The sequence below is a fragment of the Ruegeria sp. CDSA236 genome (assembly GCF_059611285.1).
Genome location: NZ_JBXWPG010000004.1, coordinates 57672 through 173014, shown reverse-complemented (window position 1 = coordinate 173014; position 115343 = coordinate 57672). Strand labels below are relative to the sequence as shown.

Sequence of the window (115343 nt, the reverse complement as noted above, 5' to 3'; positions counted from 1 at the left end):
GTTTGATCAGGCTGCCATCTGGGTTGCGTCTCTGCACTCTGCATCGGTTGAGGCAGTCAATTTGCCGGACAGTGGGCTTACAACAGATCAGTGGGAGGCGCTTCGCGCATTGACGTTTCGAATGATCGAACAGTTGGATGCGATCCGGTTGCTTTTCCAACATGATTTGCCGACGCCGTCTATGCAGATTGCACGATCTATTTCTGAAGATGTGGATATGGCGCTGGCATTTGTATCCAGACCGAAGCTGGCCAAACGATTTGTCGAGTGCACGACCATCGAAGAAGCTCAAGACTTTTGGCGGCGTCATATTGCAGGCGGTCGCGCGTTCAAAGCAGTAAGCGAACGACTTTACCGCGCAGGCCTGGAATTTGATCAGGATGGGACGTATGCCGCTTGGCGCCAACAGGTTAAGGCCATCCTGGGCACTGCTGTTCATACCTCTTTCTCTGGTTCCGGAAAACGTGGATCCAAACCATACGCAGGCCAGTTCGACGAAACCGGGGATTGCCTCTATTTCGTCACTCTGCGCTTGCAAGAGATGTGTGCGTATTCTCATGTTCTAAACGGTGATTTCGGGCAGGATCTGGCTGCGGTTCGCAATGCTGAAGGGCCAGATGCACATGATGGCATCGGGCGCATGACGCCGCTGATTTCCGAAGTAACCGTTGATCAGATGAGGCGGATGCTTGCGGTTGACGCGGCTGGCGTGTTGGCAGTTCTGCACAGTTAGTTCTAGTGCACGATATCTTCTTGCGGGCCCAACTGGTTCTTAGCGATCCATTGCGCCGCCATTACCAAAGCGCCCATGGCAAAGTCTTTGCCATGTTCTTCGATCATCGCTTCTGAAATTTTCGATAGTTGAGCGAAGTATTTATCTTTACTTTGCTCTTCCGGGGACAAGGTCTTGGACATTTTCTATCTCCTGATGGCTTGGGTGGAGTGGTTTATTTGAACATCTGAGAAGGGAAGGTCGCCAGTGCAGCCTTTCCAGATGCAAAACCGATTGCCAGATGCTCTCCGGTCTTTGACCAGGCCAGGCTGGTCACTTCGGTTCCGCGTTCTTGATGCAACATCATGTCTTGTGGAGTTCCGACGCTGGCTAAAGTCACCAAACCACTGGCATATCCTGTTGCGACAACGTCCCGCTTGGGATGTGCGGCAATCGCGTTCAGTACGACAAAGCCGGGTTTGCCAGTAGCGATTGGTGTGCCTGCCTCGTCATTCTGCGGCAGGTCATTTGCGTCCCAGCCAACAAGACGGAACGCACCTGATGTCACGAGCGCATTGGCCGATTTGCTGAACGCGACATTGCGAACCGGTGCAGGGTATCCTTCGACCTGCTGGACCGATCCCGCACTGCGGTCGATAAGATAAAAGCTGTTGTCAGCTGAGGCACAACACAGATGGTTTGCTGTATGACGCCATTTGATTTCCGTAATCTCGCTTGCGATGTCATATGTGACAGGGGCCGTATCGGGGGTGCCCAGATCAAACAGGGTCAGTTTGCCATCACCCCAGCTAGCAAGAGCGCGGCCATCGTCGGAATATGACAGGCAAACAACAGGATGACTTGTTGTGAGTGTGACTACGGACGTCAATTCTGATGTTGAGATGACCTCAATCAGCGTGTCTGCAGCAATGGCGATTTGATCGCCATTCTTAGTGCCTGCGGCACCTGTTACGTTCCGATCTTGCAGCTTGAGCCTGTCAACAACCTGTCCCCCCGCCGTGATCTGCCGTAGAACCCCGTCGTCACAGGTTGCCGCGAAGCCCTGCGCTCCAAAACGAACGATGGATAGGTCAGTACGGACAGAGATGTCCGGGGTCTTAACCGGCGCTATCGGGTTTTCGCGCGGACGGATGGTTGTCCGACCGGTTTCCAAATCCATTCGGGTTCGAATTTTTGGACTTTCCAGATCTTCGACAGCAGCCAACGCCAATTTTCCAGATGTCAGTTTGAAGGCTGCACAACTGTCTTCTTTATTGAAGAGAACCTGATCTATTGCATCATCCAATGCCCAGTCTCGGCCCAGAAGGTCAAACAAAGAAAGCCCTGCGGCACTATTTTCGACCATTATCCGTCCTCCAGATTGCGGGCGTTTTCAATTTGTTCATCGATCTTCGCAACATCGCGTTCCAAAGCGTCGATATGTTCCTGTGAAGCGGTCAATTCGTTCGAAGATTTGTCAATTGCATCGAGCGTCTGCGCACAGTCCGGGTCTTTCATCAGTAAGATGTCGTAGCCGGCGATTTGTTGTAAAATGCGCAGGTGCTCTACATTGGCTTGCGACAGACCGTTGATTAGTTCCATGCGCTTGAGAAACAAATCCGAGACTGCTGAGGATTGACCGGCCATTCAAACCTCCTTTAGAAATTCGAGCTGTTGCTTGGAACAGATGAGAGATTTCTCGTGAAACAGAAAGACGCAACCGATCGGTTCTTTCAGGGCCTGCACAAAATCAGTCTGGATTTGTGCGGTAAGGACAGCTTGCTGACACATGCGGCTGAAAAGGCGGCTTTCGAGCCAAGCCCGATAAACCTCGTATCCGCGCAAGAGGCGCTGGCACAAACTTCGGATGATCTTCGTGAACAAATACTTCGGGAACTCCACGCGCTCTTGAGCAGCGATATCGAAGCGATTTGCGACCAGATGCCCTACGCTGTGAAAACCGAACGACCGAACTGACATTTGAGACACTGCCACGCGGCGACCTGGGGCGATTTTGATTGTGCCTCGGTCGCTCATTTGATCCCCCGAAAAGATACGATTAAACACTGTCCTTACTCGACTGTGCTGCCTCTAAACGCTTCGCCCGATTGCGGCTGACCTGACTGAAGACGTGCGATGTTTGCAGTGCTCAAATTATCATCAGTTGTCTGGTCTACAAAGAATGTTCAGCGCAAAATATGCCTCGAAAAAGCATCTTTTTTCACAACCTTGGCGCGATTAGTTAAACATGTTTACAGAGTGTAACGCGGATTAGTTTCATTGTTTTACAAAGGGAAAAATCAACGTCCTGCTGTCGTTGGGTATGCTTGTTTGACCAAGGTGGTGATTCGCGATCGGTTTTGCGCATTGGGTTACCAAGCGCTCGGGTAGTGGGCTTACGTATTTGCGCTCCTGTAGATGCACTCTGAAAGTGGCGCGTGGTCCGGAACAGGTTCAACGCAGCACAGAGTGTGTCGTCAATTCGAGCAAAGAAGCCTCTGAAGTCGGAATATAAGCGCAGAAAAAATACATGTTACCGTGCGTGCGGCCTAATCGTAACGCTAAGTGTAAACAGCGGTGTGAACGTAAAGTTTGTAAAGCAACGTGACAGTTTTAACAGGATTCTGGAACTGTCAAAACACGATCTCTTCACAGCATGTGTGAACGAAGTAGAATTTTTAGAAATAAAATAAACATATAAAACAATGATTTAGATAAACCACGCTACTTTTCCAAGCCAAATTATCACCCAAATCCAAAATCTGGCATGCCCCTTGCATGTAATTAGGCATAACGCCGCGTTCCCGTTCAAACGGGGACCATCAAGAACGAAGGACCAGGGAGGGTTCGGCCAAAGAAGTGAGTGCCCGCCGATGATTTCGGCAGGAACTGACGCGTAGCGCCGAACATACATTCCGAAACCTTTGCCGTGATCCGAACGACTGGATCAACTGACCGTGCCTTTTGGCTCTGTTCAGTGATCGGGTCGAAGAAACGGCAGCATGCGCTGTCTCCAACCGACCGAGAAATTGGTCAGCAACAAAGGAGTCTCATGGCATGGCGATTACGCTAAATAAAATTACCTCTCAGAGAGGAATCTCGGTAGGGGAGGCCACCAAGAAGATTTCGGACCTGGGTTGGAATCCAACCTATGTTCAGGAAGCGAATACTTTCCCCACAGACTATAAGATCACCAAAGCGCCGCGCGACCCGATGAAGCAGGTTCTGCGCTCTTACTTCCCGATGGAAGAAGAGAAAGACAACCGGGTATACGGTGCGCTCGACGCTGCGCTGCGTGGTGACATGTTCCGCAACGTTGAACCGCGCTGGATCGAATGGATGAAGCTGTTCCTGGCGATCATTCCGTTCCCGGAAATTTCGGCTGCGCGTTCGATGGCCATGGTGGCTCGTCTGGCGCCGGGTGAAGACCTGCGCACGGGTTTCACCATGCAGATGGTTGATGAATTCCGTCACTCCACAATTCAGATGAACCTGAAAAAGTGGTACATGGAAAACTACATCGATCCGGCTGGTTTCGACATCACCGAAGAAGCCTTTGGTAAGTGTTATGCCACCACCATTGGCCGTCAATTCGGCGAAGGGTTCATCACCGGCGACACAATGACCGCCGCATGCATGTATCTGACCGTTGTTGCTGAAACCGCGTTTACGAACACTCTCTTTGTGGCAATGCCTTCAGAGGCCGCCCGCAATGGCGATTATGCTTTGCCAACTGTGTTCCTGTCGGTTCAGTCTGACGAAAGCCGTCACATCGGTAACGGTCACTCGCTTCTGATGGCGGCCCTGAAAGAGCCAGAGAACCATCTGCTTTTGGAACGCGACCTGCGGTACTCCTTCTGGCAGAACCACGCCATCGTTGATGCGGCGATCGGTACGTTCATCGAATATGGCACCACCAACCGCGACAAGGAAAAGGAATCCTATGCGGAGATGTGGCATCGCTGGATCTTTGAAGACTACTACCGGACCTACATGCTGCCGCTCGAGAAATACGGCGTAAAAGTACATCATGACGATGTGCAGGAAGCCTGGAAGCGGATTACCGAGAAGAACTATGTGCACAAAGTTGCTCAGTTCTTCGCAGTCGGTTGGCCGGTGAACTTCTGGCGGATTGAAGCTCAGACCGAGAAAGATTTTGAGTGGTTTGAGCACAAGTATCCGGGTTGGTACGCCGAGTTTGGCGACTTCTGGAAATGGTATGCTAAGTTGAGCGTTCCGGGCCAGAAAGTCATCACCTTCAACGAAGAAGTTGGCTATGTTTATCCGCATCGCTGCTGGTCGTGCCTGGTGCCGTGCCTGATCCGCGAAGACATGGTTGTCGACGAAATCGACGGTCAGCTGCACACCTTTGCACATGAGCTTGATCGCTGGACCGCTGTTGAAGCGTTCGCAGACGAATACCAGGGTCGGCCAACGCCGGCGATGGGCAAGTTCTCGGGCAAACGTGAGTGGGAAACCGTTTACGACGGTTGGGATCTGGCGGATGCCATCAAAGACCTCAACTTCGTTCGTGAAGACGGTAAGACACTGGTGCCGCAGCCGCATCTGCGCTTTGACAACAAGGATATGTGGACGCTGGACGATGTTCGCGGTCATACCCTTGGCTCGCCGCTTAATGCACTGCGTGGCATGTCGGACGGTGAGCGTGAAGCACATCTGGCCGAGTACCGTGCTGGTTTCACCATCACACCCTTCAACTAAAGCAATCTTTTGCAAGGGCCTTGATTGGCCCTTGCATACAGGAAGGTCCGAATTCCGCGCGTGATTTCGGGACACAGGAGACTCGACTAATGGGTGAAATATACAGGGTTCGTTTTGAGCCGGTTGGCTTGGAAATAGAGGTTGAAGAGGATGAAACCATTCTCGATGCCGCTTTCCGCCAAGGCATAGCTCTGCCGCATGGATGCAAAGAAGGCCAGTGTTCGGCTTGCAAATGTGTCCAGTTGGATGGCGAAACCGAAATGCTCAAGTATTCAACCTTCGCACTCAATGACTTTGAGAAGGAAAGTGGACACGTTCTGATGTGCAGAACTGTGGCGTATAGCGACGTCGAAATTGAACTCCTGAACTATGACGAGGAGGTTTTATCGAAATCCATTCCGGTCAAAGAATTCAATGGCCGAATTGTCGATTTCCAAAAGCTGACCCATGACATTCGCGGTGTTGATATTGAAATTGATACACCGCTCAAATTTTGGGCGGGGCAATATGTCGACATCACGGTTACCACCGAAAAAGGGGAGAAGATTACACGCTCGTTCTCCATGGCAAATTCGCCGAGCGAAGCCCAGAAACTCTCCTTCATCATCAAAAAATACCCAGACGGGAGGTTCTCAAACGAGCTCGACGCAGGGGGGATCAAAAAAGGCGCCACCGTCGAAATCAGCGGACCGTACGGAATGTGTTTCCGACGGGAAGGCCGACAAGGACCGGTGATCCTGGTCGGGGCGGGTTCCGGCATGTCGCCGGTCTGGTCAATACTGCATGATCAACTCAGCAGTGGCGAAGATCGCGATATTTATTTCTTTTACGGGGCTCGCACGCAAGAGGATCTGTTCAAGCTGGACGAGATCGCAGAGATCACTGGCGCCAATGCGAATGTGAAATTCATCCCAGTGTTAAGCCACGCAGATGATGACGATAACTGGACGGGTGCTAGGGGCTTCGTTCACGAGATCGTGGACGAATATCTAAAGGAATTGGACGTCGATGGAGAAGGCGATGTTTACGCCTGCGGCCCCCCTCCGATGATCGATGCACTGACGCCGGCGCTGTTCATGAACGACTTCGATGGCGAGCGCGTTTTTTACGACAAATTCACACCGACTTCCGGTTCATCGACCCACTGATGCTGGGTTGATCGCTAGTCATGTGAATGAAACACAACAAGGGAGGCTACCATGGTAGCTACATCAAGTTCCGTTGGATCCGGTGCCGCAGGCGCTGCAACGTTCGTCGGATCGACCAGCCGCAAATACAACTATTTTGAGCCACGCGGCAAACGCGCCACGCACTACGAAGACGTAACTGTCGACGTGCAACCAGATCCCGAACGCTATCTGATCCAAAACTGGATCATCGAGTTCGAAGGCGGCAAAGGTGGCGGTGCCTATCAAAAGGACAATACAGCTGCGCTGAGTTCAAACTGGCACGCCTTCCGAGCCCCTGATCAGGAATGGGAGCGCACGCATTATCAGCGCCAGTCCAAAATCTGTTCAATGGTAAAATCGGTCGTCGACAATGCGCGCAAGGCTGGGGCCCACAAGTCGTTTGACAAGGCTTGGGAGCGTATCCTGCAAACTCATTTGGGTGCCTGGAAACATGCAGAGTTTGGTCTTGGCACATCTCTGATGCAAGCCCAGCGGTATGGCTATACTCAGATGATCAACAACGCCACGTTGACCAACTCGTCCTACAAAATGCGGTTGTGCCAGGACATCACGTTGTATCTGGCCGAGATCGGAATGGATATCGAAGGTTGGAACGATGAACTGGGCAAGAAAGCCTGGCTGGAAGATCCAATGTGGCAACCGTGCCGCGAGGCGATCGAAACCATCATGGGGTCGGAAGACTACCTTGAGCAGTATTTCGCGATCAATCTGATCTTTGAACCGCTGGTTGGCGAGCTTTTCCGGTCGGGTTTCCTGATGCAGGCCGCCGCTGCGAACAATGACTTCATCACGCCGCCAGTTATCTCGGCCGCCGAGGCCGATTATGAGCGCAACCTCGCGAACACAATCGACCTTATGTACCTGCTGGCAAACGATGAAGAGCATGGTGCGCATAACAAGGCATTGTTCCAAACTTGGATCAAGAAACATGCTGATCTGGCTGACAAAGCCGTACTGGCGTTGCAACCAGTCTGGTCACAGCCGCATTCCAAGCCCGTTGCTTTCGAAGATGTCAAAGCCGTCTCGCAAGAGCGTCTTGGCCAAATCCTGTCTGAACTTGGCCTGAGCCGCTAACCCAAAGGAGAATTTACGATGTCGAGTACAGCACGCGACGCTTCAAAACAAAACATCTTCAAGCCGATGAACGAAATCAAGTTTGAACAGACCATTTCGCACCAGTGCGGTGTGACCATGAATGACTCTGTTGAAGCCCGGGCGATTGCCGAGTTCATGGGCGAAGATCCCAAAGTCACAGTAACCCACAACCCTGCGACCATCCGTGTCGACGGCGAGGGCAAACTGGTTTTCAAAATGGATGAGATCAGTGAATTTCTGGGTCGCGAAATGACTGCGGAAACTTTCGAAGTCAACACGTCCACTCATTATGGCCGGATGGTCCGGGTCGATGACAACACCGTCGTCCTGTTTGGAAACATGGACGACGTCTTCGAATATATCGAGTGACAAAATCGATGTGCGAACCCGGCTTTGCTCGGGTTCGCATTCCCAAACTTCACGGCGTGAAAATTCAGACTACCTGAGGAGGAATCGATGTTTAAAACCAAAGATGGCAAAGAAATATTCGTGGTCGACGGTCACACTCATTTTTGGGACGGCAGCCCGGAAAACCAGAGCAATATTCACGGTAAGCAGTTCATTGACTGCTTTTATGCTTACCACACCAACCTAAGCCCGCCGGAACAGCTGTGGGAAAAAGGACGGTTCGAAAAGTACTCGGAAGACGATGTCTATCGGGATCTGTTCATCGATGGGCCTGATGATGTGGCGATCATCCAGTCGACATATCTGCGCGACTTCTACAAGAATGGTTTTTCTAGCATTGAGCGCAGCAGCTCAATGGCCTCGCGCCATCCTGAGCGCTTTATCGTGAACGGGTCATTCGATCCGAGAGACGGTGAGAAAGCGCTGGAATACATCCATTACATGAAGGAAAACTTCGATATCCAAGGTGTCAAAATGTACACCGCTGAATGGAACGGAGAAAGCAAAGGTTGGGCCCTCAATGACCCTGCCGCTTACAAGTGCTTTGAACTGTGCGACAAGCTGGGTATCAAGAATATCCATGTTCACAAAGGTCCGACCATCATTCCGCTCAGCATGGATGCGTTTGACGTTCGTGATGTGGATTATGCCGCTACCGATTTCCAGAATCTGAACTGGATAATTGAGCATTGCGGATTGCCGCGCTTGGATGATTTCTGCTGGATTGCGACGCAGGAAACCAATGTCTACGGCGGTCTTGCCGTTGCCATGCCGTTCATTTTCACCCGTCCCAGGTATTTCGGTGAAGTGATGGCGGAACTGCTGTTCTGGATCGGCGAGGATAAGATCCTGTTCGGCTCGGACTATGCAATCTGGACCCCTCAATGGCTTGTTGAGCAATTCTGGGAGTATCAGATCCCTGAAGACATCGCCAAAGAACGCGGCGTTCAACTGACCGATGAGATCAAAGAAAAGATCCTGGGTCTGAATGCAGCAGCGCTTTACGATATCGATGTCGAAGCTAAGAAGGCTGAGCTTAGCGCATCACCAGTGCAGATCGCGGCGGAGTAAGCCGATGTTTTTGGAGATGCACAAAGATGAGCTGGAGTTGGAGATTTGGCAACGTCTCGATCTGGTCACGGATCCTGAGTTGGACGAACCGATCACCGATATGGGGTTTGTCGAACTTGTTGATGTGAACATCGATTCAAAACTTGTAGAGGTGGAATTTCGGCTCCCGACCTATTGGTGCTCTCCAAATTTTGCTTTTCTCATGGCGTTTGATATTCGCCATGAGCTTTGCAAGCTGAGTTGGGTTCATAAGGTGAGAGTCACCCTTAATGATCACTGTTTTGCAGATCGAGTGAATGACGGCGTTAACGGTGAGAAAGACTTCACCGAAGTGTTCGCTGAATATTGTAATGGTGATGATCTCAATTCAATCCGTGCGAAGTTTCTGGAGAAGGCATTTATACGCCGTCAGGAAACCGTATTGCTTGGGTTGGAAGCCAAAGGTTTTTCCAGGCCCAAGATCGTCAACATGACACTTTCAGAATTTGACGCCATCGAGTTTTCCGGCGGTGAGGAGTCTAAGCAGAAACCGCGTTACCGCGAATTGCTGCTGTCCCAAAACTTGGCAAAATCAGCAGAAGATCCGGCTTTTGTCACTTGGGAAGGTGACCGTCTAACAGCGGCTGGATTGCGCGATTACCTGGGTAAGCTCAGGGGTGTTCGCATCAACATGGAGTTCAACGGCGCGCTTTGTCGGGGGCTTCAATCCACACGGTACAAGGAGGTTGAAATTGGTGAAGATGGACCGACATTGATCGATTTCATTCAGAACCGGGTGCCACCAAGAGTTTCTGAAGCCCGCAGCTAAAAACGTTTCACGCGTAACCGTCAACATAAGAAGCCATCGGTTCTAAGCCGATGGAAGGGAGAAGTCATGGCAAAACTACTGATACACAACGGAACAGCACGGCGGGCGCTCGCCAAGGGTGTTTCCAAACTGGCCGCGGCAGTGGAGCCGACCCTTGGTCCCAAGGGGCTGAACGCGATGATTGACCGGCCCGTCGGCACCCCTTTGGTGACCCGGGACGGTGTATCCATCGCATCCGAAATTGAGTTGTCCGACCGGTTTGAAAACATGGGTGCCCAAGTGGTCCGTGAAGTGTCGATGCAGACCAATGAAGTCGCGGGCGACGGTACGACCACTGCAATAGTTCTGGCCAATGCGTTGATCCAGAAAGGCGTCGAATTGACCGCCGAGGGTGTCAAACCCGTGGATTTGTGCAAAGGCATAGAGCTGGCTGTACACAAAATCATCAACGCGCTGGATGAGGCATCGCGATCCTGCGACGACAACCCCAGCTATCTGGAATCCGTCGCGCGGGTGTCCGCAACAGAACCTGAACTGGGATCGTTGGTTGCCGAAGCTTTCAAACGTGTAGGGAAAGAGGGTGTAATCACTGCCGATTTCGGGGTGACGATCGACACAACGCTTGAGGTGGTCGAGGGTATGTCCTTCGAGCGGGGCTATATCTCACATCATATGGTGACGGACCGTGAAAACATGGAAGCGGTCCTGGAGAATCCGCTGATTTTGATGACGGATCAAAAAATCCTGCGTCCTGAGATTCTGGATAATGCAAGACGCATTGCCGACGAACAGAAACGACCTTTGTTGGTGATCGCTGAAGAAATTGCGCCAGAAGTCGTGATCTCGTTGATGGACAATAACGGTGCGGGCAAATACCTGATTGTGCACCCACCCGAGTATGGTCACTGGCGCGCCGCGATGATGGATGATCTTGCGATCATGACCGGCGGTGAAGTGCTTGCGCGTGACCTTGGCAAAAAGATCGAAAACGTCACATTGGCACAACTAGGTGGTGCTCAAAAGGCGCGGGTTACATCCTCTCTGACCAGCATACTGAAGGGTGACGGTGACCCGGCTGCTGTGCGCGCTCGACGCGCGCAGGTGCAGCGCCAGCATGACGCCGCTCCGCCGAATATTGAGCAGGACAAGTTGCGTGAGCGTGTGTCCAAACTATCCGGCGGAACTGCTGTTATCTATGCCGGTGGTTTCACACCTGTTGAACAAAAGCGCAAAATTCAGTTGATCGAGGACTCCCTCTGTGCGGTTCGCGCGGCCTCTGAAGATGGGGTCGTCGCAGGTGGTGGAACGGCGCTTGCTCAGATTGGCTCGGTCCTGGAAGGCATCGTTTCGGCGAATGACGGCGATGTCAGCAAAGGTGTTGAATTGGTTCGCTCGGTTCTGACCCGTCCAGTCGAACGGATCGCCAGCAACGCCGGCGCGGATCCGAATGCAGTGATTGCATCCATTACGGCCGGTCCAAGAGGGCACGGTTTTGATGCGTCAAAGGGCGAGTTCCGAGACATGTTTGAAGCAGGAATAATCGATCCCGTTCGTGTCACTGCCAGTGCCTTGGTCAATGCGACATCAGTCGCAACGCTGATCCTGACCACTGAAACACTGGTCGGTGACCTGTCAGAAGGTGAAGCCGATCCGACCGAAGGCCCGGCCCTGGGTGGCGGTGCCGAATTGTTGGGCCGCCCGTAACCTATCGCATTTGAAGACCCGAAAATAAGTTAAGAAAAGGAATGAAACATGAAAGCCGCACGCTTGTATGATTACGATCCGGCCATGAATGTTCAGCTAAAGATCGAAGAGGTCGCTGCCCCAACGGTAAATTCTCCGGATGAGGTGATTGTGAAAGTCGGTGCCGCAGGTTTGTGCCGTACTGATTTGCACATCATTGAAGGCGTCTGGAAAGATATCATGGATGTCGAAGGCAGCCTTTTGCCTTACATTATGGGCCATGAGAATGCCGGTTGGGTGGAAGATGTTGGCAGCAACGTGACCTCTGTCAAACCCGGTGATGCGGTGATTTGCCATCCACATCGCAGTTGCGGGATCTGTTTAAACTGTCGGTATGGCCACGATATGTATTGTGATCATGGCTTGTTTCCCGGCCTCGGTCTGGACGGCGGATTTGCAGAGTATTTCGTTACAAACGAGAGCTCATTGATCAAGTTGAACACCAATGTGACTCCTTTGGAAGTTGCCCCTATGGCTGATGCGGGCATTACTGCATATCGCGCCGCAAAGCGTGCGGCCGAACTGGTTTACCCAGGCGCATATGTCACTGTTCTGGGCGTTGGTGGCCTAGGGCATATTGCGATTCAGTGTTTGAAGAACCTGTGCGGCGCCCGAGTTATCGCAGTAGACCGTGAGCCAGGCGCGCAGGTTCTGGCCAAGGAACTTGGTGCCGACATTGTTCTTGATGGTGGTCCGGATTTGATCGAACAGGTCATGGATGTCACTGGCGGTGGTAGCCATGTTGTCATCGACTTTGTCGGCGAGCTTGGCGTCGAGAACATTTGCTGGAAGCTTTTGCGGCAAGGCGGCGAACTGATCGTTGTGGGTTATGGTGGTAAGATCGAGATCCCGACTGTCGACCTGGTAGTCAATGAAATCAAAATCGGCGGTAGCCTGGTTGGAGACTATACCGAACTTGTAGAGTTGATGGAGCTGAATGCCGATGGGTTGGTGAAGATGCACCAGACTGAGTATTCGCTTGATAACATCAATCAAGCGATTGACGATTTCAAAAACCGCAAGTTCACGGGACGCGCTGTCATCGTTCCTTAGAGTCGCAAATAACAGCCTAATTAGGGAACCTGTTCTGTCCGTCTCCCCATGGAAAATCGGTCCCTAAATGCGGCGGCAGATCTGATCTGTCGCCGCATCTATTATTTCCCGCGGCCAAGACCGTACAGGTTTATCTTCCGGTACAAAGTTGGGCGCGAAATTCCGAGTGATTGAGCCACCTTCGTCAGGTTCCCATTTTCCTGCTCAATGGCACGTTGGATGGCTTCGGATTCGATTCCATGCAGATTGAAATTGGTGGATACATTCCGGGGTGTATTCCCAAACATGCTGTCGCTTGGTTCGGGGCTGGAAATCTCTTCGGGTAGATCGGCGAAAGATACCCTTGCGGTACCGTGCAACAGGCAAAGCCGTTCGACTATGTTGCGCAATTCACGGACATTTCCAGGCCAATGATAGCTTTGAAGAGCGGCCATGGCATCTTGATCAAATTGCAGCGGTTCACGATCAAAATTCGCCGACAGTTTTTGATTGAAATGTTCAGTCAGCAAGACGATGTCCCGCCCACGTTCACGCAGTGGAGGTACATCGATGACTATGGTGCCAATTCGATAGAAAAGATCCCTGCGGAACCGGCCGGCTTCGATATCTTGCCGAAGGTTTCTGTTTGTCACCGCCACCAGTTGAACGTCAATCGGACGGCGTTTGTCACAGCCAATTCGATAAAGCGCCCTCTGCTCTAGCGTGCGCAGCAGATATGTTTGCAGCTCGGGTGGCATGTCGCCAACTTCGTCCAGGCAAAGGACACCGCCATTTGCCAGCTCAAACTTTCCGGGCCGACCTTCACGTAAGGCACCGGTAAAGGCCCCGGCAACATGGCCGAACAGTTCACCCCCGATAAGTTCACCCGAAATCGCTGCACAGTTGACGGCAATGAAGGGGGCTTTTTTATCGGCGTGATGGCTGTGGATGAGACGGGCGAACAGTTCTTTTCCAACGCCTGTTTCGCCCTGAACAAGAACCGTGACGTTTGCCTTTGCGGCCCGGTGGGCGAATTCGATAGCTTCCAACATCTTAGGACATTCGCCGAGAATTTGGATCTCGTCTTCTTCAACGCCATGCCGTGGCCGAATAGTGATCCCAGTGGATCGTGTAGGTGTCGGGGAAGTTCTTTTCTCTGGAAGTATTAGTGCCGCGCCTTGAATCTGCGTTCCGGACTTAAGAATATCTATCTCAATACCGCTCAGTGAAGATGGTAATGCTGCGACCAGATCCCCGTCCGTCATATCTGGCGTCCAGGACAAAAGCTGTTTTCCGATCGGTAGGCCGCCAGTTTTCAGAATAGGTTCAACCTCGGTATTTCGACTGAAAACAATCCGGCCGGTTGAATCCAGCAAGACGACAGTGTCGTCTGTGCTGCGCGGCTTTTGCAAATCGATAAATGCCTCAAGCAAATTGGTTCGTTCTTCCCTTTGTTGTTCTGCCAGAGCGATTTCAATTTCTTTTGCGGCGGCCACAACCAGCGCTAAATTATGGGGGCGAAAAATATCCAGTGGTCCCGACAGATCGACGACCCCTAAGACTTGCCGGTCAAGCGGATCAAAGATCGGAACACCGGCACAGGTCCAGGATTTGATGCCCTGACAGAAGTGTTCTGACGCGTGCACATAGGTTGGTTTTCCTGTGCGCAAAGCTGTGCCGATACCGTTTGTGCCAATGACATTTTCGTCCCAGACACCGCCTACTTCCAGTTGGATATCACGCCCTTCGTCCAGGGTTTTATCATCACCAATGGCATCGATTATTGTTCCGTTTCGGTCGGTCAAAAGAAGGACAGCACCGGACTCTGACAAATGGGGGCCAAGCCGCAAAAAAGCCGAGCGCGCAGCACGGCATAAAGAAGCGTTTTTCCGCTTCAATTCGTCTACGCGTTCGTCGCCAATTTTTTGCGGTGTGCCCGCCGGCGTCAGTGCGTTGATGCCTAAATCTGTGCACCTCGTCCACGAGTCCAGAATTTCCCGTCTTACGGTTTTCTCGACTTCTTCGGACTTTCGCCCAGTGTCGACGAAAGCTTCCCAAGCGTTCATTGTCGCTCTTTGGTCGCTGTCGTTGCTGACTTGCGTGAGGGGGGTTTTGGGGAAGGTGGAGGATCTGTTTCGCATGTTTTTCTTTCACTGACACCACCTCTAATAGATAGGCGGTTCAAAAAACGGCTACTTCTGGGATGGCCTCAAAGTTCGAGACGACGTGTTATGACATCTGCGAGCTTTTCCTTTATTTCATCAGACTCGATTACGATGTTGTTCAGGTCGCTCAAAACCTCTGTGACATCATCGGGGAGTGGAGATACAAACCCATTTTCTTTGGTCGCCAGAGCAAAGAACTTTACGCCATCATTTACGCGTATTTGTCCTAGGAACTCCATTTGTTTACCAGAGTTCGCATCCATAACAAAAACACGTTCATTTGTACTGATGCGAACGACGGGATTTAGTTCCGAGGGCGCAGATGGACCGCCAAAGACATGGATGTTCAGGCCCTCCGGCTCTGGTTCTTTTTTGGCGTTTGCCATGGCAGCGCGGGAGCGAGAGTATCCGCCGCCGCTGATTTGATCTGCTAATCGACGAATGGTTGCGCCGTTCCCTTGCAGAAGGCGCCTTGCGTCTTGGTCTTCACGGCGCGGGCCGTCTTTTTTCGAGAAAATATCAACCATGCCTAATCTCGCAGTTCCCTGTTTGTTCGGTTCGCCAAAAAAACAACGGGGCAACAACCGTGACAAAAAGCGATATGTTTGTCCGCGTGCTATTTTGGCTTTTTATTATGTATCTTAAACTAGCGATTTCAGCCTTCTGAGTCTAGGCTGAGCACCGAATACAACGATGAAATGCCCTTAAAAACATGGGCTCTGGCATAGTTTTTCTTGTATCTTCAAAATCCAGCGGATTCACGCTGAAATAATGCGATCCAAATATAATGTTTTGGTGCCCGGATTGCCCGGGCACGCAAATAAAGTTTCAGAGGTTACCCGCTGACATTTGTTCGGCAAGGTGGTCGGCTTGACGGATGGCAAGAGCCACAATGGTGAGTGTCGGGTTCTCGGCAGCGCCGGTTGTGAACTGCGAACCATCCGAGATGAAGAGGTTGGAAATGTCATGGGTCTGGCCCCATTTATTCACCACGCCGTCCCGCGGATTCTCGGACATTCGATTTGTCCCGAGGTTATGGGTGGAGGGGTAAGGTGGCGTCGGGAAGACCCGTGTCGCACCAACCGCTTCATAGACAGCAGCGCCTTGCGCATAGGCGTGATTGCGCATTGCAATGTCATTTGGGTGATCATCGAAATGTACATTCACGACTGGCAGTCCATGCTGGTCTTTCACTTCGTGGTTGAGCGTAACGCGGTTTGTTTCTTGTGGCATGTCTTCGCCAACGATCCACATACCGGCCATATTCTCGTATGAATCCAAAGCTGATGTGAATTCACGGCCCCAAGCGCCCGGATCCAAGAAGGCCGCCATGAATGGCAACCCAAGAGCCAGAGTTTCAAGTTCATAACCGCCGACAAAACCGCGACTTGGATCATGACGTGATTCATCTTGGATGATCCCTGCCATCGTGGTGCCGCGCCACATTTTCACGGGTTGATCGAAGACAGCATAGACCGAACCGGTCATGTGACGCATATAGTTCCGCCCCACCTGGCCAGAGCTGTTTGCCAAACCGTCAGGGAACATCGAAGAGGCAGAGTTCAAAAGCATTCTCGGGCTTTCGAACGAGTTGCCCGCAACACAAACTACACGGGCCTGTTGCATCTGAAGATTGCCATCTTTGTCGAAGTATTCGACGCCGGTGACTTTGCCTTCATCATTGTGCAGGATGCGTGCGACATGGGAGTTTTCGCGCACCTCTAGGTTGCCGGTGGCCTCGCCTGCTGGGATATCAGTGTACGCTGCGGACCATTTCGCACCCCACTTACATCCTTGAAAACAAAACCCGGTTTGTTGGCAGGCCAAGCGATCTTCGGTTTCGGCAGAGTTGATTGCCATACGACCGGTATTAACCTGCTCGTACCCAAGCGCCTTTGCGCCTTTTTCGAAGACGAGATAGTTGTTGTTTCCCGGCAAGCCGGCACGATCTCCGGTTCGGGTCACACCCAGTTTGTTTTCGGCTTTGGTATAGTAATCATCCAACTCGCGCGGGTCGATGGGCCAGTCCAATAGGTTTGCACCCTGAACGTCACCATAGGTCGTCGCGGCCTTCCACTCGTGGTCCTGAAAGCGCAGCGACGCTCCGGCCCAATGCGTTGTGGTGCCGCCAACGGCCTTGACGATCCAGGCAGGCAGGCCAGAAAAATCCTTTGCAACACGCCAGTCACCCGATGTCGTTCGAGGGTCGACCCAGGCAAGCTGGCCGAAACTTTCCCATTCGTCATTTACATAATCTTCTGGCAGGTATCGCCCGCCAGCTTCGAGCGCGACAACACTAATACCTTTCTGCGCCAATTCGTTTGACAGAACGCCGCCGCCAGCGCCGGTTCCAATTACGACAACAACGCTGTCGTCGGTGAGATCAAAAGGTGCCGTCATGGTGCCATCTCTCCCTTTAAAGCCAGTTGATGTCGTTGAAGCCTCGGTCGATGTACCCCCCGAACTCGAAAGAGGAGCCCTCATACCCAAAAATTGGCCAAACGGCTTTTTGGTTGTAAAGACCGGTCACAAGACCACCGCGAACTGTCTGGAAAAACGGGCTATCTTCCATGCTGCGCAGAATATCGACGCGATCGCGTTCCCAGCCGGTGTCCAGGTAGCTGTCATATCCCTTGCCCTGTGCAGCCGCGTTCAGGGCGTCTATACCGGCCTCGACAGATGCTGCGGCTTCGTCGGTGTCATATCCTTTGACCGCGACCACGTAGAATTCGTCACCCACTTTGTCGTGCGGGTAGATATCGCGTGCCATCTGAACCAGCGTTGCAAATGTCTCGGGCTTTAGAACTGACGTTTCGACGGCCCAGGCTGCGTTTGGTGCGGCGATGAATGTTGCACCGACGACGAAGGACGCGCCTATTGCTGTCGCATTGGACAAAAGCTGTCGACGTGTCAGCCCCTTTCGGCGTTTTAAACTCTCCATCTTTTCCTCCCTTTGATTTTACTGAAAGCGACCGGACCGTTCGAGAACTTCAATCTCATAGCCATCCGGGTCGGTGACAAAGAAGAAGCGGCCGACAAGTCTGCCGTCCGGGGCAAACTCGACGAGCTTACGTGGAGATAACCCTTCGCGTTCGAACCGCGCATGTTCTTCATCAAGGTTGTCGACAGACACCGCAAAATGGCCGTAGCCATTTCCAAGCTCATAGGCTTCGGTCTGGCCTTTGTTAATGGTCAGTTCCAGCTCGAAACTGCTTTCAGGGTTGCTGAGATAAACGAGCGTAAAATTCTCGAAATCAAGACGATCGGCGACTTTGAGGCCGAATGCTGTGTCGTAGAAGCTGACGGATCGTGCCTCGTTCAGAACACGTATCATCGAGTGTATTGCTTTTGCCAAAGCCCGCTTCCCCCTTCTGTTGTGACAGAAGCAGTCTACAGACCATCATTGGCTAGGCAGGTAGTATAGGCTTACTACCCTGCAGAATTTATATTCTAAGACTCCGAGGTTATTCCGCGGCTACCGCTGGCTGTTCATCATGGGTAGAAATCTCCATGAATTTCAAACAGGCACAGCGTAAAAGCGACGTAAAATTAACGGGTTCTCCGCGAAGCTCCAGAACTTCGCTATGCAGCTTCGAGATGAAAACCGGTGTCGTCATCCCGTCATTATCCGCAATCGTATCAATGACTTGCCAAAATGCGTTTTCGAGTCTGATGCTCGTGCTTTGGCCATTAATACGAATGCGTCGCGTTGCGCTCGCATAACGTTCCGGGTCTTGACCGGCAAATACCTGGCACATGCGCATTCTCCCTTCGGTTTCTTTTCTAGTCTGCACAAAAACCGAAGTTTTGCATCTTTTTTGACAAGCGCGATGCGTCAGACTGGCCAGGATGACCGACCTAAGGCGGATTCCTCAGGTTAGATTGAGTGCCTTGTCCTCGCTCACTAGGTTTGGGAGCTGTCTCGGGATTTCCATTTCGGCAACCTCTTAGTAGTTATTTGATACATATCCAATAGGGTATCAAAGGGGCAAAAATTATGTATTTCACACAATGTTTTCTACGACATTAGGCTACAATCGTTAGCCGAATTGGGGGCCGTTTTGGCTAATAGGTTCGAAATGCAGAACAACGCTATCGATGTGCCGTCAGCTTGCAAGGCTTGCCACATCTCTGATGCGCCCAATGTGAATTCTGAGATCGGCCCAGGAAACAACCGCGCCAATGGCTGTCCAGTTTAGAGAGATGCCGATTGGATTAATTCAGGGTTGTTTGAAACCGAATACGGAGGGGAAAACTCATGGGAATGCTTGCGAGATTGATGAACGGTACTATTGCATCACTGACGTTAAGCGCAGGCGCTGCATATGCAGCAGATGTCACACTTTTGTTAGGTCATACCGCACCAACGAATTCGGTGTTTCAGGAAAGCGCCGAGATTTTTGCCGAGACACTGGACACCCTATCCGGCGGAACGGTTGCCGTGGATATTGTCGGCGGCGGCGCAATGGGGGGTATTCCGGATCACTGGGCTCAACTGCGAGCCGGTGATCTGGATCTGCATCTGTTTGAACTTGTCGGCGTCAGCTTCATGAAGGAAGCGTCGGACTTTTCAGTACTCTTCGCGCCTTATCTGTTTGAAGATCAAGCGCATCTACACCGGTTTACAGAAAGCGAGCTGTTCAAGGCCATGATGGACCGCGCTGACACTGCGACCGGAATTCATTATGTCGGGTATGTTGGCGATCGCTATCCACGTGCGGTTTCCACTCGTGATATTGAAGTTGTCAAACCCGAAGACCTTTCGGGCCAAAGGGTGCGTGTGGCCATGCACCCGGCTATCGTAGCCACCTATGAAGCGTTTGGTGCGGTGCCGACACCGATCCCGTCGCCCGAACTTATGATCGCTTTAAAAACCGGAACGGTAGATGGTCAAGATCAAGGTCTCGTAGACTACCTTGACGCGGGCTATGATGAGGCCAGTCCCTACTACGCGCCAATCAATACCGTCCATGCCGGCATGGGGCTTTGGATGTCAGGCGGAAAGTGGGACACACTTACAGAGGAGCAAAAGGGTTGGGTGACCGAAGCCGCAACTGTCACTTCTGCGACTATAAACGCGGCCGGAGAAGCCCGGATGGAGGCCGCTCAGGCGCTTGCGGCGGAGCGTGGTGTCACGATTTCGACGCCGGATATTGAGGCCTTTCAGGAGGCCATAGCCCCAGTCATCGAAAAACTTGACGGAGAGATGTGGCCCGCTGGGTTGTACGACCAGATCAGAGGTCTCTGAGGTTCATGTTGCACGTCGTTGATTGGTCTAAACAGATCGACACCTCCCTTACATGGTTTTTGCGGGCTGTGCTGGGGGGGCTTTTGGTCGGGTTGGTGTTGCTGGAGTCTACGCAGGTCATTCTGCGCTACTTTTTTGCGCTGGGGTTGCCTTGGGCAAGAGATGTTTCAACAATCGGGTTGATGTGGTTGGCTTGGCTGGGCGCCCCGCTGTTGTGGATGAAACGTTCGCATATATCCGTCGATTTCATACCTGTGCCAAACATCCGGTCCCTGCGCAGGGTAGGGCAAATTGTTTTACAGCTTTCCATGGCGGTGAGCGGTGGGTTCCTGTTGTATCACGCGTCTGAGGCTGCGGCCCGCTATGCGCAGATTGATCTGACATCAATACCTGGCGCGCATGCAAACCAGAAGTTCTTTCCAGTGATGGTGGGGTCGTTTTTACTGATCTTGGTCAGTATCACGGCACTCGTTCAAAAGGACTGAAGCCGTGTTAGAGACTGCGTTTACCGTAGCCGTAATGATTGTCCTGATGCTGCTACGGTTTCCGGTGTTTTATGCGATGGCACTTTCGGTCGTAGCTTTTGCGTTTGTCTATGCACCGATCATGCGCCCCTCGGTCGTGGTGCAGGGATTGGTTCAGGGCCTCGACAATTCCGCCTTTACGGCGCTGGTCTACTTCATGGCTGTTGGCACAATCATGAACGCCGGAGGCATGAGTGCGCGATTGCTGGATCTCGCCCGGACTCTGTTGGCGCATATCCGGGGTGGATTGAGCCATGCCAATATCGGGTCGAGCATGATTTTCGCCGGTATCTCAGGCTCTGCCATAGCTGATGTCGCCGCAGTTGGATCAGTAATGATCCCCGCAATGAAACGCGATGGGTATAGCCCTGCCTACGCGGCGGCGGTGACTGCAGCCTCTGCGACCATCGGAATTGTCATTCCCCCCTCAATTCCGATGGTCGTTTTTGCGCTGTTTACGGGTGCAGATATCACGCGACATTTCGTGGCTGCGATTTTGCCCGGGATTCTCATGGGGATTTTCCTTTTGGGCGTATCGATCGTCGTTTCGATCAAGCGCGGATATCCCGCTCAGCGTTGGCAGGGCTGGCGTGCGGTTTGGGTCGCATTGCGGCGCAGTATCCTTGCGCTGATCCTGCCAGTTGTCGTCATTGGAGGGATGGTATCTGGCTTCGCAACTGTTTCAGAAATTGGTTCGATTGCCGTACTGTATTCGATAATTGTCTCACTTCTCATTTATCGCGAGACGACGCTGCGCAGCTTTTGTGCGGCGCTTGGGGATGCGGCGATTGACAGCGCCAAGGTCCTGATCATCGTCAGTGTGTCCGGTGCATTCATCTGGATCACCGCACGCATGGGGGTTGGGGCGCAATTCGTTTCAATGGTGAATGGGATTCAGCCCACTCCGACAATGTTTTTGGCGCTTGTGGCGGTTTTTATGCTGATTCTGGGGACGGTACTGGACCCGGTGATCATCACAATCGTTGTGGCCCCGATTGTGGCACCTACAGCGATCATGGCGGGGGTGGATATAGTTCAGTTTGGACTTGTGGTGGTCCTGGCCGGTGCGATTGGTCTGGTTACTCCACCGGTTGGCATTTTGCTGTTCGTGACCGCTGCCCAGTCTGGTGCCAGAGTTGGTCAGGTCGTGCGTGAAGCCGGAGTGTTCCTAATCGCATTGGCTGTCTTGCTGGCCCTGGTCGTTTTCTTCCCTGCGTTGACCTTGTGGCTGCCGAACCTCATGCTTGGGCAGTAGGCGTTGAAGCGTAGGTGCTATTGACCACTGATTTCCGGACGTGGACGCGCAGCCAGCTCAACCGCTGCATTCTTGCCAATTCCCGTCATGCACAAAAGTTGGGTGATGATTTGGCTTTTGCTGCTGTGAGGGACATTGTCATTGGTTATCGCAAGGGCGGCACCAATCAGGGCATGTGTGGTCAACCTCCAGACCAGCTCGGCATCAGAGACCTGAAATCGACCGGCCTGTGAGGCCCGCCTCAAGTCGCGAATGGCGAAGGGACCCATCATCCGGAACATCGTGTCTGATATGACCTCAGATCTGTGCAAAAGCTGTTTCCAGTGCGTGTCGCCTGTTGCTGTATCGAGCACGGTTCTAATACCAAAGGCGTAGACCTGGGCGGGGTCGTCGAACGTGTCCGTGACCTCTTCGATCCTCAACGCCAGATCATGCATCAGGGTTTCCAAAACGGCGATTGCCAATTCGTCTTTCGATTTGAAATAGCTATAGACTGTGCCAGCGCCGACATCTGCCTTTTCGGCAATCTCCAACATGGTCGCGGCATCGACGCCGCGCTCGGACATGATTTCACGAGCAGCCCCAATCAGCGCCTGTTTATTTCGACGCTGACGCTTTGCAACTCGGCCCTCCTTAACGGGGATCATTTCGCTCATTTTGAGTTCCGCCTGACAATAATCGAATCATATTCAATTTTGAATTTTGCCACAACTTCTTTCACAACCATTGGGAAAGTTGAAGCCTATGGATTGCTTCTGTCGTATTTTTGGATCTCACCCTAAAACGCCGGAATGCGATCATAACTTACGATAAACAAACAATAATATTTCTCACCTTCACTGGAAAGAGTGGCCTCCAATAGCGAATAGTATCCAAACTTGACGAGCATTCGAAAACGATCTAGCGTCAAGAAGAGGTAACTTTTTGGCCGTCCCAGCCCGTTTAAGGGCTCTGGTTGAACGGCTAAGGGCTTAGGAGGAGACAAAGATGACCCATCCCGCGACCAACAGTGATTTCGATACTGATGTTGCAATTGTAGGTGCTGGTCCGGTTGGCACCATGCTGGCCATTCTGCTGGGCCAGAAGGGGAAGAAGGTCACTCTGGTTGAGCGGTGGTCCACGCATTACGGCCTGCCGCGTGCGGTTACATACGACCACGAGATTGCCCGCATTCTGGCGTCCCTTGGAATCGATTCTGAAACCGATTCAGCGATCAACTGTCATGATGAGTTGTATTACTGGCGCAACCGGGATGGTCAGAACCTGCAGATTGTTGACTGGCAGAGCCAATCAGCCAGCGGCTGGCGCGTGCGTTACTGGTTCAACCAGCCGCTGCTTGAAAAGCGCTTGCTGAAGATTGCCGGTGAAATCCCCGACGTAACAATCTTGCGCGGTTGGGACGGCGTTGCTCTGGATCAGGATAGCACTGGCGTGTCGCTGTCGCTTAAGCAAAACCCCGAAGAATTTGGGCCCGACGGAGAACGCAAAGTCATTCGCGCGAAATTCGCCGTTGGAACCGATGGCGCGAACAGTTTCGTGCGCGAAAGCTTAGGTATCGAGAACGAAGACAAGGGTTACTTCTTCGATTGGCTCATCCTGGATATGGTCCCGCAGTTCGACTATTGCGCTTCACGCCCGGAAGATCCGGCGCAGTGGCAGCTGTGCGATCCAAAACGCCCAACAACGATTGTGCCAGGCGGGCCCGGCCCTGTCGAAGGTGGCCCGGATCGCCGGCGTTGGGAATTCATGGTTCTCCCTGGTGAGTCTGTGGAAGAAGTTCAGAAAGAGGAAAATGCCTGGAGGTTGTTGAAGCCCTGGGGGCTGACCCCGGAAAACTCTGAATTGGAACGCGCTGCAGTTTATCGCTTTCAGGCCCGCTGGGCCAAGAAATGGCATAGCGGCCGGTGCCTCATCGGCGGCGACGCTGCACACCTGATGCCGCCCTTTGCTGGCGAAGGGATGTGCGCTGGTTTGCGCGATGCAGTGGCGATGGGCTGGCGTCTGAATGCCATTCTTGAGGGCAAGACCGGGCTTGAAGTGCTGGAAAGCTACTCCTCAGAACGCATTGAGCACGCCAAACACTACATCAACTTCAGCCAGGAGCTGGGCAGCATCATCTGTATCAGTGATGAGAAGGAAGCGATTGACCGCGACGCGCGTATGATCGCCGATCTGAAACATCGGAACAATCAGCCGGTACCGACAGATATCTGCCATCTGGGCGAGGGTGTCTGGTGTGATGAAAGCGCTCATGCCGGTGAACTTTCTGTGCAAGGCGTTGTCGAATACAATGGAAACAACGGTCGCTTTGACCAGGCCGTTGGTCGGGGTTGGGTTCTGATCGGTTATGAGGCGGACCCGATTGCAGCATTGACTGAAACCCAGCGTGAGCAACTAGGAAAATTGGAAGGCTTCGGCGTTCAGATTGGTGCACCAGGCGGGCAGCATGATGTTGTCGACACCGAAGGGACCTATAAGGCCTGGTTGGAAGACATCGACGCTAAATATGTCTTGGTACGTCCTGATTTTTACGTGGCTATTACCGCCAACACACCGGAAAATCTCCAATCTCGTTTTGACAAGGTCATGTCAGCATTGCACCTGGATACGGCCGTTGCCGTAGCCGCTGAGTGAGGTTGGGCGCCATGTTTTCGGGGTTTACCTACAACGCAAATCCAGCGCGGATCGTATTCGGGCTGGGAGCATCGACCAATGTTGCGGCAGAAGTTTGCAGCTTGGGCTGTAGCCGGGCACTGGTTTTGTCGACGCCATTTCAGGCGAATGACGCTGAAAAACTGGCTGCGGATCTGGGCTCACTTGCCGTTGGGGTGTTCTCAAAGGCGGCCATGCATACGCCTGTGGATGTTACTGAGAAAGCCATGGCTGCCTATGAAGCAGCGAATGCTGACTGTGTTATTGCCTTGGGCGGAGGGTCCACTATCGGCCTCGGCAAGGCAATCGCCTATCGCAATGATACCCCTCAGGTCGTGATTGCAACCACTTACGCGGGATCAGAGGTCACGCCGATCCTCGGGCAGACTGAAAATGGGTTGAAGACAACTGTCCGTCACGCCAAGATCCTGCCCGAAGTTGTGATTTATGATCCCGAATTGACCGTGGGTTTGCCCGTAGGCATGAGCGTAACGTCGGGGCTGAATGCGATGGCGCATGCGGTCGAGGCTGTTTACGCTGAAAACCGCAACCCGGTGACCTCGCTTATGGCAGCGGAAGGTGTTCGCGCGCTACGAGACGCTCTGCCCGGCATTGTGGAGAACCCAAAAAACATCGAAGCACGCAGCGAAGCACTGTATGGTGCCTGGCTTTGTGGCGCGGTCCTGGGGACTGTGGGCATGGCTCTGCACCACAAGATTTGCCACACACTGGGCGGGACATTTGATCTGCCGCATGCGGAAACGCACGCGATCATGTTGCCACACTCAGCCGCATATAACGCGCCTGCTGCGGTTGATGAGATGCAACCGATCGCCGATCTGTTCGGTGGTTCTATTGGCGGAGGATTGTGGGATTTTGCGAAATCTCTGAATGCCCCGCTGGCACTGCGCGATTTGAATGTCAAGGCAGTCGATCTGGACCTCGCGACCGAGATTGCGACCCAGAATCCTTATTGGAATCCACGCCCAATAGAACGTCAGGCTATCAGGGAATTGCTGCAGCAGGCCTTTGAAGGTCGCCGACCAGAGTAACAGCCTGAAATACCATCAAATGCATCAGGGAGGAAACCAACATGCTGACACGACGCACACTTCTGAAAACAGGCGCGGCCGCCGGGGCCACCGCCTTGGCGATGCCAGCCCTGGCCCAGAACGGAACGGTTAAGATTGGCTATGTCAGCCCGCAGTCCGGCCCGCTCAGCGCATTTTCCGAGGCTGACAACTATGTCATCGAACAATTCATCAAGAACAGTGCCGCAAGCGGTCTGAATGTTGAAGTGATCGTCAAGGACAGCCAATCCAATCCCAACCGTGCGGCCGAAGTTGCGCGCGAATTGATTGTCCGCGATGAGGTCAATCTGATCTGTGTCGCATCGACACCTGAAACTACAAACCCTGTCTGCACCATTGCAGAAGCCGAAGAAATCCCGGTGATTTCTTCTGTGGCTCCGTGGCAGCCGTGGTTCATCGGTCAGCAAGGCAATCCGGGTGATCCGTCCAGCTGGCAGGAATTCGACTATGTCTACCACTTCTTCTGGGGGCTGGAAGACAACGTGTCCGTGTTCCTGAACATGTGGAACAGCATTGAAAGCAACAAGGTACTAGGGGCGCTGTGGCCCAATGATGGGGACGGGAACGCCTGGGCAAGTGATGTTGGCATGCCACCGGCTGCAGCGGCTGCAGGATATCAGCTGATCGATCCGGGTAGGTACCAAAACCTGACCGATGATTTCAGCGCGCAGATCAACGCTTATAAAAATGCGAACGCGGAAATTTTCACGGGCATTCCGATCCCTCCGGATTTCACCACGTTTTGGACTCAGGCGAAACAGCAGGGCTATAATCCAAAGATGGCTTCGATCGCCAAGGCATTGTTGTTTCCCGAAAGCGTTCAGCAACTTGGCGATCTCGGGAACAACTTGACCTGCGAAGTCTACTGGACACCTTCGTTCCCCTTCAAATCGTCACTGACTGGTGAAACCAGTGCTGAGCTGGCCGCCGGTTTCGAAACAGCGGCTAAGCGCAAATGGACGCAACCCGTCGGCTTTACACACGCCCTTTTCGAAGTTGCGGCCAGCGCAATTCAGCGCACCGAAGACCCAACAGACGGAGATGCATTGGCTGAAGCGATTGCCAGCACCGATCTGGAAACAGTGGTTGGCCATATCGGTTGGGGCAAAGACAACCTGCCACCATTTGCGCAGAAAAACGTGGCCAAGACACCCCTGGTCGGTGGCCAGTGGCGCCGCCAGGACAGTGGTGATTTCGAACTTCTGATCGTTGAGAACAGCAACGCGCCCGAGATCCCGCTCGACGGTACGCTCGAAACCCTCAACTAGCGCCTTTGAGCATCGGGCCAATCGGGCCCGGTGCCAATTCCTTTTGTTCGGAGATTCGAATGTCTATCCTGACACTCAAATCAGTATCCAAATCGTTTGGGGCTTTGAAGGTTACGGACGATGTGTCTCTGGACGTTCAGGCAGGGGAGGCTCTGGGAATTATCGGGCCCAATGGGGCAGGGAAGTCGACCCTGTTCAATCTGATTGCCGGGAACATCAAACCGGATGAAGGGCAGGTCTTTCTTGAGGGTGTGGACGTTACTCAGCGGACACCCATGGAAAGAGTTCATGCCGGGGTCGGGCGGTCGTTCCAAATTCCACAACCTTTTGCGCATTTGAGTGTCTACGAAAACCTGATGGTTGCCGCCCAGTTCGGAGGAGAATATCGGGGATACGAGGCAGGGACATTTTGCATGTCCATTTTGTCTGAAACCGGCCTTGAATCATGCGCACGCGATTTGGCGGGTGGTCTATCACTGTTGCAGCGCAAGCGCCTGGAATTGGCGCGGGCTATGGCGACCTCGCCAAAGCTGATCTTGTTGGATGAAATTGCCGGAGGTCTAACCGACGGTGAGTGTGTCGATCTGATCAAGACGATCAAGAACATCCACAGTCAGGGTACGTCGATCATCTGGATTGAACATGTGCTGCATGCTCTCAACTCGGTTGTCGATCGTCTTATGGTGTTGAATTTCGGTAAGAATCTCATGGTCGGAGGGGTTGACGAGGTCATGAACGCCCCTGCGGTCCGAGAAATCTATCTGGGGATTGAAGTATGACTGAGCCACTATTATCCACTCACGGACTTACGGCTCACTACGGTGATTTCCAGGCCCTGTTTGGTGTCGATATCGACATCAAGCAGGGCGAAACGATTGCCATCATCGGTGCGAACGGTGCAGGAAAATCCACACTGATGCGTGCCATCACGGGTCTATTGAAGAACAAACCGGACGCAATCAAACTTCGGGGTGAGAGCATTGGTGACCTCTCTGCACCAGAGGTGCTGGAGCGGGGGATTTCCATGGTCCCGGAAGGGCGACGGTTGTTTCCCTCTCTCACGGTGGAAGAAAACCTTCTGATCGGGGCACATACCAGAACCGGAAATGGGGTCTGGAACCTTGAGAGTGTTTACGAAGTCGTTCCTGCACTGAAGGACCGCCGGGATCATCCGGGTACCGCATTATCCGGTGGTCAGCAGCAAATGGTAGCGATTGGTCGGGCGTTGATGTCAAACCCGGATCTTTTGCTCTGTGACGAACTCAGCCTTGGGCTTGCACCTGTTGTCATCAAAGAAATCTATGCTTCGTTCCCGACGATCAAAGAGCGCGGAGCCTCTGTTGTCGTCGTTGAGCAAGATATTGGGCAAGCGATGAAAGTTGCAGACCGGGTGTTTTGCATGATGGAAGGTCGCGTGACGTTACAGGGCACGCCCGACGAGTTGTCGCGAGAAGAGATTCACAACGCGTATTTCGGGGTAAGCGCATGATCTTAGTCGACACACTCATTCAGGGCATTTTGCTTGGTGGCCTATATGCTCTGTTCGCTGCCGGGCTTAGCCTGGTGTTTGGCGTTATGCGCCTTGTCAACTTGGCACATGGTGATCTGATTGTACTGGCAGCATTTGTCATTTTGTCCATCGGCACGGCTCTGAATCTCGGCCCGTTTGTTGCCGTGATCCTCGCGTTTCCTATCATGTTTGCTGTGGGGTGGGGGCTGCAAACCCATTTGCTGAACCGTGTGCTGGGGGACGATATCCTGCCGCCCTTGCTGGTGACTTTCGGCCTGTCTGTGGTGATTCAGAATGGTTTGCTGGAAATATTCACAGCGGATAGTCAGAAACTGACAGCCGGGCCCATCGAGGCACAGTCTTTGGCGCTGGGGCCGGTTACCGTTGGGGTGATGCCTTTGCTGACCTTTGTATCCGCTGTTGTGGTTATCTTTGCGCTGAACCAGATCTTCTACAGAACCAAGCTTGGGCGTGCATTCCGAGCCACTTCGGACGACCGCGAGACCGTGGGTCTGATGGGGATCCGCCCCAATAACGTCTTTGCAGTCGCTACAGGTATTGCGATGGTAGTTGCCACGATTGCAGCCTTGTATCTTGGCATTCGCGCCAATTTCGATCCCAGCATTGGCCCCGCACGCCTTCTTTACGCATTTGAGGCGGTGATCATTGGTGGGCTTGGCTCGCTTTGGGGCACTTTGGCTGGTGGGGTGATTATCGGTGTCGCTCAGGCTTTGGGCGCTTCCATCAACCCCGAATGGCAAATTCTGTCGGGACATATCGCATTTGTCGCTGTCCTTCTCGTTCGCCCCCGCGGACTTTTCCCACGTTCCAAAGACTGAGGTACCCGCAGTGTCTGATCAAAAGAATATGACCCGCTTGCTTCAGCTTTTTGGCCTTGCTGGCATCGTACTTTTGTTTCTCGTGCCTGTCATTGGCTCCCGGGCCTTGGTGCAAGATCTGTTTGGCGTGCTGACGCTTTTGATCCTGGCGCAGAATTGGAATCTGCTTGCAGGATTTGCCGGGTTGGTATCCGTGGGCCAGCAGGCTTTTGTCGGCGTTGGTGCATATGCCATGTTCGCCTGCGTTATCCTGCTGGGTCTGGATCCTCTGATTGGCATCGCCGTTGGAGGTATCACTGCCATGATCCTGGCAATTCCAATGGCCTTCTTTTCATTCCGGTTGGCCGGGGCCTATTTTGCCATCGGAACATGGGTCATCGCAGAGATAACGCGCCTTTGCTTTGCCCAATGGAAAGCACTTGGCGGCGGTACCGGCACCTCATTGCCGAAAGGCACCACAAAAACCATGTTTGGCGTGCCTGAGATCAAAAGTTGGTTGGGTGGTAGTTCATCCGCCGCATCTGACGCTTTGACCTATTGGCTAGCACTGACCCTGGCCCTTGCAACCCTTATTGCGGCGTATCTTTTCCTAAAGTCACGAATGGGCCTGGGCCTGCAATCGCTGCGCGACAACGAAGAGGCTGCCCGGTCAGTCGGTGTTAATCCTACGCGTCTGAAAGCTTGGGTGTTCATGCTGACGGCTTTTGGTACCGGTCTTTGCGGTGCACTTCTGTTCATTCAGATTACACGGGTTACACCCGAGGCGGCATTCTCGGTGGTGGATTGGACCGCTTTCGTGATCTTTATAACCGTGATTGGTGGAATCGGAACACTGCCGGGACCGATCATCGGTGTGATCGTGTTCTATTTCCTGCAACGGGCCCTTGCTGATTATGGCACGGTCTATCTGATCGTTCTGGGCTGTCTCGGGATTGCCGTGATGCTATTCGCCCGGCGCGGATTGTGGGGGGTGTTCACTGAAAAAACCGGAATTGAGCTTTTGTCTCTGCGACAGCTGCCCCCGGAAGAAAACCAAGCGCGCTGACACACACAAATATAGAGGTATACCCATGTCAAATTTGGTTGATCTTTCCAAAATCGACTATTTCACTGAAGAGTCATCTGTTGAGGCCGTGCTTGGGCGCAATGGTTCAAATGCCGATGCCCGTCTGGCACAGATTTGGGGTGCATTGATCAAGCATTTGCATGCTTTTGCCAAGGACGTCGAATTGCGTCAGGACGAGTGGGACATCGCAATCGATTTCCTTACGGCAACCGGTCAAATCTGTGACGAAAACCGGCAGGAATTTATCTTGTTGAGCGATGTCATGGGTTTCTCGATGCTGACAGACGCAATCAATAACCGACGCCCGAAAGGCGCAACCGAGAACACGGTGTTTGGCCCATTCCATGTCGAAAACGCCCCTGAATACGAAATGGGTGCCGACATCTCATTGGACGGCAAGGGACAGTCTTGCCTGTTTGAGGGGCGGGTCTTGGACCTTGAAGGAAACCCGATCGAAGGTGCGCGTATCGATGTCTGGTGCGACAACGAAGATGGTTTCTACGACGTTCAGCAACCCGGTATTCAGCCCAAGTGGAACAATCGGGGTGTCTTCACGACTGGCCCGGATGGGTGCTACCACTTCAAGGGGATTAAGCCGGTGTCATATCCGATCCCCCATGATGGGCCGGTTGGAAAACTTCTGATCAAGCTCGATCGCCACCCCTTCCGCCCTGCGCATATGCATTACATGGTGACGGCGCCTGGCCATGAGAAAATCGTGACGCATACCTTTGTTGGCGAAGATGAATACCTCAAGTCTGATGCGGTTTTCGGCGTAAAGGCGACGCTGGTTGCCCCATTTGTTGAAAATAAGGACGGTGATACAGTTTGGCGTTCTCCTTTTGACTTTGTGATGGTGCCAGAAAAGGTGGAGTCCTAAGCCAATGACGCAAAAGCCTTGTATTATTTGTGTGGCAATTACAGGATCTTTGCCCCAAAAATCAGACAACCCGGCGGTGCCTATCACGGTCTCCGAGCAAATAGAAAGCACACAAGCTGCATTCGAAGCCGGGGCGACGATCGCACATTGCCATGTTCGCAATGACGATGGCTCGCCTACCTCGGATCCCGATAAATTCGGCCGGTTGTTTGAAGGTTTGAACAAACATTGCCCGGGTATGATTGTTCAGTTCTCGACCGGAGGACGATCGGGCGCAGGACATGAACGCGGGGGCAGTTTGCCGTTGCGTCCCGATATGGCCTCTTTGTCCGTTGGATCGACAAACTTTCCAACTCGGACCTACGACAATCCACCCGATCTGGTCGATTGGCTGGCTGCGGAAATGACGAAATACGAAATTACCGCAGAGATCGAGGCGTTCGATCTGAGCCATATTCACCAGGCTGTCGCCATGAGTAACGCAGGTAAGCTTCCGGGCAAGCTTTACGTGCAGTTCGTGATGGGTGTGAAAAACTCAATGCCGGCCGACAAGAATGTCTTCAATTACTATGTGAAAACAATGCAAAGGCTTGCCCCGGACGCGGAATGGTGTGCCGCCGGGATTGGAAGGCATCAGCTTGAACTGAACGAATGGTCGATTGCGGCCGGCGGTCATGCAAGAACCGGGCTTGAGGACAATGTCCGACTTGATCGAAACACACTTGCCCCATCAAATGCCGCTTTGGTGGCCCGAACTGCAGAGATTTGTCATAATCACGGCCGCCCAGTGGCAACCTGGACAGAAGCGCGGTCACTTCTGGGGCTTTCGCAGCCCGCAGTGGAACCTAATGAGATGGCTGGTTGATTGACCAGCCATCAACTTACCGGGGTCAGTGCGCAACCTCCTGTCCCTCAAGTTGAAAGGGGCGCGTGGCAGGCGTGCTCCAGCCTTGGCTGAGCGAATTGAATAGGTAAGTATACTTTATATGATATGTAATATGCCGTGTATTGTATTATTTTTATATAGAAATTCTGCTAAAAATCATCCCCACCATAGAGGTTGGCTTTGCTCGCCCAAAACCATTGGCAAACTTTAAGAGCCTAAAAACACTCGTCTTTTGCCGCATGAGCCAAGAGCCAACCCTGACAGGGAGGGATTTTTATGTTCAGTAAGATCAAACGGATGGCAATTCTTGCCTTGGGTATTGCGACGCTTGGCACAGTTGCCAGCGCACAAAGCTTGGGGATCGGAGCCAGTAAACAGGGATCACAGAATTATGCGGCCAATGCTGGTTTCGCAAAACTTCTGGCCGATGAGCTTGGGTACGATATTCGAGTGCAATCGTTTGGGGGATCAGGCCAAACAATGCCTCTGGTCGATAATGCCCGCTTGGATCTGCTGCTTGCTCCCAGCCCTGACTTTTCTGCCGCCGCGGGTGGTACAGGTGCCTTCGAAGGGCGACAGCTAGGTAATTTGCGCATCGTTGCAGCCATGGGTGGGTCCGCCTATGGTTTCATGGTCAACAAAGACAGCGACATGGCCATGGTCTCAGACGCCAAAGGCAAAACGATCACCTATGGATACACCGCACAACCGACGCTTCGGCCACAGGTCGACGCCATTCTTGCAGGCGGCGGTTTAAGCATCGATGAGATGCAGCTCGACAATGTACCGTCGGTGCCAAACGGCGTCGACGACTTGATTTCCGGCACCGCTGAAGTTGCGTTCTTTGCCCTTGCTGGGGGCAAGACACGCGAAGCGGACGCCGCGATAGGAGTCCGTTGGTTGGGGCTGGAGAACACACCCGAGGCACTCGCCGGTATGCGCGAATTCGTTCCGACCGCATATATTGACACTGTAGCCGCAGGATCGGCCCCTGGTGTGGATGTCGATACGAACATGATGTTCTATGATTATGTGCTTTTGGCAGGCGCGCATGTTTCGGATGAAACGATCGCCCCGATTGTCGAATACATTCACCAGAATCCGGAAAAAGTGCGGAGTATCTTTAAAACTTTCGCGCGGTTCGACCCGGAAAAAATGGCGCCTGATATGGGGGATCTCGTCTACCATCCGGCAGCGGCCACCTATTATCAGAAAGCAGGTTTGTCGCAGTAACTTCTGCTGACATAAATCATGGTTGGAACATCCAAAACCGCTCGTTTGGAGCAAGCCAATCAGGTGCTGAGTGGGCTGATCGTGGCCCTCTCGGTCATCTATGCTGCCAATCTGCATCGCTATGTCGGGGTGTCCGTCTATGATGCGCAATTATTGGTCGCGTCTTTCGCGCTCGCACTCGCCTCTGGAATTTTAAGTTTTGCGAAAACCGCGGACAGGCCGATCACCCGTAGAATTGCTGTCCTGTGGGCCGCGGTCACACTTGTTACCGGTGGCTACGTTGCGGTGAACTATGTCCGGCTTTCGATGGACGCTCCGTTTGTGCCCCCTTTGCTGGTTGCGATCAGCTGCGTTCTGCTGGGTGGGTTGCTTTTGTTGTTGCGGCGTTTTGCGGGCACCGGAATTCTAATCGTAGTGCTAGTCTTCATAGCCTACGGGCTCTGGGGGCATCTTCTCCCCGGTGATCTCCAGAGCCGCCCTACTTATTGGGACGAACTTGTCATCTATCTGAGCCTGGATGCAAACGGCATTCTTGGAGCAGCATTGAAAGTCGCCGTCGTAATTGTCGTTCCCTACCTGTTGTTCGGTCAGTTTCTGACGGCCTGTGGAGCCGCGGATTTTTTCAATGACCTGGCTTTATCAGGGATGGGTCGTTTCAGGGGTGGACCAGCAAAAGTAGCAGTCTCGGCGTCGGCTTTGTTCGGATCTATTTCAGGATCAGCGGTTGGAAATGTCGTCGGCACGGGCGTGGTTACGATCCCGATGATGAAAAAAGCTGGTTTTAATGGAAGATATGCTGGCGCGGTTGAGGCGGTCGCGTCTACGGGTGGGCAACTGGTGCCGCCTGTGATGGGAGCCGCGGCCTTTATCATGGCCGACTTTATTGGCGTGGATTATTCGACCGTGATGTTGGCGGCTTTGCCATCTGCTCTGCTCTACTATAGCGCTATTTTCATCAATGTTGATCTGACAGCGGCCAGGCGAGGGGTGGCACAGGTTGAAGAAGCTGATATCCCGAGCGGCCGCGAGGCACTCAAGCAGGGTTGGCACTTCATTTTACCGTTCGTTGTGCTGATTTATACGCTGTTCGCCCTGAACATGAGACCTGAGCGTTCTGCGGTCATTTCGATTGTGGTGTTATTGGTCGGCAGCTTGATATTTGGCTACAAAGGCCGTCGTATCAGGCCAATTCAGATTTGGCAGGCTATAGCGTCTGCGGGCCAATCGGCTATCGGGCTGGTTGTTGTCTGTGCAGCTGCTGGACTGATCATTGGTATTCTGAATATCACCGGCCTTGCCTTTAATTTGACACTGCACATAATCACCGCAAGCGGTGGCAGTCTGCTGGTGCTCGCCTTGATCACGGCGTTGATTTCCATTGTTTTGGGGATGGGGATGCCAACTGTTGGGGTCTACATTCTGTTGGCGACACTGGTCGCCCCGGCTTTGATCGAATTCGGTGTCCCAGTGATGGCAGCACATCTTTTCGTGTTCTATTTCGGGCTGATGTCGATGATCACTCCGCCTGTTGCACTGGCGTCATTTGCCGCAGCGAATATCGCGGGGTCATCAGCATGGGAGACAAGCAAAGAGGCAATGAAGCTGGCTTGGCCGGCTTATTTGGTCCCGTTTCTTTTTCTGTTTGCACCCGGATTGATTTTGGAAGGCAATCTGCTGAAGGCACTTTGGTCAATAGCAACAGCATTGGTTGGTATTTACATGGTAACTGCTGGCTTCGTTGGGTTTTTCCAACATGTCAGGGGGTTCATCGGTCGCTTAACTTTGACGCTTTGTGGTGTGCTGTGTCTGTTGCCTTCAGATTTGTTTCCCTCCGCGATCTGGACAGATATTGTGGGCTTGTCTGTGCTTGCTTTCTTCATTGTGGGTTCGAGAAATCGCGTGGCTGCCTCAGACACTCAATAATCCGACATCTAAGAATTAGGGCCTGGCAATAATGACTAATGTGGTTGATCTAAATTCGGATCTTGGCGAAGGATTTGGTGCATGGAAAATGGGGGATGATCTTGCACTGATGGACATCGTTTCATCTGCGAACATCGCCTGCGGATTCCACGCCGGAGATCAGAACATTATGGCCCAGACCATGAAAATTGCGGTCCAAAAAGGGACCGGAATTGGTGCACATCCCGGTTTTCCCGATCTGACTGGATTCGGTCGCCGTCGGATGAGTTTTTCCTCGGATGAGCTGACCAATATGATTGGATATCAGCTGGGTGCGGCGCAGTCGATGGCGCTACTGTCGGGTGGAAAAGTTCGACACCTTAAGCTGCATGGTGCCTTGGGAAACATGGCGTCGGAAGACATCAATATTGCCAGAACCTGCTTTGAGGCCGCGTTGAAAGTTCAGCCCGAAATCATACTCATGGCGATTGCATCAACTGCGATGGAGCAGGCAGTGAAGGAACTGGATTGCTCATGGGTAGGCGAGGTCTACGCTGACCGCGCTTACGAAAATGACGGAACCTTGGTAGACCGCAGGCAACCGGGCGCTGTTTTGGAGGATGCCGACTATGCCGCCGAGCGCATCATGATGATGTTGAAAGAGCAGGCGGTTATCACCAAAACCGGGAAACGCCTTCCATGTCGCGTTGATACGGTGTGTTTGCATGGCGATACTGTTGGTGCCGTTGCTATGGGAACCAAAATTCGCAGAAATCTTGTTGACGCAGGTATCGGTATCAAAATGTTTGAGGCGTAGATTCATTGCATTTCCTGGCGAAATGCTTCGGGAACTGCCGTGACAAAACCTGATTTCTGAAGGCCGTCCTCACAAGTTGTATGGGAACCTCGCAAGGTGCAAGGTTCCCGGTTTTTTAGGCCATTTCTTTGGATAGTGCCGCGACCCAACCGTCGATCCAGTCCAGCGCGGCTTCTTCAGGATAGACGCCGGATTTCGCATCATGTTCCATGCGATCTACCAGCCGCTTGGCACCCAATTCAGCGAAGGTTGCATCAAAGGCTTTGCCGCCACCGCAGAATGTCTGTGGATAATCCATGCTTCCCAAAGCAATGACGCCATAGCGCACAGACGACAGATCGGGGCGATCTTTTGTCAGGAACTCGTGAAACTCTTTGCCGTTGTCCGGCACTTCACCAGTGCCATATGTCGAACTGCAGATCACATAGGTATCGCGTGCATCCAGCATTTTTTGTGATGCTTTTTCCATGCGGACAACGCGGGCTTTGTACCCGGTTTCAACAAGCTTATCGGCCACTTCATCCGCGACCATTTCTGCAACGCCGCTCATAGACGCGACCAGAACAACAACTGGATGATCGTTCATTTCTATCCTTTCGCAGCACCCCTCATTTGGGTTTTGCATTCTTTTAACCGGTCGAACCGGACTGTTTTTCGATAAAGGCTGCTGAGAGACCCAAGGTTACTTCCTGAGCTGCAGCCTGAACATAAATTGATAGCCGTTCGACCATCTGCGAATTCACTTCATGCTCGTTCAAGACAAGCGTCATGCTGCCGATCACAGACTTGTTTGCTGCGAATATAGGTGCGGCAATTCCGACCTTCCCTGGATCCAGCTGCCCATACGCAACTACGATGGAGTTGGACCGGATACGCTTCAAGTTGCGACGAAACTCTTCCCAGGTTGCCCCAAGACCGGCAGCTTCGATTTCCCTCTCGTGTTCGGCAAAGATCGCTTTCAGGTTTCTGCTAGGAATGTAGGCAAGGACAACTCGGGATGCTGCGCCAAGAAACAACCCCAAAGGTCGGCCCCTCTCATAGGAAAGGGATTTTTCCGGATCGACAAACCCTTCCGAGTGAACACACATGACCTGATGGCGATACTTTCGGCACAGCAATGCGGAACCATTGTCGCCCGTCAGATCGACCAGCTTACGCATGATCGGCGTTGCCGTTTTCACTAATTGATCCTGACGCCTTATCATTCTGTCGAATTCGATAATCGCCGGACCAAGAGTGTAAACGCCGGGGTTCAAGGCCTCGACCAGACCGAAAGCACTCAGACTGTTGAAGTAGCGGTAAGTCGAGCTGCTGGACAGGGAAAGACGTTTGGTCGCCTCTTCCACTGTCCATTCCGGTTCTTCAATGGTGAAAAGCTTCATGACTGATAAAAGTTTATCTGCAGTTGTCATATAGCTTTTCTCCTATTTGCTGATCGCCGATGGTAATTAATCGCAGCACAACCTACCAGTCGTCATCGTCGTCTGTTTCAGCCGTTAACTCGTCGACTATTGCCTGCCATCTGTTGCCGGTAGTATCCACCGGCGGATGTTCGGTGCCGCAGTCGCCGCATGTGCGCATGTCTTTGTCACTGTTAAAGGCGTTGGTCGCACGCAGATACGCCTCCTGAGGGAGTTCCTCGGCCGTATCCCAAGTTACGCGCGCAACTTCTGATGAGCATTTCTCGCAATACCAAGCAACAGCCTCCAAACCGGCATGCTCTGCTTTGTAACGATAATGGATGGTCTCTTCCGAAGGTACGACGCGATGCGGGGTACGGGCCGGAACATAGATCATTTCACCCGGCGTGCCTTTGACGTAATTCACGCTGCTGTCGCGGAATTCAACCTTGGCTGCGCCCGACATCAGTACGATCATTGTGTCTTTTTCACAAATCAGATGGAACGGCTGAATGCGGTCGCTTCGGCTGATGTTGACCTGCGGGTCTACACCTTCAGATATTGCTGGATACTCGTCATAGCAGCCGATCTGCTGAGCGAGTTGATAGGTTTGATGAAATCGCCTACGTGGCATCTTTCTGTCTCCTCGCTAAATTCAAGCGGACGTCGCTTCGATGAGCAAATCGCGGCAATGCTCACTGGCTTCGTAATTTGTATGGTAGCTCGTCCAACCCCAGACGTGCATCGGGAACAGGTTGTGCTCGTGCCCACATTTGGAACATTTCCGAACTTCTGGGTCGTCATTGTACTCTTTGCCGAATTCATAGCTCTTGAGCAGCGTTTCCAGCGGAGCAAAGTACCCAGGCACAGGGCCGCGGATTTCGTTGTAATTCTCAACGTCGAATTCGTGATCCAGCATAACATTCTGGCACTTGTGGCAATGGAAGGTCAGGCCTTCATGCTGACGTACACCTTCTGCTGATTGACGTTGAACAACGATCATCAGCATCACGTTTTCCGGGTCTCTCTCGTTCTCAAAGAACGACCCAACGTGGTGGCTACGTGGACCAACCATCAGCGTACCAGTTCTGACCGCCGAGCCCTTGGACGCCAGGCAAAGGAAGGTTTCATCAACCGAGTTCGTGTGATGGAAATGGCCCATGCCATCATCCCCCAGGTCGCCTTGGAACAAGGCGATACCAGGAACAAGGCATTCGTCCGTCACATAAGGGAACGGGGTTGTAAGTGTCGTATTTGCTGTCCGAGCTGCATGGAATGCGTTCGACGCCATAGGCGGGCGATCCGGATCAGGTGGCGCAATAGTTAGTTGGGTGCTGTCTGTGCTCATTCGCTAACGTCCCATGTTGGGTTTCAACTAATTTCCACTCAAGCCCGGTCGGGTCCGATGATCGAGCCGAGCTTCCAGCCTGCGTCAACGTTTCCGTCGATCGTCATCCGGCCAGCCATAAAGGCTTCGGTTGGGTCTTTGCTGCCGTCAGAAATCTTGCAGAAATCCCCAAATTTGATGTTTACGATTGTTTCGGCGTCATTGTCTTCATTTGAAACGATATGAGGGACATTTTTGGCATCAATATAGATGACGCCTTCGTCGCCAAAGTTGAATTTTACAGTGTGCCCAAAGCCGCTGTCTTCACCGACGCGCTTGCGCATTTCCTGAGTCATTTCTTCTAGTGTTGGTTTAGCCATTTGGATTTCCTCCCATTGAGCAATGGTTCGCTAATAGGTGTTCAACTTGATCACCAATTTCAGCCAGAAATCGCATATGCTGGGAAAAATGTCAAATAGAACATCTAATTTTATTGTTAAGTGCGAGAAAATGTGCCATATGCGATTGAAATTGAATGCTGTCTGAGCGTGCATTTCCTGACATATTCGCACTCGCCAGGCAGGAGTCCATATCGCAGAAAGGGTTCATCGAAGCCCGACTCACGAAAGAAAGGGTGGAGCATTGTCACAGCGACAAAAAATCGTGATTGTGGGTGGCGGACAAGCGGGTGGCCGTGCGGCTCTGGCGGCGCGCGCATCAGACCCAGCTGCCGACATCTCTCTGATCTCAATGGAGCCTTGCGCACCATACGAAAGGCCGATTCTGTCGAAAGCCATGTTGCTGGATGACGAAACCAAGCTTCCTTTTGTCTTCGATGATGCGACGGCCAAGGAACGGGATATTCGTTTGCACTTGGGAGTGTCGGTGACAAAAATTGATCGGGCGACAAAAACCGTTCTTCTCGAAGATGGCGAAAACATAGCATATGACAAACTGATTCTCGCGACCGGTAGCCGGCTAAGGCGTATCTCGTTGGACGGTGCCGAAAAGGATTGTGTTCACTATCTTCGCAGCATGGATGACTGCAGCAAATTGCGGGATCAACTGACAAAAGGCAAACGATTGACCGTCATTGGTGGCGGGTTCATCGGACTTGAGGTTGCGGCAACGGCCCAAAAGCTTGGGTGCACTGTCACAATCGTTGAAGCTGGTGAAACGCTGTTGCCCCGAGTTGGATCACCCACTGTCAGTACCTTTGTGCAGACCTATCACTCTGACAAAGGCGTGCGCTTTCTGTTTGGTGTTCAGGCCCAGGCAATGGATGGCGAAAACTTGGTATTGTCGAACGGCACGTCTGTTCCCACCGATATGATCCTAGTCGGTATTGGGGTAGACCCCGAAACATCGCTTGCCGAAGATGCTGGATTGACTATCGAAAACGGCATCAAGACGGATAGTTTTGGCAGAACTTCTGATCCTGATATTTTCGCCGTAGGTGATGCAGTTAACCAGATGAACCCTGAATATGATCGTCACATGCGCCTGGAATCTTGGGAAAATGCCAATGTACAGGGTGATGCGGTCGGTAAATCGGTGGTGGGCGAGCTGACCGAAGTTTCCACGATTCCGTGGTTCTGGTCTGATCAGGGCGATCTGAATATTCAAATTCTGGGGCAGTTGGACGCAGAGATGCATTGTATTGAGCGTGCGGGCGAGGATGATGGGCTGACCCTGATTCAGCTTGTCGACAACAAAATCCAAGGTGCGGTTACGATCAATCAGGCCCGCGATATGCCTTTGTTACGGAGAATGATCGCCGACCCGAATTTTCACGGTGACGAAGCCATCTTTAGTGACGATTCCGTGCCGCTCAGGAAGATAATGAAATCAGCACGACGCTAGCGGAGACAAAGTGAGCTCTTTCTTACGAGTGGCTTTTTGTCCTTAGAATTTCACGCTTCTATCAGGAGATATTTCATGAAGCTTTCGGTGTTGTTTGCCGCAATGGCCTTAACCGCCTCGGCTCTGGCATCCACCAGTGTGGCTGACTCGGAAAAATACCTTCTGGCGCCGAAATGGTCACAAATTATATTTAGCTACGATCATCTTGGTTACTCCAGAACAACCGGCATGTTCTCAGGTATTGAAGGTGAGATCGACTTTGACAAAGAGAACCCGGAAGGATCCAGTGTTGCGGTCTGGTTCCCGGTGTCAACGATGTTCACCGGCCTCGAGCAGAGAGATGCGAACTTTACCGTCGGTGGAGATTTTTTTGTTGCGACTGAGAATGATCAGATCGAGTTCAAGTCAACGCATATTGAAGTCACTGGTGAGACAACGGCCAAGATAACTGGCGACCTGACGATGAATGGCTCAACACATCCAGTCACTCTTGATGCAAGAATGAATAAAATGGGTTTCCATGACAAAGAGCAAAAGGATTGGGTGGGGTTCGATGCGACAGCATCCGTGCTACGGTCTGAATTTGGTTTGGGCAAATACGCGCCGGGTGTCAGCGACAAAGTCGACATTTCGATTTCGATCGAAGCTATGAAAGCTGAATAAATTTAGGCGACGCGTTTGACCCCTACCTGTTCTCACTGGATAGGTAGGGGCCGCGGGCCAGTCTTTGTAATCGGATGATTGCTCTAAAAGAGCTTCAGGTTTCAGAATGCGCTCTGGATGAAACTACGAGGCATAGCAATCCCACGACCGAGAGGGTGAAGGGAACCAATTCTCTGGATAGGATTGTGAGCTGGGCATCGTTCGACCCGTCCAGATTGATCCCGGTAAGTCTGGTAATGACAACAAGAGTCAGTGTGGTGGCAACTGCCACCAATCCAGGCTTCAAAAACGACCGAAAGAATACGCCGTAAAGAGCGAACAGTCCCAAACCCAAGTGGAAGCCGCCGAAGTCGACGCGGATGCTGGTGATCCCGTCAGGAGCAAGAGTTGCAGTTCCACTGATGACGGTAGGGTCCATTACGCCAGCAATACCGGCGAGACACATGATGAGCCCACACAACAGCAAAGTTAGTCTTGGAATCCAGGATATTATCTTCCTTGGCATCGTGCTCATTTACATTCCCCATCGAGTTAGAGTTTACGGACGTTGCGCAGCAAGCTCAGCGAGCTGAGTAGGTGCTTGCGCATGCAATAAGAACCGGGCTTACGAAATCCGGTTCTCATAACGTTTGAAGAGCAGGTGACCCGCTTGGTTCGCCTTGGGTTTATGCACCCAGATGCTTTTTGAAGAACTCCAGAGTGGCCGATTCTGCGGCAATAGCAGCTTCTTCTGCACGACCAGAACGGCCCAAACGTGCAAATGCGTGGCCGACACCGTCATGTACAGTTACAGAGCCGTCTTTTGACTGCTCGACATGTTCGGTAATCGCGGTCTGAGCTTCAGGCGGGCAAAGATGATCGTCGGCACCCAAATGGATCAAAAGCGGAGCCTGAGGACCAGTGCTGCTCCCAAGATCCTGACTGATAGCCACTGGATAAAAGCAAACGACGGCATCGGCAGCATTGGACGTCGCCATGCGGAAGGCAACGCGCCCTCCCAGACAATAGCCAACAACACCGATCTTGCCTTGCAGCTTGGCATCCTCGCGAAGAAGTGCAACGGCGGCATCCATGTCGCCAAGGCTTGCCTCGAGGTCAAACCCCTGCATAAACCCCATCGCCTTTTCGCGATCTTCTTCCAGTGCGGCGTTCAGTTCGATATCGCGCTCCTGCCGCCAGAACATATCCGGTGCGATGACATCATAACCTTGCTCGGCAAACCAGTCGGATGCTGCTCGGATATTGTCGTTTACACCGAAAATTTCCTGGATCAGAACGATTCCACCGATAGCGTCGGTCGATGACGGTCTGCTGCGATAGGCTGAAAACGATTGGCCATCAGCTGCAGCAATAGTGATTGTCTTACTATCAATAGCCATAATGTCGTGCTCCGTGTTGAATGTTGAAGGGAACAAGTTCGAGGGGGGTTGTGAGTGGTAGAACGAGGGGGTCTGTGAGTGAGGGGGGGTGTGAGTGGTAGAGCGAGGGGGGTTTGTGAGTGAGTAGGTGTTATGGGGTTGTTCTACTCGATGATGCCCGCTTCTTTGTAATAGCGCGCAGCACCGGGATGTAAGGGTATCGGGGAATCCGCCATGCGTTCCGGCACAAGCGGATAGCTGAGGGGGCTGTGATGTGATGGGATGTGACGGAATTGTTGTTCGATAACCTCGCGAGTTTCGACCAGACACCAGGTCAACAGATGCGCAAGATCTTTGGGCATATCATCACGCACAAGCACGGCGAAATCAGAGAAATTCAACGCGGGCAGATCTTCGGTTTGACCTTCCCAGAAATGAGCAGGCACAACGGCACGGGGCCAGCCGTACTGGGTCTCCAGCTTTGTCAGGGCAGCATCTGCTGCTGGTAAGAACACCAGAGAGCGGTTTGCGACAGCATCCCGCCACCAAGGCGTCATATATGCCTCCTGCAGTAGGGCGTCGACTTCGCCATCACGCATACGGAACACCGATTGTTCGGGTCTGGTATCCGTAATCAATTTACCACCCCAGGACTCCAGAGTGTCGCGGTCGATGCCATGGGCCTCTAGATAACGGGCGGCCGTATAACCGATCAGATTTACACCGTCATCTTCCGAAGTGGCGAGTGTGATTGGTGGTTTTTTCTCACGCAGCTCTTCAAATGTTGAGACGCCATATTTTGGATCGATGGCGAAAACCATGCGGTCTGTTTGTGGAAGAATTGCAAGCGTGCGCAGCCGTGGAAGCGGGCTTCCTTCGAAGATCCCTTCCCCAGCCAGCGCGCCGGGCAACATTTGGACGGGCGTGGCGATGCAGAGATCAACCTCACCGTTAGACACAGCAATCGGAGAGTCAGCACCGGCAATCAGATTCCAAATTGCAACGCGCGATCCTTTTTCGGTGCGGTCGCAGACCTCCTGGCACAGCCATGAGCAGATGCGGTGAAAATTTGCTTGGCCCCAGTCACCGGTAAAGTTCAGGTGAACACTGCGATCAAGTTTTGGCTGTTTGTCCATATTTGGCGCAGTTGTCATCTTAAGGGCATCTCCTGTTGCTTTTGTCTCTTTATAGGATTAATGAATACTTAACAATGATGAAATTCCCGTAAAGTGGGAAAAATGGTAAATAAAGTGAAGTGCGCAGCTAACTCATTCAAAACAAGGTGAAACTGATCTGAAGCCGAACCTTTGCACAATGACAAGATAGCGCCAAAGCTTGCACGATGTTCGTAGGGTCTATTTGATGATGTCAAAAAAGATCATATATAAAATCATAGCTGACTATGTTAATTGGTCAACACAAAGCATGCCTAGTCATAGGCGTTTGGGCGCAAAAAGGCGCACCAGAATCCAGGCGGGTAGGACGCAGATTTGACCCGCAACAGTTAGCAAACCCACCAACTAGGAGAAAATCATGGCTAAACTTGTAGAACTTGATGAGGTCGTCACATTGGCCGAGCAACTGGGCAGCAGTGAAGGCCCAGTTGTTCTGGTGAACGTATTCTCGATCGATCCGAAAGACGAAGAAGCGCTGGTTGCCGCGTGGGCGCATGATGCCGGCTTTATGAAGGCGCAGCCTGGCTACATTTCGACTCAGATGCACAAAGGTCTGGCCGGTAGCGGAACTTATATGAACTATGCAATCTGGGAGGACGTCGCGTCTTTCCGTAACGCGTTTACCAACCCGGAATTCCAGGCCCGGATCGGTCAATACCCTGAGAGCGCAGTCGTGCGTCCTCACTTGTTCACCAAGATGACCGTCCCAGGTTTCTGCGTGGGTTAATACTCAGTATTGTCATCAATCTTTTGGCCCGATGACTTCTGGTTCTTCGGGCCAAAGGGCCACCATTACCTCTGAAATTCGTTGGGCACTACTAGCCAAGCGATGCGCGAGGAACCGGCAATAGCTTAGTGCTGAACGTTCCCAACGCGTTAAAGTCCATCACTCTCTCAAAAACCCGTGGCTTCCTGATGATTAGCTTGGCGACAGAGCCAAGGACCTACGGTTGTCAGAATAAGCGCGAATTCGATTGCGAAGCCGATCCCGATCAAAAGCAGGGCCCAGCTTTCGGGCCGAAAGGTTCCCAGGACCAAGATCAAAATAAGTATCGGTAAATCCAGAGCCCGACAAAATAGGGACAAACCGTTGTTTCGAAGTGCCTCGAGCTTTTTGACCGTTTGTCCCTCGCCAAGCATTCTACGACAGCGACGCAGGTCAAATCTTACTTTGACGTGAACCACAAACAGCCAAACCGAAAACAGGCCAACCATGCCCGCCAACCATGGTGTTTCCAATAATTCAACCGGGCCATAGTAGTTCGCAATCAGCCATCCGCCTGATGAGATGACAAACAGGGCCCCCGGCAGGGCGAGGAAGCTATAGGCAATGCCCATGGCCTCAAGTGCGTTCTTGTAGCCAGCCTGTGTTGCAATTCTGCGGGGCAGAATGTCTTGGACAAAAACCGAAAACAAACCGGCCGCGACCAGTAGGATTCCGAACAAGTGAGTGAACTTCATAAGCGTAAACAGCATCGGTGTGCCTCGTGATTTAACTAAAGAGCTAAAAGCTCAGATTTTGGCGTCTGACTTAATAGTTTGGTGCACTGGTGCGCAAATTTCGCGATGTCGTTCATCAAGTATCAGGATGTCTGTGCACGGCCACGCTTGGGCCTTTTGAACCACATCCGCGCAAAGAGCTTGTCTTTTTGAACGAACTGATGCCAAGCGGCAGCGAAGGCATGAGCGACGACTGCGACCATCAACAGATCCGTTGCAAGGCTATGAACCCTGTACAGGACAGTCTCAGTGAACCCGGCGGGTAGCATCTTGTTGCCTTGAACCACGTGTATCAAATCTGACTCGACTGCGATCCCGGTGCCCGATACGACGACGGCGCCAAGAAGAATATACAAGGCGGTATGCATCCAGCTTGCCAGTCGCACTTGTATATTCAACCCACTTTCCGGCGCGCTTGGTTTCTCTGTTTTGAAACGGACAAGAAGCCGAAGCATAATCAGCCCCAGGATCAAGATTCCGCTGGTCAAATGGAAACTCAGAGGGGCAATGCCTCCCGACAAAAGTGTCAGGATTATGAGAATTGCCATAAGCCAATGCAGCGTAACAAGAAGAGGGTGGTAACGTTCCATTGTTACTTCACCAACTCCAACATGTAGTCGATCGCAGCGTCGATCTGTTCGTCGCTACAGGTGGTGCAGCCGCCTTTCGCTTTATGGTCCTTGGTGCCACGTAACACGATATCGCGCATGCGCTGTTCTGAATCCCGTTGCAGGAACTTTTGCCAGGTGTCCGGTTTCTTGACGTTGGGCGCGCCTGACATGAAGCCTTTAAAGCCGCCCGTGTGGCATTCTGCACATACGGATTGAAAGGTAGTATTATCTGCAACAACCGGGCTGCCAGCGCTGAAAGCGAACACGGTCACCAGCGCGGAAAGCCCCCCGCGAAGTCCAATCTCAAAATCCATTTTTGAACCCTTTCACTGAGCCTGATTTGTGCAGGCTTTTACAAGTTCAGCACATTTCGTGATGCTGTCACCGCCCCAACCGGCGCGGTTTTCGCTATTGATGTTCTGAATAACGCGGTCCGAGATGGTGAAGTTGAAGACGCAAGCCTTAGGGTCTTCGGCGGCTGCAGCTGATGGCAGTGTTAATCCGTCCGGTCCGCGCGCCTGAGCAGAACTATAGGTGGCAATGAATTGACGGCCCTGAATTTCCACAGTCGCGGGTTCGCCAATGCAGGTTTTCAGACGTTCGGCAGGAGCACCTTGTAATGCAGCTTTGGCATCCTGAACGGTTTGCAAATAGGTCGCGCCGCATGCAGCCGTGGTGATCACTATGGCTGTGGCTAGAATGAGAGGTGATTTCATCGTCTTAGGTTCCTTTGGTCAGTGCCGAGATTTTAAGCTCGTCGTATTGCCAGATAAGCGAAGACAGTTGCGGCAATCCCGCAGATGATCCGAAGCCAATGCACCTGCAGCCAAAGCTCCAGCGTGTCAGCAACTTCAGCTGTTGGCATACCCCCAGAGGCAAAAGCCGTGTTCGTCGGAACAAAGAATGCGAATGTCAGGATCGCCACGATCATCCAACTGAGTAGCGCCGCAATCCACATTCCACGAGCGGGGCTTCGCCAAAACAAAGCCACGCAGAGAATCGAGCCGAGAAGAGCCGGCATCGATACCAAGGGTATGGTTCGCTGGATGAAAACGTTGTTCACAGCAAACCAGTCCAGGAACTGCTGCGGGTCAAGGCTTTGCCAATAGCCGCCAAGCGTCATTTCGATAAACAGCATCGACCCGGCAAACATGCCCGAGGCTATGATTGTGATCGCTTCCGCCGTGCGGGTCACGGACATCATGCTTTTACCTTCCGATGACGAAGTCGACCTTTCATGCGAAGACCGTCGCGCATGCTAAGGCTCATTAGCGTGAGGTTCGTCGCACCGGCGACCAGCTCGAGAGTTTGCACCAGATAAAAGGTACTATCGAGTTCTCCGGCTTTCGCTTTAGCGGCCAGAAAAAGGGCTGCAGGAATCAGGATCGCTATGCCGTTGAAGGCGATGATTGGCATCCGGCGGGCCTTGTCCCCAAGCACCCCGCCGCGACGCTTGCCTGCAAGGGTGAAGCCCGAGCCGCCAACAGCGGCCATTGCCGGGACGAGAATTAAGAAGCCCCAAGGTATTGTCGTTTTGACCGCGATGATCTGTGCTTCGGTGCCAAAGAGTTCGACGATCACAGTGGAAAGCCAAAAACTGGCGATCATAAGAAAGGCAAGGGCGCCTGCAATCGGGTGAATTTTCTTAGTCATCTGAAGTCTCCTTTCTCGCATAATAACATAGTAAGCTATGTTTAATGGTGTGAGTCTTATGTGAAACGACTCATTGCCAGAACACATATAGCAAGCTATACAATAAATGTATAGTCTACTATGTAAAAGAATCGAAGGAATATGACCTTTTCACGAGAGAATTCTCCGGGATATCTGATTAATCACCTCGCGCGCCTGTTTGCGAACGCGCTGCAAGAGCAAATAAAGCCTCTTGGCCTTTCAACAGGTGTTTTCCCGATCATGGTGCACCTATGGGAAGACGACGGCCTGACGCAAAAACAACTGGTTGAGCGTGTCGGGATCGAACAGGCAACAATGGCCTATACTTTGGCTCGGATGGAGCGAGACGGCCTGATCATCCGTCTGCGAGATACAGAAGATGGGCGCATCCGACAAACATGGCTGACAGAGCATGGTAAGTCTTTGAAAGAGCCAACGCTGAAGCGGGCAAGCAAGCAAAACGAGTTAATACTGGAGGGGCTAAGCGATACTGAGCAGCAGCAAATTGTTGCTCTTATTACCAAAGCTATCAAGGCAAATGGCACGCGAGCTAGATATTGAGACGCGGCCTAAATCGCACCGCGCCCCAATCAGTTAGTTAACTTTGACCAAACCACATGCGCCCGAAAGTGCCGTCTTTTTTGACATAGTGATGGTAAAGCGCGCCAACGACATGAAGCGCTAGCAAAACAAGCAGAAACCGCGCACCGGCCCCATGTGCAAGTCGTGGCGGATAGTCGAAGAAGTTAGGTAACGGTGCAGTTGATCCGCCGAATAGAATAGTCCCGGCGCCAGACATCACGAGCATGCCTATGCCGCTGGCGACCATACCCAAGGTAACGATATAGAGCAGGAGATGAACCGCTTTGCCGATAAACACCTGCCAAGCCGGATCAGTTTCCAAATGGGCGGGCTTTTGATCAGCAAACATCCACCACCCGATACGGATAAGTGTGAGCAACAGTACCGAAATACCGATTGGGACATGGACTGAAAGAACCCCTGCCTTCGCGGCGCTGACATCAATGGACGCCGCCCGAAACCCGCTTGCAAACAGCGCAATGATCAATGCTGCGCTGAGCCAATGCAGAGTGATTGCAACAGTCCCATAAGACGTTGTTGTACTTTTCATTTCGATTGCCTCAGTTGAATATCGAGATCACTCAGCGCTGTCTTCCCAGCCAATGTCGACATGCGACCCATCGCAGAATGGTTTGTTCTTGGAGGCACCGCACCGGCAAAGGACGTATTTATTGGATGACGCGCCCTCAGCCCACTGAACATCCTGCAAGTCAACTCCGGTTACCCGAAAGGGTCCGTTACGCTCGATTGTAATGCCGGGGTTGTCGACGCTGGGGTGCTGTGGCTCGCCACCTGGTTCGCTCCAGGACAACGCGCCGGAAGGGCAGGCTGCAACAATTTCGCGAATTGCGTTGGCGTCGCCATTGTCAGGCTCAATCCATGGCTTTCTGCTCGAGTCGAAAACAGACTTCAATCTGCGGCCGCATTCCCCCGCATGGGAACACAACAGGCGATTGTAGTGAACTGTGATATCCTTGCCTTGATAGGCGGTCAGCTTGTCCGGGGTTCGATCCTTGGACACCGCTGAACTAAAGCCAATACCAGTATGTGAACTGTCACAGTAAGGCTTGGACTTTGACGCTCCGCAACGACACAAGGCCAAAGATTTTTTCACGGCTACATCGGAACCGTCAGCATCGGTCAATCTGGGGATCTCTCTAGCCAGAAGGGGGCCATCCGGAAGACCGCGGATCGTTGCGGTATTGTCCGCAACGCTAGAACCGCCGCCGATATTGCCGGTCATACGCAGCCCATCCCGTATATTCATCCCCAGCAGGCTGAGGTTGGTTGCACCGGCAAGAAGTTCGACGGCCTGTACGACATAGAACACAGTGTCAAATTCTCCTGCCGAGGCCTTGCTGGAAAGGAAAAATGCACATGGGATAAGGACGAGAATTCCATTTCCGGCAATGAACGGCATGCGCCTTTTCTTGCCCAACACCAGCTGGTCTGTCCTGTTTTTCCCAAGCGCCATACCAGAGCCGCCCGCAACGATCATCGCGGGAATCAGGATAAACATACCCCGCAAAATCATGGTCTTCACCGATGCAATGGCTTCATGATCAAGGAACAGTTCTGAAAAAACACTCGACGTCCAAAATGTCAAAATTGTTAGAAACGCGATGCCACCGGCGGTGGCATGGATGCGGGTTTTCATCTGGATAGTCCTTCTATGCAGTTGCGCGTGTCGTACATTTGGCTGTGCATAGCCTGCTATATATCATTGCATCCACCGCTATGCAAATCTAAAAGGTTCTATGGAATTTGATCACACGTCTTCGCCCGGGTACCTCATAAACCATTTGGCTCGTTTGTTTTTTGAGGAATTGCGCAGACGTATTGAACCTTTGGGCATAGTGCCGGGACAATTCCCCGCATTACTTGCGCTGTGGCAGAAGGATGGGCAGACGCAGAAGGAACTTGTCGACAAGCTGGACATCGAGCAGGCGACTATGGCGAACACGTTGAACAGAATGGAACGTGATGGTTTGATTTCGCGTAAACATCACCCGACAGATGGCCGCGCAAAGTTCATTTTTCTGACAGATAAAGCCAAATCGATCCGCGATGATGCCTACGAAGCTGCGACGAAAGTCAACGATTTGGCATTGAAAGACCTTGCTCCGGACGAACGGGAGCAATTTGTGCGCCTGATGCAACGCGTGCTTCATACGTTACAAGATTCAGAGCACTAGAACTGGGTGACGAGAACATACAGCCTATCAAAAGTAGCCGCCGGATCGTCTATGAGGGCTGGCTTTCTTCTGCAGCTTTTGAATGCTGTTGTACTTGGGTAATGGGCGGCACAGATGTGCCGCCCATTTTTTCGATAGATCAGAACGCCTTGGTGAAGGCAAAAGTGAGCCCGTTTTGCCGGCGCACACCGTTCAGGCCGAGGCGACCGGAATATGTCAGGTCGAAATAGCCGCCGGAATTCGTCAGATGCGTAATCCCCAGCCCGACAACACCGTAGGTCGGTTCGTCAAGGTACTCATCCAAGTCGTTGACCAACTCATGTTCAAGGCCCAATGTTGCCTTGGGTGACCAAGTTCCAGGTCTCAGCTCTTTTGAGATCCTGGCCTTGGCCCAGATTGTGCTATAGGTCTCGTCCGGACCATCGACACCTGACGCCAGATTGCCAAAGCTGTCAGCAGTCTCTTCGATCCATGCCCGTTGGTACAAAACGCCAAAGATTGGGTTCAACACCCATCCTTGGGGCAACCATTTCAAGTCTGACTTATCAAACCGGCCGACAAGTTCAGATTGGATGTACAGGCGATCATCGTCCTGGTTTTGGGTCAATGTGGCTGTTGGGCTTACCGGCAGCGAGATATCAGTCTCGCCGAACATGTATTCCATCCGAGCTGACATGCCCCAATTTGGATTGAATTGCTTCAAGGCATCCGCGCGCAGACCCCATCCGCCATAGGTCAAATCGGCAACGCCAATGTTTTCGATGTCGGTGTTTTCGTAAAAGGCGCCGAATGCAAGCATCGTATTCACATCAAAAAATTTGACGTACTGAGCATCGAGACGAATGGTGTCGGCGTCTACCACGACGATGCTGCCATCACCATCTGTGGCGACGTATTCAGTCGAAAACCGAATGAAGGAATCCGGCCCGATCATCTTCAACGCATGAATATCAATGATCCCCGAGACAGGTGACGTCTCATATCCGGATGTTGGCCCTCCTGCATGCGCGACACCGGTAACAGCGCGCGCGACCCCAATCCTTGTCTGAGCTATGCCAAACGGTTCATTCGACAGATAGCTTTCCAGCAAGCCAGACCCGCCAAGGTTGTAGATCGCAGCAATCCCAACCGGTAGCTGGCCCTGCTGGCCGCCATCCTGAGTGTCCTGTTCTTCTGCCATTGCCATGGTAGCGCACGCCGCCAAGGCCATGCCCATTAGTGGTGTCTTGGTATTCATGAGGTCCTCCCTAGAAATCCCTAAATATGAGTATTGGGAAGCTTATAGAGTACAGAATTCCCAAATACAAAGAAAACACGTACTAAAACACAGTGCTTTTCCTTTAAAATGACAATTCTGTCATAGATTTTCAAACTGGGGTTGAAGTTCGTCAGGATTGACAACCAAAAGAGAAACTTTGACGCCTTTTGGGGGATGCAAAGCGAGAGATTCGAATTGCTATCTAGCACTCATAGCTCTCGCAAAGATTGAATTCGAATGGGCATTCGTCGCTGTTTTGATGTGCATTCACGCCCAGCGATCAGAAGCGATATTCAGGCGGATCCACTCGCCGTCTATTGGTGATGGCGCTCTTCCAAAAGGGCCCGGGCCTGATCTGGAAATAGAGCGGAGTCAGCCCCGACATTCAACTCAAGCGCCGCGCCCCATATGACCTTTGCACGTTCGGAAGGCGTGTCCGATATTGAGGTCCGAGGGTCGGACATTCCCCATTCGAAATCAGTTAAGTCACGCCAAACTACATTTAAGTGAACGGCCGCGTGGCTGAAGAGATGATGAAGCGCGCGGGCTGGAATTGTTGCGTATTCATGTATGTCATTTCGCCCAGGGACCGTTGTCTCAAAGCTGGGGCTATCAGATCGAACACGTTCAATCGTTTCGCACATTTCCCGGGCGTGCAAACCGACTGAAGCAATGACATGGCGCCGCTGCCAACCAGGCACAGTGCTGTCCGCTGATAAAGCGGTATCGGGTAGATCATTTAATAAGCGTGCAAAAAATGCGGTGCCGCGGCGGGCTAGAAGCAAGTCTTGCTTTGGTGCCAGATCTGAATCAAATCTGGCGCCAGAACCCATTCTTGCTCGGTGGTCTTGCCGTGCCTTATCGGTCACTCTTGGCCTTCAACGTAGCTGCGCGCGAAGTTGAGCCGTTCCATAATTGGAGCATCCGAAAAACGGAAAAGATCAAATTGTGTTTCCGCCTCCAAGGCCCATGGAACCCAGGACGGGATCACAAACAGGTCGCCGATGTCCAGCGCGCGACGTTCACCGTTTATGATGACCGCACCACTGCCTTCGAATACCTGGAACACGGTTGATCCGACGTCGCGTCGTGTCTGGGTATTTGTTCCTTCACGCAGACGATGGAATTCGCACCGGATTGTCGACATCACATCGCCTCCGGTCGTTGGATTCACATATCGGATCGCGGCGTGGCCCGGCGCTATGGTTGCCGGGTTTCCTTCGTCTTCCAGCAAAAGCTGTTCTGTCAGCGCCCGGTCCGTGAACTCCCAGCGATATGCGCCGATTGGCGACGAAACGGTGTTCTGCAGTTGCGACAATGGCCGCAGACCTGGGTGGCACCACAGACGCTCTCCTTGTGAGAACCGCGGCGTCGCATAATCGGTTACCCGATCCGATCCGAACTCGAAGAATCCGACATCGTTTTGTTGGCTGAACGGAATGTCCAGACCATCAATCCAGGCCATGGGATTGTCGGTATCGTTGTGATGACCATGGAAGTTCCAACCTGGTGTCAGCAACAGGTCTCCGCGGCTCATTCGAACCGGATCGCCATTGACAACGGTCCAAACCCCTTCGCCTTCGACAACGAAACGAAACGCATTTTGTGAGTGGCGGTGTTCAGGCGCGGTTTCCTTGGGGCCCAAGTATTGGATCGCTGCCCAAAGCGTGGGGGTTATGTATGCGTTGCCGCCAAGGCCGGGATTGGCCAATCCCAACGCGCGACGCTCGCCACCCCGACCGACGGGGACAAGATCACCAGACGCCTCTGCCAGAGGCAGGATCGTTTGCCACTTCCAAACATAAGGAACGGCCTTCGGCTTGGGATGCATGGGCATCAAATCCCCAAGCTGAGTCCAGAGCGGAATGATATGCTCGTCCTCAAAGTTCTTGTACAATTTGCGCAGCTCGGGGCTGTCTTCGGGCTGCATTGAATGCTCAACGTTCTCGTGGCTGGTATCGGAACTCAAAACAGTCTCCTAAAGTCTTTCATTATGCTGCATCGGGCTGGTTCGGTGGCGCCGCATTTCGGAACGCAGAAAGTGCATCCAATGCTTTGTAAATTCGCAATATGTTTGGCCAATCATCCATCGGGATGCCAAATCTCTTATTGTTCCAGATTTGCGCATACAAACAGACATCGGCCAATCCGGGTGTGTCGGACAAGCAATAGATTGATTGTTGTTCCTGAGACGCCAGCGTCTGTTCAAACGCACCAAGCGTGGTTTTCACCCAATGTGTGAACCAGCTTTTCTGCTTTTCCTCATCCGCATCGAATTCACTGCCCAAATATTGCAATACGCGCAGGTTGTTCAGCGGATGGATGTCACATGCAATCATATAGGCAAGCGCACGGTCCTGCGCCTTTCCGTCCGGATCGGAAGGCAAAAGTGCAGGTTCGGGAAAAACCTCATCCAGCCATTCGATGATGGCAAGGGATTGGGTCATGACCGTGCCATCTTCCCGTACAAGGGAAGGAACCAACCCTTGGGGGTTCATAGCCAGATATTGGGGACTTCTGGTTTCGCCCGTGCGAAGAACATAGGCGATATAGTCGTAGTCCAACCCTTTCAGGTTCAACACCGCACGCAAACGCGTCGATGTTGAAGACCTGAAGAAGTTATGCAGCTGAAAGTTCATTCAGCGGCCCCGATTGTTGTGGTGATGTGCCCCAGCCCTTCGATGCTGACGACACAGACATCACCAGGATCCATCGATCCAACACCTGCCGGCGTGCCGGTCATGATCAGGTCGCCTGGTTTTAGCTCGATGAAGCTGGACAGGATCGAAACGATTTCGGGAACGGACCAAATTAATTCCGAAAGATCAGCCTGCTGCTTAACTTCTCCGTTGACGGTCAGCTTGATTTCCCCGGTTGACAGGTGGCCAACGGCCGAAACCGGGTGGATCGGGCCAATCGGGGCCGAGCGGTCAAACGACTTACCCATGTCCCAGGGGCGTCCTTGTTCCCGGGCTGCAAGCTGCAGGTCCCGGCGGGTCAGGTCATTGCCGACAGCGTAGCCCCAGACGTGATCGAGGCTATTGTTCATTGGAATGTTGCGACCTTCTTTGCCGATCGCAACGACCAATTCCGCTTCGTAGTGGAAATTGGCGGTCTCAGCCGGGTATGCGACGGTTTCGCCGTCCATAACCACTGCATCAGCGGGTTTCGAAAAGAAGAACGGCGGATCGCGGTCAGGGTCTTTACCCATTTCGCGTGCGTGTGCCGCATAGTTCCGGCCGACGCACAAAATACGGCGCACTGGCAGACGATCATCGCTGCCAGCTACCGGAAGGGTTACGGTGTTTTGAGGGGGGAAAACGTAGCCCATCTGTTATCCTTTAATTTTCAAGTCCATTCGATCCGTACAACCAATGAAGTTGGTCGCACCATTCGTCGGGTGTCATGTTCGACATTACGTGGTCGCGTACGGCGGCCTGCGCATCGTCCGGGTGATAGATATAGTCGCCGATCAGGCGCGAGTTCATCTGAACACGTGCCGTCCGAACCCGGCGTTGGTTCTGGTAGGTTTCCAACGCGTTCTCGATGTTGTCGCCATAGTTTTCCATGCAATGCGACAAGCAGACAGCATCCTCGAGCGCCATACATGCGCCCTGAGCAAAATACTGCAGCATTGGATGAGCCGCATCGCCCAAGAGAGCCACGCGACCATCGCGCCAGTTGGAAATCGGATCGCGGTCACAAAGCACCCAAAGCTTCCAGTCCTGACCGTGTTCGATGATCTGACGCGCTCGGGGGGCAATGTGTTCAAAGCCCTGCATCACTTCTTTGCGGCTAACGGGTCGACCTGCAATAGGCTCCTGCAGGTCGCGGTGATAGGTGACAACCAGATTGTAAACCTTCCCGCCCTTCAGCGGATAGTGCACGATGTGGCATTTGGGGCCAGCCCACAATGTTGCAGCATTCCAGCGCAGATCTTCAGGCATCTGCTCTGTGGGAATGACGCTTCGATATGTGGTGTGACCTGAAATTCTGGGCTCGCCATCTCCGATCATTTGGGCTCGGATTGGTGAACGAAGCCCTTCCGCACCGATCAGCGCAGCGCCTTTGAATACACCCAGAGATGTCTTGAGGCTGACGGATTTTCCATCCTGTTCGTAACCGCTAACAAGTGTGTTCGTTCGAATGTCGATCAGGTCACTTGCTTCGCAATAATCCAGCAGGACCGAGTGCAGATCGGCGCGGTGAACAACAGCGTATGGGTTGCCCATACGTTTTCTGAAGTCCTCACCCAGTGGGATTGTCGTAATATCATTCCCGTTCTTAGCATCCATTAGACGCAGTGAATCGACATACACGGCCTTGGATCGCGCTTCGTCCCCAACGCCCAGATAGTCAAAAGCGTGAAAGGCATTTGGTCCGATCTGGATACCAGCACCGATCTCTCCCAAAATGGGGGCCTGTTCGACAACGATCGAACGAAAACCCTTGCGGGCAAGACCAGCTGCGGCGGCCAAGCCGCCGATTCCGGCACCTGCAATCAAAATAGGCTCTATTGGCACTGTTGCCTCCTTAGTCACTTTGGCAAGAGGTCACACAGGCAACGCTCTTAGCTATATCCATTTGCCGGAAATGCGCGGCTCGGCTTTGTTACAAGCCGGCGAAGCCCGCACGCGACACCCAGTAATCCCAGGCCCGGGCTAGGGGCATGTCGCCCAAAAGCATCGCGCTGGTTTTGTCGATTTCACCATCTGTCAGATGTTTGAGGGAACCCAGCGCCAGCGACTGCTGAACCAGCGCGGCATTGTCTTTAAGGCCGGTCGCAACCATGCAAACTGCCCGGATGTTTGCAGCCACACAGATACAGCCGTGGCCACGCAGCAGGGCAACACTGTTTTGCCCAAGCGCGCGCGAAAGAGAGTGGCCCATATCCATCCGGTCAACCAACATGTTGGTGTCACCAAACTCGTCCTGGCTGTCCCAGGTCGGAACTTCTTTGCCAATGACTGACGACATGTGAAAGATCGGACGCAAGGACACATCATTCATTGTGAACGGAATGATCGAGCGCGCATGATGATGCGCCACCGAGTTCACATCGGGTCGGTCTTTGTAGATCGCCCCATGAATGTGTCGTTCGTTATATGGCCGACGATGATCTTCGCCGATAAGTTCACCTTCCAAAGTGAACTCCATGATGTCTTCGCGAGTCACATTGATAGGGCTGCGCGAACGGGACAGAAAATAGCGATCTTTCCGCAGCGGGTGGCGCACGCTGACGTGCCCAAAACTGTCTATAACGTCTTCACGCGCAAGAATTCTATTGGCCAAAACCAACTCGTTAATAGCCGCATCAATTAGCCGAGCGTCGTTTTGTGAGTCGTGATCAAGAGCCATCTACATCTCCAAGCCAAGTTGGGGTGCAAAATAGAAACGCTGACGCCTGATGAAAAATATATAGTACAGAGGTAATTCATATCATATAATAGATATGACAGTGGAAGTTCATCAGAACAAAAAAAGTCCAAGGGCGAGGGTCAACAGATGCGGTCACTCATCAGTCAGCTAACACTTCACAAGCTTGAAGTGTTTTGTCACGTCGCCGAGTTAGAAAGCGTTTCGCGGGCTGCTGAGGAATGCAGCATCGCACAACCCGTTGTAACTACGCATATCAAGGCGCTTTCTGAAAAACTGGGGGTGCAGCTTACGCAGCGCAATGGGCGGCGGATAGCGCTGACAGAAGATGGGAAACGCATATACGTCTGGGCCAAGGAAATCGTGTCGCAGACACGAGAGCTTGAGCAGGAACTTCAGGACCGCAAATCCGGCGCGGTTGGGCACGCCTCAATCGCCGCGTCAATGACTTTGGGGTCATACATCCTGCCGTCCATTGTTTCTCAGTTCAAAACGGACCACGAACAGAGTGATATTTCAGTGCAGGTTGCGAGCCCAAAACTGGCCAGCGAGCAGGTATTGAGAGGCGAATGTGACTTTGGACTGACGATTGTCGACCAGATTCACGGAATCCGCGGGCTTGATGTAACGCCGTTGTACAATGAAAGATTGATCTTGGCGGGGTCAGATAAGACGACCTTTGTTGGCAATCAGGTGACACCAGAGAAGTTGAAGGACCTTCCATTTGTCACCGCAAGGGCAAATACTGCCCGGCGCGATCTCGAAGACTATGCGCTGATGACTCATGGAATAATCAGAAGCAATGTCACACTGGAATTTGGACATGGCGAAGCCATCAAACAGGCCGTCCGGGCAGGGGCGGGCATCTCATTCCTGTTTTGGTCTTCTGTTAAAGACGAATTGGAAAACGGGTCTTTACGAGAGATAAAAACACCGGGGATGTCGCTGGCCTTTCCGATCTATCTTGTTCAACGAAAAGACCGGAACCTCACAGCATTTCAACAAAAGTTGGCCGAGTATATCTGCACAGAGATCAAACGCCTAGATGAAGCGCAGTCGTGAAGCGGCTTCATGCCTGAAATCTGACTTCACAACAACGATCCAGAAAATAGAGTGCGCAGGATATGTACGTGTATCTTCGCGACCTAAACTCCTCTCCTTGATCCGGCTGTCTGGATGTAGACTCCGTTCCTAGTGAGGATGTATCAATCAGAGCCTGCGGATTTCCGATCAGATCACGGGCAATTTCAAAGACCGCATGGTACTTTCCTTTTCAACATAAGTTCCATTTCTTTCCCGCGCAGGGTATGTCAGGCCTGACCCAGCGAACCTGGTTCGTGAAAATGATAGAGGTCGTGAAGCAAACTATGGTCGGTGAATTGAGTTCCGAGCAGGCCGTGCGCGGCGCGATCCAGACGCATTCGAGGCGCGTCTGGCGGTTTGGGCTTGCCCTGTCGGGTGCTTCCGATGTGGCCGATGATCTGTTGCAGGCCACTTGCCTGCGTGCGCTTGAACGCCACCACCAGGTCACGTCATTTGAGCGGTTGGACAGTTGGTTGATGACGATCTGCCGTTCAATCTGGTTGAATGAGCTGCGTGCCCGCTCGGTCCGAAAAGCGCAGGCACTGTCGTTGACCCCAGAGTCAGAGCTGATTGCATCCGGACCGGACTCGGAAACGAATATATTCGCCGCCGAAGTGTTTACCCAAGTGATGCAGTTGCCAGAAGCACAGCGAGAAACGGTGATGCTGGTCTATGTCGAAGGCTATAGCTACCGCGAGGCCGCAGCATTGCTGGAGGTGCCAATAGGAACGATCATGAGCAGGCTGTCCAATGCGCGACAAAAACTGAAAGTCGTGATGCAGCATGAGGCGGCAGATGCCGTTCGACGGAGTCGCAAATGAAGTTTTCCGATGAAGTTCTCAAAGCGTATCTGGAAGGCAAAGTGAATGAAGCCGAGGCCCAGGCGATAGAAGCTGCGGTTGCGGCCGAACCCGAGCTTGAGGCGCGCCTGATGGGGCTTGATCCATTCGCACCGGTGGTACAAGCGGTGTTTGAACATGTCCCGGCCGAGATGCCCCGGATGGTTTTGCCTGACCCAAATGCCGAGATACAAACCAGTAGCGGTCCTCTGCGCCTGTTGGCCGTAGCTGCATCTGTCGCGGTGATTTCTGTGTCGGCCACATATTTGGTAACCAGGCCTCAGCCCATGGGGTGGGCTGAGCAGGCGGCGATCTATCAATCACTATATGCGGCGGACACGATCGCGGGGATGGACAGCTCGGAACAGGCGTTGACAACTCAGTTTGATCAGGCCGAGGCACAGCTGGGTCTATCCTTGAGACGTGACACTCTTGAGGCGTTGCCGGGGATGGAATTGAAGCGTGCGCAGGTGTTGTCCTTCAGGGGCAAACCGTTGGTTCAAGTGGTCTTTGCGAATGAACAGGGCCAGCCTTTTGCCTTCTGTGTCATTCGTCAGGGTGAAGGCGCGCCAAGCAAGGATTTGAAAGAGGCAGTGCTCAGCGGGTTGGCGACGGCCACCTGGTCCAAAGACGGTTATGGCTATATGCTGATTGGTGACAGCGACCAGACTGACCTGGAAAGTAAGCTGGATATTCTGACCGCGACCTTTGCAAGCTGAGGTGGCGTCAAAAACGCCTTGTGAACCTGCGGAAATACCAGAAATATAGCGGACATGACCACCACACCCGTCATTCCCGATCCGGATGAGGACGAGGACCCCCTCGGCCCGCGCAGCATCTATGATGATGATGACGACGCTGATGAGGATGATCTGTGGTTCCTGCCACCTGACGAAGAGGCTGTCGAGGATTTCCTGCCGCCCGGTCCAAGGGTCGACCGCAGTCTTTTGTTTGATCCCAGGGATTGGCGTGCGGCGCAGGCAGATCTGTCGTTGGAACTGGCCGATCTGGCAGTTAGTTTTGGCGCCTTGGACGAACGTTTGCGCGCCGGTCCGGATGGGTGGACACACCGGCTGGCGCTGATGGATGTATCCGATTTGGGATGGTGGACCGGCGACCGGATCAGCGTTGATCGGCTGGCGCTTTGGACCGGGCTTCGCATTGGTGCAACCGGGGATGATGTGCAGGCCCTGTACCGCGCGGGTTGGGCCGTACGGCGGCTAACATCCGGCGCCGCGCCATCGGATGGCGGGTGGGAGACCGGCCTGACAGCCTTTTTAGATCGTATTGCGCAGGGGATTGACGAAGTCCCCGAAGCCATCGCCGATCTTGCCGAAGTCATGCGCAATTCCGAGGGGCTGCACCCGGTGACGCAGGCCGCCATCGGTTTTCATGCCTGGCGGGCCCTGTCTCAAGGCATCGGACAGGATACCGAGGCTGCAATCATTGCCGCCCGTCATGCGGCCAAGATGGGGCGGGGCGGGGCTGTGTTCATGCCCTTGGTTCTGTCGGGTCCGGGTGCGTTGAGAGGTGTTGGTGAACCATTAGAAAAGCTTGCTGCCTGGATCAGGGGAACAGGGCAGGCGGTATTGTCCGCCTTGCTGCACCTGGACCGGGTCAGCGCCTGGGAGCAACGCGCCAGAGAGACCACTGCAGAGTTGAGCGGGCGCACACCACCAAGACTGATCGACGTGTTTACGGCCTGGCCAATGGTCTCGGCCCCATTGGCGGAAGAGCTGACTAAAGCCTCACGCGCTGCGGTTCAGCGCAACATTGACCGTTTCAGCCGGAGGGGCTTGATCCGCGAGGTGACAGGGCAGGGACGTTACAGAGTTTGGACAGCGGCGCTGTAGCCCAAACAGGGTCATCAGACCAATATGCCCGGTCTGCCGCATTGAATACCAGCTTCCGCAGGTTTTTGCCTGTGCAGACGTGAATGCCCGTCCCATTTTTGCCCCCGCATTACTGGCTAGTGGAAACAGGTCTAAGGGCGGCAAAGTGTTTGGCCGGATCGTATATATGTCAAAAGTGGTTCTTAAATCAAAAGTTTAACTCGCAATTTGTGAAAACTATTCTTGGTTGACGGTGTGGATGGCAAGCCACCTCAGGCGCAGTACTCCTTCGGAGGGTCCGGGCAGTGCTGTTGTCGAACAAACCATCATTTTAAATTGGGCTGTTGAAACATTGTCCGGCCTATTGCCGTCAGCAGAGGATCGGCTAGAGGTAGGTTAACGTGTTATTGGCGAAGGTATGGATCCGTCATCCGATCTGGAGGATTTGGCGCAGGTCGAATAGTGACCGAGAATGCCCCGCTCCGACCCGCCGCCAATTCCGAGGCATGCCGATGCACCGTCTGAAAAAAGGCCTGACCAAATGAAGATCCAGGAAAACCGAACCTTTTCACAGCTCGAGGTCGGAGACGAAGCCCAGCTGACACGATTGTGCACGGTTGACGATCTTTACGCATTCGCCTCGGCATCGGGGGATCACAATCCTCTGCATCTGGCGGCCTATGACGGTGACGGCGACGGACACCCCGAGGCGGTGGCCCCTGCGCTTTGGCCCGCCGGTCTGGTGGCGGCCGTCTTGGGGAATATTTTGCCGGGCGCGGGAACCCAGACCCGAGCGGCCAATCTGCGGTTTCACGCGGTCGTTCTGGCCGGAGATGAGTTGACCGCAGTTGTTCGGGTTACAGAAAAATCTGACGATGGTGATGTTATCTGCACCGCCGAGGTTCGGCGTGTTGGCGACAGCACCCTGGTCCTGAGCGGAGATGTCCGAGTCACGCCGCCCGCAAAGCATATGGAATTCGATTCGATCGAGGTGCCGGGACTTATCGTACAACGCCACCGACATTTCGAAGCGCTGCTGGCGAAAGCCAGACCCCTTGACCCGATGCCAACTGCTGTTGTTGCACCTGAAGAGCCAAACTCATTGGGGGGTGCTTTGCTGGGGTATAGCAACAGCATTATCACGCCGATCCTTGTGGGTGATCCCGGCAAGATCGCTGCCGCAGCCGAGGCACTGGGTGCCGATCTGTCCGGATTTGAAATTATCGAGGCCTATGGCCACCAAGCCGCCGCCCATCGCGCGGTTGACCTGGTGGTTGAGGGCAGGGCGCAAACACTGATGAAGGGGCATTTGCACACCGATGACTTGTTGCGCGCGGTTCTGCGCCGCGAAAACGGGTTGAGAACCGGGCGAAGGCTGTCACATATATTTGTTATGGATGTTCCGGGGATGTCGCGTCCGATCATGGTCACTGACGCGGCCGTGAATATTGCCCCTGACCTCGAAACCAAGGCTGATATTGTTCAGAATGCGATCCATCTGGCACATTCCATCGGGATTGAGACCCCAAAGGTAGGCGTGCTTTCAGCCATTGAGACGATCAACCCGCGCATGGCGTCGTCAGTTGATGCCGCCTTGCTGTCGAAGATGGCCGAACGGGGTCAGATCACAGGAGGGTTGGTTGACGGCCCCCTGGCTATGGACAACGCGGTCGATCTGAATGCGGCACGCACCAAAGGGATTACGTCCGAGGTGGCTGGTGCTGCGGACATTCTTGTCGCCCCAAACATAGAAGCAGGCAATATGGTGGCGAAACAGCTGACATTCATCTCTCATGCCGAGGCGGCAGGGATCGTGGTCGGGGCTGCTGCTCCGATTATCCTGACCTCGCGTTCGGATGATGACGACTCGCGTCTGGCGTCCTGCGCGGTGGCGGCGCTTCATGCATATGCAAGTAAAGGCAAACTCCATGGCTGACCATGTTCTGGCACTGAACGCCGGGTCCTCATCACTGAAATTCGCGCTGTACGAACTGGTTGATGACAACCGTCCCAGCATGCGGTGGCGCGGACAAATAGAACGTTTAGGTGATGCACCACGCCTATTGGCCCAGTCGGCAGGCGGCAGATCAGTAGATCGTCCCCTGTCGAGCACCAAAAGCCATGATGAAGCGATCCACGCATTTCTTGAAATGGCGCGGGAATATCTTCCTGACATTCATGTGTGCGCAATAGGTCATCGCGTAGTGCATGGGGGAACGGTCTATTCCGAGCCTGTGCGCGTGGATGACACCGTCATCAACACTTTAGAAGGGTTTATTCCCTTTGCTCCTTTGCATCAGCCCTACAGTCTTTCGGGTATTCGTGCAGCCAGCGCTGCCTTCCCCGGAACAACTCAGGTTGCCTGTTTTGACACGGCGTTTCATCGCACCCATCCGTGGGTAAACGACACCTTTGCCTTGCCGAAAAGCTACTATGACAAAGGCGTTCGCCGCTATGGGTTCCATGGGCTGAGCTATGACTACATTTCGAACAAGCTGAAAGAAACGGCACCGGGTCTGTATGATGGCCGTGTGGTTATCGCCCATCTTGGAAACGGGGCATCCATGTGTGCGGTTTCAGGTGGGCGCGCTGTGGCTTCGACCATGGGGTTCTCGGCGCTTGACGGGTTGCCGATGGGCACGCGCTGCGGTCAGCTGGATCCAGGTGTCGTGCTGTATATGCTGCAGCAGGACGGAATGACCGCAGAAGAGATTGCCGAAATGTTGTACAGAAAATCCGGCCTGCTGGGCCTGTCGGGGATATCATCGGATATGCGCACGTTGTTGGCCGCTGATACGCCCGAAGCCCGAAAGGCAATCGACTATTACGTCTTCCGTATCCGGCGAGAGCTTGGCGCCCTGTCCGCCGCACTTGAGGGGATTGATGCGCTTGTCTTCACCGGTGGCGTTGGTGAGAACGCGGCCCAGATCCGGCAGATGGTGTGTGATGGAATGCGATGGATCGGGATCGAAATGGATCACGCCAGGAATGCCGATGGTGGAACAGTTCTGTCCACGGATTTCAGCCGTGTCCGGATTCTGACGATCCCCACAAATGAGGAGATGGTGATCGCGCGGGCTGCGGTAAATTTTCTGGAATAGGTCTTATTCGTTTGGCGTTTCTTTCCGGCGCCGGGCGTATTTCAGCAGCATGCTCAGCAAGGCCGTGATGGCTTCGGGCGCCAGTACGCCAACCGGGTCGCGGCGAATTCCGGCTACGGTGTTTTGGACCTCGGCCAGGGAATCCCTGATTTCGGATTCAATGTCTTGCAGCGCCATATCCCGAAGTTCGACTGCGGCCGAGGCATCGCCGTGTTGGTTTATCGAATTGGCGAGCAGAACCAGAACCAAAGCAAGTACCAGATTGGTCCCCGCAACAAGTATTGCAGCAATGGGTTTCGACAGGGTCGCGGAAAGCCAGAAAAATCCGGCGAGATTCAGCATGATGATCGCCAGGCCCACCGCCACTCCGGCGGCTAGGTAAAACCCGGCCCGTTTCACGGTGATCGCAAGCTGTGCGCGTGCGATCAAGCGTTCAGCGCGCAAAATGACTGAGACATTGCGGGATATGCGGCTCATGGGCGTCTCCTAGCGTGACCGGCCAAGCATGTAGCCTAGGGCAAAAATACCAGCGGCAAACAGAATTGATTTTCTGTGCGGCAGATCTTCGAATTCCTCAAGTATATCGTCAAGCTGTGTGGACCAGGATTCGAGGTTATCTGTAAGCCGGTCGGCGATGGTTTCGTGCAGCGGGGCGTCAGCCCCTTTATCTGGCGAAGCGTTTTTTGCAGTTGGCTGCTCGGCAAGTTGCCGCCGCAACTCTGCGATCTCTGCTTCAAGCTCGGCTTTTGTCACCATTGCTCAGGCTCCTTCCCGGCGGACCACTATCAGCGTGCCAGTATCGCCCATGGTAGACTGATTTTCCGATTTAGTAAAAGGGGCTTATCGGGTTCAAAGCCGGTGCCAGCGCGCCTATGCGCCAATGTCAATAATCCGCAACCAGCAGGAAATCCGGGATGGCGTCTTCCTCGATTGTCGCAAAGCGAGGGATCGGCTGTTCGAAGACGTTGTCGGTTCGGTCGTCATTGACGGTAGACACTTCGCCAATCAAACAATCGCCTTTTTCCGCCCAGAACGCGTGCCAGATACCCGGCATCAAGGTCACGCTTTGACCGGGCTTTAGCCGCAGCAATTCGCCAGGTTGAAGCGTCACAGGGCAGTTGTCGCTAGGCACGGTCACAGGGGTATCGCGGTCAATGCCGCCCTGAGGGTCTGAGGCGTAGATTTCCATCACCAGATCGCCACCGCCCCGGTTGATGATATCCTCGGCTTTGACGATGTGCCGGTGCATCGGCGAAAGCTGCTTGTCCCGCGACACCAGCAGTTTCTCGGCATAGAGCATGCCTTGCCCCTTGTTCAGATCGCTGACATCGCCATTGCGTAGGGTGAACAGGAACAGGCCAAGTTCGTCAAACCGACCCTGGCCATAGTCGGTTATGTCCCACCCAAGCCCGCGTTCACGGATACCGGCGGCCTGTTCGCTGCGCATTTTCTCGGGCGACCAGCCCGCAAACGGCGGCAGCACTGCCCCAAAGGATCGGATAAAAGCTTCGGCCTCGGATTTGATTTCGTTGATGTCTGATCGTTTCATCGGCTTCTTCGTTGGGTCAGAGTTCATGTGCCCAGGGCGGGTTTGCCCCGGCGCGCGCGACGGTTACAGCGGCGACTTCCGCCCCTTTCGAAAGGGCTGCGCGCAAGGCGTTTACTGGCAATGTGCGCAATTCAGGTTTTGTTAAGTGGCCTGATTGATCTAGGGCGGACAAGACGCCTGCGTTGAAAGTGTCACCGGCGCCAACGGTGTCGACGACCTCGACCTTTTTTACGGGAACAGAAACGTCGGACCCGTCCGCAAGATACCCGATCGCGCCTTCGCTGCCCCGGGTGACGATCACCACCGAAGGTCCTGCCTGCAGCAACAGAGGAACTTTCTCAGCAAGGTTTTCTGGGCCCGGAATGATCCAGTCCAGATCTTCGTCCGAGACCTTGACGATATCCGCTTGCGCAATCATGCGGTTCAGCCGGGTGCGATACCGGGTCTGATCCCGTATGAAATCCGGGCGAATGTTTGGGTCCAGCATGACGGCGCGCTCTGATCCAAAGCGGTCAAGCACCGCCGCATAGGCATCTGCGCAAGGCTCGCATGCCAGACTGATCCCGCCCAGATACAGCGCCGAGACCGAGGGCAGATGGGTTGGCATATCCTCTGGCGTCAACATCCGTCCGGCCGAGTTTTCATCGACGAAACTGTAGGCTGCCTGCCCATCCTTGAGCTGTACAAATGCCAATGTTGTCGGGCGGTCCGAGTGGATTACCCGGTCGGAGTCAACATGGCTGGCCTTGAGGGCGGTCATAAGCTGTTGCCCGAACATGTCAGACGAAAGCCCGGTCAGCAGACCCACCGGCGTATCCAATCGACCCAGGGCAATAGCCGTGTTGAAAATCGCACCGCCAGAATGGGGCACAAACCCCAGTTCGCCCGAGATCGTGGGCGTCTCGATCATATCGATCAGGGCTTCACCACAGCATAGGATCATGCCGGGACCTTTCTGTTTCTGAAACGTGCGGTCAGACTACCGCCTTAGCGCATTTTTACAGAAATTGTTAGCGCCAACAATGCCAAATTCATCCTGTTCCGAGACATACAGGTTCATGGATCGGCGCAACTCGCTGAACCGGCCTCCGGCATCAAAGGCGTCTCGGAAGGCGTCCTTGAACAGCCAGCGGTTTTTTTCGGCCACGCCGCCCACAAGGAACACGCCACCGGAAGGCATCATGACGACCGCCAGATCGCCCATGACCGCGCCTAGATGTGTGGTGAACATATGCGCGGCCTTGACGGCATGGGCATCGGTTCCGTCGCGTGCATCCTGAAGGATATCGCGCGCGGTTCGGGGCTCGGCCTTTGCCCGACCCCCTGCCAGTTCGATGGCCTGATAGAGGATTGGCAAACCCGTGCCGCTGAGGAACATTTCCGCCTCAAGTGTCAGAGTGTCGTCAAAGAAACACTCGGGGGCCACTTGCCGAGCGGCGTTGAATATTTCGACCTCGTCCTGATTTCGAGGCGAGAGGCCGATATGGCCGCCTTCGCCGGACACCGTGTGATAGCGGCCATTCGAATATAGCAGCGATCCGACACCTAGCCCGGTTCCAGGCCCGACGACCAGACGTGTGCCTGTCGGCGGGTGCTTAGCCCCCTGCAGAACTTCGACATCGTCACCCGTAATCTCGGCAACAGACCACGCAGCGGCAGTGAAGTCGTTGATCACAAAGGTATGTCGGGCGCCCGTTGCCTGAGCGATATCATCCTCTGACAGATCAAGTTGGGCGTTGGTCAGCCTGATTGTACCGTTGCGGACAGGTCCTGCCCCGGCGGCAACCACGGCCCGTGGGTCGGTTCCGATCTCGTCGCGCAGGCTGTGAAAGGCTTCGAGCAATTCGGGCAGCTTGCCGGTGGGGTATTTGTGCAGATCTGTCAGCTCACCATTGGTGATAACGCCAAGCCGCGTATTGGTGCCGCCGATATCGGCCACGAGGTTCCAATGGTCGTGCATGGCCCCAGCCGGTTGCGCCAGCGGCAAGGACACGGTGCCTCCCGTCAGGGCCTTTTGTACTGCGGTGTAGGATGCCTTGGGTGTCCGTTCCATCGTCTGAAATTCCACGTCCACAAGGCCGAACCGCTTCTCATATCCCAGCGCCCATTCGTAGTTGTCCAGCAGGGACCAGATGAAGTAACCCTTGATCGGCACGCCCTGTGCCAAGGCGTCCTGTACCGCCGATAGATGTTGGTTCAGATAGTCGATCCGGTCGCTATCCTGCTGCCGTTCGGGGCTGGCCATGCCATTTTCCGTCACCAGAATCGGTAGGTCCCCGGTGTAATCCTGCTTGGTGCGGGTCAGAAACCGGGTCAGGGCGGCGGGTTCGATCTCCCACCCCATCTGAGTTTTGGGCAGCGGGCCGGCGATTTCCTGCAGACTGGGCCAGGTGGTCTCCGAAGGCGCAATCAACTTGCGGGTATAGTAGTTCAGACCACACCAATCGACCGGCGTACCGATGATGTCGAAATCATCCTGCCAGCCAGCGGGCAGGTAGGGCTCTAACCCCTCCAGAACGTTGTCTGGATAGGCCTTGTTGAAAACGCCGCCCAGAAAGAACCGGTTGTAGATGCCGTCATACAGATCAGCCGCGCGGCGCGCTTCGGGGCTGTCATCTGCGGGTTCGGCCCATTCCAGGTTGAAAACCGCGCCCAGGTTGGACATGCCAAGGCCCCGCATCGCGTCGATGGCGCTGCCATGGGCCAGAAGGACGTGGTGCATTGCGCGGGCGGTTGCACGGATGTCGCGCAGACCCGGGGCGTGATGGCCTTCGAAATGGCTGAGCCAGCTGACGCACCACGGCTCATTTATGGGGGCGACGCTGTACATCCGATCGCCGATGCGGCCCATGATGACCTCGGTGAAATCGGCGAACCACCCGGCGATATCGCGATTGCGCCAGCCGCCCAGATCGGACAGCGGCGAGGGCAGCTCCCAATGGTAAAGCGTGGCGCAGGGGCGGATACCGCGTTCCAGCAGCGCATCGGCCAGCCGATCATAGTAATCCAGCCCGGCCTCATTCACCTGACCGCGGCCTTCGGGCAGCACCCGCGCCCAGCTGGTCGAAAACCGGTAGCAATCAAAGCCGCCATCGCGCACCAGATCCAGATCCTGCGGGAACCGGTTCAGGTGGTCACAGGCCAGATCCCCGTTTTCATTTCGCACAACATTGCCGGGGGTCCTGGCAAAGGTATCCCAATGGGTTTGCCCGGCCCCTCCCTGTGCGTGGCCTTCGATCTGATAGGCCGAAGTTGCGACGCCAAAGAGGAAATCTTTGGGGAAATCAGTGCGGTTGTATATCATATTCAGAACCTGTTGGGGGCGGGGCCGGTCGAGCCGCCAACTACCAGCTCAGCCTCCAGCAATCTAGTTTTGGCCGGGTCTTCGGGCGCATTTATTCGTTCGATCAGCATTTCGGCAGCTATTTCACCGGCCAACCGAACCGAGGATCGCGTGGCGGTGAAGATCGGTACATCCTGCCCGTTTTTCAGATAGGACAGGTCGTCATCATGGGCGATCACCGAAACATCGCGGCCCATCTGCAGCCCTGCTTCGTTCAATGCCCGCCGAACTCCGATGGCCGAAATCATCGACGAAACCAGGATGGCGGTCGGAGGGTTCTTAAGTTGAGCCATATCGCGCGCTTCGTGGTGGCCATATACCTCTGTCATCTCGGCGCTGCGCATCAATTCAGGGTCCGGTGACAGACCGGCTTGATTCAGGGCCTGCAGGTAACCGGCCCGGCGGCGTTGGGCGAAATCCATATCTTCAAGTCCGTTGATAAGGGCGATCCGTCGATGCCCCAGGTCAATCAGAAACTGGGTGGCGCGCATGAACGAGCTTTTGTTGTTCACATCAACCCAGTCATAGGGCGCGTCAATTCCAGTGGATCGTCCGTGCACAATGAAGGGCGCGCCCATGCGATTGAGGACTTCAATCCGCTGCTCGTTCACCTTGGGGCCCTGCAGAACGACACCGTCCACGGCACCACGCTGAAACAGGTCGCGATAAGCGCGTTCAATAGATGTGTCGTCGGCGCTGGTGAACATCATGTCATAGCCGTGTTCGGCATATCTACGAGCAGCCCCGGCGACAAAATCGCCAAAGATTGGGTTCACCATTTCATGCTGGGATGAGCTGGGAATCACGTGCCCGATCACGTGTGATCGACCTGTCGCCAGACCCTTGGCCCGGCTGTTCGGGCGGTACCCGTGTTTTGTTGCGGCGGTCTGAACCCTTGTGCGCGTGGCTTCGCTGACCTCAGGGTATCCGTTCAGCGCACGGCTGACGGTTGTTTGGGACAAACCAAGGATTTCAGAGAGCTGCTTTAGGTTCATATTTGTTCAAAGCGCCTACAAATTACTGCGTATTACTGTTTTTGCGGGCATTTTCTCTGGTGGTCAACAGATTTTACGAACATCTCGTTTGATATTTATATTTATGGGCCTTCGCAAAGCAATCGTTGACAGGTGGAGGCTGTTAGCGCATAAACTCACTCCAGCCAAAGCGCTTTGGAAATTTGAAACCTAAGGCGCGAGATATCGTTGGGAGGAGAAATTCATGAAACACTCGCTTTATGCTGGCGTTGCCGCATTTACCCTGGTCGGGGGCGTCGCACAGGCCGACAAGGTTACCGTATTCGGCCCGTGGCTGGGGCCGGACCAAGAGAATGTCGAAAAGGTTCTGGATGGGTTTGCGGCGGCGACCGGGCATGAATACGCTTATGTCGGTTCGGACAGTTTTGAATCGCAAATCCGTATTGATGCTGAGGCCGGATCGGCCCCGAATATTGCCGTTTTCCCGCAACCTGGGTTGGCGGCGGATATGGCCAAATCCGGATTTCTGACGCCACTGGGAGAAGGGTCAGGGGACTGGATTCGCGACAACTATGCCGCTGGGCAATCCTGGGTCGATCTCGGCACCTATCCGGGGCCGGACGGTCAGGATCATCTTTATGGGTTCTTCTACAAGGTCGATGTGAAATCCCTTGTGTGGTTTGTGCCCGAGAATTTTGAGGATGCGGGATATGAGGTGCCGACCACGATGGAAGAGCTGAAGGCTCTGTCCGATCAGATTGTGGCAGATGGCGGCACGCCATGGTGTATTGGCCTGGGTTCGGGTGGGGCCACTGGCTGGCCTGCGACCGACTGGGTCGAGGATATGATGCTGCGTACACAATCCCCCGCGGATTACGACGCTTGGGTTGCCAATGAATTGAAGTTCAACGATCCAAAAGTCGTCGCGGCCATTGAGGAATTCGGGGCCTTTGCCCGCAATGAAGACTATGTCGCAGGGGGCGCCGGTGCTGTTGCAACGACGGATTTCCGCGACAGCCCGAAAGGCATGTTCAGCTCTCCTCCGCAATGTTACATGCACCGTCAGGCCTCATTCATTCCGGCATTCTTTCCAGAGGGCACCATCGTCGGGGAAGATGCGGATTTCTTCTACTTCCCTGCCTATGAAAGCAAAGACCTTGGCAGCCCGGTTCTGGGTGCGGGCACTTTATGGGCAATCACCAATGACAGTCCCGGTGCACATGCGCTGATCGAGTATCTGCAAACACCTGAAGCGCATGAGACCTGGATGGCGCTGACCGGATTTCTGACCCCGCATAAGGGGGTAGATACTTCGGTCTTCTCGGATCCGACGCTGAAAAAGATGAACGACATTCTTCTTGGTGCAACGACGTTCCGGTTTGACGGTTCTGACCTGATGCCGGGCGGCGTAGGCGCCGGAACATTCTGGACCGGAATGGTTGATTATGCAGGCGGTGCCTCTGCCCAAGAAGTGGCGGATGAAATTCAGTCATCCTGGGATGCGCTGGACTAAGCGTCCGGGGTTGGGCAACCCGCACCATCGGGTTGCCCAAGCTAACCGTCACAAGGGAGAAGCGTCATGCATCCGGCATTTCAGGGCCTGCTGACCATCGCAATCGGCGTGTCAGCCTGTGTGGGCTATTTCTACCTGTCTAATCAGTTTCTGGACAAAATTCTGTTCCCGGCGCGCGGTCCCAATGCAGGCCGCAACATCAACCGAGCGAGCATGATCCGCCCATGGCTGTTCCTGTTTCCCGCATTGGCTGCATTAAGCCTGTATCTGGCTTACCCGGTGGTGGAAACGCTGCGCCTGTCGTTGACGCAGCGCATTCCTGGCGGCGGGTACGAGTGGGCGGGCTTGGATAACTATGTCCAGATGGCGCAAGAGCCCAAATTCTGGGAAGCCATGCGCAACAACATGTTATGGCTGATCGTGGTGCCTGCAATGTCGACAGCGTTTGGCCTATTGGTGGCTCAGCTGACCGACCGCATCCGCTGGGGCAACATCGCCAAGTCTCTGATTTTCATGCCGATGGCCATCTCGTTCGTGGGGGCCTCGGTGATCTGGAAGCTGGTCTATGACACCCGTCCGGTTGAGCAGGACCAGATCGGGATGCTGAACGCGCTCTACATCTTTTTCGGAGGAGTAGAGCCGCAGACATGGTTGACCATCCCTTTCTGGAACAGCTTTTTTCTAATGGTGGTGCTGGTCTGGATTCAGACCGGTTTTGCCATGGTTATCCTGTCGGCCGCCCTGCGCGGTATTCCCGAGGAAACCATCGAAGCTGCCATTCTGGATGGGGCCAATCCGTTCCAGATTTTCTTCCGTATCAAAGTGCCGCAAATCAAAACCACCATCCTAGTGGTCTGGACCACGATCACCATCACCGTGCTCAAGGTCTTTGACATCGTGTTTGCCATGACCAACGGCCAGTGGGAAACGCAGGTTCTGGCCAATTACATGTATGACAAGCTGTTTCGCGCCAATGACTGGGGCGTGGGCTCGGCCTCGGCCATGGTGATCATGCTGCTGGTGGCACCGATCCTTGTCTGGAATGTGCGCAATGCGCGCAAAGAGATGGAGTAGGCCATGAGCGATATAGCAGGAACCAAACCCGCCCTTCGCTGGGCTGTCCATGCCTCGGTTCTTTTTCTGGTCGTGCTCTGGGTGGTGCCGACGCTGGGGCTGTTGATCTCATCCTTCCGCACGGCTGACCAGATTGCCACAAGCGGCTGGTGGCGGTCGTTGTTCCCATCCGAGCAGAACCTGACCCTGCGCGCTGCAGCACCTGAAACTCAGGTGCTGGAGAATGGCGTTTACATGATCGAAGGCAACCTGTTTGAAACCGGCGCGCAGGCGGCGATCTCGAAATGGGGCATCAGTTCTCGTGCGATCGATGATTTTGTACCGGGCGATACCGCGGAACTGCGTAAGGGCGGTACTATTACGGTGGATGCCGACGGCAAGTACCGGATGGAAAACACCGAAGAGTTCACCGGCAGTCGCGGCGTGCGCGTCTTTGTGACGGCGGAACTGCCTCCCGAGTTCACCCTGGCCAATTACCACAAGGTCCTGCTTGCTGAAGACAGCACTGACAGTATGGGGCGGGCGTTTTTCAACACGCTGACGGTCACGATACCTGCGACGATCATTCCGATCCTAGTGGCCGCCTTTGCCGCCTATGCCTTGGCTTGGATGGATTTCCCCGGTCGGGCGCTGTTGATCGCTGCGGTTGTTGGCCTGTTGGTGGTGCCGCTGCAACTGGCACTGATCCCCTTGCTGAAATTTCACCTGAGTATCGGGATAGGCAAAGGTTATCTGGGAGTCTGGATGGCCCATACCGGGTTCGGGATGCCATTGGCCATCTACCTGTTGCGCAACTACATGGCTGGGCTGCCGCGCGATCTGATCGAAAACGCACGCGTTGATGGCGCGACCGAGTTCCAGATCTTTACCAAACTGATCCTGCCGCTCAGCTTTCCGGCGCTGGCGTCATTTGCGATCTTCCAGTTTCTCTGGACATGGAACGATCTGCTGGTCGCCAAGGTGTTCCTGATCGACGCCTCCGGCCAGACCACGGTGATGACAAACCGGATTGTCGAGCTGTTGGGCACGCGCGGTGGGAACTGGGAAATCCTTGCCACGGCGGCCTTCGTCTCGATCGCTGTGCCGCTGGCTGTCTTTTTCGCAATGCAAAAATACCTGGTCCGAGGCCTGCTGGCCGGGTCCGTCAAATAGAGGCGTCTGATGAACGTGCAGAACACAACAGAACTTTCCAATGCAACCAAGGTGGCCGCTGACTGGTGGCGTGGTGGCGTCATCTATCAGATCTATCCGCGCAGCTTTCAGGACAGCAATGGTGACGGGATCGGAGACCTGAAAGGCATCACCCAGCGATTGGGGTACATTGCCTCTCTGGGCGTTGATGCGATCTGGATTTCGCCCTTCTTCAAATCTCCGATGAAGGATTTCGGATATGACGTCAGCGACTATCGCGATGTTGATCCGATGTTCGGCACGATGGAGGATTTTCGGGACCTGCTGGATCACGCCCATGCCCAGGGGTTGAAGGTGATGATCGATCTGGTTCTGTCGCACACGTCAGATCAGCACCCCTGGTTCAGCGAAAGCCGCGCCAGCCGTGAAAACGCCAAATCCGATTGGTATGTCTGGGCCGATCCAAAACCGGACGGTACGCCGCCGAACAACTGGTTGTCGATTTTCGGGGGCTCGGCTTGGCAGTGGGACGCTCGGCGGTTGCAGTATTACCTGCATAATTTCCTGACCTCACAGCCGGATCTGAATTTTCACTGCGCGGATGTGCAGGACGCCTTGCTGGATGTCGCCAGTTTCTGGCTTGATCTGGGTGTCGATGGGTTTCGTCTGGATACAATCAACTTCTATTTCCACGACAAAAAGTTGCGAGATAATCCTGCCCTGCCCGTGGAGCAGCGCAATGCCTCAATCGCGCCGATGGTAAACCCGTATAACCATCAGGACCACCTGTTCTCCAAAAGCCAGCCCGAGAACATTGCCTTTCTGGAACGCCTGCGGGCCCTGACCGATCAATATGATGGTCGCGCCTGTCTGGGCGAGGTGGGCGACGCACAGCGTGGGCTTGAGATTATGGGCGAATACACCAGCGGTAATAAGCGCATGCACATGTGCTATGCGTTCGAGTTCCTTGAAAAGCGCGCTTTGACTGCCAGCTATGCACAGCAGGTATTTGATCAGCTCGAGGACAAAGCAGGTGATGCCTGGCCTTGCTGGGCATTTTCGAACCATGACGTGGAACGTCACGCGTCGCGCTGGCGTCTGGACGATGCAGCCGCCAGACAGCATGCAGTTTTGATGATGTGCATGCGCGGCTCGGCCTGCTTGTATCAAGGCGAAGAGTTGGGCCTGCCCGAGGCGGACGTGGCCTTTGACGATCTGCAAGACCCGTATGGCGTCGAATTCTGGCCCGAGTTCAAGGGCCGCGACGGATGCCGGACGCCGATGGTTTGGGCTGCGCAGGATGAACAATCGGGCTTTAGCACCGGCAAGCCTTGGTTGCCTGTCAGTGACCCTCAGGCCGAGCGTGCCGTGGACCGATCAGAGGCTGAGCCCAAGTCCATGCTTCACCACTATCGTCGTGCGATTGCATTCCGCCATGCCCATCCGGCTTTGATGTTGGGGGCGCAAAAGAACATGACGCAGATCGGGACCGTTTTGACCTTCACGCGTGAAGATCATGCAGAAGAGGTGTTCTGCGCATTTAACCTCGGTACCGAACGTTCCGAAGTAATTTTGCCAGACGGGAACTGGCGCGTGATCGGGGAAGAGTTGGGCGGCGTCGCAGGAACGGGGACAGTGTCTCTGGGTGCTGCACAATTCTGCCTGCTGTTGAGGGAGAAGGAATAAACCATGTCAGAGCTAAACCTCACAGATGTCGCCAAAACCTATGGCAATGTGGATGTTCTGAAGAACATCAATCTTGAGATTGAGCGGGGCGAGTTGATCGTTTTTGTCGGGCCTTCGGGCTGTGGCAAATCCACCTTGCTGCGCATGGTCGCCGGGTTGGAAAAGATCTCGGGCGGAACGCTCGAGATTGAAGGGCAGGTGATGAACGATGTGCCGCCAGCACAGCGAGGCATCGCGATGGTGTTCCAAAGCTATGCGCTGTACCCACATATGACCGTTCGCGAAAACATGGCCTTTGCGCTGAAGATAGCCAAAATGCCGGTGGCTGAAGTCGGCGCCGCGGTCGATCGGGCGGCCCGCATCCTACAGCTTGAACCTTATCTGGACCGGTTGCCCAAAGCGCTATCCGGCGGTCAGCGTCAGCGTGTCGCAATCGGGCGCGCCATTGTGCGTGACCCCAAGGTTTACCTGTTCGACGAACCGCTTTCGAACCTGGACGCGGCGCTGCGTGTCGCCACCCGGATCGAAATCGCCCGCCTGAAAGAGGCGATGCCGGACAGCACGATGATCTATGTCACCCATGATCAGGTCGAAGCGATGACATTGGCCAGTCGGATCGTCGTGCTGGCCAACAAAGGGATCGCTCAGGTTGGCACGCCGCTGGAGCTGTATGAGACGCCCGACAATGAGTTTGTCGCGCAATTCATCGGTTCACCAGCAATGAACCTGCTGCCCGGAGTGATCACTCAAACTGGTGCGCAGACTGTCGTAAAACTGGACGGTGGCGGAAAGGCCGTTTCGGCGATTGCAACCGAGGCCGATGACGAAGGCAAGCAGGTGAAGGTTGGCGTGCGCCCCGAAGATTTTGTGTCTGTTGACGGCGATCCAATTCTCGAAGGAGTCGTGGACTTTACCGAAGCCCTGGGTGAGGTGACGTTGTTATATTTCGCGGTCGAGGATGGGACGGATGCCCTTATTGCCAAGCTTCCGGGCGTTCAGAAGAATATGCGGGGCAAGACCGTGATGGTCTCTGCGAATCCTGACAAGGTTCATTTGTTCCATCAGGGTGTTTCCATGCGGAAATAACCCTTTCCAACACGGTTCTTGACAAGACCCCTGATGCTGTTTCAACTTGATTGAAACGTTTCATTTTGTGGTAGAACCGTGGAAATGCGAGTTTCAGCGCAGTTATACACAGTCCGGCAGGTTGGGGATTTGGCGGCCCAGCTTGACTTGGTGCGTGCCTGCGGGTTCACCGATATTGAAACGGTCGGGTTCCACGATCTTACCCCCAAGCAGGTTACCAATGTGGTTAGACAGGCTGGTTTCACTGTTCGATCGGCCCATTTTGACTGGGAAGAATTTGAAACACGGTTTGATGACATTCTTAGAATGCTTGAAGCTTTGGAATGCCCTGTGGCGGTCATGCCTTGGCTGTCGCCCAAGGCTCGGCCCGGCACCGCCGAGGGGTGGAAGGCAGTGTCGGGCCGGTTGGCGAAATGGGCTGATGCCCTGTCTGCCGACGGTGTGCGCCTTGCCTATCATAACCACGATTTTGACCTTGTCGATCTTGGGCAGGGTTCGCCATTGGATATGGTCCTGTCGCATGAGGCCATTGGATGGCAGCCGGATATCGGTTGGCTATATTCGGCGCTTTCTGACCCCGCTGCACTGCTGAGCCATTATTCCGACCGGATCGTTTCCGTCCATGCTAAAGACGTCGATCCATTGGCCGGACAAGGCGACGAGTGCTGGCGAAATCTGGGGCAGGGGGTTGTGGACTGGCCTCTGGTCCTGCGTGTTCTGGCTGACAGTCCCTGCGCTGACCTTTTTGTGGAACATGATGAAACTGCCGATCACGCGCAAACATTGCAGACGGGACATGACCTGTTGATGCGAATGCGCAGCGTTGAGGTGACATAGTGGCGCGCGCGACGATCAAGTCGATTGCAAAGCAGACGGGGTTTTCTGTCGGAACCGTCTCGAACGCGCTGCGTGGTGCCGAAACCGTCAAGAAAGAAACGCGGCAGCAGATTCAGTCTGCCGCCGAACAGCTTGGATACCGGGTCAATCTGGACGGGCTGAAGCTGCGGACAAAAAAGTCCTATCGCATCGGCGTTCTGGTCAGCGTGTCGCCTGATTCAGATGAAGAATGGGAAGGTGTCGAATTCACTCGCATTGTCGCGGGTATTTCGCGGGCTTTGAAAGGGTCGCGTTATGAACTTGGCGTTCACAGCGTGGCGGGCCTGCAGGGAACGATGGCGACGCTGAAGGAAATCGTTCAGAACGGATTGGCAGACGGGGTGATATTCTCGGGTACGCGCCACGCCGATCCGCGCATTGCCTATCTGCAACAGAATGGTTTCCCCTTTGTCACCATGGGTATGAGCGACAGCGGCAGATCACATGCCTATGTCGATATCGACAGTCAGGCAGCAGGTCACGATGCAACGCAACGACTGCTAGCCTTGGGGCATCGCCGGATTGCCCTGGTGAACCCGCCGGATGACCTGGTTTATGCGACGCAACGTCGAACGGGCTATGCCCAGGCGTTCAGAGCGTCCGGTCTGGCCGTTGACCCGGCCCTGATCTTCAGCGGGCCTACGACCGCGCGAACGGGGTATAATGCCTTTGAAGCTTTGATGCGGCTATCCGATAGGCCAACCGCGATCATCTGCGCGAACGAAGCCATGACCCTGGGTGTGCTTTCTGCTGCCCATGCGGCGGGTGTTGAGGTCGGTCGCGAACTGACCGTGATCTCGACCGATGATCTGCAACTTAGCCGTTATTTTGTCCCTCCGCCCAGCACCTATTACGTCCCTATTGAGGAAACCAGTCGATTGCTGGGTGAGTATATGCTCAAGGCTTTGGACGGGGTTGACCCGTCCGAAACACAAAAAAAGATCAGGGCCATTTTGATCGAGCGGCAACCTGACACAGTCGCGCCAGAAGCGGCGCTAAACACCTGAACCAACAAAGGAGTAACCGGAGATGTTAAGAAACCTATTTGCCGCCGCCGCCCTGACCGCGCTTGCCGCGCCTGCTGTGTTTGCAGCGGATCTTGAAGGGCGCGTACTTAAGATCGGAACAGATGCCACCTATCCGCCCATGGAGACGGTCGATGAGTCCACGGGTCAGATTGTGGGATTTGATGTCGATGTCATGAATGCGATCTGTGAAAAGGTGAACTGCGTCCCGAATTTCGTAAATACAGCCTGGGATGGGATCTTTGCCGCGCTTCAGCAAGGGGAGTTCGACCTCGTGATCTCGGGTGTCTCAATCACTCCGGAACGCGAAGAGAACATGGATTTTTCCGAGCCTTATATCATTGTTAGCCAGGCCATCCTGCTGCAGGTCGATAATGCCGACATGACGTTGGATGACTTCAAAGCAGGCGGTCAGAAACTGGCCGCGCAGACCGGCACCACCAATGCCCAGCTGGCCGAAGAACTGGTGGGACGCGAGAATGTCAGCCTGTATGACAATTTCTCTGCTGCGATCCTGGCGCTTCAGAATGCTGACGTACAGGGGGTAATCATTGATGGAACCTCGGCATCGGCATATGAACAGGAATTTGCCGGGGAATTGGCTGTAGGCATCACAGGCCTTCAGTCTGATCCACTGGGTATTGTGTTTCAGGAAGGCGACGCAACCGTTGACGCCATAAACGAAGGGCTGGCCGCCATTCAGGCTGACGGTACGATGGACGCATTGGTTGCCAAATACTGGGGCACTGATTGAGCCGTTGAAACCCTTTCTGACCCGGCGGGAAAACCTGCCGGGTCACGCATAACCCGAGGGACGCCATGATCCGCCTAAGCTCGATCCGGCCGAGTAATCTTGTTTTGCTCGCCGCTGCCCCGTTCATCATCTACCTGTTTGCCTCATCCTCGAAATATCTGAGGTCATTGGTTGCCATTTTGGGGATTGGTGAAAATGCGGGGCCCATTTTTGTTGGGTTTCTTCTGATACTGGCTGTGGCCATATTGGCCTATCTCTCGGCGCGCCACATCCGGTTTCAAACGATAGCGCCGAACTGGTTGAGGGTTGCGGCGGTTTTGGCAATCCCGGCCTCGGTCGGGTTGGCGATCCTTGGACTTGTCCAGCCTCAGGTGCTGATGCCCTTTGCGGAATCCGTCTTCTTTAATGCGCTCAGCGAAAACACGTCTGAGTTCATTGACCGATCTTCGCAACCTTGGGTCTTGTTCCCCGAGATCGTCGCAAAGGTGCAAATGAGATTACAGGCCCTGCTGGTAGGGTTTGCGATGGTGGTTGCGGTGATCCCTCTTACGGCCCGTTTCCCACAATCCATGAAAGTCTATGTTCAGATTGGACTCGAACTGCTGACCGGGCTGGTTTTGTTTTACCTGATGTTTCTGGCGCATTGGCAATTTGCGACCGGGGTCGCGATAACGTTCCGTGCAGCGATCTTTGCCTATATCTTTGCGGCCATTATGGGTCTGGTCTGGGTCGGTTTGCAGTCCTTCAAGCCCAAAGCTCGGACAACCGTTGTCTATGGGTCCATCAGCCTGACACTATTGGCCGTGTCGGCGTTCTTTTTTATGCAACCAAAGGTGAGCTTTGTTCTGGTTGGCAGTACTGAAGCAAGAATTGCCATTGTTCGGGGTACGCCGCAGGCCCAGGCGGATTTGATCCGCTTCGGAGAGTTCGACGGAGGTGAAGGCCAACAGTATCGCATTCGCAGCGCCCCCGATGCCGTCTCTGCACTGGATCAGATCACAACCGTCGACAGCGTATCTGGTGCTTTTGTTCCGGCTGGCATTCATACGCAGGGCTATCCGGTGATCTGGCAATCCAGTTTTCTGCCAGACAAGTTTCGTAACCTGGCGCTGACTTTTGCGGTTTTTGGGTTTTTGCTTCTGACACTGACGGTCGGAGGCGCACAGCACAAGCTGCATCCGCTGGCTGTAGGGGCCGAGTTTTTTGTCGATACCATTCGCGGCATTCCAATGCTGGTCATCATCCTTTATATCGGCTTGCCGCTTGCCGGTGCGGTCAAGGATGCGACAGGTGGCGGCATCGACATGACCAACATGACTCGCGGCATCATCGCCATTTCCATAGGGTATTCGGCCTATATGGCCGAGATTTTCCGATCAGGGATTGAGGCCATCCCACGAGGTCAGATCGAAGCAGGCGGCTCGCTTGGGCTGTCCCGCTGGCAAACTGCCCGGCTGATCATCCTGCCGCAGGCGTTGCGCATCGTGACGCCGCCTTTGGGCAATGAGTTTATCGCGATGATCAAAGATACCTCATTGCTGTCTATCCTGTCGGTTCGCGACATGACCCAACGCATGCGCGAGTTTCAGGCCTCAAGTTTTCTGCCCTTCGCGCCATTCAACACAGCGGCGATCCTCTATGTCGTGGTGACGCTTGGTTGCGCTAGTTTCCTCAAATGGATCGAACGCCGCAGCGCACGGGTAAACCGATGAGCAGGCTTGAGCTGGGCGTTTGCTATTACCCCGAGCAATGGGACAAATCGCTGTGGCGCGACGATGCTAAGCGCATGGTCGATATGGGATTGGATTGGGTTCGGATTGCTGAGTTTACCTGGGGCCTGATCGAGCCGGAAAGAGGCCGGTTCGAATGGGGCTGGCTGGACGAGGTGATTGGAATTCTGGGCGATGCCGGTTTGCGCGTGATGATGTCGACGCCTACGGCTGCACCTCCGAAATGGCTAGTGGATGACTGCCCTGAGATCCTGCCAGTGGGGCCGGATGGCCGGGTGCGTGGGTTCGGGTCGCGCCGACACTATTGTTTTTCCAGCGATATCTACCTGACCGAGGCCCGTCGGATCACCACGGAATATGCCTGTCGATATGGCGAAAATCCATTTGTTTGTGCCTGGCAGATCGACAATGAATATAACGATCACGATACGGTTCTGAGCTATTCCAATGCCGCTCGCACCGGTTTTCGCAGATGGTTGCAAGACCGCTATGGCACGATTGAGGCGCTTAACCGAACATGGGGGACAGTGTTTTGGGGGTCGCTCTATTCCGATTTTGATCAGATCGAACTGCCCATAAGTTTGGTGGCCAGCCCGAACCCGACCCATGCTCTGGATTTTGCCCGCTATTCTTCGGACCGGGTGCGGGATTTCAATCGCGCTCAGGCGGATATTCTGCGCAGGTTTGCGCCGGGCCGCGATATTACCCATAATTTCATGGCAGGCAGCTTTGAGTTCGACCATCACGCTGTTGCGGCGGATCTGGATGTGGTCGGTTTTGACAGCTATCCGCTGGGCAACCTGTTGGGATCGTCACTGTCTGATGAAGACAAACGTCGATACCTGCGAACAGGCGCGCCGGATTATCAGGGGTTTCACTGCGATTTGTATCGCAGCCAGGGCAGGGGCCGAATGTGGGTTCTGGAACAACAGCCCGGCCCGGTGGACTGGGCCGAAAAGAACCCCTCACCAGCGGATGGGATGGTCAGGCTTTGGACGTGGGCCGCTTTTGCCCACGGTGCACAGGCAGTGATGTTCTTCCGATGGCGTCAGGCGAAGTTCGCGCAGGAACAATTCCACACGGCGCTTCTGCGGTCGGATGGCAGCCCGGATCAGGCCGCGCTGGAACTGGCGCAGGTTGCACAAGAGCGTGCTGCCCTGCCGGAAGTCACCCGGCAGAAGGCAGCTGTGGCAATTCTGTTGGATTACGAATCCATTTGGGCTGCAGATATCCTGCCGCAAGATGACGCATTCCCGAATGCCGGGATTTTCCGGGTTTGGTATGCTGGCCTGCGTGCATTGGGGGTCGATCTGGATTTCGTTGGTCCCGATGATGATCTGACAGGGTATTCATTGATCGTATTGCCGCAAAACATGATCATCTCGCCCGATCTGGCAAAGAGATTGCACCACAGCCAGGCCAAATTGCTGATCGGTGCCCGTGCGGGCAGCAAGACTGTGGACATGTGGACCCCTGAAAATCTCGCTCCCGGTGAGTTGGCCGATCTTGCAGGGATAAAAGTCGTACGCGTCGAATCCCTGCCGGATCTGGCGGGTGAATCCGTAAGCCTCGAGAGCACCGGAACCTTTGATTTTAAGGGCTGGCGGGAAGTCATCGAGACCGAAAATCAGGTAATCGCGCATTTCGTAAGTGCTTACAAGGCTGGCAGTCCGGCGATTGTGCAATCGGACCGGGCTATGTATCTGGCGATGATCCCAAACGGACCGTTGCTACGGTCGATCCTTATTAAAGCGCTGACATGGGCGGGCCTTCCGATACGGGAATGTGACCCGGACCTTCGTGTTACACAGCGGGGTGACCTCGGCTTTGCGTTCAACTTCGGGGCTGCCGCACAGGTTCTGCCGGATGACGAAAATCGGCAATATATTGTTGGTACTTCAGAAATCCCATCCTATGGTGTCTCAGTCTGGAAGTGGAAGTAAACCAGAGCTTGCGGACATGATTGCAAACTGGACCTATGAATTCTGCAAACTGTCCCTTTTGGACTGACAGCTTTGCAGCAACCCTCTAGCCTGTGATTGCATAACAATAGGACTGAAAGTCCAACTATGGGAGAATCGAATATGGCCGAACGGAAAAACCTTTCCAGACGTACTATCTTGAAGAGCGCAGGGGCGGCAGCACTTGCTGCACCGCTGTACAGCAAAAGCGCGCTGGCGTCCTCGGGTGAGATCAACATTCTGATGTGGTCCGATTACCTGCCGCCAGCATTCTTGCAGGAATTCGAGACACTGACCGGAATCAAGGTGAACTATACCGGTATCGGGTCGAACGAAGAAATCATCAACAAGATGAAGGCCACCAAGGGGCAGGGTTTCGACATCGTGTCGCCGACCAATAACCGGTCTTTGCAGTGGGAACCGCTTGAGCTGTTGCAGCCATTCGACATGAACAAGGTTCCGATTGATCTGGTGAACCCGGCGATGGCAGCGATTGGTACAGATGCCTGGAACTTTGGCGATTCCGGTGTGCATTGGTTGCCACATATCTGGGGCACCGAAGGCATCGCATATCGGACTGACCTGTGGCTGCCTGAAGGTGATGCACCGTCCTATGGCGATGTCTGGTCCGAGGCAAACGCAGGTAAAACCATGGGCCGCGCGCACTCGATGATGCTGGGCGCAGGCCTGTACATGGAGCGCGCAGGCGAGATGGAGCCCGGTTCCGTCTGGGCCGCTTATGGCGACGAAGATACCATGCGCAAAGTTTGGGGTCAGATCGCAGATTGGTGCATCGAACGTAAAAACCGCATCAAGCTGATCTGGAACGACGCGGACACACAGAAGAACGGTCTGTTGAACGAAGGTGTGATTGTTGGCCAGACATGGGATGGCCCGCCGCTGGCACTTAAATCTGCAGGTGAGCCTGTGCATTATCAGGCTCCGGTTGAGGGGGCGATGGCCTGGGTTGATGGTATGGCAATTCCAACAGGTGCTGCCAATATCGACCAGATCTATGCCTTCATCGACTTTGCCTACCAGGCCAAACCGGCCGGTGTTGCGATCGACAGCCACGGGTACAACTCGCCCGTTCTGGGTGCCGACCAATATTCGGGCGACACCTACAAGAAGAACTTCGCCGAAGCCTATCCGGGCGACTCGCTGGCCAACCTCAATCCGTGGCCGGCCGAAGCGCCCTGGTATGCGGAAACCCGGACCGAGTTCGTCAACAAGTTCAAAAGCGCCTGATAGCTTTTCAAAAAAGTGCCCTCCGCCAAACGCGGGGGGCTCCCAACCCGCACGCCACTGCGTGACGGAACCCATTTGGGTGCGCACCACCAAGCGCATCAATCGGAGATACCAAAAATGAGTGCAGGGGTCGGTGTAGATCTTGAAAACCTGTGGATCCGTTTCGGCGATTTTGTCGCGGTGCGGGACGCAAATGTGAACATAAACGGGGGCGATTTCTTTTCGTTCCTGGGACCATCCGGTTGCGGCAAGACAACGATTTTGCGCGCTGTTTCGGGGTTTCTGGACCCCAGCGAGGGTAAGGTTCTGATCGGTGGTAATGACATGCGCGGCATCGGGCCCAACAAGCGCCCGACTGCCCTGATCTTTCAGAACCTCGCGCTGTTCCCCCTGATGAAAGTCTGGGAAAACATCACTTTCTCGATGGAGATCAAAGGCGCCAGCGCGGCCGAGCGCCGCAAGCGGGCCGATGAGCTGTTGGACATGATCGCGCTGCCGGGACAGGGTGACAAGCTGCCCAGCGAACTTTCGGGTGGTCAGCGTCAGCGCGTGGCGATTGCCCGCGCCCTATGTGCCGAACCCGATGTACTGCTGCTGGACGAACCGCTTTCGGCGCTGGACCTGAAGTTGCGCCAGCATATGCGCACCGAGCTGCGCGAGATTCAGAAGCGTGTCGGTATCACCTTCATCTACATCACCCACGACCAGGGCGAAGCGCTGACCATGTCGGACAATATCGCCGTAATGCGTGCAGGAGTGATCGACCAGATTGCCGATGGCAAGACAATTTACAATGACCCCAACACGGCTTTTGCGGCGTCGTTCGTTGGCGAAAACAACGTTTTCCGCGGCAAGATCAAGCAAGTCATGGGAGATGAGGCGCTGATTGCAACCAACCGATCCGGCGATCTGGTTGCACGGATTTCCACTGTAAATCAGGGTAAGCTGAAAGAAGGCGATGACGCGATGATGTTCATTCGCCCCGAGGCGCTGGCGATTGCACCGGACGGTGCAGTGGGCGACCATTTTGTAACCGCCCGCGTGAACCATGAAGAATTCGAAGGTAACGCCTTCAATATTTTCACCGAAGGCGATGGCGGCAAGGAAATTAAGGTATCGCTGCCCAATCTAGGCCAATCTTTCGATGACCATACCGGGCAGACCATCACGTTGGAATATCAGACCCATAATGCGGTTCTGGTTCCAGCGGGTGAGCTGGCCGCGGAATAAGGGGATAAAAATATGCCCCATTTTCTGAAAGAATTCTTCAACCGCAACGGCACCGGCATGGGATTGATGATACTGGGTTTGGTCCTGTTCTGGACCATCGGCCTGATCATCCTGCCGCAGCTGTCGATGCTGGATTTCTCATTCCGGCCAAACCTGCCCCCGCCCGAGATCGGGGGGCCAAAGGATGTCTATACGCTGGAGAACTACAAATACCTGATCTATGGCCCGGAAGGCGGCAGCCAGGACTATAACGCCGTCGATCTGAGGGTGTTTTTCCGCACCCTTCTGGCCGCGGTATGCGTTACGATTTTCAACCTGATCCTGTGCTATCCGATCGCCTATTATCTGGGTCAGTCCAAGGGCAGTCACATCCGCATCTTTGCGATCATGCTGATCATCCCCTACTGGATCAATGAGATCCTGCGCGCCTTTGCCCTGCGGATCATCTTTGGCGAAACCGGTGTACTGAACACGCTGTTCACTGGGCTGGGGGTCTGGGATATGCCGTTTGATTTCATCCGCAATGACATCGCGCTCTATGCCGGGCTGGGCTATGCCTATATCTTGCTGATGATCTTCCCGATGTATAACGTCATAGAAAGTCTGGATAAAAACCAGATCGAGGCGGCGCGAGATTTGGGAGCCCCCTGGTGGCGTATCCATTGGCGCGTGGTCATTCCCTATGCCAAGCCAGGGATCAGTTCGGGCTGTACTATGGTGTTCATGCTGTCCGCGGGTGCGCTGGCCGCGCCGCAAATTCTGGGCGGGCCGTCCTCCCTGTGGTTCACGCAGCTGATCTATCAGCAGTTCAACGACAACAATGACTGGCCGCAGGGTGCCGCCTACGCCATCGTTCTGCTGGTGACCTGTATCTTGTTCGTGCTGGCCGTCATGCGCCTGTTCAAGGTGAATATGGGGGATATCGGGAAATGAATTTGTCCTTCCTCCGTGTAAGCATCTGGGTCTACCTTGTGCTGTTCTTCCTGTACCTTCTGGGTCCGCTGGTGATCATGTCAGTCACGGCCTTCAACTCGTCCGAATTCCCAAGGATGACACCGTGGGAGTGTCTAACCTTCCAGTGGTTTGGCGAATTGTTTCAGGACCAACGTATCCTGAACGGCATCAAGAACTCACTGATCATCGGCGCCGGAACGGTGGTTCTATCGGTGGCGATGGGTCTTGCGGGCGCGCTGATGCTGACGCAGATCTGGCCAAAACTGCGCGCGACCTACTATACGGTCATCATCGCGCCGATCCTGATCCCGGGCGTTGTTCTGGGTATCTCGACACTGGTGTTCTGGGACCGGATCAACCGGATGTTGGGCTTGGGTGCCGACAGTTTCCTGTCAAACGGGATATTCCTGACGGTGATCGGCCAATCCACCTTTATCGCCAGCTATTGCATGCTGGTGCTGGTGGCACGGTTGCAGCGCTATGATATGGCGCTGACCGAGGCCGCGCTGGATCTGGGTGCAACCCATGCTCAGGCGTTCCGCAAGATCATGCTTCCGTTCATGCGTCCGGCGATTGCCAGCGCGGCAGTGCTGGCGTTCTTGGCCTCGTTTGAGAACTACAACACCACCACCTTCACCTTTGGTGAATACCCGACGCTGACCATCGAACTGGCGCAGAAGGTGCGCTATGGCATCACGCCCTCGATCTCGGCGCTGGCCTTCATCATCGTGGCGCTGACGGTGTTCTTTGCCCTGCTGAACGAGGCCAAGCTGAAGCGACAGGAACTGGTGGCTGCTGCACGCAAGAACGCCACGGTCGAGGAACTGGCGGGCAAGATCAAGCTTCCCAGCTTCTTTGCCGGGAACCTTGCTGCGGTTCTGCTGGTTGTCTTTGCGGTTGCCACGATCACTGTGGTCGGAACCGCAACCGCCTACAATCCGGCTCAGTGTGTCGCAGATGTCAAAGAGCAAAAGCGCCTTGAAGCTGATCTGCGTATTCAAGAGCTGCGCAAGCAGCGCGAAGAACAGCGCAAAAAGCGCGAGGCGGAAGCGGCTGAGCAAGAGGGAGAGGGTGCGCAGGAATCGGCCCCGAAACCCTCAAATAACAGCGGTTTCGGCAATGTGTTTGCGCCGAATACTCTGGGTGACGAAGAAGAGGATTCTGGTACTGAAACGCCTTCGGGCAATGGCGGTGCCTTTGATCCCAACAGTTTGCAGGCGAACTAAGCGCCTCGCAGTTTGCGCCCGCCGGGGTTACCCCTCGGCGGGCGTGTCATTTTCCTGAATGAACACATCACAGGCTTCGATCATCCGGCCGTTCCATTCAACCGGCGCCGAATTGTAGTTGATCAGGAATGTATGCCCGGCGGTCTGGCGCCGCCGCAAACCCTGAGGCATCGGATGCAAGGCAATGCCTGTCAGAGCAGCGGCCATGCTGATCACGCGATCCCATAACGTGTTATCCGGGAACCCGGCCAGATACCACATGTGGTTGGTCCCTTTCAGGGCAGGTGTTCCGTCTTGAAATGTCAAAAGGCCCGGGGCCTTTCCTGACAGGCGGTCGACCCAGTGACGGGCTGCGCCGCCACCATCAACTTCCCGGGTCACCTGAGGGGGCAGGGTTTCCACAAGATCGACAGTGCAATCCAGTGCAGTCAGCCCGGGGCGACCAGTTGCGGGTATCTGAAAGTCCTGCGTGATGGCGCCAGAGCGCGGGCCCAGAACAGCCAGATCACAACCATTGGTCAGGCGTTGTTCCAGATCGGGTCCGATGGTCGCCAGACCCGGTGCAAGGATCACCTTATATCCCGCCTTTGGGATGTTATCCGCAGGCAGGAAATCCACTGACAATCCAGCCCGGCGCAGGGCTTGGTAGGTTGAAAAGACCAGTTTGAAATAGTCGAACCCAGCCCCTTGAGGTTGCGTCGCCCAGGCCCAATCCGAGGCATAGTCGAACAGGATCGCGACATCCGCTCTGGCCTGTGTGATTGCTCCCAGCCCGGCCAGATCATCGGCGGTTTGGCGTGCCTCGGCCAAAGCCGGGGCAGAGCGGTTGTCCGGCGTCAGCAGCCCTGCATGCATCTGTTCTTGCGCAAAGGGCGCCTGCCGCCAGCGGAAATAGCTGACCACCTCGGCCCCATGCGCCACGGCCTCAAGCGACCACAGGCGCACCATACCGGGCAGAGGCGCAGGGTTGTAAGGGGCCCAGTTCACCGGGCCGGGTTGCTGTTCCATCACCCACCAACGCCCGCGCCCCACAGCGCGATACAGATCGTGATGAAAGGCCTGCATGTCGGGATCGCCTTGCTGCAGAAAGGCCGACTTATGTGCCTTATCCGCCTCAAGCCGGTCAGATAGAAACCCGATCGGATAGCTGTCCCATGTGGCGATATCCAAATCGGCACCCACTGCGAAGTGGTCGAAATCCAGCACACGCCCCATGTAATTGTGCAGCAAAGGCGCATCGGTCAGGGGCCGCAGCACTTCGACCTGTGCTCTGTTGAAGGCCACCACCTGATCTGAACTGAACCGCCGGAAGGCCAGAACATGGGCCGGGTTGGGTTCTGTTACTGTCAGGTTCGGCAGGTCGATCTGATCAAACCTGTCATATTCCATTGACCAGAACACATTTCCCCACGCTGCATTCAGGGTTCCAATCGTGCTGTATTGACCTTCCAGCCAGTTTTGAAAGGCGTGTAGGGCGGGTTGGCTATAGCTGACAGTGGTGTCGTGGCAGCCATATTCATTGTCGATCTGCCATGCAGCGACATGCGGGTTGCGCCCATAGCGTTCGCCCATGACACGTGCGATCCGAACGCATTCTTCGATATACCCGGTATGGCTAAAGCAATAATGTCTGCGAGAGCCGAACTTGCGCGGCTGACCCTGCGCATCCACGGCAAGCATGTCCGGGTATTTGTCCAGCATCCAGCGTGGCGGCGTCGCTGTTGGCGTGCCCAGCACCACTTTCAACCCGGCAGCACCTAAGGTTTCGATCGCGCGATCCAGCCAGTCGAAGTGCAGATCGTCAGACGTGGGCTCCATCTGGCTCCAGCCGAACTCGCCTATCCGTACCCATGTCAGGCCGGTTTCGACCATACGTGCTGCATCGTCCGCCCACATCACCTCTGGCCAATGTTCGGGGTAATAGCAAACGCCAAGTTTGGGGTTCATAGGATGACTCTGTGTTCTGCCTGACCTTTGCCTGCGTCGGGCGCGGCAAAGGTCATTCCGTTGGTAGGTTGGGTTTCAATCTGTGCCGCATCCAGCCCTTGGCGAGCGGTGGTGCAGAACAGCGTTGTCAGGTCTGGCCCGCCAAAAGCCGGGCACGAGGCATGGGCCGCGTCAAAACCGACTGCCTTCAGGAACCGACCCTCAGGCGAGTAAGCAGCCACGCGGTTGGCGCCCCATTGGGCGATCCAGATATTTCCGCTCGTATCGACCACCGCGCCATCAGGGTTCAGCTGGTCTTTGGTAAGGTCGAGGAACACGGTGCTTTGGCCTTCTGGCCACCCGGTTTCCGGGTCCAAACTCCAGCGCATGACCTGTCTGGTGACCGTGTCGGTGAAATAGGCGCAAGAGCGATCCGGCGCAAAACAGATGGCGTTCGAGATCGTGACATCCGGCACCAGCCGCCGCAGCTCTCCGCGCCAGAACCGATAGATGGACCCTGCGCCGGGTTCGGCGTTCTTGCCCATGGTACCAATCCAGAAACCGCCCCAGGGGTCAGCGCGGCCATCGTTGGAACGGGTGACGGTATTGTCCGCTTCAAGATGGGTAACCAAGGCACGTTCGCCGGTTTTCAGGTCAAACCGCCATAGCCCGGTTTCAGATGCCATCAACAGCGTGTCTTGGTCCACCCAGCCCGCGGCCGAGACATTTTCGGGGAACTGCCAGCTTTGCTGTTGCCCGTCCTTCTGGGTCATCAGGCGGTTGCCTGTGATGTCGAACCAGAACAGCTGTGCGCGCTCCGGGTGCCACAATGGCCCTTCGCCCAGATCGCAGGGACGGTCGTCAAACACGACACTCATTGGGTGGCCTTGTCATAGGCCAAGACGATCTTTCGCGCGCGCTCTGCAATGTCGGCAACGGCCATTCCCGGTTTATACAGGGCTGAGCCGATCCCGAACCCGTCCGCCCCGGCCTTGAGCCAATCGGCAAAGTTTTCAGGGCCCGCCCCACCCACAGCAAAGACAAGCGCGTCCTTGGGCAGGATCGGGCGTATTGCGGCCAGGCCCGAAGGCCCCGCCATCACGCCCGGAAACAGTTTGAGCCCGGTTGCCCCTGCGCTGAGCGCGCCAAAGGCCTCGGTCGGGGTATAGACGCCTGGCCAGCTTTGTATGCCCAGTTTGATCGTCTGCTGTATCACCTCAGCGTCGAAATTTGGCGAGACGATCAGCTTGCCGCCGACCCCGGCCACCGCATCAACCTGTTCGATGGTCAGGACGGTCCCGGCGCCGATCAATGCGCGATCGCCGAAACGTTCCGCCAGAATGCCGATGCTGGTCAACGGATCGGGTGAATTCAGGGGCACCTCGATCCGGTCTATGCCCGCGTCGATCAGGGCCTGCCCGACTTCGGCAGCCTCGGTGGGTTGCAGACCGCGCAGAATTGCAATGATAGGACGGCTCATGCGGTTTGCCTCGTCAGATTTTGGGCCTGCAAAAGACCTGCCAATGTAGATTGCGTGCTGTCGGCTATTTCAACAAATGTACCCTGCTGTTTCAGCGCGATGGCATAGATTTCCGAGAGGCTTTGGTCCCCGATAATGGCAATCTGCTGGCCCAACCAATAGGGACGGGACGCGGCCAGTTCCGCTCCGATCAGGTATCCCGACAGACGCGCACGTGCGACACCGGAGTCCTGACCCTGCAGCAGATCAGTGGCCCGCAGGCCGAAAAGGCGCGCGGCAAGTTGTTCCGGTCGGGACAGGGCATCCGCCACAGCCTCGGCAAAAGCCGCGTCGTCCCAGCCTTCGCTGACCGTATGTTTTAGGACGGATTGATTGCTGAGCAATCCGAAGATTTCGCCTGTCATGAATGTGCGGAAGCTGACGACTTCATCCGCGCTGACCTGTACCCATTTGGTATGCGTTCCGGGCAGGCAAATGATGCCGTCCCAGTTTGGCCGGTGGGCCAGAAAACCGGCGATCTGTGTCTCTTCTCCGCGCATGACATCGGGGGGGCTGGTTTGCTTTAGCCCGGGTACGACAAAGGCGCGGATACGGGGATCTGTTGCCGGAACGCGGACAGGTGCATCGGAAACAGGAACCGAAGGTACAGCGGAATATGGTGCCTCAACCCAGCCCTGACGCGCACCCACCATACCGCAGGCGACCACATCCATGGCGGCATCGCCAAGCCAGCCCTCGATCAGGTCCAGCAATGCTTTTTGAAACCCATCCCGGGGAATTTGGTCCATGCCGCTTGCGGACTGAGCCTGGTCCAGAATGGTGTCACCTTGCATTGCCCATGCCCGCAGATGAGTTGTTCCCCAATCAACAGCGATCCATTCGATTGTCATGTTCTCATCCTGTTACTACAACACCGCCATCAACGGCCATGCATTGCCCGGTCATGGCGCGACTGGCTTCCGACGCAAGAAACAGGGTCGGTGCGATCATATCCTCGGGCGTCAGGTGGTCTTTTAGGCATTGGCGTTCCAGATGTGCGGCCAGATCTTCTGGCGTGGCCCACATGTCCAGCTGTTTCTGTGTCAGAACCCATCCGGGGGCCAGCGCATTAACGCGGATTTTCTGCGGGCCAAGCTCGCGCGCCAACGACCGGGTCATCCCGGTGATCCCGGCATTTGATGTCGTATAGATCGGATAACCGGAATTACCCATCATATAGCTGATCGAGCTGAAATTGATGATTGATCCGCCCTTGTCCTGCATTTGACGTGCGGCTTCTTGGCAGGCAAAGAAATACGCCTTCAGATTCACCTCGATCATCCAGTCCCAGAATTTGGGCGTGGTTTCGTCAAGCGAATGGCGTTTGTCGTTGGCGGCATTGTTGATCAGCACATCAAGGGGGCCATGGGCCTCGGCGGCTTTGGCCATTGTGGCGCGCAGCAGGTCGGTATCTGTCATGTCGCCTTGCAGAAACAGCGGCCCGCGCCCGTGCTTGGCGCGCATCTCATCAACAAAGGCACTGGCGTCGGAGCGCCCGATAAAGGCGACCTGCGCACCCTGCGCCAGAAATCCGTCCGTTAAAGCGGCCCCGACACCAGAACCACCTCCGGTGATAAAGACGGATGCACCGTTCAGGTCGTGGAAAGTGGCGGGTTGGTCCATCAGTGGCTCTCTCTGGTCACAAGGCGGGTGTCTTTGCCGACAAGAAAATCCAGGTCCGCACCCTGATCGGCCTGCAGGACGTGGTCTATGTAAAGCTTGGCATAGCCGCGGGTGTAATGCGGAGCGTCCGGTTGCCATGCGGCGCGTCGGGCGTCCAGTTCAACTTGGTCAACCAGCAACTCGAGCGCGCCCTTGCTAGCGGATACACGGATACGGTCACCGGTCTTGACCAGCGCCAGCGTGCCGCCCGCCTGGGCTTCGGGGCTGACATGCAGGATGACAGTGCCAAATGCCGTGCCGGACATCCGTGCGTCCGAGATACGGATCATGTCGCGCACACCGTCCTTCACCAGCTTGGCCGGGATCGGCATATTGCCAACCTCGGGCATGCCGGGATAACCCTTGGGTCCACAGCCTTTCAGCACCAATATGGTCTCGGGCGTCACCGGCAGGTCATCTCTGTCGATATTGGCCTTCATGTCTTCGATGTTTTCAAAGACATAGGCCTCAGCCTCGGTCTCCAAAAGCGCGTCGGTGGCTGCCGAGGGTTTCACAATGGCCCCATTCGGTGCCAGATTGCCGCGCAGCACACGCAGACCCGCAGCAGGTTTCACCGGGTCGTCAAAGGGGCGGATTACATCACGGTTGAAGCATTCCGCGCCCTCGTAATGGGCTGCGATGTCCTTGTTCAAAACCGTCTTGGTCGGGCGCAGGAACGGTTTGAGCTCGTTCAGAACAACCGGTACACCGCCTGCGTAACAGAAATCCTCCATCAGATATTGGCCCGAGGGCATGCAGTTCACCAGCAGCGGTATGTCCGACCCGATCTCAAAATCCTTGAGCGTCAGGTCGACGCCAACACGGCCTGCCAGGGCCAGCAAATGTACGACGGCGTTGGTTGATCCGCCCACGGCCGCATTGGCCAGAATGGCGTTTTCAAAGGCTTCTTTGGTCAGAATGTCCGAGGGTTTGAGGTCTTCATCCACCATCTCGACGATCCGTTTGCCAGTCAGATGCGCCAGCGCCATTCGGCGAGCATCTACGGCGGGCAGCGCGGCGTTGGTTGGCAGGCTCATGCCCATCGCTTCGACCAGGGATGCCATGGTCGACGCGGTGCCCATGGTCATGCAGACACCGGCGCTGCGCGACATGCCGGATTCAGCATTCATAAAATCCTGCAGGGTCATTTCCCCGGCGCGCACGGCTTCGGAAAACTTCCAAACATCCGTGCCCGAGCCGATATCCTGCCCGCGATACTTGCCGTTCAGCATCGGGCCGGAACTGACAACGATGGCGGGCAGATCGACCGAGGCGGCACCCATAAGTTGCCCCGGCGTAGTTTTGTCACAGCCACCCAGCAGAACCACGCCGTCAATCCCATAGGCGCGGATGGATTCTTCGACATCCATGGCCAGTAGGTTGCGAAACAGCATGGCGGTGGGCTTCATCTGGGTTTCACCCAGCGACATGACCGGGAATTCGACCGGGAAGCCGCCAGCCTCCCACACGCCGCGTTTGACGCCTTCGGCCAGATCGCGCAGGCCGGAATTGCACGGCGTCAGTTCGGACCATGTATTGCAGATGCCGATAATGGGACGCCCGTCAAAGGCATGGTCGGGAAAGCCCTGGTTCTTCATCCAGGACCGGTGGATGAAACCATCCTTGTCCAGCTTGCCATACCAATGCTGCGAGCGGCGTTTTTTTGTCATTATTGTCAGCCCTTTAATATTTGGTCATGCCGCTTTGGCCGGTTTGCACCAGCCTGGCAACCAATCCGCATGCGCGATCAAAAGATCGCTGACCAGATTGCGGATCTGTTGCAGGTCGAGCTCGGCGGCTGTGTGTGGGTCCATCATGGCGGCGTGGTATATGTATTCGGGGTTCTGGTCGGTCAGCGCCCGCACAGTCAGTTCCTGCACGTTGATCTGGGTGCGCATCAGCGCAATCAGCTGCGGTGGGATGTCGGTCACGACCGAGGGTTGCACCCCGTTGCTGTCCACCAGGCACGGCGTTTCCACAGCAGCCCCCAAGGGCAGTTGCGGGATCTGGCCGGTATTGGGCAGGTTGCCATAGGCGGTGTAGGGCATATTGGTCACGATGGCGTTCATCAGATCCGCCGCGAATTCGTGGCTGCGGCACACCTCAACCGCACGCCCGTCGGTCAGGGTCTTGGCCTGTTCTTTCCAGTCCTCGACCTGCTCGACGCAGCGGGTGGGATATTCATCCAGCGGGATCGAGAACTGCTCGATCAGATCGTCGCGCCCGTCCTTGATGAACCAGGGCACATATTCGGCCAGATGTTCCGAGCTTTCGGTGCAGAAATAGCCCAGATGCTCCATCACTTCGTACCGGACCTTGTTGGGGCAGCGTGGCATCAAAAGGGGCGGTTTCGGCAGTTGTCCACCGGCATAGCCCTGTCGGAGCGCAGGATAGAGATCGCGGCCCCGATGCTCGAGCTTGAGGAAGAAAGCCACATGGTTGACGCCTGCGACCTTATAGCGAAACTCGTGCTTGGGCAGGTCCAGATCATGGGCCAGTTCCTCGACCGTATTTTGCACCGAATGGCACAGGCCGACATGTTTCAATGTCGGAAACCGTTCGGCCAAAGCCCACGTGTTGATCGCCATCGGGTTCACATATTGCAACAGCGTCGCGTTGGGGCAGAGCTGCATCATGTCCTGCGCCACGTCCCACAGAACCGGAACGGTGCGTAACCCGCGCATGATTCCGCCCACGCCCAGCGTATCGGCGATGGTTTGACGCAGGCCATATTGCTTGGGGATCTCGAAATCAGTCACTGTACAGGGGTCATACCCGCCGATCTGAAAGGCGGTAATCACGAAATCCGCCCCCTCCAATGCGGCGCGCCGATCGGTATGGGTGGTTATGGTAGCCCCCGTGCCGACCGAGCGCACCATGGCGCGGGCCACGGATTCGCTCTCAGCCAGGCGCTGTGTGTCGATATCCATCAAGGCGAAATGGCTGTCGGCCAGGGCGGGGGTCAAAAGGGCATCGCCCACGATATTGCGCATGAAGATCGTGGAACCGGCCCCGATAAAAGTGATTTTGGTCATCAGGCAAACCTTTAGCTTGATGTTATTTTACGGCACCGAGTGTCAGGCCCGCGATAAAATGTTTCTGCATCAGGAAGAACATGGCAACCGGCGGCAGCGCCGCGACAATGGAACCGGCACTCATCAGCTGATAGGCGGCGCGGAACTGCGCGTTAAAGCTGGTGATCCCTGCGGTTACAGGCTGGCTCTCAGCACCTTGCGTCAGCACTACTGCCCAGAAATAGTCGTTCCAGATGAAGGTAAAGATCAGCACACTGAGCGCCGCAATGGCGGGCTTCATCAGCGGCAGCACCACGTACCAGAAGATACGCCATTCACTGATCCCTTCGACCCGCGCCGCCTCGATCAGTTCAAAGGGCAGGGCGCGGATGAAATTCCGCATGAACAGGGTGCAAAACCCGGTCTGGAACGCGATGTGAAACAAGACCAGCCCGGTCTTGGTGTTGTACAGGCCCAAGTCTAGCGTCAGGTCGCGCACGGGCACCATGAGGATTTGGAAAGGCACGAAATTGCCCGCTACGAACAGGAAGAAGATCCAAAGGTTCGATTTGAATTTGTAGATGCCGAGTGCAAACCCCGTCATGCTGCTGAGCGCGACGCACCCGATGACCGTGGGAACGGTGATCAGGAAGGAATTCATCAGATAGCGCGGCATATCCGAATTGAAAAACACCTGCCCATAGTTGAATGCGCCCTCAAAGCTGGACGGCATCCCCCAGTAGTTGGCATTTGTGAAATCCGCGGCGGGTTTGACCGAGAACAGGGCGACGGCCAGCAACGGCCCGAGCCACAGAAGCAAGGCCAGCGGCAGCAACGCCTGATAGGTGATCTGCGCTGCACGAGGTTGTTTTTCGATTGGCTTGGGAAACATCTCAGTGCCCCCTTTCTTCGCGGTACATTGACCACAGGAAATAACCGATGAAACACAGCATGATCAGGAACAGGATCACCGCGATAGCTGCGCCATATCCCATGCGGAATCCGTATTCGGACAAGGCGACCTCGAACATGTAATAGGCCAGCACGCGCGATGATCCGAACGGACCGCCCTGTGTCATGATTGAGATCAGGTCAAAGCTGCGAAGCGCACCAATGATGGTGACGACAAAGGCAATGAAGGTGGCAGGGCGGAGTTGCGGCAGGATGATATGCCACAACATCCGCCAGCTCTTGGCACCGTCCAGCCGCCCGGCTTCGATCTGTTCGGGGTCCACAGCGTTGAGGCCGGTCAGGTACAGGATCATGCAATAGGCGGTTTGTGGCCAGAGGCCAGCAAAGATGATGCCATAGGTGACGAAACGCTCGTCGCCCAGCACGTTCACCGGGCCCATGCCAAAGAATCCGAGGAATTCGTTCAACAGGCCGAATGTGGGGTCATAGAACCATGTGAACACTAGGCCAACAACTACCTGAGAAATCACGAAGGGGAAGAAAAACAGGGATTTATACAGGCGGATGCCCCAGACCGTCTGGTTCAGGAACAGCGCAATGAACAGACCCGCCGGAATCGCCGCCAGATAGAGCAGCAACCAGATCAGGTTGTTTTTGAGCGAGATGTAAAAGGCGTCCCGATCCGACCATTCCCAGTACAGGTCTTCATAATTGCGAAATCCGACATATTCTGCAGCCCCCAGGCCGTCCCATTCGTAAAGCGACAGGTTGAAGGACTGAAAGACCGGAATGATCACATAGACCATAAAGAACAACAGGCCCGGGGCCAAAAATAACCAGGGCGCGATGCGCTGTTGGTTTCGGTGGAACCAGCTTTCCTGTTCGTGGGTATCGACGGCGGTCATGGGCGTCCCCGGTTCTGGTAGGCGGAGTAAGGCGGGTTGATACCCGCCTTACGCAGGTCATGGCTCAGGATGGGCTTTGCCAATCCTGACCGGTTCAGTTGTCGTAGATGCGCTGACGCGCCCGTTCGAGTTTGGCCAGGATTTTGTCCGCATTGTCTGGCTTGACCATGAATTCCTGGAAGCCTTCCATCGACGCCTTGGCCATTTCTGCCGGTGCGTCGCGGTCCCAGAACTGGGCGACTCCGCCCGGGCTGTTTGACGACAGCATGGTAAAGCCCTGCTGCAGGAACTTGTCGGCATCTACCGAGGACTGAGCATTGACCGGCAACTGGCCGAGATTCGAGCCATTGTTGATCTCGGTCTGTTCATCCGCAGACACAACGAAGCGCAGGAATTCACGGGCGGCTTCTTTGTTTGCCGCGTTTGACGGGATGTGGAACGTGTCGGTCGGTGCATCTTCGGCCAGTTCGACATCGGGGTTGATGGCAACAAACTGGTAGAAGTCCAGCTGGTCATCACTCAGGCCCGCCTCACGCAGTGGCGCCACGGCGAAGTTGCCCATCAGATAAGCCGCCGCATCACCGTTGACCATGAAGGGCAGAGCTTCTTGCCAGCTATAGGTCTGGTGGTTGTCGATGAAGGCACCCATATCGATCAGCTGTTTCCAGTTGGCGAAGGTCTGCTTGACCCGGTCATCCTCCCAGCTGATTTCACCATTGGCCAGCTGGTTGTGGAAGTCATAGCCGTTGGTGCGCATGTTCAGGTAGTCGAACCAGCCACCGGCAGTCCACAGGAACTTGGTGCCGATCGTATAGCAGGCGCGACCGGAATCGACGATCTTCTGGCAATTCGCCAGCTCTTCTTCCCAGGTTGCGGGCTCGGTCAGGCCCAGCTCGTCAAAGATGTCTTTGCGATAATAAACGCCCCACTGATAGTAGGTGTAGGGCACGCCCCATTGTTTGCCGTCGATCGTCATCGCACCTTTGGTTGAGGCAAGATTGTCCGCAATCGCAGGTTCCGCCCACAGGTCCGAGACGTCTTCGAACAGGCCAGCCTCGACATAGGGTTTCATCCGATTCGCCGCGTACCACGTGGCGACATCCGGCGTATCCGCAGTCAAGAAGTTGCGGATCTGGGTTTTGTAGGCCTCGCGGTCGATCACCGTTGTCTCGATGGCCAAATCCGGATGCTGTTGCTGAAATCTGTCGATCATTGCTTCCATCGTGGCCCGGGGTGCCGGGTTCGATGTGTCCAGGAATATCCGCAATTCGCCGGTAAGCTCGGCAGAGGCGGGAACAGCAAGTGCAACGCTCATGGCCAGCGCGGCCGTGGTGCGCTTGTAGATGGAATGCATGGTTTCCTCCCTTAGCTTCCATTTTGGTTCCATATATTGGAACTTAGTTTTATATGTTGAAAACTACACATCGACTCGGTTAGTCTTGTCAAGACCCTCGTGGCTGCGGCCGCAGGTTAATCGGAGGAGACAGAGCGCCCGTGGCAGGTGATGGAACGATAGGGAAAGCATGTGACGTGCTGGATCAGGTGGCCGCGTTTCAGCGGCCAATTCGCTTTGCGGAACTGCTGGAAAGCAGCCGCTTTCCCAAAGCAACGCTGTATCGGTTTCTGCAATCCCTTACCAATCAGGGGATGTTGTCCTATGACCCGGATAGGCAGACCTATGCGCCGGGTTTGAGGCTGGTTCGGCTGGCCCATGCGGCGTGGACGCAAAGCTCACTGGCGCCGATCGCAAGGCCGTTTCTTGATACGCTCAGCGGTGAAACGGGCGAGACTGTGCATCTGGCGCAGCTTGATTCTGGTCAGGTTCTGTATGTCGATAAGCGCAATGCTGCCCAGCCGGTTGAGATGTATTCACAGGCGGGCAAGGTCGGACCGGCCTATTGTACAGGTGTGGGCAAGGCGATGATGGCCTTTCTGGACGAGGCTGAGCTGAACAAGGTGATCTCACAGCAAAGCTTTCACCGGTTTACGGATAAGACCTTGGCCTCGGAAGCTGCGCTGCGGTCCGATCTAGAGCTGATCCACAGCCGGGGCTACGCCCTGGACGATGAAGAACACGAGACGGGGATCATTTGTGTTGCCTGCCCGATCCGAACGCCGGGCGGGCGGATGCTGGGTGCAATATCGGTGACCGGCTCGACCGAGCGGATGAATTTCGACCAGCTCGAGGCTTGGATTCCCCGCGTGCGCCGGGTGGCCGAACAAATCGCGGCCGAAGCTCAGGCCTGGCGGTTCCCTGAAACACGCCCCGATGGCCAGAAGGACAGGATACAAGCGACATGACCGGAGTAACTCTGAACCAAACGATCAAACGTTACGGCCAGACGCAGGTGATACACGGTATCGACCTCGAAATTGAGGATGGTGAATTCTGTGTCTTTGTCGGCCCATCGGGATGTGGAAAATCCACTTTGTTGCGGATGATCGCAGGGCTTGAGGAAACGACCGAAGGCCAAATTCATATCGGCGCGCGCGAGGTGACACATCAGGACCCTGCGAAACGGGGCGTGGCGATGGTGTTCCAGACCTATGCCCTGTACCCGCATATGACTGTGGCCGAGAATATGGGGTTTGGCCTGCGGATGAACGGCGTGGCCAAAGCCGAGATCGACAGGAAGGTTCAGGAAGCCTCGGGTATCCTGAAGCTGGACCAGTACCTGAAGCGCAAACCCAAGGCCCTGTCGGGTGGTCAGCGCCAACGCGTTGCCATCGGGCGTGCGATTGTGCGCGGCCCCGAGGTGTTTCTGTTCGATGAACCTCTGTCCAACCTGGACGCCGAATTGCGCGTTGAGATGCGTGTGGAAATTGCCCGGCTTCACAATGAAATTGGCGCGACCATGATCTATGTGACTCACGATCAGGTCGAGGCGATGACCATGGCCGATAAGATCGTGGTGCTGCGCGATGGTCGGATCGAACAGGTTGGTGCGCCGATGGATCTGTATCGGGATCCAAATAACAAGTTTGTAGCAGGGTTCATTGGCTCGCCTGCCATGAATTTTCTGGATTGCGACATCGTTGATGGTCAGGTGACTCATCCGGCGATCACTCAGCCTCTGCCTGTCCCAGCATCGGTTCCTTTGGGTCTGTCTCGGGTCACGCTGGGTATCCGCCCGGAACATATTCAGGTTGATCGGTCGGGCGATACCTGCACCGTTGATCTGACCGAGGCGCTTGGCGGCGTCAGCTATTCCTATTTGCTGACATCGAATGGCGACAAGCTTATCGTTGAAGAGCGCGAAGACGAGCGCAGTAAGCAGGGTACACGCATCGGTATTTCGATCCGCCCGGAACGCACCATGCTGTTTGATCCTGAAACCGGTCTGCGGTTGAGATAATCGCCGTTTAGACAGTCAAAAACACCCGCGTCAGACGAAAGGTCCAACGCGGGTTTTTTGCGTCGAATTATATATGGATTTTGTATCCAATATCCGTTATCGCGTGCAAACGGGCGCATGACGCCTATCTGGACTCCTGTAACTAGAGGATAGCACCGTATGTCGACCAATGTATTTAGCGGTACGATGCCCGCGCTCATGACCCCTTGCTCGGCGGATCGGCAGCCGGATTTCGACGCACTTGTTCGCAAGGGCAAGCAAATGATCGACGCAGGCATGTCTGCGGTCGTCTATTGCGGATCCATGGGCGACTGGCCGCTTTTGACGGATGCACAGCGCATGGAAGGGGTGGAACGTCTGGTGGATGCCGGGTTGCCGGTTGTGGTCGGAACCGGGGCAATCAACACCAAATCCGCCGAGGCCCACGCAGCACATGCGCAAAAGGTCGGCGCTGTCGGGTTGATGGTCATTCCCCGGGTTCTGTCCCGAGGGAGCTCATCAACTGCGCAAAAGAACCATTTCAAGGCAATCCTGTCTGCTGCGCCGGACGTGCCGGCAATTATCTACAACAGCCCATACTATGGTTTCGCAACAAAGGCTGATCTGTTCTTTGCCCTGCGTGCCGAACACCCTAACCTCATTGGGTTCAAGGAATTCGGAGGCAAGGACGATCTGCGCTATGCAGCGGAAAACATCACCAGTCAGGATGATGATGTGACGTTGATGGTGGGTGTGGACACCGAGGTTTACCACGGTTTCGTCAACTGTGGGGCAACCGGGTCGATCACCGGGATCGGAACGGCCCTCCCACGTGAGGCGTTGCTGTTGGCTGCGCTTTCTCAAAAGGCCGCGCGGGGCGATGCCGAAGCCCGATCACGGGCGCAAGAACTGACCGAGGCCATTCAGGTGCTGTCCAGTTTTGATGAGGGCCCGGATCTTGTGCTGTATTACAAGCATCTTCTGGTGTTGAACGGGGAAGAGGAATACCGCCTGCATTTCAATGAAACTGACGCCCTGACAGATGCACAGCGGAATTATTGCGAACAGCAATACGCGTTGTTTGGGGCTTGGTTCGCCGATTGGTTGAAACAAGGTGGGGTGATCGCAGAATGCATGTGATCGACAGCCACACCGGAGGAGAACCGACCCGGGTCATCCTCGATGGTGCACCAGATCTGGGCTCTGGCCCTCTGGCTGAACGCGCCCGGCGGCTGGACACCGAATACAGGGATTTCTATCGTTCGGTCATGCTTGAACCGCGCGGACAACCGGCCATGGTCGCGGCCTTGTTGGTGGAACCGGTTGATCCAACCTGTGTCACCGGCGTGATCTATTTTGATGTCGATGCTGTTTTGGGAATGTGCGGCCACGGAACCATTGGCCTGACCGTGACGCTGGCGCATCTTGGTCGGATCGATGTTGGAATACATCGGATCGAAACGCCAGCCGGAGTTGTCACGGTCGAACTGCACGATGCCAATACTGTCACGGTCACGAATATCGAAAGCCGCCGTGTTCACAGCGACATTTCACTTCATGTGCCCGGTTTCGGTGAGGTTGCAGGGGATGTGGCCTATGGTGGAAACTGGTTCTTTATCGTCGATCCAAGCCCGCTTTCCGTTATTCCGGCCAATATTCGGGAACTGACCGATAGGGCCGTTGCTATCCGCAAAGCCTCGATCGCGCAGGGGGTTGGGGGCGAGCAGGGTGAACCGATTGATCATGTAATCTTTCAGGACGCATCGCCCGAGCAAGCGATTCACAGCCGCAACTTTGTTCTGTGCCCGGATGACAATTACGACCGGTCGCCCTGTGGCACCGGCAGCTCTGCTCGGCTGGCCTGTCTGGCCGCTGAGGGTCTATTGGCCCCGGGGCAGGAAATCGTCCAGCAAAGTGTGATCGGCAGCACCTATCGCTTGTCCTATCAGGCTGGGTCCAATGGCGGTGTTATCCCCTCGATCACCGGGCAGGCCTATGTCATGGCGGAGTCGCGGTTGATTTTTGAAGCGGCTGATCCATTCCGTTCGGGGATTGAGGTATGACCCAGCAGATCGTCGTCATCGGAGCTGGTGTGATTGGCATGACCATTGCGCTGGAACTACAGCGCCGGGGTCATGCCGTGTTGGTCCTGGACAAGGAAGGCGTCGCCGCGCAGACCTCGGCCGGAAATGCCGGGGCCTTTGCTTTTTCCGAGGTTGAGCCTCTGGCAACGCCCGGCATCATGAAAAAGGCACCGAAGTGGCTGCTGGACCCGTTGGGGCCGTTGTCGATCCCGCCTGCATATGCATTGCAGATTGCGCCCTGGATGTACCGTTTCTGGCGCGCGAGCCAGCCCGGTCGCTATGCCGAGCTGTTGGCCGCTCAGGCCAGCCTCATGAAAGTGTCCAGCGCCGCGCTTGAACGGTTGATCCCAGCGGTTGACGGCGAGGCGATGATGCAGCGCGACGGTCAGATGCAGCTCTATGAATCCGAGGCCGAATACCGCGCAAGCCTGCCCGCCTGGGAGGTGCGCCGCCAGCATGGTATCGACTTTGAATTGCTGGAAAGCCCTCAGGCGATCGCCGAAAAACAGCCGGGCCTCAGCCCTCGGTTCACTCATGCGGGATTTACGCCCAACTGGTTGAATACCGTTGATCCCAAGAAATGGGTCGAGCGCCTTGCCCAGACCTTTCAAAGCCGGCAAGGTCGGATCGAGCGGCGCGATATTCAGGCGTTGGTGCCACAGCAAAGTGGCATGCGCCTTGAAACGGCGGAAGGGCCCGTGGACGCGGCGAAAGTGGTCGTGGCTGCTGGCGCATGGTCTCATCACATCGCTAGAACTCTTGGTGACCGGTTCCCGCTTGAAACCGAGCGAGGATACAACACGACCCTGCCCGAAGGTGCATTTGATCTGCGGATGCACCTGTCCTTTTCGCGGCATGGGTTCGTTGCCAGCCGGATCAACAATGGCGTCAGGATCGGCGGCGCGGTCGAGTTGGGCGGTCTGAACCTCGCCCCCAATTTCAAACGAGCCGACACGTTATTGCACAAAGCCGAAGAGTTTCTACCCGGCCTCAAGACCGAAGGAGGCACGCAATGGATGGGGTTCCGACCGTCGATGCCTGACAGCATCCCGGTCATCGGTGTTTCTCCAAATGCGTCTGGCGTGTTCTATGCGTTCGGCCATGGGCATCTTGGGCTGACCCAATCCGCAGGCACGGCCGAACTTGTTGGGGCCATGGTTGACCGTCAGGCCCCCCCGATTCCGCCAGCCCCTTTTGCTGCTGGCCGGTTCTGAGGGAGGGGGTCGTGCGCAGTATCAAAACTCTCCACGTGATCTCCGCCCATGCCGAAGGCGAGGTCGGAGATGTCATCGTTGGCGGTGTTCTTCCGCCACCCGGTGATACCTTATGGGAGCAGCGGTCGTTCATCGCGCGTGACCAGTCCTTGCGCAACTTTGTCCTGAATGAACCGCGCGGGGGTGTATTTCATCATGTAAACCTGTTGGTACCACCAAAACATCCGCAAGCAGATGCAGGCTTCATTATCATGGAGCCCGAAGACACACCGCCCATGTCTGGTTCAAACTCGATCTGTGTGGCCACCGTGCTGCTGGATAGCGGGATCATTCCGATGCAGGAACCGGTTACACATCTGACGCTTGAGGCACCGGGCGGGCTGGTCTCGGTGCGCGCCGAATGCCGGAATGGAAAGGCTGAGCGCATATTTGTGCAGAACCTGCCCAGCTTTGCAGACCGGATCTCCGTTCCGCTAGAGGTGCCGGGCCTTGGTACCCTGACCGTGGACACGGCCTATGGGGGCGACAGTTTCGTGGTCGTCGATGCAGCGGCGCTTGGGTTCGACATTGTACAAGACGAAGCGCGTGACATTGCGCGGCTGGGTGTAGCGATCACCAATGCGGCCAACGAACAAATTGGTTTTACGCATCCCGAAAACCCGGACTGGAATCACATTTCATTCTGCGCTTTTTGTGGCCCGACCGAGCGGGTCGCAAATGGCCTGCGCGGAAAATCCGCTGTGGCGATCCAGCCGGGCAAAGTTGATCGGTCCCCTACCGGTACCGCAGTTTCTGCCCGCATGGCCTTGATGGCCGCCAAGGGAGAAATGGCAGTCGGGCAAACTTTCCAGGCGGTTTCGATCATCGGCTCGTCTTTCACCGGACAGATCGTCGAGGCCACAACGATCGGGGGGCGTGCCGCGATCATTCCCGAGATCAGTGGCCGCGGATGGATTACCGGTACACATCAACACATGCTTGACCCGGACGATCCCTGGCCGGGCGGATATAAGCTCAGCGATACTTGGGGCGTCTGAATTTTGCCCATTGGCAAGCAGTTTTGATGATTTTCCGCAAACCGTGTCAAAATGCGCGGTCTCTGGCGATTGATCCCAAGCCAAACGTCATTTAAGGGAGGCCCTGTCAATACAGAGTCATCCCGGGACGGCAGTCTTGTTACGTCCCTTACGCGCCACATCGACGTGGCCCCAACTCTTGGATCGCACGCCCCGAAAGGCTTAAAAAGGTAAAAGAATATGGCAGATAAATCGAACTTCGACATATTGTATACCATTGTAGACGAAGCGCCCGAGCTGGCCAGCGCCTCATTCCTACCCATCATTCGAAAGTTTGCATCCGCCGCCGGTGTCAGCGTCGGAACCAAGGATATTTCACTTGCTGGGCGGATTATTTCGACCTTCCCCGAAAAGCTGACAGATGCGCAGCGCATCACCGATGATCTGGCCGCATTGGGTGAGTTGGTGAAGACACCCGATGCCAATGTGATCAAGCTGCCCAACATCTCGGCCTCGGTGCCGCAGCTGGTGGCCGCCGTCGAAGAGTTGCAAGCACAGGGTTATGACATCCCGAGCTATCCCGAAGAACCTGCGACTGACGAAGAAAAAGCGATCCGCACGCGGTATGATGCTATCAAGGGTTCGGCTGTGAACCCGGTTCTGCGCGAAGGTAACAGCGACCGTCGCGCCGCGCGCGCCGTCAAGAATTATGCCCAGAAGAACCCGCATTCGATGGGTACATGGGCCGCTGACAGCAAGACTAAAGTCTCGTCCATGTCCGGCAATGATTTCTACGCGAACGAGAAATCGGCCACCATCACTGCGGCGCAAGCCGGTGACGCCAAAATCGAATTTGTCGGACAAGACGGCAGTACTACGGTTCTGAAAGACGGCTGGCCGCTGGCCGAGGGCACCGTTGCCGATGCGACCTTCATGTCCGTCAATGCGCTGTCGTCTTTCCTGGCCGAGGCCATCGAAGACACCAAAAAAGACGGCACCATGTTCTCGCTTCACCTGAAGGCCACAATGATGAAGGTCAGCGACCCGATCATCTTCGGCTATGCGGTTAAGGCGTGGCTTGCCCCGGTATTCGAGGCCTATGGCGCTGAACTGGATGCGCTGGGTGTGAACCCGAACTCGGGTCTGGGCGATCTGCTGGAGCGGGTTGCAGGCAACGCCGATATCATGGCCGCCATTGACGCGATCAAGGGCGACCGCCCGTCCATGTATATGGTTGACAGCGACAAGGGTATCACCAACCTGCACGTGCCGTCTGATGTGATCATCGACGCCTCGATGCCTGCCGTGATCCGTGCTGGTGGCAAGGGTTGGGACGAAACCGGGTCCAAGGGTGACACCAACTGTGTGATCCCCGACCGCTGCTATGCGTCTATTTATGATGAATCCGTCAAATTCTTCAAAGCCAATGGCGCGCTGAACCCAGCCACCGTCGGAGCTGTGGCCAATGTGGGTCTGATGGCACAGAAAGCCGAAGAATACGGCAGCCACCCGACAACATTCCAGGCGCCTGCGAATGGAACCATTCGTATCGTTCTGGCAAATGGCGAGACACTGCACGAGCATGCGGTTGAAAAGGGCGACATCTGGCGTGCCTGCACCGTGAAGAGGGCTCCGATTGAGAACTGGATTCAACTGGCGATGGACCGTCAGCGTCTGACCGGATCCGAGGCGATCTTCTGGCTGGATGCAAACCGTGCCCATGATGCCGAACTGATCAAATCCGTCCAACCCGCACTGGAAGCTGCTGGCGTGGCGGACAAGTTCCAAATCCTGGCACCGCGTGAGGCGACCCGCCAGTCGTTGGAGACCATCACCGCCGGTAACGACAGCATCGCCATCACCGGCAACGTGCTGCGTGACTATCTGACCGACCTGTTCCCGATCCTTGAGTTGGGCACCTCGGCCAAGATGCTGTCGATCGTCAAGCTGATGCAGGGCGGCGGATTGTTCGAAACCGGCGCGGGTGGCTCTGCCCCGAAACACGTGCAGCAGTTGGTTGAGGAAAACCACCTGCGCTGGGACTCGATGGGTGAGTTCTGCGCGCTTGGCGAGTCTTTGAATTTCCTAGCCGACAGCAAAGGCAACGCCAAAGCCGGAGTTCTTGGAGCCGCTGCCGAGGCCGCAACACAGGGCATTCTGGACAACAACAAGTCGCCCAGCCGCAAAGTCGGGCAGCCGGATAACCGTGACAGCCACTACTGGTTCGCGCGCTATTGGGCCGAGGCGCTGGCCGCGCAATCCGATGATGCTGATCTGGCCGCCGAGTTCGCGCCGATTGCTGCAGAGTTGGCCGCGAAAGAACAGCAGATCCTATCCGAACTGGCCAACGCACAAGGGGCAGCGGCAGATCTGGGTGGTTACTATCACACCAACCCGACCAAGACTGCAGCAGTCATGCGCCCGAGCGCGACACTCAATGGTATCATTGACGGGTAATCCAGGTGCCCTGTCCTGATTTGGGCAGGGTTCTGAACCTGACGTAAAAACTAAAAAAAGGGACCGACCCCCAAAGTCAGTCCCTTTTTGAGCGAGTGGGGAGGCCGAAGCCTCTCCGGTGTAGTTGCGTTAACTGTAACAAAACCCTGCTGGCTGGATATTAGGGGTTTCCCGTATATTCATCCGTCTGCTGTGCCGCTGACGATACACCCGCCAAAATCATTGTCCTCCGGCGACGGAAAGGACTATGTCGCCGTACTGAATTCGGGAACAATAGGCCGTACAAGGACGGATTATGCGTGCAATGTGATAGCGCCGTGCGCCCACTAGGCGTTGAAAGAGCGGGTGATTTGCTTTTCGGCATAACGGTGGTAAAAAAATCTGGTTTTGTTTTGTATTCGAGTGTTGTGTGCTGTGTGTATTTATCCTGTTGTTTTTGAGCGTTTTTCATATTCTAGAGGGTCGGGCGATGCGTCTGCTTCCTGCGCTTTTCAGGCCGCCGCAGAAAAGCTTGCCGATGATACGCAAATCGGTTCAACTGAATTCGCCCGGTTTCGCCGTTAATGACGGCAAATGTCGATATCGGTCGAAAGGGACCAGATGGAATGACTGAAAAAACCCGCAGTTCGCGTTTCGGGTCAATCCTATGTCTGGTCGCCGCTCTCTATTTCTTTGGGGTCGTCGCATATGCACTGGTAAATTCAGCGGAATTTGCCAATGGAACAGCGCGGTTGATCCGATACATACTGGCTCCGGGCGCGATTGGGCTGGCCCTGGCCTTGTGCGCGGCCTTCTTGTCGAACGAAGCCAGGCTGACTGTTGGTTTGAGCGCGGTATCGCTTTTGGCGGCTCTGTTTGCATTTGAGGCCTATCTGACCATCAAAATAATCCCCGGACGCCTAGGGCTAGTCGGATTTGTCGGCGATGAGGTAAGCGTCGAAGAATACAAGGAAAACTTGCCTCCGGGCAGGACAATGAAACATGTAAACGATGCGCTGGATACACAACTGCTCGAAACTGCGTATCTGGCCCCCATGCCGGGTGACAAGATGCTATTGTGCTCGGTGTTGGGCGAGCCGGTGACCTACACGCCGGATCGTCTGGGGTTTCGCAATCCACCATCGGTCTATGAAAACGATGTGAGTGTGATGCTGCTGGGCGACTCGTTTTCCGAAGGGTTCTGCCTGAGAGAGGGTGAGCATCTGGCGGATAAGCTGCGTCAGGATATGCCGAGCTTGCTTAACACCGGTCACAGAGGCATTGGCCCGCTGTATCAACTGGCGGTTTTGGGCCGATACGGGCCAGAGTTCCAGCCTGATCTTACGATCTTTTCTTTCTTTGCGGGCAATGACTGGCGCAATCTGGAACGAGAGCTTGAGAAGCCCTGGCTGCGCGAAGCACTCGACCCGGCTGCAGATTTTGGCCCGATCGAGCATCCGGATCAGTCGGAAATATCCGCTCCAATTATTTCTGGATGGTGGTCTGAGACGACGTTGTCCTGGATCGACTACCTGCGGGCGCAACGGGTGTTCAGGAACTTTCTGGCATTGCAGAAAACGGCCGAGATTCTTGGGATTCACTATCCCAAAGCGACCGATGAGAACCCGGTATTTGCGGATGTTCTGATCCGGGCAAAGCAGATAACATCACAATGGGATGGTGAGATCGTCATCGTGTATGTGCCGACGGTCAGCCGCTATATGGGTCTGGTCGCCCAGCCCTTTATCCACGACCCGCTGCGAGTATTGGTGAAAGATGCGGCTGCGCAGGCCGGGCTGGACGTGATAGACTTAACGGATGTTATCGAAATGCAAGAGGATCCGGCATCGTATTATGCGCCGGATTCTCATTTCAACGAAGCAGGCGCAGAACTGGCCGCTCGGGCAATTACAGAGGGGCTGCGTCAACGCAATTTGATAGAACAGTAACGAATTGGTGTGTTTTGCCAGGACCGCGCAACAAGCGCGGTAAAGAGGTGTGAAATGAAGATTTTGTCATTCAAGTCGGGGCATGACGGTACGGTTGCGGGTATTGATGCCCAAAACGGTAACCTGCTGTTTTCCTATGAATCCGAGAAAGACAGTTTTCCCCGCAACACGTCAGTCACACCGGATACATTTATCGACTCTGGCCTGTGGTTCCGGGACTTGCCTGATATCCTGGCCCTTAGCGGCTGGTCAACGACCGGAACACAACATGTGACGACCTCGGGGGCAGGGTATTTCGGCATTGGCGAAGATGCTCAGACCGTGGGGAAACGGACGTTTTTTGGCAAAGAGATCGACTATTTCTCATCGACCCATGAAAGGGCACATATCTGGGGCGCTTATGGGATGTCTCCGTTTCGTCAAGGTGAACCTTGTTATGTGTTGGTTTGGGAAGACACGCTTGGCGATTTCTACAAGATTGATGAAGATCTAAAGCTGTCTCATGTCGGTCGGGTGATGACCGGGCCCGGTGCCCGATATTCGTTCCTGAGCGCACTGGTTGATCCCGATTATCCCGTGCTTTCGCGTGAACAACGGCGTGAAGACCCCGGGAGGATGATGGCGGCATGTGCCTATGCAGAGCCCGGTTCACATGACGCGGATGAACATGCGCTGATAGATTATCTTTTGTCAGATCAGCCATTGGCCGAGATTCTACGCAAGGACCGTCTGACCGATTCCCCGTTTTTCAACGTCGGAATGCACAGTCAGCAGTTCAGCAATCTTGCACAGAAACTCTCGGATGCGATTTTTTCACGGTTCCTTGCCTTTGCCGAACAGAACCTGACAGAGGGCTATCCGCTGGTGATTGCCGGCGGATGTGGATTGAACTGCGATTGGAACACTAAGTGGCAGAATTGCGGCTTGTTCCGAGATGTATTTGTACCACCTTGCAGCAGTGATTCCGGCTGCGCCATAGGAACTGCGGTTGATGCCATGCGCCACTATACGGGCCAGGCAAAGCTGGATTGGACGGTTTATTCCGGACAGTCCTTTGTGGATGATAAAATCGACAGTAGCGGCATGCGGGTCAGCGAGCTGCGTCTGAACGATGTCGCGGACGCGTTGATGTCCGGTGAGCTCATCGGTTGGGCCAGAGGGAACTGTGAAATCGGTCCGCGCGCATTGGGCAACCGCTCGATTCTGGCGGCCCCGTTCTGGGCCGAATCCCGCGTGCGCCTGAACAGGGCTAAAAACCGGCCGGATACAAGCCCCGTGGCCCCATCCTGCCTTGAGGAAGATGTCAGCCAGCATTTTGAGTGGGAAAACTCCGCGCCTTATATGTTGCATCTGCAGAAGGTGACCAATCAGAACCTGGCCGCGATCACGCATGTAGACGGAACAGCAAGGGTCCAAACAGTCCGCCGGGATCAGAATGCTTTCTTTTACGACCTGCTGAACGCATTCAAGTCGGCTTCGGGCACGGGTGTATTGTGCAATACGTCACTGAACTTTCGCGGAGCGGGGTTCATAAACAAAACCAGTGATCTGCATCACTATGCAAGATCGGCAAAGCTGGACGGCTTTGTCGCAGGAAACACGTTTTACAGGTTTAACTAGTAATATTGGCGCGCTTGCGGTGTCGCCGCACTTTTGGAGGTTAAGTACTTTGTCGTATGAATCAGGTCTGCAAAACTTTGAAAGACGCCGCCTCTTAGCTTCTGCAACAGCAAGGATTCCGGCCTATTGTCTCTTGTGTGGAAACATTGAGCAAATAACGACAAGAAAACTCGGAAAAATGGCCAAGCTGTCCAATCATTAGGATAAGAATTCGTTCGAACATGGGCGCAGCATCAAAGATTTGTATTTCAGGCGACGGTGATCTTGGTCGCTACAAGGGACGATAGAGAATGGATCAAAACCATATCGCAAACCAATTTGGCCAGCAGCGTCTGGATGGCATATGGCGGATGATTTACCGTCATCTGAAGTTGATCCTCGGAGTGACCGCAGCTGTGATCGTCGGCACGTTTATGGTCGTCAATCAACTGGACCCAAGATACAAATCCCGCGCCGAAATCGTTCTCACATCTCTGGATATGCGCGTCCGCGCCGACAGTGTCGAACTTGAATCCTACGAGCTGACCCGCACTTTGATTGAAACCGAAATCGACATCCTGCGGTCACGAGAGTTTGCGGCAGAGGTCGCCCTGGCGCTGGACCTGTTCGAGAATGAGGCTTTTGCCGGGGCGCAAAACCCCGCAAATCCGCAATCCACATCCGTTATCCGCAATCGTGTAATCGACAATACACTGTCGACATATAACGTACTTCGGCAAGGAGAGAGCCTTGCGATTGAGATCATCTCAACAGCAGAAGACCCGCAGTTGGCAGCCGATATTGCCAATACAGTTGCAGAAACCTTTATCCTTCGCCTGCAGCAGCGGCGGCAGCAAGGTCTTTCATCTTCCATTTCTTTTCTTAAGGACCGCGTAAATGAACTGGGTGACGAACTGACCCGTGACGAACTTCAGATGGCGGCCTTTATTCTTGAAGAAAATCTGGCGGATGAATCCGTGCCGGGTAGGCTTCGGTCGGAACTTGCGCGGCTGAACTCGCAAAAAGATGTGCATGAGATCAACGGAGCCAGCAGCGAAGAGGTCAACAAAATTGCTGACCAGATTGCCGTTGTTGAACAGGCATTACGCAGCCGGACCGGTTCGGAAATAGCATTGCTGCGGATGGAACGCGCGCTAGAGCTTCTTCGGATCCGGTATCAGACGACGATTGAAAAACTGAATGATTTTGAAACCCAGCAACAGTTTCTTGGCCAGGCGGTTCAGCAGGTTTCGGTTGCTCATGCGCCGACTTCGGCATTCTGGCCGAATACCAAAGTCGCCGTCGCAGTCAGCGCGATTGTCGGGTTCTCTCTGGCATTTGTGATCGCCCTGTTGATGGAGGGCAGCAACACGAGGATCGTCAACGAAAACCAGATCGAACAGCAAACCGATCTGACCAATTTGGGTTTCCTGCCGGATACAGTGATGGATTCGGACACGGATGGTCAGCAGGAGTTGTTGCGCTTTATCCGTGATCAGGGCCGCTCGCCCTATGTCGAGGCGCTGCGCAGTGTTTTGACGATGTGGTTTAACACAAATGATGACGGCAGCATCGTCATGGTTACCTCTGGTGTTCCTGGAGAAGGCAAGACCGTGGTTGCGGTTTCGCTGGCCCTAGTGGCGGGTACAGATGGGATGCGCGTTCTATTGTTGGATATGGATAACCACCGTTGCCGTGCCTCAAAAACACTGGGTCTTACCGGGGCGGCCCCGGTCGAGATCGAGGACGCGCTGAGCGGTGCCGTGCAACCCAGCCAGATTTATGTCGATGGTGAAAGGGTACCGGGGGTTTCGTCGATCAGTCTGAACCTGCGTCCGAAAATATCCCGCAAACAGTTGATGCAGCAGCTTGGCGAATACGGGCGCATGTTGCGCAATCAGTACGATCTTGTGTTGGTCGATACACCGCCGACATTGGTCATTGATGACACGATCCGACTTGGGCCGCTTGTCGATGGTACGTTCCTGGTGGTGCGCTGGGGGCAGACCACCGAAAAAATTCTCAAGGATGCAATCGAAAAGCTGCGGATGAGCAATATCAAGATTTCCGGTACGATCATGAATGGTGTGAACATGCGGAAGCAAAAGCAATATGGGTATGGTGCCTATACATATCATTACTCGGATGAGCCTGGGAAAAGCAGCTGATTACGGTTCGCAGACCCTTGTAGGATTTGTTAGATTGGTGATTGGGTATTGGTTTTTATTTGCGAATATGAGGGCACAGCGCCCGCGACGCTTTTGCGGCGTGGTCCAATGACCGGCAGCCGCCAAGGGGTGGAATTGGCCGGTCGTTTGTGCGGCGGGCGGGTGGATCAGACATGACCTCTCAGCCCGGCGCAACCTCAATCCCGACTGCTGTGCTTCGGCGTTTACTGCGCAATCTGAAATGGATCTTTTCCTCTCAGATCGCAGTCGCTTTGCTGGGCCTTGTGTTCCTGCCCGTGGCAGCCCGCGCGCTTGGGGCGGCAGGTCTGGGTGTGATGGCCATCGCCGAGGCCTATGCGCGGATCGTTTCCCGGTTCCTTCATCTTGAGCCCTGGCAGGCGGTGATTAGATATGGAAGCACTGCGCTGGAGGAAGAAGACCGCGAACGATTTCGCCGACTTGTCGGGCTGTCGGTCCTGATTGACGTGGTTGGGGGCGTATTGGCCGCCGGCGCTGCGATCGCATTCGCACCGATCATCGCCGGATGGCTGGGGCTGGATCAGGATCTTGCATGGGTGCTGCCGGTCGCATCGCTGGGAATTCTGGTTTCGCTGAGGCCAACCGGGCTGGCTTTGTTGCGGTCCTTCGACCGGTTCGATCTGTTGGCCAAACTGGATATTTTCGCAGCGTCTGTGCGGATGGTGCTGGGGGTGATTGCCTGGCAACTGGGGTTTGGGCTGCCTGGCTTTGTCGCGATATTTGTTGCTGTCAGCCTTTTAGACGGCGTTCTGGCCTTTGCCGCGGGGCTGCGAGAAATGTCGCGGAATGGCTATGGACGTCCGATGCTTGGAATAAAGCAAACTCTGGGTGAAAATTCCGGGTTTCTGCGCTTTGTTTGGAACAGCAATCTCTCGGTCATCTTGCGTCAGACCACGCAGCGCCTGGACGTGATCATATTGGGTGTTCTGATTTCACCGACGATGGTGGGATATTACCATATCGCGAAACGGTGCGGCGAAGCTGCACTGCGTCTTGGACGGCCGCTAAGCCAGGCGATCTATCCCGAGTTCACCCGGTTTGCCGCCCGAAATGAATTTGACCGTTTGCAAAAAATGCTAACGGGTCTCAGCGCCGGGTTCTGGGGGGTAATTGCCCTTGTCTTGATTCCAGTGATCTTGATGCTGGAACCGATCGTTACTGCGATTTTTGGCGTGGATTATGCCCCCGCAGTACCGGTCGTGCGCGTGCAGGCAATCGCGGTAGGTATTTATCTTGGTGGGATACTGCTGAACCCTGCACTGCTGAGCCTGGGGCAAGACCGGGCTTTGGTTCGGATCGGTTTGTTGAACACTATTTTGTTTCTGATCCTCATTGCACCGTTGGTTTCTGTTTTGGGCGTGGTCGGTGCCGCTGTGGCGCATGTGCTGTGTAATTCCGTCTGGCTAGGGCTGTGTGTGTTACACTTGCGGCGTACATTGCTGAACCCTGCATTACACGGAAAGGAGCAGGTGCGCCCATGAGACCTGCATCGGCCCAATCAGTTTCCTTTGGCAAGCCGACCAATGGAATCGGCTATTTGCCAAGCGTAGACATGGCAGCTCTCTATTTCCTGATGGCGGCTGTAGCCCTGGCGCCGATGAACTATCTCAGAGTGGATTTCGTCTATTTCACCCTCTCGGATTTCTTCTTTGTGCTGGCTGGGTTTGTCATGCTGGCAACTGGCCAGCTGCCGGTTAAGATATTCGGGCCCGCAAGCGGGTTCTGGTACAGTTCGTTCCTGTTTTTCACAGGGGGCCTGACCATAGGTTCGTTAATCAACGGAGATCCGACCGAGCTGCTGACCGTGTTTGTTCAGTACTTCTTTTCGTTGATCGTGCTGCCAATCCTGATCGGCAATCGAAGCTTTGATCAGATCGTCCTGCTGATGAAGGCATTTATTATTGGTATGGGCATTGTTGTGCTGTTTGGCATCTATGCAATCAATTTCATGGAAGACCCGACACACCGGTTTGTATCCGCCAATGGTCGGATGCTTTCGCTGGTCGAGCGGGCAAATGAATGCGCGCTTATGCTGGCGATGGCCATCGTTTTTCTGCTTAGCCTGATCCTGCAGAAGCAAAGCAGCCGCATCTGGGGGCTGATCGGGCTGCCAATCCTGTTTTACGGCGTCATCCTGACCGGTTCGAATTCTGGTCTGATCGTGACCATAGTGGGGACTGTCGCCATTATCCTCAGCAGCGGGTCCCCGCGTCATGTTGTGACCCTGATCGTCGGCACGTTGATTGCGGTT

Annotated in this window: 111 protein-coding genes and 1 pseudogene (2 of these 112 cut by a window edge); 62 read left to right on the top strand and 50 right to left on the bottom strand. The window is 54.7% G+C overall.

Annotated elements, in window-relative coordinates; genetic code table 11:
- Positions 1-733 carry the 3' portion of a hypothetical protein gene (locus AC2FLB_RS08765; RefSeq protein WP_496705258.1) on the top strand. It extends 236 nt beyond the left edge of the window, so 733 of the gene's 969 nt are visible here — the last part of the coding sequence; its start codon lies off the left edge, out of view; the stop codon is at positions 731-733.
- 2 nt (positions 734-735) lie between these two features.
- On the opposite strand, the gene AC2FLB_RS08760 is transcribed toward AC2FLB_RS08765, so the two are convergent.
- The 3 genes from AC2FLB_RS08760 to AC2FLB_RS08750 are packed head-to-tail and all read right to left on the bottom strand — an operon-like array spanning position 736 to position 2359.
- Complete coding sequence (locus AC2FLB_RS08760; RefSeq protein WP_496697173.1) at positions 736-915, bottom strand: hypothetical protein; 180 nt, start codon at positions 913-915, stop codon at positions 736-738.
- Between the two features lie 32 nt (positions 916-947).
- Complete coding sequence (locus AC2FLB_RS08755) at positions 948-2078, bottom strand: WD40 repeat domain-containing protein (RefSeq protein WP_496709074.1); 1131 nt, start codon at positions 2076-2078, stop codon at positions 948-950.
- The gene (locus AC2FLB_RS08750) at positions 2078-2359 is read right to left on the bottom strand and encodes a hypothetical protein (RefSeq protein ID WP_496703025.1); all 282 of its coding nucleotides are present in this window, start codon (positions 2357-2359) and stop codon (positions 2078-2080) included. The genes AC2FLB_RS08755 and AC2FLB_RS08750 overlap by 1 nt, the downstream gene beginning before the upstream one ends.
- Positions 2360-2413: 54 nt before the next feature.
- Between AC2FLB_RS08750 and AC2FLB_RS08745 the strand changes: the two genes are divergently transcribed.
- The 9 genes from AC2FLB_RS08745 to AC2FLB_RS08705 all read left to right on the top strand — a co-directional run bounded on the left by AC2FLB_RS08745 (position 2414) and on the right by AC2FLB_RS08705 (position 12802).
- Entirely contained in the window at positions 2414-2689 is a 276-nt protein-coding gene (locus AC2FLB_RS08745; RefSeq protein ID WP_496705256.1) for a hypothetical protein, read from the top strand.
- 1080 nt (positions 2690-3769) lie between these two features.
- The gene (locus tag AC2FLB_RS08740; RefSeq protein ID WP_496697165.1) at positions 3770-5434 is read left to right on the top strand and encodes an aromatic/alkene/methane monooxygenase hydroxylase/oxygenase subunit alpha; all 1665 of its coding nucleotides are present in this window, start codon (positions 3770-3772) and stop codon (positions 5432-5434) included.
- 89 nt (positions 5435-5523) lie between these two features.
- Positions 5524-6582: an NADH:ubiquinone reductase (Na(+)-transporting) subunit F gene (locus AC2FLB_RS08735; RefSeq protein ID WP_496703029.1), complete on the top strand. Its 1059-nt coding sequence runs from the start codon at positions 5524-5526 to the stop codon at positions 6580-6582.
- A gap of 51 nt (positions 6583-6633) precedes the next feature.
- Entirely contained in the window at positions 6634-7698 is a 1065-nt protein-coding gene (locus AC2FLB_RS08730; protein ID WP_496697161.1) for an aromatic/alkene monooxygenase hydroxylase subunit beta, read from the top strand.
- A gap of 18 nt (positions 7699-7716) precedes the next feature.
- Positions 7717-8088, top strand: coding sequence for an MmoB/DmpM family protein (locus tag AC2FLB_RS08725; RefSeq protein ID WP_496697160.1), 372 nt, complete (start codon positions 7717-7719; stop codon positions 8086-8088).
- Positions 8089-8175: 87 nt separating this feature from the next.
- Entirely contained in the window at positions 8176-9198 is a 1023-nt protein-coding gene (locus AC2FLB_RS08720; protein WP_496697158.1) for an amidohydrolase family protein, read from the top strand.
- A gap of 4 nt (positions 9199-9202) precedes the next feature.
- Entirely contained in the window at positions 9203-10006 is an 804-nt protein-coding gene (locus AC2FLB_RS08715) for an iron-sulfur cluster assembly protein (RefSeq protein ID WP_496709072.1), read from the top strand.
- A 66-nt stretch (positions 10007-10072) separates the two neighbouring features.
- On the top strand, positions 10073-11710 hold the full coding sequence (locus AC2FLB_RS08710) for a molecular chaperone GroEL (RefSeq protein ID WP_496702055.1): 1638 nt from the start codon (positions 10073-10075) through the stop codon (positions 11708-11710).
- A 48-nt stretch (positions 11711-11758) separates the two neighbouring features.
- Entirely contained in the window at positions 11759-12802 is a 1044-nt protein-coding gene (locus tag AC2FLB_RS08705) for an NAD(P)-dependent alcohol dehydrogenase (protein ID WP_496697152.1), read from the top strand.
- A gap of 101 nt (positions 12803-12903) precedes the next feature.
- Here the strand turns inward: AC2FLB_RS08705 and AC2FLB_RS08700 are convergent, their stop codons facing one another.
- From AC2FLB_RS08700 to AC2FLB_RS08675, 6 genes are all read right to left on the bottom strand, one after another.
- Positions 12904-14847 carry a sigma-54-dependent Fis family transcriptional regulator gene (locus AC2FLB_RS08700; protein WP_496697150.1) on the bottom strand — a complete coding sequence of 648 codons (1944 nt, stop codon included), beginning with the start codon at positions 14845-14847 and terminating at the stop codon, positions 12904-12906.
- 143 nt (positions 14848-14990) lie between these two features.
- Positions 14991-15473: a hypothetical protein gene (locus AC2FLB_RS08695; RefSeq protein ID WP_496705251.1), complete on the bottom strand. Its 483-nt coding sequence runs from the start codon at positions 15471-15473 to the stop codon at positions 14991-14993.
- A gap of 301 nt (positions 15474-15774) precedes the next feature.
- Positions 15775-17346 (bottom strand): GMC family oxidoreductase, encoded by a 1572-nt coding sequence (locus tag AC2FLB_RS08690; protein ID WP_496703037.1) that lies wholly within the window; start codon positions 17344-17346, stop codon positions 15775-15777.
- A gap of 16 nt (positions 17347-17362) precedes the next feature.
- Positions 17363-17887 carry a twin-arginine translocation signal domain-containing protein gene (locus AC2FLB_RS08685; RefSeq protein ID WP_496697144.1) on the bottom strand — a complete coding sequence of 175 codons (525 nt, stop codon included), beginning with the start codon at positions 17885-17887 and terminating at the stop codon, positions 17363-17365.
- Positions 17888-17905: 18 nt separating this feature from the next.
- Positions 17906-18301 carry a VOC family protein gene (locus AC2FLB_RS08680; RefSeq protein ID WP_496709071.1) on the bottom strand — a complete coding sequence of 132 codons (396 nt, stop codon included), beginning with the start codon at positions 18299-18301 and terminating at the stop codon, positions 17906-17908.
- Positions 18302-18410: 109 nt separating this feature from the next.
- Entirely contained in the window at positions 18411-18704 is a 294-nt protein-coding gene (locus AC2FLB_RS08675; protein ID WP_496697140.1) for a ribbon-helix-helix domain-containing protein, read from the bottom strand.
- Between the two features lie 521 nt (positions 18705-19225).
- On the opposite strand from AC2FLB_RS08675, the gene AC2FLB_RS08670 reads away from it, so the two are divergent.
- Genes AC2FLB_RS08670 through AC2FLB_RS08660 form a run of 3 tightly spaced genes read left to right on the top strand, consistent with a single transcriptional unit; the run spans position 19226 to position 21973 of the window.
- Positions 19226-20194 carry a TRAP transporter substrate-binding protein gene (locus AC2FLB_RS08670; RefSeq protein WP_496709070.1) on the top strand — a complete coding sequence of 323 codons (969 nt, stop codon included), beginning with the start codon at positions 19226-19228 and terminating at the stop codon, positions 20192-20194.
- 5 nt (positions 20195-20199) lie between these two features.
- Positions 20200-20679, top strand: a complete 480-nt coding sequence (locus AC2FLB_RS08665; RefSeq protein WP_496703044.1) for a TRAP transporter small permease — start codon at positions 20200-20202, stop codon at positions 20677-20679.
- 4 nt (positions 20680-20683) lie between these two features.
- Positions 20684-21973 carry a TRAP transporter large permease gene (locus AC2FLB_RS08660; protein WP_496709069.1) on the top strand — a complete coding sequence of 430 codons (1290 nt, stop codon included), beginning with the start codon at positions 20684-20686 and terminating at the stop codon, positions 21971-21973.
- A 17-nt stretch (positions 21974-21990) separates the two neighbouring features.
- Here AC2FLB_RS08660 and AC2FLB_RS08655 read toward each other — a convergent pair whose 3' ends face one another.
- Positions 21991-22629, bottom strand: a complete 639-nt coding sequence (locus AC2FLB_RS08655; RefSeq protein ID WP_496702039.1) for a TetR/AcrR family transcriptional regulator — start codon at positions 22627-22629, stop codon at positions 21991-21993.
- Between the two features lie 331 nt (positions 22630-22960).
- On the opposite strand from AC2FLB_RS08655, the gene mhpA reads away from it, so the two are divergent.
- The 12 genes from mhpA (at position 22961) to AC2FLB_RS08595 (ending at position 36117) form a co-directional block, all read left to right on the top strand.
- Positions 22961-24607: a bifunctional 3-(3-hydroxy-phenyl)propionate/3-hydroxycinnamic acid hydroxylase MhpA gene (gene mhpA, locus AC2FLB_RS08650; protein WP_496709068.1), complete on the top strand. Its 1647-nt coding sequence runs from the start codon at positions 22961-22963 to the stop codon at positions 24605-24607.
- Entirely contained in the window at positions 24604-25677 is a 1074-nt protein-coding gene (locus tag AC2FLB_RS08645) for a maleylacetate reductase (RefSeq protein WP_496709067.1), read from the top strand. The genes mhpA and AC2FLB_RS08645 overlap by 4 nt, the downstream gene beginning before the upstream one ends.
- A 41-nt stretch (positions 25678-25718) precedes the next feature.
- On the top strand, positions 25719-26984 hold the full coding sequence (locus AC2FLB_RS08640; protein WP_496702034.1) for an ABC transporter substrate-binding protein: 1266 nt from the start codon (positions 25719-25721) through the stop codon (positions 26982-26984).
- 59 nt (positions 26985-27043) lie between these two features.
- Complete coding sequence (locus AC2FLB_RS08635; RefSeq protein WP_496709066.1) at positions 27044-27763, top strand: ABC transporter ATP-binding protein; 720 nt, start codon at positions 27044-27046, stop codon at positions 27761-27763.
- On the top strand, positions 27760-28473 hold the full coding sequence (locus AC2FLB_RS08630; RefSeq protein ID WP_496709065.1) for an ABC transporter ATP-binding protein: 714 nt from the start codon (positions 27760-27762) through the stop codon (positions 28471-28473). The genes AC2FLB_RS08635 and AC2FLB_RS08630 overlap by 4 nt, the downstream gene beginning before the upstream one ends.
- Entirely contained in the window at positions 28470-29333 is an 864-nt protein-coding gene (locus tag AC2FLB_RS08625; protein WP_496709064.1) for a branched-chain amino acid ABC transporter permease, read from the top strand. The genes AC2FLB_RS08630 and AC2FLB_RS08625 overlap by 4 nt, the downstream gene beginning before the upstream one ends.
- Before the next feature lie 28 nt (positions 29334-29361).
- A complete protein-coding gene (locus AC2FLB_RS08620; RefSeq protein WP_496709063.1) occupies positions 29362-30378 on the top strand; it encodes a branched-chain amino acid ABC transporter permease in 1017 nt (338 codons plus the stop codon).
- Positions 30379-30403: 25 nt separating this feature from the next.
- Positions 30404-31279: a dioxygenase family protein gene (locus AC2FLB_RS08615; protein ID WP_496703059.1), complete on the top strand. Its 876-nt coding sequence runs from the start codon at positions 30404-30406 to the stop codon at positions 31277-31279.
- Between the two features lie 4 nt (positions 31280-31283).
- The gene (locus AC2FLB_RS08610; protein WP_496709062.1) at positions 31284-32144 is read left to right on the top strand and encodes a 3-oxoadipate:acetyl-CoA acetyltransferase; all 861 of its coding nucleotides are present in this window, start codon (positions 31284-31286) and stop codon (positions 32142-32144) included.
- Between the two features lie 297 nt (positions 32145-32441).
- Positions 32442-33398 (top strand): TAXI family TRAP transporter solute-binding subunit, encoded by a 957-nt coding sequence (locus AC2FLB_RS08605; protein WP_496709061.1) that lies wholly within the window; start codon positions 32442-32444, stop codon positions 33396-33398.
- 18 nt (positions 33399-33416) lie between these two features.
- On the top strand, positions 33417-35321 hold the full coding sequence (locus AC2FLB_RS08600; protein ID WP_496709060.1) for a TRAP transporter permease: 1905 nt from the start codon (positions 33417-33419) through the stop codon (positions 35319-35321).
- Between the two features lie 31 nt (positions 35322-35352).
- Complete coding sequence (locus AC2FLB_RS08595; protein WP_496709059.1) at positions 35353-36117, top strand: LamB/YcsF family protein; 765 nt, start codon at positions 35353-35355, stop codon at positions 36115-36117.
- 115 nt (positions 36118-36232) lie between these two features.
- On the opposite strand, the gene AC2FLB_RS08590 is transcribed toward AC2FLB_RS08595, so the two are convergent.
- Genes AC2FLB_RS08590 through AC2FLB_RS08570 form a run of 5 tightly spaced genes read right to left on the bottom strand, consistent with a single transcriptional unit; the run spans position 36233 to position 39224 of the window.
- The gene (locus AC2FLB_RS08590; protein WP_496702014.1) at positions 36233-36703 is read right to left on the bottom strand and encodes a flavodoxin domain-containing protein; all 471 of its coding nucleotides are present in this window, start codon (positions 36701-36703) and stop codon (positions 36233-36235) included.
- Positions 36704-36746: 43 nt separating this feature from the next.
- Positions 36747-37529, bottom strand: a complete 783-nt coding sequence (locus AC2FLB_RS08585; protein WP_496709058.1) for an IclR family transcriptional regulator — start codon at positions 37527-37529, stop codon at positions 36747-36749.
- Between the two features lie 52 nt (positions 37530-37581).
- Entirely contained in the window at positions 37582-38151 is a 570-nt protein-coding gene (locus AC2FLB_RS08580; protein ID WP_496702010.1) for a cupin domain-containing protein, read from the bottom strand.
- A 21-nt stretch (positions 38152-38172) separates the two neighbouring features.
- Positions 38173-38865 (bottom strand): cupin domain-containing protein, encoded by a 693-nt coding sequence (locus AC2FLB_RS08575; RefSeq protein ID WP_496705227.1) that lies wholly within the window; start codon positions 38863-38865, stop codon positions 38173-38175.
- Positions 38866-38903: 38 nt separating this feature from the next.
- Positions 38904-39224: an SCP2 sterol-binding domain-containing protein gene (locus tag AC2FLB_RS08570; RefSeq protein WP_496702006.1), complete on the bottom strand. Its 321-nt coding sequence runs from the start codon at positions 39222-39224 to the stop codon at positions 38904-38906.
- A 262-nt stretch (positions 39225-39486) separates the two neighbouring features.
- Between AC2FLB_RS08570 and AC2FLB_RS08565 the strand changes: the two genes are divergently transcribed.
- Both AC2FLB_RS08565 and AC2FLB_RS08560 read left to right on the top strand, forming a co-directional pair.
- Positions 39487-40707, top strand: coding sequence for an NAD(P)/FAD-dependent oxidoreductase (locus tag AC2FLB_RS08565; RefSeq protein ID WP_496709057.1), 1221 nt, complete (start codon positions 39487-39489; stop codon positions 40705-40707).
- A gap of 75 nt (positions 40708-40782) precedes the next feature.
- Positions 40783-41370 (top strand): YceI family protein, encoded by a 588-nt coding sequence (locus AC2FLB_RS08560; protein WP_496705225.1) that lies wholly within the window; start codon positions 40783-40785, stop codon positions 41368-41370.
- Between the two features lie 94 nt (positions 41371-41464).
- Here AC2FLB_RS08560 and AC2FLB_RS08555 read toward each other — a convergent pair whose 3' ends face one another.
- The 3 genes from AC2FLB_RS08555 to AC2FLB_RS08545 form a co-directional block, all read right to left on the bottom strand.
- Positions 41465-41875: a DUF4345 family protein gene (locus AC2FLB_RS08555; RefSeq protein ID WP_496702093.1), complete on the bottom strand. Its 411-nt coding sequence runs from the start codon at positions 41873-41875 to the stop codon at positions 41465-41467.
- A gap of 160 nt (positions 41876-42035) precedes the next feature.
- Positions 42036-42749, bottom strand: coding sequence for a dienelactone hydrolase family protein (locus tag AC2FLB_RS08550; protein WP_496705222.1), 714 nt, complete (start codon positions 42747-42749; stop codon positions 42036-42038).
- A 143-nt stretch (positions 42750-42892) separates the two neighbouring features.
- A complete protein-coding gene (locus tag AC2FLB_RS08545) occupies positions 42893-43882 on the bottom strand; it encodes a TAXI family TRAP transporter solute-binding subunit (protein WP_496709056.1) in 990 nt (329 codons plus the stop codon).
- Between the two features lie 379 nt (positions 43883-44261).
- Between AC2FLB_RS08545 and AC2FLB_RS08540 the strand changes: the two genes are divergently transcribed.
- Entirely contained in the window at positions 44262-44630 is a 369-nt protein-coding gene (locus tag AC2FLB_RS08540; protein WP_496701997.1) for an antibiotic biosynthesis monooxygenase family protein, read from the top strand.
- A gap of 167 nt (positions 44631-44797) precedes the next feature.
- On the opposite strand, the gene AC2FLB_RS08535 is transcribed toward AC2FLB_RS08540, so the two are convergent.
- The 6 genes from AC2FLB_RS08535 to AC2FLB_RS08510 form a co-directional block, all read right to left on the bottom strand.
- Positions 44798-45379 (bottom strand): DUF2269 family protein, encoded by a 582-nt coding sequence (locus AC2FLB_RS08535; protein ID WP_496709055.1) that lies wholly within the window; start codon positions 45377-45379, stop codon positions 44798-44800.
- 107 nt (positions 45380-45486) lie between these two features.
- Positions 45487-45993 carry a cytochrome b gene (locus tag AC2FLB_RS08530; RefSeq protein WP_496705216.1) on the bottom strand — a complete coding sequence of 169 codons (507 nt, stop codon included), beginning with the start codon at positions 45991-45993 and terminating at the stop codon, positions 45487-45489.
- 2 nt (positions 45994-45995) lie between these two features.
- Positions 45996-46328 (bottom strand): c-type cytochrome, encoded by a 333-nt coding sequence (locus tag AC2FLB_RS08525; RefSeq protein WP_496705214.1) that lies wholly within the window; start codon positions 46326-46328, stop codon positions 45996-45998.
- A gap of 12 nt (positions 46329-46340) precedes the next feature.
- Entirely contained in the window at positions 46341-46730 is a 390-nt protein-coding gene (locus AC2FLB_RS08520) for a hypothetical protein (protein ID WP_496709054.1), read from the bottom strand.
- A gap of 32 nt (positions 46731-46762) precedes the next feature.
- Complete coding sequence (locus AC2FLB_RS08515; protein WP_496709053.1) at positions 46763-47215, bottom strand: anthrone oxygenase family protein; 453 nt, start codon at positions 47213-47215, stop codon at positions 46763-46765.
- On the bottom strand, positions 47215-47667 hold the full coding sequence (locus AC2FLB_RS08510) for a hypothetical protein (RefSeq protein ID WP_496705209.1): 453 nt from the start codon (positions 47665-47667) through the stop codon (positions 47215-47217). The genes AC2FLB_RS08515 and AC2FLB_RS08510 overlap by 1 nt, the downstream gene beginning before the upstream one ends.
- A 141-nt stretch (positions 47668-47808) precedes the next feature.
- On the opposite strand from AC2FLB_RS08510, the gene AC2FLB_RS08505 reads away from it, so the two are divergent.
- On the top strand, positions 47809-48249 hold the full coding sequence (locus tag AC2FLB_RS08505; protein ID WP_496709052.1) for a MarR family winged helix-turn-helix transcriptional regulator: 441 nt from the start codon (positions 47809-47811) through the stop codon (positions 48247-48249).
- A 37-nt stretch (positions 48250-48286) separates the two neighbouring features.
- Here AC2FLB_RS08505 and AC2FLB_RS08500 read toward each other — a convergent pair whose 3' ends face one another.
- Both AC2FLB_RS08500 and AC2FLB_RS08495 read right to left on the bottom strand, forming a co-directional pair.
- Positions 48287-48820 carry a cytochrome b gene (locus AC2FLB_RS08500; RefSeq protein WP_496709051.1) on the bottom strand — a complete coding sequence of 178 codons (534 nt, stop codon included), beginning with the start codon at positions 48818-48820 and terminating at the stop codon, positions 48287-48289.
- A gap of 27 nt (positions 48821-48847) precedes the next feature.
- The gene (locus AC2FLB_RS08495; RefSeq protein WP_496709050.1) at positions 48848-49927 is read right to left on the bottom strand and encodes a CDGSH iron-sulfur domain-containing protein; all 1080 of its coding nucleotides are present in this window, start codon (positions 49925-49927) and stop codon (positions 48848-48850) included.
- Positions 49928-50027: 100 nt separating this feature from the next.
- Between AC2FLB_RS08495 and AC2FLB_RS08490 the strand changes: the two genes are divergently transcribed.
- Positions 50028-50465 (top strand): MarR family winged helix-turn-helix transcriptional regulator, encoded by a 438-nt coding sequence (locus AC2FLB_RS08490; RefSeq protein ID WP_496697133.1) that lies wholly within the window; start codon positions 50028-50030, stop codon positions 50463-50465.
- 139 nt (positions 50466-50604) lie between these two features.
- On the opposite strand, the gene AC2FLB_RS08485 is transcribed toward AC2FLB_RS08490, so the two are convergent.
- The 7 genes from AC2FLB_RS08485 to AC2FLB_RS08455 form a co-directional block, all read right to left on the bottom strand.
- Positions 50605-51702 carry an autotransporter outer membrane beta-barrel domain-containing protein gene (locus AC2FLB_RS08485; protein ID WP_496701976.1) on the bottom strand — a complete coding sequence of 366 codons (1098 nt, stop codon included), beginning with the start codon at positions 51700-51702 and terminating at the stop codon, positions 50605-50607.
- 335 nt (positions 51703-52037) lie between these two features.
- On the bottom strand, positions 52038-52556 hold the full coding sequence (locus AC2FLB_RS08480) for a maleylpyruvate isomerase N-terminal domain-containing protein (RefSeq protein ID WP_496709049.1): 519 nt from the start codon (positions 52554-52556) through the stop codon (positions 52038-52040).
- 32 nt (positions 52557-52588) lie between these two features.
- Positions 52589-53692 (bottom strand): cupin domain-containing protein, encoded by a 1104-nt coding sequence (locus AC2FLB_RS08475; protein ID WP_496709048.1) that lies wholly within the window; start codon positions 53690-53692, stop codon positions 52589-52591.
- A gap of 22 nt (positions 53693-53714) precedes the next feature.
- The gene (gene maiA, locus AC2FLB_RS08470; protein WP_496709047.1) at positions 53715-54362 is read right to left on the bottom strand and encodes a maleylacetoacetate isomerase; all 648 of its coding nucleotides are present in this window, start codon (positions 54360-54362) and stop codon (positions 53715-53717) included.
- The gene (locus AC2FLB_RS08465) at positions 54359-55054 is read right to left on the bottom strand and encodes a fumarylacetoacetate hydrolase family protein (RefSeq protein ID WP_496701970.1); all 696 of its coding nucleotides are present in this window, start codon (positions 55052-55054) and stop codon (positions 54359-54361) included. Before AC2FLB_RS08465 ends, maiA begins: the two co-directional genes overlap by 4 nt.
- Before the next feature lie 10 nt (positions 55055-55064).
- On the bottom strand, positions 55065-56246 hold the full coding sequence (locus tag AC2FLB_RS08460; RefSeq protein ID WP_496701968.1) for a 3-hydroxybenzoate 6-monooxygenase: 1182 nt from the start codon (positions 56244-56246) through the stop codon (positions 55065-55067).
- Between the two features lie 88 nt (positions 56247-56334).
- Positions 56335-57081, bottom strand: a complete 747-nt coding sequence (locus AC2FLB_RS08455) for a class II aldolase/adducin family protein (RefSeq protein ID WP_496705200.1) — start codon at positions 57079-57081, stop codon at positions 56335-56337.
- A gap of 147 nt (positions 57082-57228) precedes the next feature.
- On the opposite strand from AC2FLB_RS08455, the gene AC2FLB_RS08450 reads away from it, so the two are divergent.
- The 6 genes from AC2FLB_RS08450 (at position 57229) to AC2FLB_RS08425 (ending at position 63954) form a co-directional block, all read left to right on the top strand.
- Positions 57229-58161, top strand: coding sequence for a LysR family transcriptional regulator (locus tag AC2FLB_RS08450; RefSeq protein WP_496709046.1), 933 nt, complete (start codon positions 57229-57231; stop codon positions 58159-58161).
- A 245-nt stretch (positions 58162-58406) separates the two neighbouring features.
- Positions 58407-59003, top strand: a complete 597-nt coding sequence (locus tag AC2FLB_RS08445) for an RNA polymerase sigma factor (protein WP_246097204.1) — start codon at positions 58407-58409, stop codon at positions 59001-59003.
- Entirely contained in the window at positions 59000-59740 is a 741-nt protein-coding gene (locus tag AC2FLB_RS08440; protein ID WP_496691383.1) for a hypothetical protein, read from the top strand. Before AC2FLB_RS08445 ends, AC2FLB_RS08440 begins: the two co-directional genes overlap by 4 nt.
- A gap of 54 nt (positions 59741-59794) precedes the next feature.
- Positions 59795-60874 (top strand): helix-turn-helix domain-containing protein, encoded by a 1080-nt coding sequence (locus AC2FLB_RS08435; RefSeq protein ID WP_496709045.1) that lies wholly within the window; start codon positions 59795-59797, stop codon positions 60872-60874.
- A gap of 520 nt (positions 60875-61394) precedes the next feature.
- The gene (locus AC2FLB_RS08430; protein WP_496691381.1) at positions 61395-62789 is read left to right on the top strand and encodes a bifunctional enoyl-CoA hydratase/phosphate acetyltransferase; all 1395 of its coding nucleotides are present in this window, start codon (positions 61395-61397) and stop codon (positions 62787-62789) included.
- On the top strand, positions 62782-63954 hold the full coding sequence (locus AC2FLB_RS08425) for an acetate/propionate family kinase (protein WP_496691380.1): 1173 nt from the start codon (positions 62782-62784) through the stop codon (positions 63952-63954). Before AC2FLB_RS08430 ends, AC2FLB_RS08425 begins: the two co-directional genes overlap by 8 nt.
- A gap of 3 nt (positions 63955-63957) precedes the next feature.
- Here the strand turns inward: AC2FLB_RS08425 and AC2FLB_RS08420 are convergent, their stop codons facing one another.
- The 7 genes and pseudogenes from AC2FLB_RS08420 to AC2FLB_RS08390 form a co-directional block, all read right to left on the bottom strand.
- Positions 63958-64431: a hypothetical protein gene (locus AC2FLB_RS08420; protein ID WP_496709044.1), complete on the bottom strand. Its 474-nt coding sequence runs from the start codon at positions 64429-64431 to the stop codon at positions 63958-63960.
- 9 nt (positions 64432-64440) lie between these two features.
- On the bottom strand, positions 64441-64710 hold the full coding sequence (locus AC2FLB_RS08415; protein ID WP_496701956.1) for a hypothetical protein: 270 nt from the start codon (positions 64708-64710) through the stop codon (positions 64441-64443).
- Positions 64711-64837: 127 nt separating this feature from the next.
- A complete protein-coding gene (locus AC2FLB_RS08410; RefSeq protein WP_496709043.1) occupies positions 64838-65503 on the bottom strand; it encodes a D-lyxose/D-mannose family sugar isomerase in 666 nt (221 codons plus the stop codon).
- Positions 65504-65519: 16 nt separating this feature from the next.
- The gene (locus AC2FLB_RS08405; protein ID WP_496709042.1) at positions 65520-66446 is read right to left on the bottom strand and encodes a carbohydrate kinase family protein; all 927 of its coding nucleotides are present in this window, start codon (positions 66444-66446) and stop codon (positions 65520-65522) included.
- Positions 66447-66482: 36 nt separating this feature from the next.
- Entirely contained in the window at positions 66483-67463 is a 981-nt protein-coding gene (locus AC2FLB_RS08400; RefSeq protein ID WP_496709137.1) for a glucokinase, read from the bottom strand.
- Between the two features lie 42 nt (positions 67464-67505).
- Positions 67506-68807: pseudogene (locus tag AC2FLB_RS08395) on the bottom strand (GH1 family beta-glucosidase); the annotation flags it as partial.
- A gap of 2 nt (positions 68808-68809) precedes the next feature.
- Entirely contained in the window at positions 68810-69841 is a 1032-nt protein-coding gene (locus tag AC2FLB_RS08390) for a LacI family DNA-binding transcriptional regulator (protein ID WP_496701951.1), read from the bottom strand.
- A gap of 223 nt (positions 69842-70064) precedes the next feature.
- Here AC2FLB_RS08390 and AC2FLB_RS08385 point away from each other — a divergent pair, with 223 nt between their 5' ends.
- The 14 genes from AC2FLB_RS08385 to AC2FLB_RS08320 all read left to right on the top strand — a co-directional run bounded on the left by AC2FLB_RS08385 (position 70065) and on the right by AC2FLB_RS08320 (position 87314).
- The gene (locus AC2FLB_RS08385; protein ID WP_282021726.1) at positions 70065-71333 is read left to right on the top strand and encodes an ABC transporter substrate-binding protein; all 1269 of its coding nucleotides are present in this window, start codon (positions 70065-70067) and stop codon (positions 71331-71333) included.
- 66 nt (positions 71334-71399) lie between these two features.
- The gene (locus AC2FLB_RS08380; RefSeq protein WP_282021727.1) at positions 71400-72407 is read left to right on the top strand and encodes a carbohydrate ABC transporter permease; all 1008 of its coding nucleotides are present in this window, start codon (positions 71400-71402) and stop codon (positions 72405-72407) included.
- A 3-nt stretch (positions 72408-72410) separates the two neighbouring features.
- Positions 72411-73559: a carbohydrate ABC transporter permease gene (locus AC2FLB_RS08375; protein ID WP_496691375.1), complete on the top strand. Its 1149-nt coding sequence runs from the start codon at positions 72411-72413 to the stop codon at positions 73557-73559.
- 9 nt (positions 73560-73568) lie between these two features.
- On the top strand, positions 73569-75224 hold the full coding sequence (locus AC2FLB_RS08370; protein WP_496709041.1) for an alpha-amylase family glycosyl hydrolase: 1656 nt from the start codon (positions 73569-73571) through the stop codon (positions 75222-75224).
- A gap of 3 nt (positions 75225-75227) precedes the next feature.
- Positions 75228-76310 (top strand): ABC transporter ATP-binding protein, encoded by a 1083-nt coding sequence (locus tag AC2FLB_RS08365; RefSeq protein ID WP_496709040.1) that lies wholly within the window; start codon positions 75228-75230, stop codon positions 76308-76310.
- 84 nt (positions 76311-76394) lie between these two features.
- Entirely contained in the window at positions 76395-77147 is a 753-nt protein-coding gene (locus AC2FLB_RS08360) for a sugar phosphate isomerase/epimerase family protein (RefSeq protein WP_281972972.1), read from the top strand.
- Entirely contained in the window at positions 77147-78193 is a 1047-nt protein-coding gene (locus tag AC2FLB_RS08355) for a LacI family DNA-binding transcriptional regulator (RefSeq protein ID WP_496705183.1), read from the top strand. Before AC2FLB_RS08360 ends, AC2FLB_RS08355 begins: the two co-directional genes overlap by 1 nt.
- 22 nt (positions 78194-78215) lie before the next feature.
- A complete protein-coding gene (locus AC2FLB_RS08350) occupies positions 78216-78965 on the top strand; it encodes a basic amino acid ABC transporter substrate-binding protein (protein ID WP_142636138.1) in 750 nt (249 codons plus the stop codon).
- Positions 78966-79030: 65 nt separating this feature from the next.
- On the top strand, positions 79031-80677 hold the full coding sequence (locus AC2FLB_RS08345) for an amino acid ABC transporter permease (RefSeq protein ID WP_496709039.1): 1647 nt from the start codon (positions 79031-79033) through the stop codon (positions 80675-80677).
- Positions 80641-82638: a beta-galactosidase gene (locus tag AC2FLB_RS08340; protein WP_496709038.1), complete on the top strand. Its 1998-nt coding sequence runs from the start codon at positions 80641-80643 to the stop codon at positions 82636-82638. The genes AC2FLB_RS08345 and AC2FLB_RS08340 overlap by 37 nt, the downstream gene beginning before the upstream one ends.
- A gap of 141 nt (positions 82639-82779) precedes the next feature.
- Entirely contained in the window at positions 82780-83904 is a 1125-nt protein-coding gene (locus AC2FLB_RS08335; RefSeq protein ID WP_496691368.1) for an extracellular solute-binding protein, read from the top strand.
- Between the two features lie 117 nt (positions 83905-84021).
- Positions 84022-85134, top strand: coding sequence for an ABC transporter ATP-binding protein (locus tag AC2FLB_RS08330; protein WP_142636146.1), 1113 nt, complete (start codon positions 84022-84024; stop codon positions 85132-85134).
- 12 nt (positions 85135-85146) lie between these two features.
- Positions 85147-86067 (top strand): ABC transporter permease, encoded by a 921-nt coding sequence (locus tag AC2FLB_RS08325; RefSeq protein ID WP_142636148.1) that lies wholly within the window; start codon positions 85147-85149, stop codon positions 86065-86067.
- A complete protein-coding gene (locus AC2FLB_RS08320; protein WP_142636150.1) occupies positions 86064-87314 on the top strand; it encodes an ABC transporter permease in 1251 nt (416 codons plus the stop codon). The genes AC2FLB_RS08325 and AC2FLB_RS08320 overlap by 4 nt, the downstream gene beginning before the upstream one ends.
- Before the next feature lie 27 nt (positions 87315-87341).
- Here the strand turns inward: AC2FLB_RS08320 and AC2FLB_RS08315 are convergent, their stop codons facing one another.
- The 10 genes from AC2FLB_RS08315 to AC2FLB_RS08270 form a co-directional block, all read right to left on the bottom strand.
- Positions 87342-89261, bottom strand: a complete 1920-nt coding sequence (locus AC2FLB_RS08315) for a beta-galactosidase (protein WP_496709037.1) — start codon at positions 89259-89261, stop codon at positions 87342-87344.
- Entirely contained in the window at positions 89258-90118 is an 861-nt protein-coding gene (locus AC2FLB_RS08310) for an SMP-30/gluconolactonase/LRE family protein (RefSeq protein ID WP_496691366.1), read from the bottom strand. Before AC2FLB_RS08310 ends, AC2FLB_RS08315 begins: the two co-directional genes overlap by 4 nt.
- Complete coding sequence (locus tag AC2FLB_RS08305) at positions 90115-90720, bottom strand: 2-dehydro-3-deoxy-6-phosphogalactonate aldolase (protein ID WP_496691365.1); 606 nt, start codon at positions 90718-90720, stop codon at positions 90115-90117. Before AC2FLB_RS08305 ends, AC2FLB_RS08310 begins: the two co-directional genes overlap by 4 nt.
- Positions 90717-91610 (bottom strand): 2-dehydro-3-deoxygalactonokinase, encoded by an 894-nt coding sequence (locus AC2FLB_RS08300; protein ID WP_496691364.1) that lies wholly within the window; start codon positions 91608-91610, stop codon positions 90717-90719. Before AC2FLB_RS08300 ends, AC2FLB_RS08305 begins: the two co-directional genes overlap by 4 nt.
- A 4-nt stretch (positions 91611-91614) precedes the next feature.
- On the bottom strand, positions 91615-92382 hold the full coding sequence (locus AC2FLB_RS08295; RefSeq protein WP_496691363.1) for an SDR family NAD(P)-dependent oxidoreductase: 768 nt from the start codon (positions 92380-92382) through the stop codon (positions 91615-91617).
- Positions 92382-94091, bottom strand: coding sequence for an IlvD/Edd family dehydratase (locus tag AC2FLB_RS08290; protein WP_496709036.1), 1710 nt, complete (start codon positions 94089-94091; stop codon positions 92382-92384). Before AC2FLB_RS08290 ends, AC2FLB_RS08295 begins: the two co-directional genes overlap by 1 nt.
- A gap of 24 nt (positions 94092-94115) precedes the next feature.
- Complete coding sequence (locus tag AC2FLB_RS08285; RefSeq protein ID WP_496709035.1) at positions 94116-95456, bottom strand: alpha-glucosidase/alpha-galactosidase; 1341 nt, start codon at positions 95454-95456, stop codon at positions 94116-94118.
- Positions 95457-95478: 22 nt separating this feature from the next.
- Positions 95479-96327 (bottom strand): carbohydrate ABC transporter permease, encoded by an 849-nt coding sequence (locus tag AC2FLB_RS08280; RefSeq protein ID WP_142636166.1) that lies wholly within the window; start codon positions 96325-96327, stop codon positions 95479-95481.
- Position 96328: 1 nt separating this feature from the next.
- Positions 96329-97252 carry a carbohydrate ABC transporter permease gene (locus AC2FLB_RS08275; RefSeq protein WP_142636168.1) on the bottom strand — a complete coding sequence of 308 codons (924 nt, stop codon included), beginning with the start codon at positions 97250-97252 and terminating at the stop codon, positions 96329-96331.
- A gap of 94 nt (positions 97253-97346) precedes the next feature.
- Positions 97347-98606, bottom strand: a complete 1260-nt coding sequence (locus AC2FLB_RS08270) for an ABC transporter substrate-binding protein (RefSeq protein ID WP_142636170.1) — start codon at positions 98604-98606, stop codon at positions 97347-97349.
- Between the two features lie 140 nt (positions 98607-98746).
- Between AC2FLB_RS08270 and AC2FLB_RS08265 the strand changes: the two genes are divergently transcribed.
- From AC2FLB_RS08265 to AC2FLB_RS08210, 12 genes are all read left to right on the top strand, one after another.
- Positions 98747-99553 carry an IclR family transcriptional regulator gene (locus AC2FLB_RS08265; protein ID WP_496691361.1) on the top strand — a complete coding sequence of 269 codons (807 nt, stop codon included), beginning with the start codon at positions 98747-98749 and terminating at the stop codon, positions 99551-99553.
- Positions 99550-100608 carry an ABC transporter ATP-binding protein gene (locus AC2FLB_RS08260; RefSeq protein ID WP_496709033.1) on the top strand — a complete coding sequence of 353 codons (1059 nt, stop codon included), beginning with the start codon at positions 99550-99552 and terminating at the stop codon, positions 100606-100608. The genes AC2FLB_RS08265 and AC2FLB_RS08260 overlap by 4 nt, the downstream gene beginning before the upstream one ends.
- A 159-nt stretch (positions 100609-100767) precedes the next feature.
- Entirely contained in the window at positions 100768-101727 is a 960-nt protein-coding gene (locus AC2FLB_RS08255; RefSeq protein WP_282021739.1) for a dihydrodipicolinate synthase family protein, read from the top strand.
- Positions 101718-102650, top strand: coding sequence for a 4-hydroxyproline epimerase (locus AC2FLB_RS08250; RefSeq protein WP_281995061.1), 933 nt, complete (start codon positions 101718-101720; stop codon positions 102648-102650). The genes AC2FLB_RS08255 and AC2FLB_RS08250 overlap by 10 nt, the downstream gene beginning before the upstream one ends.
- Entirely contained in the window at positions 102647-103885 is a 1239-nt protein-coding gene (locus tag AC2FLB_RS08245) for an NAD(P)/FAD-dependent oxidoreductase (protein WP_496691359.1), read from the top strand. The genes AC2FLB_RS08250 and AC2FLB_RS08245 overlap by 4 nt, the downstream gene beginning before the upstream one ends.
- An 11-nt stretch (positions 103886-103896) precedes the next feature.
- The gene (locus AC2FLB_RS08240) at positions 103897-104922 is read left to right on the top strand and encodes a trans-3-hydroxy-L-proline dehydratase (protein WP_496709032.1); all 1026 of its coding nucleotides are present in this window, start codon (positions 103897-103899) and stop codon (positions 104920-104922) included.
- A 219-nt stretch (positions 104923-105141) separates the two neighbouring features.
- Entirely contained in the window at positions 105142-107358 is a 2217-nt protein-coding gene (locus tag AC2FLB_RS08235; protein ID WP_496709031.1) for an NADP-dependent isocitrate dehydrogenase, read from the top strand.
- A gap of 605 nt (positions 107359-107963) precedes the next feature.
- A complete protein-coding gene (locus AC2FLB_RS08230; RefSeq protein ID WP_496709030.1) occupies positions 107964-109286 on the top strand; it encodes an alginate O-acetyltransferase AlgX-related protein in 1323 nt (440 codons plus the stop codon).
- A 54-nt stretch (positions 109287-109340) separates the two neighbouring features.
- Complete coding sequence (locus tag AC2FLB_RS08225) at positions 109341-110906, top strand: carbamoyltransferase C-terminal domain-containing protein (protein ID WP_496689396.1); 1566 nt, start codon at positions 109341-109343, stop codon at positions 110904-110906.
- 290 nt (positions 110907-111196) lie between these two features.
- Positions 111197-113053 carry a GumC family protein gene (locus AC2FLB_RS08220; protein ID WP_496701921.1) on the top strand — a complete coding sequence of 619 codons (1857 nt, stop codon included), beginning with the start codon at positions 111197-111199 and terminating at the stop codon, positions 113051-113053.
- 173 nt (positions 113054-113226) lie between these two features.
- Entirely contained in the window at positions 113227-114573 is a 1347-nt protein-coding gene (locus AC2FLB_RS08215; RefSeq protein ID WP_496709029.1) for a lipopolysaccharide biosynthesis protein, read from the top strand.
- Positions 114570-115343, top strand: partial view of an O-antigen ligase family protein gene (locus AC2FLB_RS08210; RefSeq protein ID WP_496705153.1) — the 5' portion only. Its footprint extends 504 nt past the window's final position; 774 of the gene's 1278 nt are visible here — the first part of the coding sequence; its start codon is at positions 114570-114572; the stop codon falls past the right edge of the window. The genes AC2FLB_RS08215 and AC2FLB_RS08210 overlap by 4 nt, the downstream gene beginning before the upstream one ends.

Coding starts and splice junctions, on each gene's coding strand:
- AC2FLB_RS08760 (WP_496697173.1), bottom strand. CDS start 915: ATGTCCAAGACCTTGTCCCCGGAAGAGCAAAGTAAAGATAAATACTTC.
- AC2FLB_RS08755 (WP_496709074.1), bottom strand. CDS start 2,078: ATGGTCGAAAATAGTGCCGCAGGGCTTTCTTTGTTTGACCTTCTGGGC.
- AC2FLB_RS08750 (WP_496703025.1), bottom strand. CDS start 2,359: ATGGCCGGTCAATCCTCAGCAGTCTCGGATTTGTTTCTCAAGCGCATG.
- AC2FLB_RS08740 (WP_496697165.1), top strand. CDS start 3,770: ATGGCGATTACGCTAAATAAAATTACCTCTCAGAGAGGAATCTCGGTA.
- AC2FLB_RS08735 (WP_496703029.1), top strand. CDS start 5,524: ATGGGTGAAATATACAGGGTTCGTTTTGAGCCGGTTGGCTTGGAAATA.
- AC2FLB_RS08730 (WP_496697161.1), top strand. CDS start 6,634: ATGGTAGCTACATCAAGTTCCGTTGGATCCGGTGCCGCAGGCGCTGCA.
- AC2FLB_RS08725 (WP_496697160.1), top strand. CDS start 7,717: ATGTCGAGTACAGCACGCGACGCTTCAAAACAAAACATCTTCAAGCCG.
- AC2FLB_RS08720 (WP_496697158.1), top strand. CDS start 8,176: ATGTTTAAAACCAAAGATGGCAAAGAAATATTCGTGGTCGACGGTCAC.
- AC2FLB_RS08715 (WP_496709072.1), top strand. CDS start 9,203: ATGTTTTTGGAGATGCACAAAGATGAGCTGGAGTTGGAGATTTGGCAA.
- AC2FLB_RS08710 (WP_496702055.1), top strand. CDS start 10,073: ATGGCAAAACTACTGATACACAACGGAACAGCACGGCGGGCGCTCGCC.
- AC2FLB_RS08705 (WP_496697152.1), top strand. CDS start 11,759: ATGAAAGCCGCACGCTTGTATGATTACGATCCGGCCATGAATGTTCAG.
- AC2FLB_RS08700 (WP_496697150.1), bottom strand. CDS start 14,847: ATGAACGCTTGGGAAGCTTTCGTCGACACTGGGCGAAAGTCCGAAGAA.
- AC2FLB_RS08695 (WP_496705251.1), bottom strand. CDS start 15,473: ATGGTTGATATTTTCTCGAAAAAAGACGGCCCGCGCCGTGAAGACCAA.
- AC2FLB_RS08690 (WP_496703037.1), bottom strand. CDS start 17,346: ATGACGGCACCTTTTGATCTCACCGACGACAGCGTTGTTGTCGTAATT.
- AC2FLB_RS08685 (WP_496697144.1), bottom strand. CDS start 17,887: ATGGAGAGTTTAAAACGCCGAAAGGGGCTGACACGTCGACAGCTTTTG.
- AC2FLB_RS08675 (WP_496697140.1), bottom strand. CDS start 18,704: ATGTGCCAGGTATTTGCCGGTCAAGACCCGGAACGTTATGCGAGCGCA.
- AC2FLB_RS08670 (WP_496709070.1), top strand. CDS start 19,226: ATGAACGGTACTATTGCATCACTGACGTTAAGCGCAGGCGCTGCATAT.
- AC2FLB_RS08665 (WP_496703044.1), top strand. CDS start 20,200: ATGTTGCACGTCGTTGATTGGTCTAAACAGATCGACACCTCCCTTACA.
- AC2FLB_RS08655 (WP_496702039.1), bottom strand. CDS start 22,629: ATGAGCGAAATGATCCCCGTTAAGGAGGGCCGAGTTGCAAAGCGTCAG.
- mhpA (WP_496709068.1), top strand. CDS start 22,961: ATGACCCATCCCGCGACCAACAGTGATTTCGATACTGATGTTGCAATT.
- AC2FLB_RS08640 (WP_496702034.1), top strand. CDS start 25,719: ATGCTGACACGACGCACACTTCTGAAAACAGGCGCGGCCGCCGGGGCC.
- AC2FLB_RS08635 (WP_496709066.1), top strand. CDS start 27,044: ATGTCTATCCTGACACTCAAATCAGTATCCAAATCGTTTGGGGCTTTG.
- AC2FLB_RS08630 (WP_496709065.1), top strand. CDS start 27,760: ATGACTGAGCCACTATTATCCACTCACGGACTTACGGCTCACTACGGT.
- AC2FLB_RS08625 (WP_496709064.1), top strand. CDS start 28,470: ATGATCTTAGTCGACACACTCATTCAGGGCATTTTGCTTGGTGGCCTA.
- AC2FLB_RS08620 (WP_496709063.1), top strand. CDS start 29,362: ATGACCCGCTTGCTTCAGCTTTTTGGCCTTGCTGGCATCGTACTTTTG.
- AC2FLB_RS08615 (WP_496703059.1), top strand. CDS start 30,404: ATGTCAAATTTGGTTGATCTTTCCAAAATCGACTATTTCACTGAAGAG.
- AC2FLB_RS08610 (WP_496709062.1), top strand. CDS start 31,284: ATGACGCAAAAGCCTTGTATTATTTGTGTGGCAATTACAGGATCTTTG.
- AC2FLB_RS08605 (WP_496709061.1), top strand. CDS start 32,442: ATGTTCAGTAAGATCAAACGGATGGCAATTCTTGCCTTGGGTATTGCG.
- AC2FLB_RS08600 (WP_496709060.1), top strand. CDS start 33,417: ATGGTTGGAACATCCAAAACCGCTCGTTTGGAGCAAGCCAATCAGGTG.
- AC2FLB_RS08595 (WP_496709059.1), top strand. CDS start 35,353: ATGACTAATGTGGTTGATCTAAATTCGGATCTTGGCGAAGGATTTGGT.
- AC2FLB_RS08590 (WP_496702014.1), bottom strand. CDS start 36,703: ATGAACGATCATCCAGTTGTTGTTCTGGTCGCGTCTATGAGCGGCGTT.
- AC2FLB_RS08585 (WP_496709058.1), bottom strand. CDS start 37,529: ATGACAACTGCAGATAAACTTTTATCAGTCATGAAGCTTTTCACCATT.
- AC2FLB_RS08580 (WP_496702010.1), bottom strand. CDS start 38,151: ATGCCACGTAGGCGATTTCATCAAACCTATCAACTCGCTCAGCAGATC.
- AC2FLB_RS08575 (WP_496705227.1), bottom strand. CDS start 38,865: ATGAGCACAGACAGCACCCAACTAACTATTGCGCCACCTGATCCGGAT.
- AC2FLB_RS08570 (WP_496702006.1), bottom strand. CDS start 39,224: ATGGCTAAACCAACACTAGAAGAAATGACTCAGGAAATGCGCAAGCGC.
- AC2FLB_RS08560 (WP_496705225.1), top strand. CDS start 40,783: ATGAAGCTTTCGGTGTTGTTTGCCGCAATGGCCTTAACCGCCTCGGCT.
- AC2FLB_RS08555 (WP_496702093.1), bottom strand. CDS start 41,875: ATGCCAAGGAAGATAATATCCTGGATTCCAAGACTAACTTTGCTGTTG.
- AC2FLB_RS08550 (WP_496705222.1), bottom strand. CDS start 42,749: ATGGCTATTGATAGTAAGACAATCACTATTGCTGCAGCTGATGGCCAA.
- AC2FLB_RS08545 (WP_496709056.1), bottom strand. CDS start 43,882: ATGACAACTGCGCCAAATATGGACAAACAGCCAAAACTTGATCGCAGT.
- AC2FLB_RS08540 (WP_496701997.1), top strand. CDS start 44,262: ATGGCTAAACTTGTAGAACTTGATGAGGTCGTCACATTGGCCGAGCAA.
- AC2FLB_RS08535 (WP_496709055.1), bottom strand. CDS start 45,379: ATGCTGTTTACGCTTATGAAGTTCACTCACTTGTTCGGAATCCTACTG.
- AC2FLB_RS08530 (WP_496705216.1), bottom strand. CDS start 45,993: ATGGAACGTTACCACCCTCTTCTTGTTACGCTGCATTGGCTTATGGCA.
- AC2FLB_RS08525 (WP_496705214.1), bottom strand. CDS start 46,328: ATGGATTTTGAGATTGGACTTCGCGGGGGGCTTTCCGCGCTGGTGACC.
- AC2FLB_RS08520 (WP_496709054.1), bottom strand. CDS start 46,730: ATGAAATCACCTCTCATTCTAGCCACAGCCATAGTGATCACCACGGCT.
- AC2FLB_RS08515 (WP_496709053.1), bottom strand. CDS start 47,215: ATGTCCGTGACCCGCACGGCGGAAGCGATCACAATCATAGCCTCGGGC.
- AC2FLB_RS08510 (WP_496705209.1), bottom strand. CDS start 47,667: ATGACTAAGAAAATTCACCCGATTGCAGGCGCCCTTGCCTTTCTTATG.
- AC2FLB_RS08505 (WP_496709052.1), top strand. CDS start 47,809: ATGACCTTTTCACGAGAGAATTCTCCGGGATATCTGATTAATCACCTC.
- AC2FLB_RS08500 (WP_496709051.1), bottom strand. CDS start 48,820: ATGAAAAGTACAACAACGTCTTATGGGACTGTTGCAATCACTCTGCAT.
- AC2FLB_RS08495 (WP_496709050.1), bottom strand. CDS start 49,927: ATGAAAACCCGCATCCATGCCACCGCCGGTGGCATCGCGTTTCTAACA.
- AC2FLB_RS08490 (WP_496697133.1), top strand. CDS start 50,028: ATGGAATTTGATCACACGTCTTCGCCCGGGTACCTCATAAACCATTTG.
- AC2FLB_RS08485 (WP_496701976.1), bottom strand. CDS start 51,702: ATGAATACCAAGACACCACTAATGGGCATGGCCTTGGCGGCGTGCGCT.
- AC2FLB_RS08480 (WP_496709049.1), bottom strand. CDS start 52,556: ATGGGTTCTGGCGCCAGATTTGATTCAGATCTGGCACCAAAGCAAGAC.
- maiA (WP_496709047.1), bottom strand. CDS start 54,362: ATGAACTTTCAGCTGCATAACTTCTTCAGGTCTTCAACATCGACGCGT.
- AC2FLB_RS08465 (WP_496701970.1), bottom strand. CDS start 55,054: ATGGGCTACGTTTTCCCCCCTCAAAACACCGTAACCCTTCCGGTAGCT.
- AC2FLB_RS08455 (WP_496705200.1), bottom strand. CDS start 57,081: ATGGCTCTTGATCACGACTCACAAAACGACGCTCGGCTAATTGATGCG.
- AC2FLB_RS08450 (WP_496709046.1), top strand. CDS start 57,229: ATGCGGTCACTCATCAGTCAGCTAACACTTCACAAGCTTGAAGTGTTT.
- AC2FLB_RS08445 (WP_246097204.1), top strand. CDS start 58,407: ATGTCAGGCCTGACCCAGCGAACCTGGTTCGTGAAAATGATAGAGGTC.
- AC2FLB_RS08440 (WP_496691383.1), top strand. CDS start 59,000: ATGAAGTTTTCCGATGAAGTTCTCAAAGCGTATCTGGAAGGCAAAGTG.
- AC2FLB_RS08435 (WP_496709045.1), top strand. CDS start 59,795: ATGACCACCACACCCGTCATTCCCGATCCGGATGAGGACGAGGACCCC.
- AC2FLB_RS08430 (WP_496691381.1), top strand. CDS start 61,395: ATGAAGATCCAGGAAAACCGAACCTTTTCACAGCTCGAGGTCGGAGAC.
- AC2FLB_RS08425 (WP_496691380.1), top strand. CDS start 62,782: ATGGCTGACCATGTTCTGGCACTGAACGCCGGGTCCTCATCACTGAAA.
- AC2FLB_RS08420 (WP_496709044.1), bottom strand. CDS start 64,431: ATGAGCCGCATATCCCGCAATGTCTCAGTCATTTTGCGCGCTGAACGC.
- AC2FLB_RS08415 (WP_496701956.1), bottom strand. CDS start 64,710: ATGGTGACAAAAGCCGAGCTTGAAGCAGAGATCGCAGAGTTGCGGCGG.
- AC2FLB_RS08410 (WP_496709043.1), bottom strand. CDS start 65,503: ATGAAACGATCAGACATCAACGAAATCAAATCCGAGGCCGAAGCTTTT.
- AC2FLB_RS08405 (WP_496709042.1), bottom strand. CDS start 66,446: ATGATCCTATGCTGTGGTGAAGCCCTGATCGATATGATCGAGACGCCC.
- AC2FLB_RS08400 (WP_496709137.1), bottom strand. CDS start 67,463: ATGCACGACCATTGGAACCTCGTGGCCGATATCGGCGGCACCAATACG.
- AC2FLB_RS08390 (WP_496701951.1), bottom strand. CDS start 69,841: ATGAACCTAAAGCAGCTCTCTGAAATCCTTGGTTTGTCCCAAACAACC.
- AC2FLB_RS08385 (WP_282021726.1), top strand. CDS start 70,065: ATGAAACACTCGCTTTATGCTGGCGTTGCCGCATTTACCCTGGTCGGG.
- AC2FLB_RS08380 (WP_282021727.1), top strand. CDS start 71,400: ATGCATCCGGCATTTCAGGGCCTGCTGACCATCGCAATCGGCGTGTCA.
- AC2FLB_RS08375 (WP_496691375.1), top strand. CDS start 72,411: ATGAGCGATATAGCAGGAACCAAACCCGCCCTTCGCTGGGCTGTCCAT.
- AC2FLB_RS08370 (WP_496709041.1), top strand. CDS start 73,569: ATGAACGTGCAGAACACAACAGAACTTTCCAATGCAACCAAGGTGGCC.
- AC2FLB_RS08365 (WP_496709040.1), top strand. CDS start 75,228: ATGTCAGAGCTAAACCTCACAGATGTCGCCAAAACCTATGGCAATGTG.
- AC2FLB_RS08360 (WP_281972972.1), top strand. CDS start 76,395: ATGCGAGTTTCAGCGCAGTTATACACAGTCCGGCAGGTTGGGGATTTG.
- AC2FLB_RS08350 (WP_142636138.1), top strand. CDS start 78,216: ATGTTAAGAAACCTATTTGCCGCCGCCGCCCTGACCGCGCTTGCCGCG.
- AC2FLB_RS08345 (WP_496709039.1), top strand. CDS start 79,031: ATGATCCGCCTAAGCTCGATCCGGCCGAGTAATCTTGTTTTGCTCGCC.
- AC2FLB_RS08340 (WP_496709038.1), top strand. CDS start 80,641: ATGGATCGAACGCCGCAGCGCACGGGTAAACCGATGAGCAGGCTTGAG.
- AC2FLB_RS08335 (WP_496691368.1), top strand. CDS start 82,780: ATGGCCGAACGGAAAAACCTTTCCAGACGTACTATCTTGAAGAGCGCA.
- AC2FLB_RS08330 (WP_142636146.1), top strand. CDS start 84,022: ATGAGTGCAGGGGTCGGTGTAGATCTTGAAAACCTGTGGATCCGTTTC.
- AC2FLB_RS08325 (WP_142636148.1), top strand. CDS start 85,147: ATGCCCCATTTTCTGAAAGAATTCTTCAACCGCAACGGCACCGGCATG.
- AC2FLB_RS08320 (WP_142636150.1), top strand. CDS start 86,064: ATGAATTTGTCCTTCCTCCGTGTAAGCATCTGGGTCTACCTTGTGCTG.
- AC2FLB_RS08315 (WP_496709037.1), bottom strand. CDS start 89,261: ATGAACCCCAAACTTGGCGTTTGCTATTACCCCGAACATTGGCCAGAG.
- AC2FLB_RS08310 (WP_496691366.1), bottom strand. CDS start 90,118: ATGAGTGTCGTGTTTGACGACCGTCCCTGCGATCTGGGCGAAGGGCCA.
- AC2FLB_RS08305 (WP_496691365.1), bottom strand. CDS start 90,720: ATGAGCCGTCCTATCATTGCAATTCTGCGCGGTCTGCAACCCACCGAG.
- AC2FLB_RS08300 (WP_496691364.1), bottom strand. CDS start 91,610: ATGACAATCGAATGGATCGCTGTTGATTGGGGAACAACTCATCTGCGG.
- AC2FLB_RS08295 (WP_496691363.1), bottom strand. CDS start 92,382: ATGGACCAACCCGCCACTTTCCACGACCTGAACGGTGCATCCGTCTTT.
- AC2FLB_RS08290 (WP_496709036.1), bottom strand. CDS start 94,091: ATGACAAAAAAACGCCGCTCGCAGCATTGGTATGGCAAGCTGGACAAG.
- AC2FLB_RS08285 (WP_496709035.1), bottom strand. CDS start 95,456: ATGACCAAAATCACTTTTATCGGGGCCGGTTCCACGATCTTCATGCGC.
- AC2FLB_RS08280 (WP_142636166.1), bottom strand. CDS start 96,327: ATGTTTCCCAAGCCAATCGAAAAACAACCTCGTGCAGCGCAGATCACC.
- AC2FLB_RS08275 (WP_142636168.1), bottom strand. CDS start 97,252: ATGACCGCCGTCGATACCCACGAACAGGAAAGCTGGTTCCACCGAAAC.
- AC2FLB_RS08270 (WP_142636170.1), bottom strand. CDS start 98,606: ATGCATTCCATCTACAAGCGCACCACGGCCGCGCTGGCCATGAGCGTT.
- AC2FLB_RS08260 (WP_496709033.1), top strand. CDS start 99,550: ATGACCGGAGTAACTCTGAACCAAACGATCAAACGTTACGGCCAGACG.
- AC2FLB_RS08255 (WP_282021739.1), top strand. CDS start 100,768: ATGTCGACCAATGTATTTAGCGGTACGATGCCCGCGCTCATGACCCCT.
- AC2FLB_RS08250 (WP_281995061.1), top strand. CDS start 101,718: ATGCATGTGATCGACAGCCACACCGGAGGAGAACCGACCCGGGTCATC.
- AC2FLB_RS08245 (WP_496691359.1), top strand. CDS start 102,647: ATGACCCAGCAGATCGTCGTCATCGGAGCTGGTGTGATTGGCATGACC.
- AC2FLB_RS08235 (WP_496709031.1), top strand. CDS start 105,142: ATGGCAGATAAATCGAACTTCGACATATTGTATACCATTGTAGACGAA.
- AC2FLB_RS08230 (WP_496709030.1), top strand. CDS start 107,964: ATGACTGAAAAAACCCGCAGTTCGCGTTTCGGGTCAATCCTATGTCTG.
- AC2FLB_RS08225 (WP_496689396.1), top strand. CDS start 109,341: ATGAAGATTTTGTCATTCAAGTCGGGGCATGACGGTACGGTTGCGGGT.
- AC2FLB_RS08220 (WP_496701921.1), top strand. CDS start 111,197: ATGGATCAAAACCATATCGCAAACCAATTTGGCCAGCAGCGTCTGGAT.
- AC2FLB_RS08215 (WP_496709029.1), top strand. CDS start 113,227: ATGACCTCTCAGCCCGGCGCAACCTCAATCCCGACTGCTGTGCTTCGG.